General features: G+C 45.8%; 91 protein-coding genes and 2 tRNA genes (2 of these 93 running past the window's edge). 64 read left to right on the top strand and 29 right to left on the bottom strand.

The annotated features are described in order from the left end of the window. The 8 genes from ACT6NU_RS06415 to ACT6NU_RS06380 form a co-directional block, all read left to right on the top strand. Nucleotides 1–142 carry the final stretch of a DUF6090 family protein gene (locus ACT6NU_RS06415; RefSeq protein ID WP_445383635.1) on the top strand. It extends 632 nt beyond the left edge of the window, so only the last 142 of its 774 coding nucleotides appear in the window; its start codon lies beyond the left edge, outside the window; the stop codon is at nucleotides 140–142. Between the two features lie 128 nt (nucleotides 143–270). Continuing rightward, complete coding sequence (locus ACT6NU_RS06410; RefSeq protein WP_445383634.1) at nucleotides 271–456, top strand: hypothetical protein; 186 nt, start codon at nucleotides 271–273, stop codon at nucleotides 454–456. Nucleotides 457–523: 67 nt separating this feature from the next. Beyond that, complete coding sequence (locus ACT6NU_RS06405; protein ID WP_445383633.1) at nucleotides 524–1,264, top strand: DUF6090 family protein; 741 nt, start codon at nucleotides 524–526, stop codon at nucleotides 1,262–1,264. 85 nt (nucleotides 1,265–1,349) lie between these two features. Then, nucleotides 1,350–2,066 (top strand): DUF6090 family protein, encoded by a 717-nt coding sequence (locus tag ACT6NU_RS06400; protein WP_445383632.1) that lies wholly within the window; start codon nucleotides 1,350–1,352, stop codon nucleotides 2,064–2,066. A gap of 7 nt (nucleotides 2,067–2,073) precedes the next feature. Further along, entirely contained in the window at nucleotides 2,074–2,871 is a 798-nt protein-coding gene (locus ACT6NU_RS06395; RefSeq protein ID WP_445383631.1) for a DUF6090 family protein, read from the top strand. Between the two features lie 113 nt (nucleotides 2,872–2,984). After that, nucleotides 2,985–3,719, top strand: a complete 735-nt coding sequence (locus ACT6NU_RS06390) for a DUF6090 family protein (protein ID WP_445383630.1) — start codon at nucleotides 2,985–2,987, stop codon at nucleotides 3,717–3,719. Nucleotides 3,720–3,960: 241 nt separating this feature from the next. Then, complete coding sequence (locus ACT6NU_RS06385) at nucleotides 3,961–5,052, top strand: hypothetical protein (RefSeq protein WP_445383629.1); 1,092 nt, start codon at nucleotides 3,961–3,963, stop codon at nucleotides 5,050–5,052. 382 nt (nucleotides 5,053–5,434) lie between these two features. Then, nucleotides 5,435–7,297 (top strand): hypothetical protein, encoded by a 1,863-nt coding sequence (locus ACT6NU_RS06380; RefSeq protein WP_445383628.1) that lies wholly within the window; start codon nucleotides 5,435–5,437, stop codon nucleotides 7,295–7,297. 118 nt (nucleotides 7,298–7,415) lie between these two features. On the opposite strand, the gene ACT6NU_RS06375 is transcribed toward ACT6NU_RS06380, so the two are convergent. After that, nucleotides 7,416–7,712 carry a DUF2188 domain-containing protein gene (locus ACT6NU_RS06375; RefSeq protein WP_445383627.1) on the bottom strand — a complete coding sequence of 99 codons (297 nt, stop codon included), beginning with the start codon at nucleotides 7,710–7,712 and terminating at the stop codon, nucleotides 7,416–7,418. Between the two features lie 116 nt (nucleotides 7,713–7,828). Between ACT6NU_RS06375 and ACT6NU_RS06370 the strand changes: the two genes are divergently transcribed. The 4 genes from ACT6NU_RS06370 to ACT6NU_RS06355 all read left to right on the top strand — a co-directional run bounded on the left by ACT6NU_RS06370 (nucleotide 7,829) and on the right by ACT6NU_RS06355 (nucleotide 13,256). Continuing rightward, a complete protein-coding gene (locus tag ACT6NU_RS06370; protein WP_445383626.1) occupies nucleotides 7,829–8,290 on the top strand; it encodes a CBS domain-containing protein in 462 nt (153 codons plus the stop codon). Nucleotides 8,291–8,409: 119 nt separating this feature from the next. Beyond that, nucleotides 8,410–9,258 (top strand): LytTR family DNA-binding domain-containing protein, encoded by an 849-nt coding sequence (locus ACT6NU_RS06365; RefSeq protein ID WP_445383625.1) that lies wholly within the window; start codon nucleotides 8,410–8,412, stop codon nucleotides 9,256–9,258. A gap of 112 nt (nucleotides 9,259–9,370) precedes the next feature. After that, complete coding sequence (locus ACT6NU_RS06360) at nucleotides 9,371–9,997, top strand: CPBP family intramembrane glutamic endopeptidase (RefSeq protein WP_445383624.1); 627 nt, start codon at nucleotides 9,371–9,373, stop codon at nucleotides 9,995–9,997. An 817-nt stretch (nucleotides 9,998–10,814) separates the two neighbouring features. Then, nucleotides 10,815–13,256 (top strand): hypothetical protein, encoded by a 2,442-nt coding sequence (locus ACT6NU_RS06355; RefSeq protein ID WP_445383623.1) that lies wholly within the window; start codon nucleotides 10,815–10,817, stop codon nucleotides 13,254–13,256. On the opposite strand, the gene ACT6NU_RS06350 is transcribed toward ACT6NU_RS06355, so the two are convergent. The 4 genes from ACT6NU_RS06350 to mce form a co-directional block, all read right to left on the bottom strand. After that, nucleotides 13,245–14,399: a DNA methyltransferase gene (locus ACT6NU_RS06350; protein ID WP_445383622.1), complete on the bottom strand. Its 1,155-nt coding sequence runs from the start codon at nucleotides 14,397–14,399 to the stop codon at nucleotides 13,245–13,247. The two genes, ACT6NU_RS06355 and ACT6NU_RS06350, sit on opposite strands and share 12 nt — an antisense overlap. A 451-nt stretch (nucleotides 14,400–14,850) precedes the next feature. After that, nucleotides 14,851–14,924, bottom strand: a tRNA-Ile gene (locus tag ACT6NU_RS06345). A gap of 190 nt (nucleotides 14,925–15,114) precedes the next feature. After that, nucleotides 15,115–15,984, bottom strand: a complete 870-nt coding sequence (locus ACT6NU_RS06340) for a DUF808 domain-containing protein (protein ID WP_445383621.1) — start codon at nucleotides 15,982–15,984, stop codon at nucleotides 15,115–15,117. A 350-nt stretch (nucleotides 15,985–16,334) separates the two neighbouring features. After that, a complete protein-coding gene (mce, locus tag ACT6NU_RS06335) occupies nucleotides 16,335–16,736 on the bottom strand; it encodes a methylmalonyl-CoA epimerase (protein ID WP_445383620.1) in 402 nt (133 codons plus the stop codon). Between the two features lie 203 nt (nucleotides 16,737–16,939). Here mce and ACT6NU_RS06330 point away from each other — a divergent pair, with 203 nt between their 5' ends. The 5 genes from ACT6NU_RS06330 (at nucleotide 16,940) to ACT6NU_RS06310 (ending at nucleotide 21,271) form a co-directional block, all read left to right on the top strand. Further along, nucleotides 16,940–18,757 (top strand): PAS domain-containing protein, encoded by a 1,818-nt coding sequence (locus ACT6NU_RS06330; RefSeq protein ID WP_445383619.1) that lies wholly within the window; start codon nucleotides 16,940–16,942, stop codon nucleotides 18,755–18,757. Between the two features lie 5 nt (nucleotides 18,758–18,762). Further along, complete coding sequence (locus tag ACT6NU_RS06325; RefSeq protein ID WP_445383618.1) at nucleotides 18,763–19,158, top strand: response regulator; 396 nt, start codon at nucleotides 18,763–18,765, stop codon at nucleotides 19,156–19,158. A 48-nt stretch (nucleotides 19,159–19,206) separates the two neighbouring features. Further along, on the top strand, nucleotides 19,207–19,590 hold the full coding sequence (locus ACT6NU_RS06320; protein ID WP_445383617.1) for a response regulator: 384 nt from the start codon (nucleotides 19,207–19,209) through the stop codon (nucleotides 19,588–19,590). A 71-nt stretch (nucleotides 19,591–19,661) separates the two neighbouring features. After that, nucleotides 19,662–20,054, top strand: coding sequence for a 30S ribosome-binding factor RbfA (gene rbfA / locus ACT6NU_RS06315; RefSeq protein ID WP_445383616.1), 393 nt, complete (start codon nucleotides 19,662–19,664; stop codon nucleotides 20,052–20,054). A 2-nt stretch (nucleotides 20,055–20,056) separates the two neighbouring features. After that, nucleotides 20,057–21,271: an ABC transporter permease gene (locus ACT6NU_RS06310; protein WP_445383615.1), complete on the top strand. Its 1,215-nt coding sequence runs from the start codon at nucleotides 20,057–20,059 to the stop codon at nucleotides 21,269–21,271. Here the strand turns inward: ACT6NU_RS06310 and dusB are convergent, their stop codons facing one another. The 3 genes from dusB to ACT6NU_RS06295 all read right to left on the bottom strand — a co-directional run bounded on the left by dusB (nucleotide 21,272) and on the right by ACT6NU_RS06295 (nucleotide 26,056). Beyond that, the gene (dusB, locus tag ACT6NU_RS06305) at nucleotides 21,272–22,264 is read right to left on the bottom strand and encodes a tRNA dihydrouridine synthase DusB (RefSeq protein ID WP_445383614.1); all 993 of its coding nucleotides are present in this window, start codon (nucleotides 22,262–22,264) and stop codon (nucleotides 21,272–21,274) included. Nucleotides 22,265–22,317: 53 nt separating this feature from the next. Further along, the gene (locus ACT6NU_RS06300; RefSeq protein WP_445383613.1) at nucleotides 22,318–24,729 is read right to left on the bottom strand and encodes an outer membrane beta-barrel protein; all 2,412 of its coding nucleotides are present in this window, start codon (nucleotides 24,727–24,729) and stop codon (nucleotides 22,318–22,320) included. 100 nt (nucleotides 24,730–24,829) lie between these two features. Continuing rightward, nucleotides 24,830–26,056, bottom strand: a complete 1,227-nt coding sequence (locus ACT6NU_RS06295) for a M28 family peptidase (RefSeq protein WP_445383612.1) — start codon at nucleotides 26,054–26,056, stop codon at nucleotides 24,830–24,832. A gap of 131 nt (nucleotides 26,057–26,187) precedes the next feature. Here ACT6NU_RS06295 and ACT6NU_RS06290 point away from each other — a divergent pair, with 131 nt between their 5' ends. The 3 genes from ACT6NU_RS06290 (at nucleotide 26,188) to ACT6NU_RS06280 (ending at nucleotide 29,350) form a co-directional block, all read left to right on the top strand. Next, complete coding sequence (locus tag ACT6NU_RS06290; protein ID WP_445383836.1) at nucleotides 26,188–27,198, top strand: TolB family protein; 1,011 nt, start codon at nucleotides 26,188–26,190, stop codon at nucleotides 27,196–27,198. 40 nt (nucleotides 27,199–27,238) lie between these two features. Beyond that, on the top strand, nucleotides 27,239–29,035 hold the full coding sequence (gene lepA, locus ACT6NU_RS06285; RefSeq protein WP_445383611.1) for a translation elongation factor 4: 1,797 nt from the start codon (nucleotides 27,239–27,241) through the stop codon (nucleotides 29,033–29,035). A gap of 81 nt (nucleotides 29,036–29,116) precedes the next feature. Next, complete coding sequence (locus ACT6NU_RS06280) at nucleotides 29,117–29,350, top strand: GTP-binding protein LepA (protein ID WP_445383610.1); 234 nt, start codon at nucleotides 29,117–29,119, stop codon at nucleotides 29,348–29,350. A 14-nt stretch (nucleotides 29,351–29,364) separates the two neighbouring features. Here the strand turns inward: ACT6NU_RS06280 and ACT6NU_RS06275 are convergent, their stop codons facing one another. After that, entirely contained in the window at nucleotides 29,365–31,233 is a 1,869-nt protein-coding gene (locus ACT6NU_RS06275) for a cation:proton antiporter (protein WP_445383609.1), read from the bottom strand. Nucleotides 31,234–31,406: 173 nt separating this feature from the next. Here ACT6NU_RS06275 and ACT6NU_RS06270 point away from each other — a divergent pair, with 173 nt between their 5' ends. From ACT6NU_RS06270 to ACT6NU_RS06255, 4 genes are read left to right on the top strand one after another with little or no spacing between them, the layout of a single operon-like run. Further along, the gene (locus ACT6NU_RS06270) at nucleotides 31,407–32,261 is read left to right on the top strand and encodes an MBL fold metallo-hydrolase (protein WP_445383608.1); all 855 of its coding nucleotides are present in this window, start codon (nucleotides 31,407–31,409) and stop codon (nucleotides 32,259–32,261) included. Beyond that, the gene (locus tag ACT6NU_RS06265; RefSeq protein ID WP_445383607.1) at nucleotides 32,251–33,126 is read left to right on the top strand and encodes an SMP-30/gluconolactonase/LRE family protein; all 876 of its coding nucleotides are present in this window, start codon (nucleotides 32,251–32,253) and stop codon (nucleotides 33,124–33,126) included. Before ACT6NU_RS06270 ends, ACT6NU_RS06265 begins: the two co-directional genes overlap by 11 nt. A 20-nt stretch (nucleotides 33,127–33,146) precedes the next feature. Beyond that, nucleotides 33,147–34,790: a S8 family serine peptidase gene (locus ACT6NU_RS06260; protein WP_445383606.1), complete on the top strand. Its 1,644-nt coding sequence runs from the start codon at nucleotides 33,147–33,149 to the stop codon at nucleotides 34,788–34,790. A 6-nt stretch (nucleotides 34,791–34,796) separates the two neighbouring features. Then, complete coding sequence (locus ACT6NU_RS06255) at nucleotides 34,797–36,644, top strand: M1 family metallopeptidase (protein WP_445383605.1); 1,848 nt, start codon at nucleotides 34,797–34,799, stop codon at nucleotides 36,642–36,644. Nucleotides 36,645–36,647: 3 nt separating this feature from the next. On the opposite strand, the gene ACT6NU_RS06250 is transcribed toward ACT6NU_RS06255, so the two are convergent. Beyond that, a complete protein-coding gene (locus tag ACT6NU_RS06250; protein WP_445383604.1) occupies nucleotides 36,648–37,850 on the bottom strand; it encodes a succinylglutamate desuccinylase/aspartoacylase family protein in 1,203 nt (400 codons plus the stop codon). A gap of 10 nt (nucleotides 37,851–37,860) precedes the next feature. Then, entirely contained in the window at nucleotides 37,861–39,720 is a 1,860-nt protein-coding gene (locus tag ACT6NU_RS06245; RefSeq protein ID WP_445383603.1) for a CBS domain-containing protein, read from the bottom strand. Between the two features lie 125 nt (nucleotides 39,721–39,845). Here ACT6NU_RS06245 and rnpA point away from each other — a divergent pair, with 125 nt between their 5' ends. The 7 genes from rnpA (at nucleotide 39,846) to ACT6NU_RS06210 (ending at nucleotide 47,401) form a co-directional block, all read left to right on the top strand. After that, nucleotides 39,846–40,232 (top strand): ribonuclease P protein component, encoded by a 387-nt coding sequence (gene rnpA, locus ACT6NU_RS06240; protein ID WP_445383602.1) that lies wholly within the window; start codon nucleotides 39,846–39,848, stop codon nucleotides 40,230–40,232. Further along, on the top strand, nucleotides 40,210–41,838 hold the full coding sequence (locus ACT6NU_RS06235) for a S41 family peptidase (protein WP_445383601.1): 1,629 nt from the start codon (nucleotides 40,210–40,212) through the stop codon (nucleotides 41,836–41,838). Before rnpA ends, ACT6NU_RS06235 begins: the two co-directional genes overlap by 23 nt. Before the next feature lie 6 nt (nucleotides 41,839–41,844). Then, a complete protein-coding gene (locus ACT6NU_RS06230) occupies nucleotides 41,845–42,822 on the top strand; it encodes an MBL fold metallo-hydrolase (RefSeq protein ID WP_445383600.1) in 978 nt (325 codons plus the stop codon). Then, nucleotides 42,823–43,689, top strand: coding sequence for a fructosamine kinase family protein (locus ACT6NU_RS06225; protein WP_445383599.1), 867 nt, complete (start codon nucleotides 42,823–42,825; stop codon nucleotides 43,687–43,689). A 55-nt stretch (nucleotides 43,690–43,744) separates the two neighbouring features. After that, nucleotides 43,745–45,883, top strand: a complete 2,139-nt coding sequence (locus tag ACT6NU_RS06220) for a pyrroloquinoline quinone-dependent dehydrogenase (protein ID WP_445383598.1) — start codon at nucleotides 43,745–43,747, stop codon at nucleotides 45,881–45,883. Next, on the top strand, nucleotides 45,873–46,940 hold the full coding sequence (locus tag ACT6NU_RS06215) for a Gfo/Idh/MocA family protein (protein ID WP_445383597.1): 1,068 nt from the start codon (nucleotides 45,873–45,875) through the stop codon (nucleotides 46,938–46,940). Before ACT6NU_RS06220 ends, ACT6NU_RS06215 begins: the two co-directional genes overlap by 11 nt. A gap of 83 nt (nucleotides 46,941–47,023) precedes the next feature. Next, complete coding sequence (locus ACT6NU_RS06210) at nucleotides 47,024–47,401, top strand: hypothetical protein (RefSeq protein WP_445383596.1); 378 nt, start codon at nucleotides 47,024–47,026, stop codon at nucleotides 47,399–47,401. Here the strand turns inward: ACT6NU_RS06210 and ACT6NU_RS06205 are convergent. From ACT6NU_RS06205 to ACT6NU_RS06195, 3 genes are read right to left on the bottom strand one after another with little or no spacing between them, the layout of a single operon-like run. Beyond that, complete coding sequence (locus ACT6NU_RS06205) at nucleotides 47,398–47,844, bottom strand: GNAT family N-acetyltransferase (RefSeq protein WP_445383595.1); 447 nt, start codon at nucleotides 47,842–47,844, stop codon at nucleotides 47,398–47,400. The genes ACT6NU_RS06210 and ACT6NU_RS06205 overlap by 4 nt on opposite strands. Then, the gene (locus ACT6NU_RS06200; RefSeq protein WP_445383594.1) at nucleotides 47,845–48,747 is read right to left on the bottom strand and encodes a cation diffusion facilitator family transporter; all 903 of its coding nucleotides are present in this window, start codon (nucleotides 48,745–48,747) and stop codon (nucleotides 47,845–47,847) included. 44 nt (nucleotides 48,748–48,791) lie between these two features. Next, on the bottom strand, nucleotides 48,792–49,223 hold the full coding sequence (locus ACT6NU_RS06195) for an RpiB/LacA/LacB family sugar-phosphate isomerase (RefSeq protein ID WP_445383593.1): 432 nt from the start codon (nucleotides 49,221–49,223) through the stop codon (nucleotides 48,792–48,794). A gap of 592 nt (nucleotides 49,224–49,815) precedes the next feature. Between ACT6NU_RS06195 and rnr the strand changes: the two genes are divergently transcribed. Genes rnr through ACT6NU_RS06180 form a run of 3 tightly spaced genes read left to right on the top strand, consistent with a single transcriptional unit; the run spans nucleotide 49,816 to nucleotide 53,394 of the window. Then, nucleotides 49,816–51,999: a ribonuclease R gene (gene rnr / locus ACT6NU_RS06190; protein WP_445383592.1), complete on the top strand. Its 2,184-nt coding sequence runs from the start codon at nucleotides 49,816–49,818 to the stop codon at nucleotides 51,997–51,999. A 39-nt stretch (nucleotides 52,000–52,038) separates the two neighbouring features. Further along, nucleotides 52,039–52,722 carry a head GIN domain-containing protein gene (locus ACT6NU_RS06185; RefSeq protein WP_445383591.1) on the top strand — a complete coding sequence of 228 codons (684 nt, stop codon included), beginning with the start codon at nucleotides 52,039–52,041 and terminating at the stop codon, nucleotides 52,720–52,722. 6 nt (nucleotides 52,723–52,728) lie between these two features. After that, the gene (locus ACT6NU_RS06180) at nucleotides 52,729–53,394 is read left to right on the top strand and encodes a LysE family translocator (protein WP_445383590.1); all 666 of its coding nucleotides are present in this window, start codon (nucleotides 52,729–52,731) and stop codon (nucleotides 53,392–53,394) included. Between the two features lie 30 nt (nucleotides 53,395–53,424). Here the strand turns inward: ACT6NU_RS06180 and ACT6NU_RS06175 are convergent. From ACT6NU_RS06175 to ACT6NU_RS06150, 6 genes are all read right to left on the bottom strand, one after another. Continuing rightward, nucleotides 53,425–53,495 (bottom strand) — tRNA-Cys (locus tag ACT6NU_RS06175). Nucleotides 53,496–53,543: 48 nt separating this feature from the next. Then, nucleotides 53,544–53,903, bottom strand: a complete 360-nt coding sequence (folB, locus tag ACT6NU_RS06170; protein WP_445383589.1) for a dihydroneopterin aldolase — start codon at nucleotides 53,901–53,903, stop codon at nucleotides 53,544–53,546. A gap of 47 nt (nucleotides 53,904–53,950) precedes the next feature. Beyond that, on the bottom strand, nucleotides 53,951–54,901 hold the full coding sequence (locus ACT6NU_RS06165) for a PorP/SprF family type IX secretion system membrane protein (RefSeq protein WP_445383588.1): 951 nt from the start codon (nucleotides 54,899–54,901) through the stop codon (nucleotides 53,951–53,953). Nucleotides 54,902–54,919: 18 nt separating this feature from the next. Further along, nucleotides 54,920–68,395, bottom strand: coding sequence for a T9SS type B sorting domain-containing protein (locus ACT6NU_RS06160; RefSeq protein ID WP_445383587.1), 13,476 nt, complete (start codon nucleotides 68,393–68,395; stop codon nucleotides 54,920–54,922). Further along, nucleotides 68,396–70,630 carry a PorP/SprF family type IX secretion system membrane protein gene (locus tag ACT6NU_RS06155; protein WP_445383586.1) on the bottom strand — a complete coding sequence of 745 codons (2,235 nt, stop codon included), beginning with the start codon at nucleotides 70,628–70,630 and terminating at the stop codon, nucleotides 68,396–68,398. Between the two features lie 8 nt (nucleotides 70,631–70,638). Then, the gene (locus tag ACT6NU_RS06150; RefSeq protein ID WP_445383585.1) at nucleotides 70,639–72,891 is read right to left on the bottom strand and encodes a T9SS type B sorting domain-containing protein; all 2,253 of its coding nucleotides are present in this window, start codon (nucleotides 72,889–72,891) and stop codon (nucleotides 70,639–70,641) included. Nucleotides 72,892–73,169: 278 nt separating this feature from the next. On the opposite strand from ACT6NU_RS06150, the gene ACT6NU_RS06145 reads away from it, so the two are divergent. From ACT6NU_RS06145 to ACT6NU_RS06130, 4 genes are all read left to right on the top strand, one after another. Next, nucleotides 73,170–74,858 (top strand): glutamine--tRNA ligase/YqeY domain fusion protein, encoded by a 1,689-nt coding sequence (locus ACT6NU_RS06145; RefSeq protein ID WP_445383584.1) that lies wholly within the window; start codon nucleotides 73,170–73,172, stop codon nucleotides 74,856–74,858. Nucleotides 74,859–75,191: 333 nt separating this feature from the next. After that, nucleotides 75,192–75,521 (top strand): YtxH domain-containing protein, encoded by a 330-nt coding sequence (locus ACT6NU_RS06140; RefSeq protein ID WP_445383583.1) that lies wholly within the window; start codon nucleotides 75,192–75,194, stop codon nucleotides 75,519–75,521. 3 nt (nucleotides 75,522–75,524) lie between these two features. Beyond that, on the top strand, nucleotides 75,525–75,872 hold the full coding sequence (locus ACT6NU_RS06135; RefSeq protein WP_445383582.1) for a hypothetical protein: 348 nt from the start codon (nucleotides 75,525–75,527) through the stop codon (nucleotides 75,870–75,872). Further along, complete coding sequence (locus ACT6NU_RS06130; RefSeq protein WP_445383581.1) at nucleotides 75,872–76,093, top strand: hypothetical protein; 222 nt, start codon at nucleotides 75,872–75,874, stop codon at nucleotides 76,091–76,093. Before ACT6NU_RS06135 ends, ACT6NU_RS06130 begins: the two co-directional genes overlap by 1 nt. A 46-nt stretch (nucleotides 76,094–76,139) precedes the next feature. Here the strand turns inward: ACT6NU_RS06130 and ACT6NU_RS06125 are convergent, their stop codons facing one another. From ACT6NU_RS06125 to ACT6NU_RS06115, 3 genes are all read right to left on the bottom strand, one after another. Beyond that, nucleotides 76,140–77,072 carry an SPFH domain-containing protein gene (locus tag ACT6NU_RS06125; RefSeq protein ID WP_445383580.1) on the bottom strand — a complete coding sequence of 311 codons (933 nt, stop codon included), beginning with the start codon at nucleotides 77,070–77,072 and terminating at the stop codon, nucleotides 76,140–76,142. A gap of 89 nt (nucleotides 77,073–77,161) precedes the next feature. Then, nucleotides 77,162–78,673 (bottom strand): glutamate--tRNA ligase, encoded by a 1,512-nt coding sequence (gltX, locus tag ACT6NU_RS06120; protein WP_445383579.1) that lies wholly within the window; start codon nucleotides 78,671–78,673, stop codon nucleotides 77,162–77,164. A 55-nt stretch (nucleotides 78,674–78,728) separates the two neighbouring features. Next, entirely contained in the window at nucleotides 78,729–79,772 is a 1,044-nt protein-coding gene (locus ACT6NU_RS06115; protein ID WP_445383578.1) for an alkane 1-monooxygenase, read from the bottom strand. Between the two features lie 72 nt (nucleotides 79,773–79,844). Between ACT6NU_RS06115 and ACT6NU_RS06110 the strand changes: the two genes are divergently transcribed. The 5 genes from ACT6NU_RS06110 to ACT6NU_RS06090 all read left to right on the top strand — a co-directional run bounded on the left by ACT6NU_RS06110 (nucleotide 79,845) and on the right by ACT6NU_RS06090 (nucleotide 87,178). Continuing rightward, nucleotides 79,845–83,258 carry a hypothetical protein gene (locus ACT6NU_RS06110; RefSeq protein ID WP_445383577.1) on the top strand — a complete coding sequence of 1,138 codons (3,414 nt, stop codon included), beginning with the start codon at nucleotides 79,845–79,847 and terminating at the stop codon, nucleotides 83,256–83,258. Next, nucleotides 83,251–83,667 (top strand): rRNA maturation RNase YbeY, encoded by a 417-nt coding sequence (gene ybeY / locus ACT6NU_RS06105; protein ID WP_445383576.1) that lies wholly within the window; start codon nucleotides 83,251–83,253, stop codon nucleotides 83,665–83,667. The genes ACT6NU_RS06110 and ybeY overlap by 8 nt, the downstream gene beginning before the upstream one ends. A 2-nt stretch (nucleotides 83,668–83,669) precedes the next feature. Next, on the top strand, nucleotides 83,670–85,538 hold the full coding sequence (gene mnmG / locus ACT6NU_RS06100; protein ID WP_445383575.1) for a tRNA uridine-5-carboxymethylaminomethyl(34) synthesis enzyme MnmG: 1,869 nt from the start codon (nucleotides 83,670–83,672) through the stop codon (nucleotides 85,536–85,538). A 56-nt stretch (nucleotides 85,539–85,594) separates the two neighbouring features. Beyond that, nucleotides 85,595–86,437, top strand: coding sequence for a class I SAM-dependent methyltransferase (locus ACT6NU_RS06095; RefSeq protein WP_445383574.1), 843 nt, complete (start codon nucleotides 85,595–85,597; stop codon nucleotides 86,435–86,437). A gap of 234 nt (nucleotides 86,438–86,671) precedes the next feature. Next, the gene (locus tag ACT6NU_RS06090) at nucleotides 86,672–87,178 is read left to right on the top strand and encodes an OmpH family outer membrane protein (protein WP_445383573.1); all 507 of its coding nucleotides are present in this window, start codon (nucleotides 86,672–86,674) and stop codon (nucleotides 87,176–87,178) included. Between the two features lie 53 nt (nucleotides 87,179–87,231). Here ACT6NU_RS06090 and ACT6NU_RS06085 read toward each other — a convergent pair whose 3' ends face one another. Together ACT6NU_RS06085 and holB are read right to left on the bottom strand one after the other, a co-directional pair. Beyond that, on the bottom strand, nucleotides 87,232–87,630 hold the full coding sequence (locus ACT6NU_RS06085) for a DoxX family protein (protein ID WP_445383572.1): 399 nt from the start codon (nucleotides 87,628–87,630) through the stop codon (nucleotides 87,232–87,234). 13 nt (nucleotides 87,631–87,643) lie between these two features. Further along, nucleotides 87,644–88,795 carry a DNA polymerase III subunit delta' gene (holB, locus tag ACT6NU_RS06080; protein ID WP_445383571.1) on the bottom strand — a complete coding sequence of 384 codons (1,152 nt, stop codon included), beginning with the start codon at nucleotides 88,793–88,795 and terminating at the stop codon, nucleotides 87,644–87,646. A 111-nt stretch (nucleotides 88,796–88,906) separates the two neighbouring features. Between holB and ACT6NU_RS06075 the strand changes: the two genes are divergently transcribed. The 3 genes from ACT6NU_RS06075 (at nucleotide 88,907) to ACT6NU_RS06065 (ending at nucleotide 92,773) form a co-directional block, all read left to right on the top strand. Further along, the gene (locus tag ACT6NU_RS06075) at nucleotides 88,907–90,100 is read left to right on the top strand and encodes a phosphoglycerate kinase (protein WP_445383570.1); all 1,194 of its coding nucleotides are present in this window, start codon (nucleotides 88,907–88,909) and stop codon (nucleotides 90,098–90,100) included. 110 nt (nucleotides 90,101–90,210) lie between these two features. Further along, a complete protein-coding gene (locus tag ACT6NU_RS06070; RefSeq protein ID WP_445383569.1) occupies nucleotides 90,211–91,779 on the top strand; it encodes a LysM peptidoglycan-binding domain-containing protein in 1,569 nt (522 codons plus the stop codon). 13 nt (nucleotides 91,780–91,792) lie between these two features. Beyond that, nucleotides 91,793–92,773 (top strand): DUF4837 family protein, encoded by a 981-nt coding sequence (locus ACT6NU_RS06065; RefSeq protein ID WP_445383568.1) that lies wholly within the window; start codon nucleotides 91,793–91,795, stop codon nucleotides 92,771–92,773. A gap of 73 nt (nucleotides 92,774–92,846) precedes the next feature. Here ACT6NU_RS06065 and ACT6NU_RS06060 read toward each other — a convergent pair whose 3' ends face one another. From ACT6NU_RS06060 to ACT6NU_RS06045, 4 genes are all read right to left on the bottom strand, one after another. Continuing rightward, complete coding sequence (locus ACT6NU_RS06060) at nucleotides 92,847–93,017, bottom strand: DUF6747 family protein (protein ID WP_445383567.1); 171 nt, start codon at nucleotides 93,015–93,017, stop codon at nucleotides 92,847–92,849. Between the two features lie 186 nt (nucleotides 93,018–93,203). After that, entirely contained in the window at nucleotides 93,204–93,374 is a 171-nt protein-coding gene (locus tag ACT6NU_RS06055; protein WP_445383566.1) for a DUF6747 family protein, read from the bottom strand. Nucleotides 93,375–93,530: 156 nt separating this feature from the next. Beyond that, nucleotides 93,531–96,038 (bottom strand): OmpA family protein, encoded by a 2,508-nt coding sequence (locus tag ACT6NU_RS06050; protein ID WP_445383565.1) that lies wholly within the window; start codon nucleotides 96,036–96,038, stop codon nucleotides 93,531–93,533. A 265-nt stretch (nucleotides 96,039–96,303) separates the two neighbouring features. After that, on the bottom strand, nucleotides 96,304–96,486 hold the full coding sequence (locus tag ACT6NU_RS06045) for a twin-arginine translocase TatA/TatE family subunit (RefSeq protein WP_445383564.1): 183 nt from the start codon (nucleotides 96,484–96,486) through the stop codon (nucleotides 96,304–96,306). A 196-nt stretch (nucleotides 96,487–96,682) separates the two neighbouring features. Here ACT6NU_RS06045 and ACT6NU_RS06040 point away from each other — a divergent pair, with 196 nt between their 5' ends. The 18 genes from ACT6NU_RS06040 to ACT6NU_RS05955 form a co-directional block, all read left to right on the top strand. Further along, nucleotides 96,683–97,552 carry a M23 family metallopeptidase gene (locus ACT6NU_RS06040; protein WP_445383563.1) on the top strand — a complete coding sequence of 290 codons (870 nt, stop codon included), beginning with the start codon at nucleotides 96,683–96,685 and terminating at the stop codon, nucleotides 97,550–97,552. A gap of 5 nt (nucleotides 97,553–97,557) precedes the next feature. Further along, nucleotides 97,558–99,054, top strand: a complete 1,497-nt coding sequence (locus ACT6NU_RS06035) for a GH3 auxin-responsive promoter family protein (RefSeq protein WP_445383562.1) — start codon at nucleotides 97,558–97,560, stop codon at nucleotides 99,052–99,054. A gap of 96 nt (nucleotides 99,055–99,150) precedes the next feature. Next, nucleotides 99,151–100,818, top strand: coding sequence for a DUF6909 family protein (locus ACT6NU_RS06030; protein ID WP_445383561.1), 1,668 nt, complete (start codon nucleotides 99,151–99,153; stop codon nucleotides 100,816–100,818). Between the two features lie 4 nt (nucleotides 100,819–100,822). Continuing rightward, the gene (locus ACT6NU_RS06025; protein WP_445383560.1) at nucleotides 100,823–101,824 is read left to right on the top strand and encodes a hypothetical protein; all 1,002 of its coding nucleotides are present in this window, start codon (nucleotides 100,823–100,825) and stop codon (nucleotides 101,822–101,824) included. Continuing rightward, the gene (rfbB, locus tag ACT6NU_RS06020) at nucleotides 101,821–102,828 is read left to right on the top strand and encodes a dTDP-glucose 4,6-dehydratase (protein ID WP_445383559.1); all 1,008 of its coding nucleotides are present in this window, start codon (nucleotides 101,821–101,823) and stop codon (nucleotides 102,826–102,828) included. Before ACT6NU_RS06025 ends, rfbB begins: the two co-directional genes overlap by 4 nt. Continuing rightward, entirely contained in the window at nucleotides 102,828–103,694 is an 867-nt protein-coding gene (gene rfbA, locus ACT6NU_RS06015; protein WP_445383558.1) for a glucose-1-phosphate thymidylyltransferase RfbA, read from the top strand. Before rfbB ends, rfbA begins: the two co-directional genes overlap by 1 nt. A 10-nt stretch (nucleotides 103,695–103,704) precedes the next feature. After that, nucleotides 103,705–104,250 carry a dTDP-4-dehydrorhamnose 3,5-epimerase gene (gene rfbC, locus ACT6NU_RS06010; protein ID WP_445383557.1) on the top strand — a complete coding sequence of 182 codons (546 nt, stop codon included), beginning with the start codon at nucleotides 103,705–103,707 and terminating at the stop codon, nucleotides 104,248–104,250. Next, complete coding sequence (rfbD, locus tag ACT6NU_RS06005; protein ID WP_445383556.1) at nucleotides 104,247–105,038, top strand: dTDP-4-dehydrorhamnose reductase; 792 nt, start codon at nucleotides 104,247–104,249, stop codon at nucleotides 105,036–105,038. The genes rfbC and rfbD overlap by 4 nt, the downstream gene beginning before the upstream one ends. A gap of 25 nt (nucleotides 105,039–105,063) precedes the next feature. Beyond that, a complete protein-coding gene (locus tag ACT6NU_RS06000) occupies nucleotides 105,064–106,251 on the top strand; it encodes a UDP-N-acetylglucosamine 4,6-dehydratase (protein WP_445383555.1) in 1,188 nt (395 codons plus the stop codon). Nucleotides 106,252–106,255: 4 nt separating this feature from the next. Then, nucleotides 106,256–107,398 (top strand): LegC family aminotransferase, encoded by a 1,143-nt coding sequence (locus tag ACT6NU_RS05995; RefSeq protein ID WP_445383554.1) that lies wholly within the window; start codon nucleotides 106,256–106,258, stop codon nucleotides 107,396–107,398. Next, complete coding sequence (locus ACT6NU_RS05990) at nucleotides 107,385–108,014, top strand: acetyltransferase (RefSeq protein WP_445383553.1); 630 nt, start codon at nucleotides 107,385–107,387, stop codon at nucleotides 108,012–108,014. Before ACT6NU_RS05995 ends, ACT6NU_RS05990 begins: the two co-directional genes overlap by 14 nt. A 248-nt stretch (nucleotides 108,015–108,262) precedes the next feature. Beyond that, nucleotides 108,263–108,934: a hypothetical protein gene (locus tag ACT6NU_RS05985; RefSeq protein ID WP_445383552.1), complete on the top strand. Its 672-nt coding sequence runs from the start codon at nucleotides 108,263–108,265 to the stop codon at nucleotides 108,932–108,934. After that, the gene (locus ACT6NU_RS05980) at nucleotides 108,921–109,979 is read left to right on the top strand and encodes an N-acetylneuraminate synthase family protein (protein WP_445383551.1); all 1,059 of its coding nucleotides are present in this window, start codon (nucleotides 108,921–108,923) and stop codon (nucleotides 109,977–109,979) included. Before ACT6NU_RS05985 ends, ACT6NU_RS05980 begins: the two co-directional genes overlap by 14 nt. A 5-nt stretch (nucleotides 109,980–109,984) precedes the next feature. Beyond that, nucleotides 109,985–111,028, top strand: coding sequence for a nucleotidyltransferase family protein (locus ACT6NU_RS05975; protein WP_445383550.1), 1,044 nt, complete (start codon nucleotides 109,985–109,987; stop codon nucleotides 111,026–111,028). 6 nt (nucleotides 111,029–111,034) lie between these two features. Continuing rightward, nucleotides 111,035–112,702 carry an N-acetylneuraminate synthase family protein gene (locus ACT6NU_RS05970; RefSeq protein WP_445383549.1) on the top strand — a complete coding sequence of 556 codons (1,668 nt, stop codon included), beginning with the start codon at nucleotides 111,035–111,037 and terminating at the stop codon, nucleotides 112,700–112,702. A 57-nt stretch (nucleotides 112,703–112,759) separates the two neighbouring features. Next, nucleotides 112,760–114,088 carry a lipopolysaccharide biosynthesis protein gene (locus tag ACT6NU_RS05965; RefSeq protein WP_445383548.1) on the top strand — a complete coding sequence of 443 codons (1,329 nt, stop codon included), beginning with the start codon at nucleotides 112,760–112,762 and terminating at the stop codon, nucleotides 114,086–114,088. Continuing rightward, nucleotides 114,085–115,305: a glycosyltransferase family 4 protein gene (locus ACT6NU_RS05960; protein WP_445383547.1), complete on the top strand. Its 1,221-nt coding sequence runs from the start codon at nucleotides 114,085–114,087 to the stop codon at nucleotides 115,303–115,305. The genes ACT6NU_RS05965 and ACT6NU_RS05960 overlap by 4 nt, the downstream gene beginning before the upstream one ends. A gap of 6 nt (nucleotides 115,306–115,311) precedes the next feature. Then, a protein-coding gene (locus ACT6NU_RS05955) for an NPCBM/NEW2 domain-containing protein (RefSeq protein WP_445383546.1) crosses the window boundary here: on the top strand, nucleotides 115,312–115,343 show its beginning. The gene runs 1,987 nt beyond the window's last position; the window shows 32 of its 2,019 coding nt (coding positions 1–32); it begins with the start codon at nucleotides 115,312–115,314; the stop codon falls past the right edge of the window.

The raw sequence follows: 115,343 nt of genomic DNA, 5'->3' as shown, positions 1-115,343 counted from the left end.
TCTGGAACTCGACAATTATATCACAGGCTTTATTGCAACCGGGGTATTTCTGAATAATGGATACTATGCGCGGCTGGAAAAAGAGATTGACCGTACGCTTGATTTAATTGAGCAGGAATTAGAAGGTGTTAATGGTAGTTGAGGAGGTTTTTGTGTGTAATTCCAGTGCACCGTCTAAAAAGGCGTGCGAGCCTTTCTGTTATTAGGCCTTCTTTGCATTTCCTTATATCCCGAAAAATGAGTACTATTAAGAAACAAAACCAATCAATTATGAACTACAAAAAATCGCTTCTTTACCTGGCCATTAGCCTGCTTTTATCTCCTGTAGTAGTGTACATTGTTTTAATAGCTGCCGGGGCAGCAGGTGCCTCGTATGAGATGACACACGGCGAAACCTTTATTATCTGGCTTCTTATGGCCATCGTTATCAACCTGTCCATAACCCGGAAGGAATAGTTCTGTGGGGGAATCCCTGTAAGCCATCATTTTGTAAAAAGACAGGGGCAATATAAGTCCATAACACATGCTCCACTTCTTCCGCCAGATCCGACAACGCCTGCTAACTGAAAACAAGGTTAGCAGGTACATGCTATATGCCATTGGGGAAATCCTGTTAGTGGTGATCGGGATTTTGATTGCGCTGCAGATTGACAATTGGAGCCAGGATAAAAAAGAGAGGCAGCTTGAGCTTGACTTGCTGACAGAAATCAGAAACAACTTAACAGAAGACCTGGCTAAAGTTGAGGCAAACATAGATTTGCAAAACGAAATCCTGCGATGCCAAAAAGCATTTATTGGTTGGCTGGGTGGCACAGAAAATTACAATGACAGTGTCCCCTATTTTTCCAATAGTCTTTCCTATTTTATTAGCCGGTCCTTATTGAGGAGCAGATTTCTGGCCAATCAGGGAACCTATGAAACTTTAAAACAGGTTGGCGTGAAGATCATCCAAAATGATTCACTCAGAATTCAATTAACCCATTTGTACGAGGTTGCATACCCAAGATATTACATTGAGCTGGAAGAGTACAAAAAGACGGCAGATGAATGTCTCCTGATATTTGAAGATCACCTGGAAGAAATGAGTTGGTTTGAACCTTTAAAAATATTCGATATTGAGAAACTCAGATTGGATCGAAAAATAAACTTTAGGATAAAAACACTGCACAACCTTGCGTACCTGCTTCCTAACAGGCATGCTGTTGGAGCTCAAAAAAACATCGAGATAACGCTTAAGTTGATAGAAGATGAATTTAAAGAGTAAATAAAGACAACTAAGGACCCCGTTTTCTAATACCCAATGTCTACAGCAATATCAGGCTCGTAGGATTAATTAAATCAAATTTTCCATGCTTCGCTTCTTCCGACAAATCAGACAACGCCTGCTTACCGATAACAAAGTAAGCAAATACCTGTTGTACGCCGTGGGGGAGATCCTGTTGGTGGTGATCGGGATTTTGATTGCTCTGCAGATTGATAATTGGAATGAGTTGCGAAAGGAAACCCTGAAGGAGAGAGCCCTTTTAAGAGAACTCCAAGCCAACTTAGAAACCAATGTCGAGAACCTGGAATCCGATATAAAAATTCAGATCACAGGCGCTTCAGCCATCCATTTCCTACTGGATCATTTGGACAACAAAAGGGCCTATATTGACACCCTCGACTATTTATTTCAGGAGGCTGATTATGTTCCTGAAGCAGTTCTTTCTTCTTCTGCTTTTGAAACTTTGAAATCCTCCGGATTGGGGCTTGTTGGTAACGACAGTCTCCGGAAAGGAATCATTGATCTCTTTGAGGTGAAGTACCCTTATTTGATGCAGGAAACCAGAAGACTGGAAGACCAGTTATGGACCACAACTTCTGTGCCTTTATATCAGCGGTATTTCAGAAGGGAAGCAACCGGGAGGGCTCACCCAACCAATTATGAAGCCTTGTTAAATGATGATGAATTTACCAATATGCTCAGTTTCAGGGTGCTGATGCGGGAAGCCTCCACATACCATAAAAGAAAAGCTATGCAGGAAACACTGGAGGTTTTGCAAATGATATCTGATGAATTAAACTGAAAAGCCCATGCTTCGCTTCTTTCGACAAATCCGCCAACGCCTCCTCTCTGAAAACAAGTTTAGCAGGTACCTGCTGTATGCCGTTGGGGAAGTTTTGCTGGTTGTATTTGGGATTTTGATCGCCTTACAGATAGACAACTGGAACGAAGAACGAAAGCTAAGAATAGAAGAACAAACCCTTCTCTCGCAATTAAAAGAAGATTACCAGGCCAACCTGGAACAACTGGACAGTAAAATTGCCACGCGCATACTGATTATTAACTCCTCAAAGGATTTATTGGGCTATTTTGACCATCCTGAAGAAGCCAATGAAGACAGCGTATTTTCCAAATTGGGAAATCTTGGTTTAACCGTAAGCTACGATCCTATCGATAATGACCTTGTTGCCACGGGTAAGATAAATCTAATCCAGCACCCGCAATTGAAGAGCCTGCTCACCAAATGGTCTACCGACGTTATCCAGGTTCAGGAGGTGGAAGCCATCTATATCAATACGCAGCATTATTCTAGTTTGCCGATCTTAAATAAGATCGGGGTTGGCCGCGCTGTTACCAAAGCACTTTATGAGAAAATTGACGACCTGCCAACCTTTTTGCTCAATCGCAAGGATTTTTCGGTGTATGACTTCAGGAAATCACGGCTGGAACCCGATTTCACCGAGATACTCCAAAACAGTGAAGTGGAAGGTATTGTTTCCAACGCCCTTTTGATCAATGAAGTGGTTAATTCGGAATCCTATACCCTCAGGAAGCAAATACTGGAAATCCTCAGGTTACTGGAGGAACAGCTGGCCCCTTCAGATTAAATCACCCTCTGGCTTTTGGTCTGAAGTTTATCCCTATTCATTGCATTTGTAAGTTCTTATTGGGATGCACATAATCTTTAATTCCTTAACTTAACAGGAGCAACCCGCCTTTTATGCTCCGCTTCTTCCGAAAAATCCGCCAAAACCTGATTATAAATAACAAGATCAGCAAATACTTGCTGTATGCCATCGGTGAGATCCTATTGGTAGTGATTGGAATACTGATTGCCTTCCAGATCGATACCTGGAATGACAATCGCCAGGCACGTGAGGTAGAATTAAAGACTTTGAGAGAACTAAAATCTGACCTCGTTCAGACCTTACAGGACATCCGTTCCGACAGTGTTAATTTTCGCAATATTATCCGTTCCAACCAAGCTATCCTTCGGCATATGGACGAGGTTTTGCCCTACCATGACTCTTTGATTCCCCATTTCAGCCAGATGGACCCGTTTCAGACGTTTTCGGTTAACCACACCACTTTTGATAATATCAGGATGAACGGCACAAGTATTATCACTAATGATTCCATAAGGCTGGGTATTGCCAGGTTCTATACCCGGCCGATCAATTTATACAAAGAATTAGAGTCCAGGGTGCTTGATGAACACTGCAGGAATTACTTTACCCCCATGATCATGCAGGCTTTTGAAACCGTATCCCCGAGTGTATTAATCCCGAAGGATTATAACGCATTTGTAACAAATTCCGATTATCGACAGGTGTTAAAATTCAATGTCCGGATCGCTGCCCAGATGATCAATTTTCAGGGGTTTCTGATGGAATTGCTGGAGGAGCAGATTCAGGGAATCGATGATGAGATGCAAAGGTTTGATCCATCTGATTGATTCCATAAGGAACTGATTAAAGAATAAAATGCTATTCCTGATTCCATCTATCTGATTTTGAAACTCATCGCATTTTCATCCAAAATCCATATTGTTTTAAGGCGATTAAATAGATGAATCTGCATCCGGATGTAGGATAATATTTACAAATGCCCGGTTTGTAAATGAATAGCCAACAGGATGGCGGCAATCTGCCTTCTTTGAACTATATTTAACTGTAAACCAACCAACTCAGATTGCAATGCCACACCAATTTCTGAACTCCATCCGGGACAAATCCATACACCCTGTTCGTATGGCAGGGGCTGTTGTGATACTGCTTCTAACCATCTCCCTTTCTTCCTGCAAATCGATGGGGCCCAAAACCATCCCGCAGGACGGCTTTAATTATAACCAGCGCGTGGCCAACCATGAGAATGAGCAGATGTTGCTCAATATCGTACGCCTGCGATACCTGGAAATGCCGCGTTTCCTGAATGTGTCTTCCGTCATTAATTCATATACCCGTGGCGGGGCCGCCGGGGTTAACGGCAGCTCTAATTTTTTCGGTAAATCCCTGGGCGGAAACCTTTCCGCCAACTGGTCAGACCGGCCCACTATAACCTATACCCCCATGACCGGGCAGGCCTTTTCGCAGAGCCTGCTTACGCCCCTTCCCCCTTCAGTGATCTTTTTCCTGATCCAGTCTGGCTGGTCTGCCGAGCGCCTGATGCGTCTCACCAATTCGGCTATCAACGGGCTACACAATGAAATAGGGACGCCAGGGGAACAACGGCAGGCAGACCAGAAGTTCAGGGAACTGCTGGAAGTGCTGCACCAGTTGCAGCGTGCCGGGGCACTGGGTATGCATTTCAGGGGAGACTGGCCCAAGGTAAATGTGGAAGTGATCCTGCCGAAGGTGGCCAGAACGGACTCCGTAAAGCAGACCATTAACAAATTCAAAGAGCTTTTGCAGCTGGACCCGGAAATACACGTATTTGATATTGAGTATGGGGTAATCCTCGAAAGGAATAATCAGATTGTGGTGCAGACGCATTCCATCCTGGAAATGATGTCTAACCTCTCCTGGTATATTGAAGTACCTCAGCAACATGTGGCAGAAGGGCGGACCCTGCCTACTTTCAACCCGGAAAACACAGACCTGATCCGTGTTTTTTCGAGCCCTTCACGGCCCGATAACGCGTACCTGGGCATACAGTACCGGGACCACTGGTATTATATTGACGACCGGGATGTGCAATCCAAAAACACTTTTACCCTCATGCAAATCCTCTTCAGCATGGCCAAAGAGGGTTCGGGGGCGGTATCCCCTTTGATTTCGATAGGGAACTAGGTGCCTGTCTGCTGACGTGATTAGAATAAAGCTCCTAATTGACCCTGGGTTCATTCCAGGTTGCAATAGACTCCATGTTTTGATTATCTGGCCTTAATTTTATAAGGACGATCACTTGTTGACCTACAAGTGTAATAGCTTCTACGCACCCATCAGGGTCTACTTTTTGAATGCTTCCACCTGCTTCTCCTCAACAGGATAGATATTATAATTGATTTGCATAAAAAGCTCTGAATATCAAATATTTATCGTATCTTAATATACTTCCCCTTTTTTTATTGTCTGCCTGACATACGGGCTAAATTCTCATTCCTCCGGAGAGTTCTGTAGTCTGGTTATGGCGATTCCGTTTCAACCAAGTAACCCATTAAACTGCAATATTATGAAGACAATTAATAAATGCTTATCACAATGCGCGTGGCTGTGCTCTTTGTTGCTAGCGCTCTTCTTGGTTTTCTCCTGCAGCCCCGAACCGGATTTGGAGGCTGCTAATCTGGAGGCAGCCAATGCAAAATCCAAGAATAAAAATGATTTAAAATCAGGAAACGCTATTTTGAAAACCCTGGTAAAGGGTTCTGTAACCGGTATGGCTAATGGTATCGACATAGGATCTGATGGAAATCTGTACGTTGGAAGCGTTGTTGAGCAGAAAATTTTCGTTTTAAACAAAAACAACGGTAAAATTGTCAACCGGATTTCAGACCAGGTTACCGGGCCAGACGATTTGGTTTTCGGCCCGGACGGGTCCCCCTATGAAGGGTACCTCTACTGGACGGATCTTTTGACCGGGGAAGTAGGGCTTCTGAAACCTGACGGTAGTATAAAGAAACAGCTTTTGAAGGGCGGGGTAAATCCTATAGCCTTCAACGATGAAGGGCGTTTATTTGTAGCTCTTGATTTTCAGGGGGACGGCCTGTATGAGTTCGATCCTGAGCTCAATAATCCTCCAAGACCCATTATCGAATGTGATTTCCCTGTTCCTGGCAACCCTGATATACTGCCTTGTCTGGGCTTTTTTAACTCCTTTGATTTTGGGCCGGACGGACGCCTTTACGGCCCGTTATTTGCGTTTAATCTGATCATTGCTGTGGATGTGGGAGAACCCAATGATCCACCCCTTACGGGTGATTTGTTTGGCAATGGATTTAATGGTGCTGTAGAAATCCTGGCCGGAGGAGGAGGTGAATTTGCCAATCCTGCCGCTGCCAAGTTCGGCCCTGATGGCCTGCTTTATATTCTCGACCAGACGGGTTCCCTTTTCACCCTTGACGTAGATTCCAAGCAATTAACAACCCTCACTGAATCCCTTGAACCCGGCCTGGACAATATGGTATTTGACCAGGACGGCAGTCTGTACATGACCAACAATGACGAAGGTTGGGTAGCCGAGATACTACTACCCAGCGGACAGGCGCGCATTCTAAGCCCTGGCGGTATTATCGCACCACAGGGGCTTGGCGTCATGGCCGGCCCGAACAACCAGGATCTCGTATTTGAGGCAGACCTGTTCAGTGTCAGGGAATTCAATGGTACCAGTGGCCAGCAAACCGGACAATACAAAGGCTTTCTTGTTCCTGTTCCAGGACCACCCTCTCTTACCCTACCGCAAAATATGTCTGCATCCGGAACGGACCTGGTAATATCCTCCTTTTTTTCATCAACTGTTCAAGTTTGGAATCCGCAGGATGGGGTGATAGCAGATTTTGAAGAGCAGGTTGCCGCCCCCCTGGATGCAGTTCGTCTCAATTCAGGTGAAGTCATCGTTTCCGATGTCGGAATTCCTGAGGGAACTGGTGGTGGTGTTCACAGGATGAGTGATAATGCCACGCTCCTTCTGTTCCCTGGCGTTGCAAGTGGTCTGGCCACAGACGGTGAGAAGGTATGGGCCACCGATTGGTTTGCAGGGGTTATCTTTGAAATTAATTTTGATACCGAGCCGCCTGCGGTAGCACCCGTGTTTTCAGGCCTTTCCTTTCCCGAAGGTATAGCAGTGGACAACGACGGAAGGCTTCTCGTCTATGAAACCGAAGGCCCCGGCGGTGGAGGTAAGCTTACACGAATCGACCTGTCAACCGGAGAAGCTACAACCCTTGTTGATGGGTTGGAACCCAAAAAAGGGGGTATTCCAGGGTTTCCTCCTCAATGGCTTTTTGACAGCGTTGATGTTGGCCCCTCTGGTGACATCTATATAACTGGTGGAGCGTCCAATTCGGTTTTAAAAATCCCGGCAAATAAGGTGCGCTAATACTAGCTATACTTAGTTGATTTCTCTAAAACCCGGTCTTAAGGCCGGGTTTTTTTTTATGGCCGGCTGAGTTGTTTCAGGGTAGGGCCAGAACGAGCAGGTGGCCCTCAATATGCACTTAGTCCTTATCGTAATTAATACGATCCCGAATACTCCCATCCTGCCGGTGGATAACCACGTCTGCCTTGTATTTTCGGGCCAGGCTTTTAGCTTTCCGAATCGCAGTTTCCTGCAACCTGTGTTTGGAGGTAATGCGTTTATTCCCCTCACGCCTTACAGCCCAATCCCCTTCATAGGGAACCACGTGCTGGTGCCAGGACCTTCCGCGTTTGCTTTGGCGGCTGCTTTTAAAAAACAGCTCAACGATTTCGCTTAGAATATCGATCCAGTTTCGGGATGTATTGCTTTTGGGCATTGGGATATCTTGAAAAGACCGAAGATAGGGTTTTCCGAATCATGAACAATTTCTGTAATAGCACATATGGGCAAAATTTTGTATCTTATATAGAGAAGTATTAAAGATCTAATGTTATGGGTATCAAGAGTTTTACAGGACCGAGAAAGAAGCAGGATCCGGAGCAAACACTAATACGTGTCCGGGATTATATGACAAAGGAATTGATCACATTTAAGCCAGACCAGTCCGTGGAAGAAGTGATTGACCTGCTTATCAAACACCGTATTTCAGGCGGGCCAGTGGTTGATGAGGACGGAAAGCTGGTAGGGATCATATCGGAAGGAGACTGCATCAAACACATTAGTGAAAGCCGCTATTTCAACATGCCCTCTAAGGAGAACCAGGTTTCCAGCCGTATGATCCGTGATGTGGAAACCATAGATGGCAACATGAATATCTTTGATGCCGCCCAGAAATTTTTAAATGCACGCAGGAGGCGGTTTCCCATCCTCGAAAACGGCCGCCTGGTGGGGCAGATCTCACAGAAAGACGTCCTGAAAGCTACCATGGAGCTTAAGTCTCAGCATTGGAGGTAGGTTTACGGGTAAGGCACTCTGGTAATCCAGAAATAGCCAGGAGCCCCTCCTGACCGCAATCTGAATGTTGAATTTCCTTTATTTTGCCTTTATCGCCAAGATACTTTTATCTTTAGTATATGTCTGAATCTCCAACCAAAAGATCGCGTATCTGGCCAAAAGGCAGGGCCGTTTATATAGAAACGGTATTCATTATTTTTTTGGCTATAGTTTCCATGGCCCTGCAGTATGGCAGGCTGGACTCCCATATCCTGCTCAGTCTTGAGTTATGGATAAGGATCCTCGGTAGCTTATCCATATGGTTTGCGAACAAATTCACCCTGGATTACATGCTTCAATCCAGGATTGATTCCAATACGGTTTCCCAATTCCTTCCTTTTGAGATGACCATAGCCTCCGTAGCTGTTACGGCCATTGTCTATTTTGTTTTTTATCCGATTTTGCTCTACCTGCAAGATTGGGATTTTGTCTGGGCCAAATTTCTTCAGGGGCTGTTTATAACCGCTGGCCTTAGTTTACTGATTGTAATCTTTTATGCCGGCGTTCATATTTGGCATTCCTGGTGGAACGACGGGGAATTCTTGTTTCGCAAAAAGGATGGCAGACAAGCCGAAAGGGAGTGGAAAGACTATATCACCATTGGTAATTCCGCAGCAAGCATAAATATTGACTTAAAGGAGGTGTACTACTTCATCAGCGAATTTAAGGTCGTATTCGTTGTTGATGTCTCCGGGAATAAACGGGCTACTGAGTACACCCTGTCTGAACTTGAAAACGGCCTGGGCGACCAGTTTTTTCGACTGAACAGAAGGATCCTGGTTTCCAGGCAGAGTATCTCCCATATAAAAAAGCTGCCCAACCACAGGCTTCTCGTAACAATTGGCCCCCCGGATTCCATGCTTCAGGAGCCAGTGAGCCGCTACAAGTCCACCAGATTCAAACAGTGGTTGCAGGGCTCCCGGCCCTGATTGACCATTCGGTAAGATTTCCATGACCATTGGGGAAAGTATGCGCCCAGACATTAATATTTATTACAACAATGTCGGTTCTTTACTTCAGGAAACAAAAAATCTTACTCCTATGAAAAATCACATAAAAACAAGTGTTGGGTTGCTGGGGTTCCTGGCATTTCCCTTTCTGCTGCAATTTTTGAGCCTGGACTTAAAATTATTCGAAGCTGCTATGTGGCTGCTTCTGGTATTAATTGTCTTGTGGATCTATTTTGTAGAGAAACGCACAATCAGATCAATAGGATGGAAGAAGCTCACCGTAAAAACCCTCTTTTCAGGAATTGGGCTGGGCCTGGTGGTTTTCATCCTTTTTGGGGTATTAACTGTTGCCATTCAGGCTATAGGCCTTGAGCTCAATCGGGAAACGGCAGAACTGATCGCAAGCCAGTCTGTGCCTTTTCTCTTGCTTATCGCCCTTAGAGCTGCAGTAGTGGAAGAAGTGCTCTATCGTGGATTTGCTTTCGAGCGGATGTACGAACTCACGAATTCCAAATGGCTTGCCGGGCTCATACCGGTACTTATTTTTACGCTGGTGCACTATTCCTGGGGTATTGGGCACCTGGTGTTCGTGTTCTTTGCCGGCAGTATATTTATGCTTGTATATATTTCCAAAAGAAACCTGCCATTGGTCATAATTGCCCATTTTGTAACGGATGTGATTGCACTGCTGGTGTTGCCACTGCTATTACAGGCTTAACGGGTGGAATAACCCCATCTATCGCCGAGGGTGTGGTGGGGGTTCTGTAGTCCCGATAGCTATCGGGTAGCCAGGTGGTGGGCTGGCCTTGAAAAGATAATTTTCCTCTAAAAGTAATGAAACCTGGTTATAATGGCTGTACTCATATCTAGAAACAATATAGCAAACGGAATTATTAATGTATCTTATTATAATCGATAGCTCAGATTATTCTGCTTCACTATTTTACCAATTTAAGCTTCTATTTAATTAAACCACTAATTAGTCATTCCACCAAGCACATTAATTGTTCTTTTTACATAAATATATTGCGACATAATAACGCTGTATATTACACAAAAGGCTATCTGTGTAATATAATTTGATTAATGTGTAATATTATTATATATTTGCGGCATTGTGTAATATAAATACTTCAGTCATGTCAGCTAAAACAAGAAGAGAAAGGTTCGTACAAGTCGCAGAACCAAGGGTAAATAGGGTAATTAAAGCCATAGAAAGCTTGGAAAAATGCTCAAATACTTACAATTATGAATATAATGATGAAGATGTGAAAAAATTGTATAGTGCTATAAAGTCTAGAGTTGATTCTTTGAAGCAATCATTTGATAAGGGGTTGTCAAAAAGTCAAACCGAGTTTAAGTTTTGATAGCATGGAAAACGAAACCCGATATCAACATCGCCGTAAGCTCAGAGAACGAATTACTTCATTAGGAATGTCAAGAGAGTCTATTGTTAATAATTTGACATTAAAGGAATACTTTTTAATGCGAAAATTGGATTTAAATGACATACAAAATTTATAACTATAGCTACCATGACCAATAAAGAATTATGCATGGCTCTAATGAAGGCCGAATCTGAAAAAGAAGTCATTGATTTACTTGAATCGAAAGGCTATTGGAGCAACAAGGACTTCTGGCGGTTTTATGGCGATAAAGAAAATAATTATAGTGCCGCTGGGAATCAAGCCAATGAAGCCGAGTCCGCATTAGTTGAGAAAATCACAAATAGTCGAGATGCCATCTTAATGAATGCTTGCCTTGAGGCTGATATTGATCCAAAAAGTGATAAGGCCCCTAATAGTGTGAAAAATGCGGTTTCAATGTTTTTTGATGATCAAAGTCAGAGTGAACTTTCGGGACAGATAAAGGAATGGTCAGATAAAAAAAGACGAACGATTGCAAAAAACATATCCGTCTATATTACAGGAAATAAGCCAACTGAAGGTTATCCCTGTATTTCTATTGCCGATAGAGGAGAGGGTCAAACCCCATTAAACATTCCGAAAACAATTTTATCACTAGGTGAATCTATTAAGCGTAAAATTGGATTTGTTCATGGTAAATGGAACATGGGAGGTACAGCTGCCTTGGTTTATTGCGGAAAAACCAACTTACAGTTTATACTTTCTAGACGAAATCCCAAATTAATTGACAGTCGTGAATTCCCTAGTGATGATGATTGGGGATTCACCATAGTTAGAAGGGAAAACCCTTCTGGAAATGAAACATCCAGCACATATAAATATTTAGCTCCTGTAAACGCCCACCAAAACCCAGGAAAGGGTGAAATCCTTCATTTTCAGAGTGACACAATGCCCATATTCGCTGAGTATAATTCCCCTTACTCGGTTGAATCTATTTGGGGAACAATGGTTAAACTTTATGAATATGAGACCAAGTTCAAACAAAATGTTCAGGGTAGTGGTGGTCTTTTAAGACCCTTGGACTTATTAGCCCCAGACTTAGGTCTTCCTTTCCGCCTACACGAATGTAGATATGAAGGAACTCCTGGATCATTTGAGCATCAAGTAAATGGTTTAATTGTTCGCCTTTTTGATGATAGAGGTAATGCTTTAGAAAAAGGATTTCCCACTACGCATGAACTAAATATTGAAGGCGAAAAAATTTCAATTTCAGTTTATGCCTTTAAGGATAATAAAGCCAAAACCTATCGTGAGAATGACAAAGGGGTAATATTTGTCCTCAACGGTCAGGCCCAAGGATGGTTGCATGATCGCATATTTAACAGGAAGAAAGTTAATCTTGGATACCTGAAAAACTCCTTGATTGTAATGGTTGAGTGTAGCAAACTATCCTATAGAGCACAGGAAAAATTGTTTGTCAACGACAGGGTACACCTTCGTAAGGGTCCATTTCAAGATAAAATAATTGATGAAATGGTTGATTACCTCGCTCATCATACATTGCTTTCACAATTACAGGAAGAAAGAAGAAGAAAGAAGAAGTCTGAAAGGCTTGATGATTCAAAACCAATTGAAGCTGTTTTATCAAATCTATTCAAGCATTCATCAGCACTTTCAAGAATTTTCCTACAGGGCCAAAGACTATCGAATCCCTTTAAAACTAAAAGGGTAGATGCTGAAAAAAAAGAATACCAAGGACAGCAGTATCCCAATTATTTCAGATTTAAGAAATTGGACTACGGTGAAATTCTTAATAAGAATACTTATTTCAATGAAAAGTCAAGAATAACCTTTGAAACTGATGCCAACAATGATTATTTCGGTAGGAAAACAAATCCTGGAACTTATCAGCTCTATGAAATAATTGATGAAGAAAAAGTTCCATTCACTGAATCCACATTCAGTTTAAATCTTTTGAATGGGATAGCGACTTTAAATCTGGAAATTAACGATTACTTTAAAGTCGGGTCGTCCGTAACATTGGAATTGGAAGTTACTGACCCGATGAGAATAATTGATCCTCCATTTTGTAATCGGTTTGTAATGATTGTTCACCCTGAGAGAGAATCTACAGGCGGAAAAACACGAACACCAAGAATTTTACCGCCTTCAGGTAAAGAAGGCGATGGAAGGGAGTCTATGGCGGGCATAGATATACCAGAGCCTACACCTGTTTACAAAGAAGACTGGGAAGAGTACGAATTCGATAAATATTCGGCCCTCAAGGTAATTGTCGCTAAGAGCTCAGAGGGAAAACCTGTTTATGATTTCTATATAAACATGGACAATATATATCTCGAATATGAAATCAAAGACGATGTTAAAAACGCAGATAATCTAAAAAGCCAGTATTTATATGGAATGGTTCTTCTTGGTCTTGGTGTAATTTATGATTATCAACAGAACTCTAAGAATGATGACCAAGAAGGTCCAACGTTAGAGGATCAAGTAGCTACCTTTTCACGATCAATGAGTATGATGATTATCCCAATGATCCAGGAGTTTAGTGATATAGAAAAAGCAGAGCTTGAATCTCTATTAGAGGATTAGTTTATGAAAAAGCACAACCTCCTCAGAACTAGAGGTTTGATTATTAATAACAGCTTGCCATTTTCGATTAGGGACGGTTCTCCAGATTCTATCGTCACTGTCCACAATTTCTTGAAAACCTGCTTTTTGCATGGTTCGCAGATATTCTGGTAATTGCCAGCTTTTTTCCTTAAAGGCTACTATTTGAATAACGATGGAGTTTTCATCACAGACTTTTGAAACAGCCCTAAAGGACTTGTAAATATTCTTAAAGTAATCCTTTAGTCCCTCCTGGTACCTGTTTCCCATGGCATAGTGTGTAATGCCATGCCCATCCAGACTATTGGCAATCCAAAAAGGAGCAGGCGTTTCCTTTCTTCCAAATATTTGCCATCTATGATAAAGAACATGGATTCCTGGATAAGGGGGTGATGTTAATACTAGTTTTGGGGCAACGCCCAATCTTCCTTTATAATAGCCTACTCGTTTTGCTGGGGCATTTATTGTCTCAACGGTAGCATTCCCGACTGATTCCAAAAAATCTATCGCTCCCTGCTTCATGAGTTTGAAATTATCCATCAACTTTATCTTAAAGTTTTCAACTGATGGGATGGTTTTATTAGAATCCAGGGCCCATTGGGATGTTTTAAGAAGCAAGCATCTTGAAAACTCTTTTTCTTTCTTTTTCAATTTTGAATTCTCAAGACAATAAATGTATTGTTCAATGACTTTTCTTATTCGCCACGTGAAGCGATTTGAAAGGTTCCTCTGATATCCAGCCTCTATCCAATCTAATGGCCTAGGGTATGACTTGTGGCAATTTAGTTTTTGTAAAGTTTCATTTAACCATTGCTCAGTTCTATTCAGACTTTCGGTGCCAGGGGGGTCTGCCTTTACCGAAGAAAGAAAGTTGGCAAGAGTACTAATATCAAAACCAACAGAATTTCGTCCTAATAATTTAGCTTCAGTTAGGGTTGTGCCCCCGCCCATAAAAGGGTCTAAAACCAAGTCCCCTGGATTGGTGAAGTTTTTAATTATTTCTCTTGCAAATTTTGGGGAAAATCTTGCTGGATAATTATAAAAATCATGTGTATATCCTGATACTCTATCTGTATCATTTATAGCTTCTAAAAGATTACTGCTATATAAATCTTGTGTAGTCATATTTCAAATCAAAATTAAACTAAAAAACATTAATCAACTTAAATGCGGTACACGGGTTCATTCTGCCAAATAAAAAAGGGACAACATTTCTGCTGCCCTTATTTTTCCTTGATCCAAAAACAGAAAGACATTGATGCCTGGATTCATTCCCTGCGGGAATGCACCAGAGAGGGCTGAACGGCTACAAAAGATCCGGTGGACTTTATGTAGTCCCGATAGCTATCGGGAAGCCAGATGGTGCGCTGGCTATTTCCAATTTGGAACTAAATTAAATGCCTGGGTTCATTCCTTGCAGGAATGTACCAGAGAAGTCCCGCTCCTGCAAATAGAAAACCTCCGCTTCGCTTACGCGAATCGAGGTTTCGCTTTTCCTTCCGGAAGCTCAAACAAGTTTGGCTTCCTCCAGAAAAAACTAAACCCACGCCTTCCGGCGTGGGTTTTCTGCTTGATGTGGTCCCACCTGGGCTCGAACCAGGGACCCCCTGATTATGAGTCAGGTGCTCTAACCAGCTGAGCTATAGGACCAATTTTATTAAGTAAGTAAAGAACTTTTGTGTTTTGTCCGCTGTCCCGAAGCGTGCTTTGCTCTGCTTTGGGATAGGACCCTTTTTGAGGGACTGCAATATTACTATATATTTTAAGATGTTGCAACAAAATGTAAGCAACTTCGGCGCGTTTGATATTCCTATCCGCCAAGGGTTATGCCTTTAATGGCTTACTTTCGTCCAAAGAGCTTTTTTACGCCTTTATAAACCAAGAGCACCAGCAAGCCGGCTACCAGCCCTACCCCAAATTCCACTATGAGGCCCGGAACAGACGGAAAGAGGTGGTGTAAAAAGGAGATGTTGTGCACAAAGATCCCCCCGGAGACCAACAGCAAGGCCAATGTCCCGATAACGGTAAGGCCTTTGATCACCCATGGCAGGGCATTTACAAAGAAGCGTCCGATCATGTCCGAAATGCTGTTCTTTTCCCCGTTAAGGTTTATCAAATGGGTCCCAAACTCGTCCATCCGTACAATAAGTGCCACCAGGCCATATACCCCAACTGTAGCGAGGAGGGCTATAAAAGAAACTACCAGGATTTGGTTGAGCAGGGGCTCATCCATTACGGTACCCAGGGCAATGATTACAATTTCAACAGAAAGGATAAAATCCGTCACAATGGCAGAGCGGATCTTTTCTTTTTCAAGAGCCAGAATATCTTTTTTTGTTGGGGCTTCGGCATCTTTGGGAATAGAGGCGTGGACGTGTGGCACAAAGAATTCGTAGATCTTTTCGGCCCCTTCAAAGGCCAGGTAGAGCCCCCCAAGTATCAGTATGGCCGTAACCGCCCAGGGGGCAAAAGCACTCAGCAAAAAGGCGATGGGAAGGATGATTATCTTATTGAGCAGCGACCCTTTGGTGATGGCCCATAGCACGGGGAGCTCCCGTTTGGAGACAAATCCGGATGCTTTTTCTGCATTTACCGCCAAATCGTCCCCCAGTATCCCGGCTGTTTTTTTGGTCGCTACCTTACTCATGGCGGCCACATCATCCAGCAGCGTAGCCACATCATCCAAAATCGCAAAAAATCCTGATGCCATTAGCTGTTTATTAGGACACAAATATATTTAGGAACTAACAAATTAATCGAAAGCCAGCGAAAGATTTCCAGAAATAGCAACAAGGCTAGCGAAAGTGCGTTTTTGCTTTAGCAAAAAAAGAGCATGTAGCGAAAGCCTTGTGGCGATTTTAGCGATAGCTAAAAATTTCTTTTAATCTTTCTTGATTTTTTGATTCATTTTACTCGTGTTCCCTCTATTTATTCTTAACGGTACTCATGAATGCTTTGCATTTGGACCAAGCCAAAATGAATAATAAAAAGAGATTCGAGAATATATTTATCGCTATGATTATCCCATAAAGAAAGATCAAATCAAAATAAGCTTAAAAATTAATCGATCTCCTGACAGAGTTCAATCAAAACCTTATTGGTACTTTTCGGGTGCAGGAACACCACCCATTTGTTGTCTGCCCCCTTTTTCGGGGTCTCGTTCAGGATACTGAAGCCGGCGGCTTTCAGGCGGGCAACCTCGGCGTGAATGTCTGCCACATCAAAAGCAATGTGGTGAATTCCCTCCCCTTTCTTTTCAATGTATTTGGCGATAGGGCTATCCGGATTGGTGGCTTCCAGCAGTTCTATTTTATTGGGGCCGGCCTTGAAAAAGGAAGTTCGGACCCCTTCGGAGGCAACCTCTTCCATCTTATAGGGTGCTTGCCCGAAAAGCTCTGTAAACAAGGCATTGGAGGCCTCAAGGTCCTTTACGGCAATACCAATATGTTCTATTTTTCGCATGGGCTTGGTTTGAATTACTAAAATAAAGGTTTAAGGGACAGATTGGTCTGTTAAGAAATATCTCGTGTTAATTTTTTCATTAAATACACTATTTATAGTAGATAAAACTGTCTTAGGCATGCAATAAAGTGCTATTAATGCTGTTCTATCTTCTGGCATCAGTAAGAATTTTCTACTTTTATTGTAAGACTTAAAAATTGAATATGGTTCGGACCGCTTCCCTGCTCTTCGAAGCCCCATTTCCGGTGGCAACCCTCGATCACAACCTGAATTTTACAGGTTTTTCTAAAATATGGCTGCAAACCTTTGGCCTGGATGACAATATCAAAGGGATGTCATTTATAAAAATTTTAAACCAGCTTCCTGAAGAATTATATCTGGATTTACAACTGTGCCAGGAAGGCATTGGCACCAATTCCGAGCCGGCCAGGTTTGTTCACCCCAATGGTGCATTCGATTGGTACCGGTGGAAACTGAACCCCTGGCAGCATTCAGAAGACCAGCCAACCGGCAGCATCATTATCCTGGAAAACGTTACTGAACAAAAGGTAAATGAAGACCTTTCCCGTAAATCACAACGGATGGCGCGGGTTGGCGGCTGGGAGGTAAACCTGCTGGATAACACCGTAAACTGGTCTGCCATTACCAAAGAGATTCATGAAGTGCCAGAAGATTTCGTGCCCAACCTGGAAACAGGAATCAACTTTTACAAAGAAGGTTTTAGCCGGGATACTATTGGCAAGCTGGTTGGTGAAGCCATAGAAAAGGGAACGCCCTGGGATGTTGAGTTAATACTGGTTACCGCCAAGGGCAGGGACATCTGGGTTCGTGCCAAGGGGGAAGCCGAAATGATAAACGGCAAGTGCGTCCGCCTCTCAGGGACCTTTCAGGATATTGATTTGCGCAAGCGGGCAGAAATTGAGTCGCGCATCCTTAGCGACCGGCTGGAAATCGCCACCGGGGCAGCCTGTATTGGGATCTGGGACTACGATATTGTAAATAATATCTTGGAGTGGGATGACAATATGTACAAACTCTACGGGGTCCCTAATGATAAGTTTAAAGGGGTCTATGAAGCCTGGGAGGCCACGGTGCTACCTGAGGACAAGGAGCGATCTGCCCTTTCTGTTGCCGAGGCCATCGAAGGAAAAAATGCTTTCAACATAGACTTCCGAATCAATTATAAAGAGCGGGAAATCCGCTGGATACACGCTGAAGCGACAGTTTTGCGAGATGATAAAGGGAATCCGTTAAAAATGATTGGGGCCAACTGGGATGTAACAGAGCAAAAACAGACGGAGGCCCAAATGCAGGCCTTATTGAATACCACCACCTATCAGAATGAGAGCTTGCTGAATTTCGCGCACATCGTTTCCCACAACCTCCGCTCCCATGCCACTAACCTCTCCATGCTCACAGATTTCCTGCTAAACGATCGCATTGGCGAAGATGAGCGGCTCAACACTTTGGAGATGCTCAAAAAAGCAGCCAACGGCCTTAATGAGACCATTGCGCATTTAAATGAAGTAGTACAATTCAAGACGGAGGCGGAAAAGAAAATGGTCGCTCTGGATGTGAACTTGATGGTCCGCAAAGTTGAAAGCGACCTGGAAGCCCTTTTGGCGGCAAATGACGTAAGCCTTACCCTAAACATCCCTTCAAACTGCCGGGTGATGGGAGTGGCGGCCTATGTGGAAAGCACCATCCTGAACCTATTAACCAATGGTGTCAAATACCGGGATCCGGCTAAGGAATGTTCCATTGAGGTAACCGCCGAGGAACAAAAAGACCAGCTTTGCCTTCATTTTAAAGACAACGGCCTGGGTATTGACCTGGACAAACACGGGGCAAAGCTCTTCGGGATGTATAAAACCTTCCACCAGCATCCGGAAAGCCGCGGGATTGGCTTATTTATTACCCGTAACCAAATCGAATCCATGGGCGGTCGAATTTCAGTGCAAAGTACTCCCGGGGAGGGAAGTTGTTTCAGCATCTTTTTAAAAACACCTGTGGCTGATTGATACCCATGAAAACACTAGAGAAAGCTTGTATTATTGATGATGATCCCATTATGATCTTTGGGATGAAGCTGATGATGAAGCAGTTGGGGGTTTCCCTGCAAACCGAAATCTGGAACAACGGACAGGAGGCCATTGAAGGCCTTGAACGTTTAGCCAATAAAGGAGAAGCCTTGCCGCGGGTGGTTTTTCTGGACCTGACCATGCCCATTATGGATGGCTGGGATTTTCTGGAGGCCCTGAAGCAGTCTTCTTTACCCGGCAAAGAAACCATGGAGATCTATGTGCTGAGTTCCTCCATCAACCCCAGCGACAAAACCCGGGCCCTGAATTATGCCCTGGTGAAAGATTATATTGCCAAACCCATTGCAGAAGAACGCCTGCAACAGATCCTGACCCTCTGAACCAACCCAGATCATTTCTTCCAAATAACCAACCAAATCCCCCAACTTATGCCCCATATTATTTATTTAATCGATGACGACCAAGTAACCCTGTACATGCACGGGCTGCAACTTGGCAAAGCCTTTCCCGAATCAGAAATAATATCCTTTGACTCCGCCAGTGATGCTCTTACAGCTTTGCAAAACCCGGATGCGGAACCCCCAGCACTGGTTTTGATGGACATCAACCTGCCTGTTATGGATGCCTGGGAATTCCTGGATGCCGTGCACAGCCGGAATATTGCCCTCAACGAAGACGCACTCTTTCTGCTGAGCTCCGAATTCAGCCCTGCGGATCGGGAAGAATTAAGCCAGCGGGACCTTGAGAAGCGGGCCTACCGCAAACCCCTGGACGGAGAAATACTTAAAGAAATGATGCAGATGGCCGGCTAAGGCCCCCTTATTTTTAAGGTTAGCTGCCCTGGGGCTACCTAAATCCGCCTAAATGTGCGTATTTTTGACCCATGGAAACGCAGCGACAGAAAAAAATTGCCGGGATACTGCAAAAAGACCTGGCCGAAATCCTGCAACGGGCAGCTGTGGATGCCGGGCTGAAAGGGCTTATTATCTCCGTCTCCAAGGTAAATGTAACCTCAGACCTCTCTATAGCCAAGGTATACGTAAGTATTTTTCCGGTAAAGGAAGCCCGTGCGGTAATGAAGGGTATTCAGGCAGACAATCCCCGCTTTCGCCACGAACTGGCCCGAAGGACCCGCAACCAGCTGCGGCGCGTTCCCGAATTGCAGTTCCTGCTGGATGACTCCCTTGAATACATTGATCAAATCGAAAAATCGCTACAGGGTGGGAATAACCCTATTGAAAACCCGGACCTGTTGCCGAGACGCAAAAAATCCTGAGGGTGAACTTTCCGCTGTATATCGCCAAGCGCTATATCCGCTCCAAAAGCAGCCAGAACGCGGTCAACATCATTAACGCGGTAACTTTTTTGGTAATCGTTATTGGCTCTGCGGCCCTTTTTATTGTGCTGTCCGGATTTTCAGGTTTAAAATCTTTCAGCCTTTCCTTCAGTAATACTTCAGATCCGGACCTGAAAGCTGTTCCACTAAGCGGTAAAACTTTTTCCCTGAATCCGGCCCAAAGAGAGGCCTTGCATAAGGTTGAAGGGGTAGCGTCTTTTTCCCGGGAACTGGAAGAAAGGGTCTATCTCACCCACCAGCAGAAAAGCCGGATTGCCTACCTGAAAGGAGTAGATGAAAATTACACCCGCACTACCGGGATAGACAGCAGCTTGTTTGTGGGTTCCTGGGACCTCAGTGCCCAGCAGGCCGTCTCCGGGATCACCATTGCCAACCTGCTGAACCTCAGTGTACAGGATTACCGCAGCCCGCTGATTATCCTGGCGCCCAAACCGGGAAAAGGCAGCCTGAGCCCGCAGGGGTTCGGAGACAAACCCTATAACCAGCTCTCCCTGGTCTTAAGTGGGGTATACCAGCTGGAAGAAAACCTGGACAAGAAATACGTCTTTGCGGAGCTCCCCTTGGTGCAGGCCTTGCTGGAAAGAGACAGCAGCCAGATTTCCGGGGTCAATTTCAAGTTGATGCCGGAGGCAGATGAATCTGCGCTCAGGGCCCGGTTATCGGAAATCCTGGGGCCTGCGGTACAACTCAAAAACAGGCGGGAGCTGAACCAGACCCTATATCGCATGCTCAATACGGAAAATGTGGCCACCTACCTGATCTTTACCCTGGTACTGATTATTGCCCTGTTTAACGTGGTAGGGGCCATCATCATGATGATCCTGGATAAGCAGCAACATTCGCGTACGCTATATTCCCTGGGGCTGACTGTAAAAGACCTGCGGCGGATTTATTTTGTACAGGGGGTTTTGGTTACCAGTGCCGGCGGGGTGATCGGGTTGCTTATCGGTTCCCTGCTTATCGGTTCCCAGCTGCTTTTTGGCTGGTTGAAAATCACGCCATCCCTGGCCTATCCGGTAGAATATCGCCTGACCAATGTACTGCTGGTTTTGCTCACCATTGTAGTGCTGGGGCTGATTGCCTCGCGTATCGCGAGCAACCGAATCGATAAAAAACTCCTGAGCTGGAATGCCTGATCAGGCAAAGATGTGGTCTGAGAAAGCCTCTTTTGCCTCCTGCAGGGCTTCAAACACATCTGCGGCATCATCGCTGGTCACCATTTTGGTGCGATACGGCTTAAAATTCGGGATTCCTTTAAAGTAATTGGTGTAATGGCGGCGGGTTTCCAATACCCCCAGTTTTTCCCCTTTCCAGTCTATCGCCATTTGCAGGTGGCGACGCGCTGCTTCTACCCGCTGTTCCATGGTGGGGGGCGCTAAATGCTCCCCGGTTTCCATATAGTGCTTTACCTCCCTGAAAAACCAGGGATAGCCAATAGAGGCCCGGCCAATCATGGCCCCGTCCAGACCGTATTGGTCCCGCATGCGAACAGCAGCCTCCGGGCTGTTTACGTCCCCGTTTCCAAATACGGGGATATGCATGCGCGGGTTGTTTTTTACCTCTGCTATGGGCTTCCAGTCTGCGGATCCTTTGTACATCTGTACACGGGTACGCCCATGGATGGAAATTGCCTGGCAGCCTACATCCTGAAGCCGCTCTGCCACCTCCACAATTTTGATGGAATCCTGGTCCCAGCCCAGACGGGTCTTAACCGTAACGGGCAAATGAGTGCGCTTAACCATGGCCTCGGTCAGTTTTACCATGAGCGGGATATCCCTGAGGATTCCGGCCCCTGCCATCTTGCAAACCACTTTTTTAACCGGGCAGCCAAAATTAATGTCGATGATATCCGGGCCGGTGGCGGTTACAATATCCACCGCCTGCAACATGGAATCCAGCTCGGCCCCGAAAATCTGTATCCCGATGGGGCGCTCCTTCTCGTAAATGTCCAGTTTGATAACACTCTTGGCGGCATCCCTTATAAGTCCTTCAGAAGAGATGAACTCGGTGTACATCACATCGGCCCCCTGCTCCTTGCAAAGGGTGCGGAAGGGCGGGTCGCTTACATCCTCCATGGGAGCGAGCAACAAAGGAAAGTCCGGTAAATTGATGTCCCCGATTTTGGGCATGCTGTTCTGCTTTGAGCGGCAAAATTATAAATAAAGTCTGAATTGGCGCGAATTTACTCTTTATCAAGGCGTTCCAGCTCGCTCTGCTGCGCTGTGCGCACCTGATTGCTCAGGCGGTAATTCCCCAGATTGTAGGTAAAGGCAAAGCGCACAAACTGGGTTTCCGGCCGGGCAAAAAAAGCATTGTCCTGGTTGGCATAGCGGGAAGTGTATGTAGCGTTTGCGCGCCGCAGCAAGTCTTCGGCCGTAATGGAAACCACCGCCCGGTTGTCCCATAAGGATTTCCGCAGGCCCAGGTCTACCTGAATGGTTTCCGACATCCTGTAAGACCCGTTTAAAAACCCGCTGAGGTACAACAGGGAAGCTTCCCCTTTAAAGGTGCCATCCCCGCTCAGGGTAAAAGAATTACTGAGGTAACCGTAAAACCCCGTCACTTTATTGGTAAAGGTATCTATACTGCTTTCCACCGCCAGGAAGGTCTCGTCCTCGTAAAAGAGAGAGTTATAAGAGTAGAGGTACCAAAAGGAGGTGAGGGAGGTGGACACTGTAAAATCCAGGCCATAGGAGGTGCTTTCCTGCACGTTCTGTTTAATCTGCCGCAGCGTTTGGTTCTGGTTGTCCTGAAAGCTGAGTGTACTGATATACTGCCCGTTGTCCCGGTAATAGAGGTCGATAAAAAAGGTGTTCTTCAGGCTGAGGTTCAGGTTAAAATTATGGCTGAACGCCGGTACCAGATTCGGGTTTCCCTCGTCAAAATCATTTTCATTCAGGAAATATCGGAAAGGATTGAGGTCCGCGTAATTCGGACGGCTCAGTTTGCGGCTGTAATCCAGCGAAAGGCTGTTGTCATTGCCCAGGTCTTTGCTTATAAAAGCCGAAGGGAAAAGTTCCAGATAGCTTTGAGTATTGGTCTGGGTTAAGGTTAGCGAGCGGGCCTTTACGTCTGTCTGCTCGGCCCGCAGCCCTGTTTTCAGGAGCCAGCTTCCCCATTGCCGGCTCAGGCTGGCATAGGCTGCCAGTACTCCTTCCCTATAGCGGAAATCATCCGATAGCGCTATGTCAAAAGGCGGCTGTGTATCGTTAACGTCAAAATAATCAATGCGGCTTCCCGACTCGATCAGCGAGCCTTTTAGCCCGGCCTCGAAATTTCCAGAGCCCAGGGGCAGGAAATAGTCCAATTGCCCTGTATAAATGTCAATATCCTGCCCAGCATCTGTGGAAAAGCTAAAATTCCTGAGGAAGTCTCCGCTTGCGTCAAAATAATCGCTGGATCCGTCCTGAATCCGGCTCAGGTCGTAATAGGTATAATGTGCGTTGGCCTTTAAGACCTCCCCTTCCTTTTTGAGTTTTCGCTCATAATTCAGATCAAAAGAAAGGTTCAGCAAGTCGTCTTCCAGCGGGCTCAGCGTTTGCAGGCTGGAATCCAGCACCCCGGCTCCGTTGCGCATTAGAGTCTGTACCCGGTTGGTGTACCGCTTATTGGGGGAAATACTACCGCTGGCCGTAAGATTGAGCAGCTCTTTTTCACTGAGTTTATAATCCAGCATCAGATTGGCCTGCTGGGCCTGTGAGCGGGTGGTTTTCTCCAGATCCGTATCCCATCTGGCAAATACCTGGTCCGAGTTATTGATAAAGTTGATGTTGCTTTCAGACCGTTTAAAATCTTTGCGGGGGCTTAGGCTGTAATTGGCAAAAAAGCTGATCCGGTCATTCTTGAAATAATGGCTGGTGCCAAAACTGTACTTGGGAAAAACGGACTGGGTGAACTCACCTCTGAGGCTGCCCTTATACCCGGGGGTAATGTTTTCCCGCGTGCGGATGTTGAGCACCGGGCCGTCTTCGGCCTCAAAATTGGCTGGTGGATTGGGGATGACTTCAATAGAGGCAATAGCTGACCCCCCGAGGCCCTGCAACAGGTCCTGTATCTCTGTCTGGGTTAGTTGTATTTTTCGGTCATTCAGGTAGATGGTTGCAGACTGCCCCCGGATTTCCAGGTTGTCCTGTACCATGATCACCCCCGGGGTGTTGCGAAGAATATCCCAGGTGCTTCCTTCTGCCACTATTGAATTTTCAACCTGGAAGACAATGCGGTCTGCCAGGCGTTCCACTGTTGGGACCTGCCCGGTGACAATAACTTCATCCAGCCAGTCACTGCCGGGTTCCAGCACTATGGCCCCTATAGTTATGGAGGATTTGATCTCCAGGGGGATCAACCCGGACTGATAACCAAAATAGCGCGCCTGTAAAAAATAAAGGTCTGCAGGCACCTTATTCAGCAGGAAGGTTCCGGTTTCGTCTGCTGAAACCCCTTTGATCTGGGTGCTGTCGGCCACCCTTAAGAGCATTACATTGGCAAAGGGAAGGAGTTTCCCGTCCGCATCCTTTACAGTACCGGAAATTTCAAATCCCTGGGCAAAAAACAGGGCAGGCAACAATGTGAGGAGTATGAAGAGGGGACGCTTCAATGGGCTGTAGGTTAGGGTCAAGAGTATAAATATAGATTATTTTTCCTACACTGGCTTTGCAGTTAATTCTCCTTCTGCTTAACTAAAAAAATTTGTAGTCCTAAAACTTGATGGAGGCTTCCACCTGCTCTCCATTACGGCTTACCACTACCCGGGTACTGTCGCCTTCCTCAAAGACGGAAAGGGCCCTCATATAGCTCATCATATCCGTTACCGTGCTGTCTCCCAACTGTATCACGATATCACCTTTCTGCAAGCCCGCACGCTGGGCAGGTTTGTCTTCGCTTACCCCATCAATACGCATTCCTTCCCCATCAAAAAGGTAGTCCGGAATCACCCCCAGGGCTACCTTAAAACGGGGGACCTCCTCGCTTTCGTTTTTTGTTTTGCGAAAGGCAACTTCCCGCTGCTGCTCCATAGACTGCAAGAGCTTCAGGATATAGTCGGATACTGCTTCCATTTCGGAATAATTTAATTTGGGGGCATCGTCTGAGGGTTTGTGGTAATCTTCGTGCTGCCCGGTAAAAAAGTGCAATACCGGGATGTCCTGCAGGTAAAAGGAGGTGTGGTCGGATGGCCCCACGCCTGACTCGCTCAGTACCAGTTTAAAGCCCGGGTTGAGGGCGTTCAATTCCTGTTTCCAGATAGGGCTGGTTCCCGTTCCGCTGATGGATAGCGTGCGGTCTTCCCTCATACGGCCCACCATATCCAGATTGATCATATAAGGGACCTCATCCAGGGAAAGCGTAGGATTCTTGGCGAAATAATTGGAGCCTAAAAGACCCATTTCTTCCCCGGAAAATGCGATAAACAAATAATTATCCCTAGCCGTTTCAGACTGCTTTAAAGCCCTTGCCAGGTGAAGCATGACCGCTACGCCGCTGGCATTGTCGTCTGCCCCATTATGGATGGCAGCCTCCCCCCGGTGCAGGGAGCCGTTACCGCCCATTCCCAAATGGTCGTAATGCGCCCCGATAATTACAGTGCGGGAGCCGCTATTGTCCAGCAAACCTATGAGGTTTATCCCGGTAATGCTGCTGTCTGAAGCTTTTTCAAAGGAAACTTCTGCATGCGGATCGGTCTTGGCTCGAAAACTGAATTCCTGACGGTATCCGGATTCCGTCCCAGCCGGGGCAAGGTCCAGATCTGCCATTCGTTTTTCCAGATACTCGGCAGCCATCCGGGCCCCTTCGGTACCGGTCTCCCGTCCTCTCAGGGAGTCGCTGGCCAGGATGCGCACATCGTCCTGCATACTGATTTCGGGAGCCTGCTGCTTACAGGAAAGACCTAAAAGCAGAATTCCGGCAAAAAATGTATAATACCTCATAACTAGCGGTTATTTTTGTCCAAAAATACACAACCATGAGAATCTTTCTTTTAATGCTTTCAGGTATTTTTATTATTTCCTGTAAGCAGGGAAAAACGGAAGCGGAACAAACAGGCGAATCGGCAAGCCCGATGGCTATCACCTCAGATTCCCTTATCTATCCCGGAGAAAAGCACTTTAAGTCCATACGGCAGGTAACCTTCGGCGGCGACAATGCCGAAGCCTACTGGAGTTTTGACGATTCACACATTATCTTCCAATCCAATTACGAGAAATGGGGGGTGGCCTGTGACCAGATGTTTATAATGGGGGCAGGAGAAAAGTTTGACAATAAACAGCCTCCTATGGTCAGTACAGGCATGGGGCGAACCACCTGCGGCTATTTCCTGCCCGACAATAAACATATAGTATACGCCTCCACGCATTTAAGGGACGCCGCCTGCCCGGAAGTACCCCTTCGCAAAAACGGCAAATACGTATGGCCTGTCTACGATTCCTTCGACATTTTCGTGGCAGACCTCGAAGGCAATATTACAGCTCAACTTACCGATGAGCCGGGATACGACGCCGAGGCCACGGTGTCGCCAAAGGGAGATAAAATCGTTTTTACTTCAGACCGCAGCGGAGACCTGGAACTCTACACCATGAACCTGGATGGTTCCGGTGTAAAGCAAATCACAGATGGGCTCGGATACGACGGGGGGGCTTTTTTCTCGCCTGATGGCAGTAAAATTATCTTCAGGGCTTCCCGGCCGCAAACCGAAGCCGAAATTTCAGAATACAAGGAGCTGCTGGCACAGGGCCTGGTACAACCTACGGAAATGGAACTCTTTATCTGCGATGCAGACGGAAGCAACCTGAAACAGCTAACCTTTCTGGGCAATGCCAACTGGAGCCCCTTTTTCCACCCCAGTGGGGAGAAGATACTGTTTTCCAGTAATTTTGAAGCAGAAGGGGGCTTCCCTTTCAACCTGTATATGATCAATACAGACGGTACGGGCCTGGAGCGGGTTACCCATGGAAAAACCTTTGATGCCTTCCCGGTTTTTTCAAATGACGGCCAAAAGCTTATCTTTTCCTCTAACCGCAATAACGGAGGAACGCGAGACACCAATCTATTTATAGCCGAATGGCAGGATTGATCTGTCAATTGAGTATCTTTGAGCCCTATTTTTTGCTGCTATGAAAAACATTCGCAACTTCTGCATCATCGCCCATATCGACCACGGGAAAAGTACCCTGGCCGACCGGCTTCTTGATTCTACCGGCTCGGTCACCGATCGGGAGCGGCAGGATCAGTTGCTGGACAATATGGACCTGGAGCGGGAACGCGGTATTACTATCAAGAGCCACGCCATTCAGATGGAGTATGAATACCAGGGGGAAAAATACGTTTTAAACCTGATTGACACTCCCGGGCACGTAGACTTCTCCTATGAAGTTTCACGATCTATCGCCGCCTGTGAGGGGGCCTTGCTGGTAGTGGATGCCGCCCAGAGTATTCAGGCGCAAACCATCTCAAACCTCTACCTGGCCCTGGAAAACGACCTGGAAATTATCCCGGTACTCAATAAGGTAGACCTGCCCAGTGCCAATCCTGAGGAGGTAACAGATGATATTGTGGACCTGCTGGGCTGTAAGGCAGAAGAAGTAATCCCGGCCAGCGCCAAAACGGGTATCGGGATTGAAGAAATCCTGCAGGCCATTATTGAACGAATCCCGGCCCCTGCCGGAGATCCGGATCAGCCTTTACAAGCCCTTGTTTTTGATTCGGTTTACAACCCCTTCAGGGGGGTGGAAACCTACTTCAGGGTAATAAACGGCGCTATAAAGAAAGGGCAGCAAATCAAATTCGTGGCTACAGGCAAAAAGTACTACGCCGATGAGGTGGGGACCCTAAAGCTTAAGCAACAACCCAAAAACAGTATTTCCGCAGGGGATGTGGGATATCTTATCACCGGGATCAAGGATGCCCGGGAAGTAAAAGTGGGAGATACCATCACCGATGCGGTAAACCCAACTAAAAACGCCATTGCAGGCTTTGAGGATGTGAAGCCTATGGTTTTTGCGGGGATTTATCCGGTAGACACAGAAGACTTTGAAGAGCTGCGCTCCTCTATGGAGAAATTACAGCTCAATGATGCCTCCCTGGTGTTTACCCCTGAGAGTAGTGCCGCCCTGGGCTTTGGGTTCCGTTGCGGGTTCCTGGGCATGCTGCACATGGAGATCATTCAGGAACGCCTGGAGCGGGAATTTGACATGACGGTGATTACTACCGTGCCTAACGTAAGCTATCACGCCTACACCACCAAGAACCCGGATGTCCCCCTTATTGTTAACAACCCCTCAGACTTGCCGGACCCTTCTACTGTAGACCGGGTTGAGGAGCCGTTTATCAAGGCAACTATAATAACCAAGGCTGATTTTGTCGGTAATGTGATGTCTCTGTGTATCGAAAAGCGCGGGCAGATCACCAATCAGACCTACCTGACCACCGAACGGGTGGAACTCAATTTCGATATGCCCCTGGCGGAAATTGTATTTGATTTTTACGACCGGCTAAAAACCGTTTCCAAGGGCTATGCTTCTTTCGATTACAGCCCCATCGGGATGCGCGTATCCAAACTGGTGCGGGTAGATATACTGTTAAATGCGCAGCCGGTAGATGCCCTCTCGGCCCTGGTGCATTTTGACAACGCCTACCATATCGGTAAAAAAATGTGTGAAAAGCTCAAGGAGCTTATCCCGAGGCAACAATTCGATATCCCCATACAGGCAGCCATTGGCTCCAAAATTATTTCCAGGGAAACCATCAAAGCCCTGCGTAAAGACGTAACCGCCAAATGTTACGGAGGAGATATTTCCCGTAAGCGAAAATTACTGGAGAAACAGAAAAAAGGGAAAAAACGCATGCGCCAGGTTGGTAACGTGGAAATACCGCAGCAAGCCTTTATGGCTGTTTTAAAGCTCAACGACTAGTTGCCAGTTTTTTTGGAATACTTGTATTTGCTGAGCAATTTTCTTACAGCGGGTTCGTTTCAATATTTTTAAGCCCCCTGCATGACTACCTACATAGCCCATTTTACAGCCTCCCATAAAATTATTCTTGTAAAGCAGAACTCCGTATTTACCTGGCAGCAGGAAGGGGGCGAAGTAGATCTGGAACTCCTGGAAGGAAAGATAAAGCGCGAATCTTCCGTACATTTCTACAAGCTACTGGCCCTGGATACTTTTAAAGTAGCTCCGGAAGATATTCAGGTAGATATTCGTAAGACCCAGCCTTTTTACGGATAATCCTTGTTATGGAGTTAGTCGCTCTCGGTTATCATTACTGATTCTTCCTCATCTTCCACATCCAGGTCAAACATTTTTCCCAGGTAAACCAGCTTAAAGCCTTCCCTTATTTCCTGAACCTTATTGGAAAAAGAGCCAATAATTTCGAGTGACCCGCTGGGAGTTTTAATAAAGAGCGGAATTATATCATCATCTTTTTTGGTGAGTTCTATCAGCCCGTGGTAATGCTCTTCACTGGTGAGTTCTATTTCGTGGATGGCCGGATATTTCCGGGTAGCCTCCATTAGTTTGATAAAATCATCCGTGTGTGAGAAGAGCCCTTCCTCGGGGTTGTTCTCCGGATCAGCCATTTCATCGCTGCTCACAATACGGAAGGAGCCATTTTCACCAAACTCAGACCTGAATTTTTCAATGGCGTAGGTGTTGATGTCCGAATTAGCAGTAAGGGCCATCAGGTATCCCACATCGTTCAATTCGATATTATCCGTGAGGTTGTCTGAGTAGATATTTGCCGTGAGTGCCTCCAGCCCGAGGTTTTTAGCCTTTTCTACATTGGAGCGGTTGTTGTCTATGAGTACCACGTGGCGGTTATTGCGCTGCAGGTATCTTCCGATTAGCCTGGAGACTTTGGAAGCCCCCACGATCAGGATACCTTCAGATTTGTTGAGGAATACCCCAACCAATTTGGCGAAGAGCCGTGCGGTAGTGGCGTTCAGCAGGACCGTTCCAAGCACGATAGTAAAGACCAGGGGAGTGATGATTTCCGCCCCGGGTTCCCCTTTGGCAATAAGTTTGGAGCCGAAAAGTGACGCGATCCCAGCCGCTACAATCCCCCTGGGCCCAACCCAGCCAATAAAGAGTTTTTCATTGAGTTTCAGGTTGGATTTATACGCGCTCAGAAACACCGCCGCCGGGCGGATCGCAAAAACGACAATCGCAAAAAGGATGGCGGTATCCCAGTTATAGATCAGTTTTACATCCTCCAGATTGATATTCGCTGCCAGCAGTATAAAAAGGATGGAAATCAGCAGTACACTCAGGGATTCTTTAAAATATAGCAGTTCCTTGATATTGGGCAGGTTCATGTTTCCCAGTACCATCCCCATCACCACTACTGCCAGCAGGCCCGATTCATGGGCAAAGATGTCGGATTCTATAAAGACCAGCAGCACCACCGAAAGTGAAACGACATTGAGCAGGTAGTGCGGGATAAAGTTTCTTTTGATGGCAAAGGCCAGGGCGTGGGCAAAAGTAAAACCGAAGGTGGTCCCGAACAGCAGTATCTTCCCGAATTCGATAAGGGCCGTTTTGGTGTAGGCCTGCCCCTCCCCCACGCTGATAAATTCAAATACCAGTACGGCTACCAATGCCCCGATGGGGTCAATAAGGATGCCTTCCCATTTCAGGACGGCGGAAACGTCTTTTTTTAAGGGGATATTCCGAAGAATTGGTGTAATTACCGTGGGTCCGGTTACAATGATCAGGCCACTGAAGAGGAAAGAAATCTGCCAGCTGAGGTCCATGACGTAATGAGCGGCAATGCCCCCTCCGATAAAGGTGGTAAGCGTCCCCAGGGTTATCAGTTTGGTAATGATGGGGCCAACATTGGCAATTTCGGAACGCTTCAGCGTAAGCCCGCCTTCAAAAAGGATGATACTGATCGCCAGGGAAACAAAGTAATAAAGGCCATCCCCCGGGAAAAGCCCCTTCTTGCCATTCCAGATTGGTTCAATAAGCTTGGCCCCGTCTGCCGTGTATAAAGTGGAAACAGGCCCTACCAGCAAGCCGATGAGAATGAGCGGCAGGATTGCCGGGAGCTTGAGCCGCCAGGCCACCCATTGGGCTACGATTCCCAGTATTACAATCATGGCTAATTCTATCATAGGGCTCAGCTTGGTGATTCCACCAAAAATAACGAATATCCTCAGTTCTCCTAATCCGCGGCCAAATATTGTTGTTACGCCCTTTCTGCTCAAGGACATATTGCTGTTCAGAATTTGTTAAAATCCCTGTTAATCCTTCCGGCGCTTTCAGAAACCATTGTATTTTTACCCTGATGAGGCTTTACCCAATAGAATGCGGAAACTTCAAGCTCGATGGCGGGGCCATGTTCGGGGTGGTTCCCAAATCGCTCTGGAACCGGACCAATCCGGCCGATTCGAATAACATGATAGATATAGCCGCCAGGTGCCTCCTCATTGAAAATGGCAACAGGCTAGTGCTGATCGATACAGGCCTGGGTGACAAGCAATCCGAAAAATTCTTCAGCTACTATTACCGCTGGGGGGAACACAGCCTGGATAAATCCCTGAAAGCTGCAGGTTTCCATAGGGACGACATTACCGATGTTTTTATGACCCACCTGCATTTTGACCATTGCGGGGGCAGTATACAGTGGAACAAAGACCAGACGGGATACGAGCCGGCCTTTAAAAATGCGCAGTTCTGGACCAATGAAGCCCACTGGCAGTGGGCCATACAGCCCAACGCACGCGAAAAAGCATCCTTCCTCAAAGAAAACCTCCTGCCCATGGAAGAATCGGGGCAACTGCGGTTCCTGGATCGTAATGCAGGATCCTGGCAGGAACAGACGGAACTGGGTTTTGGCGTATTGTATGTAGACGGGCACACAGACAAGCAGATGATTCCCCATGTTTCATACAAAGGACATACCCTGGTATTTATGGCGGACCTGCTGCCCACGGTGGGCCATATCCCCCTGCCCTATGTTATGGGGTATGATACCCGCCCCTTGCTCACTTTAAAAGAAAAGGATGCGTTCTTAAAGCGGGCTGCCGATGAAAAATTTATCCTCTTTTTTGAACATGACGCCCACAACCAGTGTGCGCTGCTAAAGCATACCGAAAAAGGGGTTCGCCTTGATAAAACCTTCTCTTTTAATGAACTGTAACGGGTTTTTTGTCGCTTGTGCCCTGGCCGGAACGCTGCTGGCTTCCTGTGGGCCGGATAGTTCAGACCTGCTCCCGGAGCATACCTTCACCGCAGGAATCGAAGGACCGGCAACCGACGCTTCCGGAAATATATATGCTGTTAATTTTCAGGAGGAAGGTACCGTAGGGAAGGTCAGCCCGGATGGAAGGGCCGAGTTATTTCTGCGCCTGCCTGAAGAAAGCACGGGCAATGGCATACAGTTTGACAGGGAGGGAAATATGTTTATTGCCGATTACACGGCCCATCGGGTGTATCGGGTGCCCAAAGGGAGCAGGCTGCCCGAAATATGGGTAGCGCACCCGGAGATGAACCAGCCTAACGACCTCTGCATACATCCCAACGGAAGCATTTACCTGAGCGACCCGAATTGGAAAGAAGGCAGCGGAAAGCTCTGGAGGGTTATGCCAGACCGCAGCATTGCGGTTTTGGAAACCGGAATGGGTACCACCAACGGAATCACCCTGAGCCCGGACAGCCATTACCTCTATGTGAATGAGTCTGCACAACGCAAAATATGGCGGTATACCCTTTCGGACAGCGGAGACCTGCTCAAAAAAGAGCTTTTTGCCTCCTTTGAAGATTACGGCCTTGACGGTATGCGATGTGACAGCCGGGGAAATCTGTACGTTGCGCGTTATGACAAGGGCAGCCTCTTGGTGCTCAATCCGGAGGGAAAATTGTTAAAGGAATACTTTTTGAAGGGTAAAAAGCCCAGCAATCTTACCTTTGCGGGCCGGGACGGAACCCTTTGCTTTATAACAATGGCGGACCGGGGTTGTTTTGAAGTGATAAGTGCCCCTTTTCCCGGAGCAAATTTTAATTGAATTAAATGGATAACTTTTATATGAAAAATCTTCTTAGAAAACCTACTGTCCTGCTGTGGGCGGTAGCCATCACCCTTAGCGGCTGTGGATCCACACAATTGGTAAGCACCCCCATGGAAAAAATAGACACTGTTCCCCTGAAGGTGTCGGAATTAAGTGAAGCGCAGTCGCAGCGCTGGGGGCATGCAGATCTGATTCTGGACACCATTCCGGGAATGAGCGTAGACCGCACCTATTCCGAACTCATAGGGAATAAAAAGGGAAAAGAGGTAATTGTAGCAGTCCTTGATTCCGGGATTGACCTTGACCATGAAGACCTGGATGGAGTACTTTGGACCAATGAGGATGAAAAGGCAGGAAATGGAATAGATGATGACAATAATGGCTATATAGACGATGTACACGGTTACAATTTCCTGGGCGAATCCGTTTATGAGCAACTTGAACACGCCCGAATCCTCAGATTAAAATTAGGGGATGCCGCCTTACAGGCCCGTGCCAAGAGCAAACTGGAGGAACAGCTTAACGAAGCCAGCTCGAATCTGCAGCGCTATCAACAAATTCTGCAGGCTGTGCAGAATGCAGATGCCGCTGTTAAGGCCCATTTAGATTCAGAGAATTACACCAAAGAGGACGTAAACAGCATTAAGACCACAGATGCCGAACTGCTACAGCACCAGGCGGTATTAAAACAGATGTATAGCTTCGATGACAGCATTGATGAAATTATCAAACAGCTCAAAGAAGGCGTTACCTATTTTAACGAAAGGGTTAAGTACCACCTGAACGTAGATTTTAATGGCCGCAACCCGGTAGGGGATAATCCTTACGAACTCAACGACAGGGGTTATGGGAATGGTAACCCGAAAAACCGGGTGAAGGATGAATCGCATGGTACCCACGTGGCCGGGATCATAGCCGCCGAAAGGGGCAATAAATTAGGGGTAGACGGCATAGCAAATAATGTGGCCATTATGAGCATCCGTGCGGTACCTAACGGAGATGAATACGATAAGGATATTGCATTGGGTATCCGCTATGCAGTTGATAATGGGGCACGGATAATCAATGCCAGTTTTGGTAAATCTTTTTCCCCCAATGCAGAATGGGTTTATGAAGCCATAAAATACGCAGCCCAGAACGATGTGCTGATCGTTCACGCGGCAGGTAACGATGCCCTGGACCTGGATGATCCTAAAAATGAGAATTATCCGAATGACCAGTTGGGGATTGAACCCGAGTTTGCCAATAATGTTCTGACGGTAGGGTCCCTGGATCCGGAATACGGGTCAGAGATAATCTCCTCTTTTTCAAATTACGGGACCAGCAATGTAGACATCTTTGCTCCGGGAGGAGAAATCTATTCAACCATGCCGGGCAATGAATACACCTTTCAGGGGGGCACCTCCATGGCAGCACCTGCAGTGAGCGGCCTGGCTGCCCTTATCTGGGGCAGGCACCCCAAGTTATCTGCTTCCCAGGTCAAACAAATCATTATGCAGTCCGGGCTTCCGCTGAAAACACCTGTGATCCTGGGTGGATCCCAGGAAAATTCAAGGGATTTTGCCACAGCCTCCAAATCGGGAAAAATTGCAAATGCTTATAACGCGCTTATCCTGTCCGACAGAGTTGCGGCCGGGACAGTTGAATTATCTAAAAAATAAGAAGACATGAAATACCTGTTTTATCTTTTAATGGGAACCGGTCTCTTGCAGGCACAGGGGAACCAGGCATATTGGCAGCAACATGTGGATTATCAGATGGAAGTTGCTATGGACGTGGAGACCTACCGCTACACCGGGACCCAGAAACTGACCTATACCAACAATTCTCCGGATTCCCTGAACAGGGTTTTCTACCATATGTATTTCAACGCTTTTCAACCAGGTAGTGAAATGGATCTGCGCTTGCAGTCTATTGAGGACCCTGACGGCAGGATGATAGCTAATGGGCAAAGCCGTATAGCCAGTCTGCAGCCAAACGAAATCGGGTACCTGAGAGCATCAAAACTGATGCAGGACGGAACGCCTGTTTCCTATGAGCTGGAGGGGACTGTCCTGGTTGTTTCCCTGGCGAAACCCATCCCCCCGGCATCCAGCAGTGTTTTTGAAATGGAATTTGAAGGGCAGGTCCCGTTGCAAATCAGAAGATCTGGCCGCGATAACAGGGAGGGTGTTGCCTTATCCATGAGCCAGTGGTACCCAAAAATGGCTGAATACGACTTCGAAGGCTGGCATGCCCATCCGTATATTGCCCGGGAATTCCACGGGGTCTGGGGAGATTTTGACCTGAAACTCACTATTGATAAAAACTATGTGGTCGGCGGTACGGGTTACCTGCAAAACGCGGCTGAGATAGGGCATGGATACCAGGCGCCCGGAACAAAAGTTAAGCGCTCAAAAGGTAAAACCCTTACCTGGCATTTTAAGGCTCCCATGGTACATGACTTTATGTGGGCGGCAGATCCTGAATATCGCCACGACACCCTCAGGGTAGCCAATGGCCCGCTTTTACACTTTTTTTATAAGGATAAGCCGGAGCTGGAAGAAAACTGGAAAAAGCTACAGCCTAAAACGGCTGAAGCCATGGAGTTCTTCAGCCGCAATGTAGGTGCTTACCCTTATGAACAATACTCAGTAATACAGGGTGGTGACGGGGGAATGGAATATCCCATGAGTACTCTCATTACCGGAGAACGCAGTTTTGGAAGCCTGGTAGGGGTGATGGTCCATGAACTGGCCCATTCCTGGTTCCAGCACTTGTTGGCTACCAACGAATCCAAACACGAGTGGATGGATGAGGGCTTTACTTCCTTTGTCTCTGCCCTGTGTATGAATAAGATTATGGACCAGCAAAAATCCAACCCATTTGAAGGCTCCTACAGGGGATATTACCGCCTGGTCGAATCGGGAAGGGAGCAGCCGCTAACCACCCATGCAGACCGTTATGATTTTAATTCCGGTTACGGGACTTCTGCATATAGTAAGGGTGCTGTATTTCTGGCACAGCTGGGTTATGTAATCGGACAGGACAAGCTGATGGAGAGCCTGCGGAAATACTTCCAGGACTTTAAATTTAAGCACCCCACCCCCAATGACATCAAACGAAGTGCCGAGAAGGTATCCGGATTGGAACTGGACTGGTACCTGACTGATTTTGCCCAGACAACCAACACTATAGATTACGGGATTCGGTCGGTATCAGCCGGCGGAAATAACAAAACTGCTATTGAGCTGGAACGCATCGGACTAATGCCCATGCCAATAGACCTCCTGGTGGTATATAAGGACGGAAGCCGGAAATTGCTGTATATGCCGCTGCGGATGATGCGGGGCGAAAAAGGCAACCCATACCCCGGAATTGAGCGGAAGGTCCTCGAAGACTGGCCCTGGGCACAGCCCAGCTATACCATTGAGGTGGACGCGCCTGTAGACCAGATACAGGCCATTGTGATTGATCCCTCCCAGCTTATGGCCGATGTGGATCTTTCAAACAACCTCTGGCAGGCATCCGAATAGGCCTCAGGCCTTATTGCGGTACCACCGGGTGGTGGAGTAGTCTGAATTTCTCGCATTGCGTTCCCGGTTGCTCAGTATCAGGTGGGTCTCATCTGCCTGCTTGCTCCGGTATCCCAGTAAATGGAATATTTGCTTGCTGAAGAAGCGGGCGATTCGCAGGTTAACCCTGATTTTGTCACCACCCGGGTCCTGCCAGCGAATCCCGGGTAACCAGTGGAGAAAATCCTGGAACCTCCTTTTTCGAAGCCAGGCTGAAAATTTCAGTGCCCAGGCCGGAATGGGACGGATCAGGAAAAAGCCTTCTTCCCCCTGCTCCTGGTAAAGCGGCATAAATATCATTCCGTCTTTTGGCATGTGAATGTCTCCCGCTTTACTTTTAGCCAGGACCTCACCTTTCTTTACCTTTTGAAAACTGGCAAAGCCATTTTCCATGCAAAAGTCATGTGTCCGGTCCAACAAATGCCGGTGGTATACCTCGTAAAAAGTGCGGTTGCCACCACTTGCTTTTTTCAGGTGTTCAATTTCCTCCTTTAGGAAGGGCACCTCAGAATCCTCCAGCAAACCGCTGTATACAAGTGTTTGCCAGATAAACGCCCGGGCATTCACCACGGCCCCGGGGTCCTGGTGCTGTCCGGATTCAAACCCCAGTGAAACATACCCCAGCTCATTGATATAACTTAACAAGGGCCCCTCAAGGAATTCTTCGATCCCGAGTATTACAGGAACCGGAAACAGCCTTGAAAACTTCCTGTTGATCATCGCATCATTGATGGTGATAAAAGGAAGGGTGGGGCTGGAAGTAGTATGTAAGTCTATAAAATAAAAGGGTGGGCTGTTTCGCTTTAAAATGGAAAAAAGGAGCTCTCTGAGTTCCAGGGCTTCTGCCTCCTCATGCTCAAGATCCTCAGGAAGTTTCAGGAGGATGTGAGATAAATTTGGTTTGGTCCACAATCGATTCAGGTCTGATTTTAAAAACCTCTTGTTAGCTCGTAGGGCAGCAGGATTACCGCGTATACCTATAAAAGAACCCCGGATTGGAGGTGTGTCGGCAGCATTAAGCTGTTTAAAAACCTCATCGAGTGCTTTAACCCCCGCAGGCTCATTTCCGTGAATTCCACCAAATACAATAAGGGTCGGGCCTTCTTTTGAAGTCCCCGTCTTTCCGATAAGCCGGCTTGTTGTCGTTACCGGCAGGCTTTCTTGCACTGTAATATTGCTATTTGTCAAAGTCATTCAATGTTAGGATCCCAACCAGGGTATTACCTTGCAAAACCGGCAGGCAACTGATTTTTAATTCTTTCATTTGTTTTTTTGCCTCAGCAGCCCGGGTCTCGCCTTTGGTGGTAAGCACCAGTTTTTTCATCATTGCCCGGATGCTTGTATCGTATATGCTTTCTGTATCGGCAATCCCGGATACGTCTTTCCAGCTAAGCAAGCCTGAAAATTCATTGTCCGAATTGAGGATAGGCAGATGGTGGATACGGTTCCATTTCATTAAATGAACCACCAGGGCTGCGCTGTCTTCTTCCTGTGCCGTAATAATACGAGTGCTCATCAGGTCCCTCACTTGAGGATCGTTCTGGCTTAGCTTTTGCTGATTCCCGCTTACGGGCTTCCAGGCATCTACAGGATACCCTTTATAAGAACGTTCAAAAAGATTGGCGGTCAACTCCTTAAGTGCATCCGGAATATTATGTTGTTTTCTCAGGTTCCTGTAAGATTGTACCATCCAGTCCGAACCATTCTGATTGAAGATACGATTTTCAATGATGCCGAGATAGCGCTCAATATCTGCGGTATCAACACGCAAATTGCGCAATCCCTTATAGGCTATGGGCAGGAAGAACTCCAGTAGCAATTCCCGGGCCGGGACAACCTTCCCGTCCCAATGGAACTGGGCCCCCATTCCATATCGGGCAGCGCTGAAAAAATTGTGTTTGGCATCCCTGAAATCCATTTTTGTATGGATCTGATCCCATTTCCTGGGTTTCCCCTGCATCACCCCTACCCAAAACATCAGATTGGCGATCTCATCCGAAGTGGTAGGCCCTGATGGCAGATAACGGTTTTCGATTCGCAGGTGCGGTTTCCCCTTGCCACTGCCGTAACAGAGACGATTCCAGGGATAGACGGTACCATTGTGAAGATTAAGGGCAGATAACTTGGGCGTGCTACCCTTCTGCAACTGTTGCCAGCTGTCCTCCTTATCGAAATCTGCAGTGATGAGGCTTCTGAAGCGAACAATTGATTGCTTAAAAAAATCGGCCGCGCTGCCACTTGCCCAGGCACTGCCAAAACCTACCCGGGGTTCCCGTTCATTGAGCAGAAAAGTGCTCTTACGCGTATCCACGCTCTGGGTAAATAGCGCAATCCGGCTTTCCGCCCATAATTCCCGCCCCATCAGCATGGGAGAATTAGTGCAAATACTCAGGATTGGACCAGCTATGGCCTGGGCCCAGTTGTATGTGTCGGCAAACGTCTCCGGATTGATCTGCAAATGGGCCTGGAAGCTGGTATTGCAGCCTTCGTACATAATAGAGTCATGGTGCAGGTTAACCTCGTCTACCCCGCGGATATGCAATTCTACCTCTGCCCCCCTGATAGCCTTAATTGCCTGATTAAGAACCTTGTACCGTTTGGCCGGGGTCATATAGTCTTCGCCCATGTGTTCCGTGCGAATCGTTGGCAGTATTCCGGTAATGATGATTTTGTTCCGATATGCATCGGCAGCTTCCTGCGCCCGGTCCAGCAAAGCGTTCAGTTGCCTGTGCATTTGCGAAAAACAGCTGCCTTCCAGCCTGAGAGGGTCCAGGTTTATTTCCAGGTTGTAGCAAGTCAGTTCATTTGTAAAATGCCTTTCGTTTATTTCCTTCAGGATTTCGGGAGCCTGATTGGAGGGTTCCCAATCTTCGTTTACGAGGCAAAACTCCTGTTCTGCCCCAATATGGATGGCCTCTTTCTCGAAAACCTGCTCCTTTAGCATGGTCTCCAGCGTTTTAATATCCGTCAGTAATTGTTTGATGTATTCTGCCCTTTCGGCACTGGTGTTAAGGGGCTTGACGCTTAAAATTCCCATAAGAATCCAAGATTTAACCCGTCTGTCTGGGTATGGTTGATTCAGGCAAGTTACAGCTTGAAGACAGGGTTTTATATGATAATTATCAGCCTGCCCTAACCGGAATATTTTGGTACTTTTGAAGCATGGTTACTTTCCGCTTTCCCAAATCAGAAAGGTTGTCCGGCAAAAAACGCTGGGAATCGCTTTTTAGGGAGGGCAAGCAGTTAAAGGCGTTTCCGCTGAGCCTCTATTACCAGCCCTTAGAAAAATCTGCCACCCCGGGTATGCGCGCCGGTTTTGCAGTACCGAAAAGGTCCGTAAAAAAAGCAACAGACCGAAATCGCATCAAAAGACACCTCCGGGAAGCCTATAGGACCCAAAAGCCTCAATTTTTTAACAATACTGAAGGAAGCTATGCGTTGGTATTTTTATACCTTGGAAAAAAGCTTCCGGAATACCATCAATTAGAAAAGGCTGTTTACCAGCTGTTGCAAAAGTTCTGTTCAAATGAAAAAATACATCAAAACTAAAGTCTTTATCCCTCTGATCGCCGTTGCGGTCTTGCTTACGGCCTCTGGCTTTAAGAGCGATTTTTTCGAAATCGCCAAACAAATAGAAATCTTTACGACCCTGTTCAAAGAACTCAACATGAACTACGTGGATGAGACCAACCCCGCTGAATTAATGGATACGGCCATCAAGAACATGTTAGAAGACCTGGACCCTTATACGCAGTTTCTAAACGAACAGGATGTTGAGGCATATAAGATCAACAATGCCGGGGAATATTCCGGCATTGGTGCGCTGGTTCGCTCCTATGAAAATAAATTGCTGATTGTGGAGCCCTATAAGGGTTATCCGGCCGATAAGGCCGGCTTAAAGGCAGGGGATGAAATCATCATGATAGGGGATATTTCCGTAGCCGATTTCAAGGATGACGCGGCAGACCTGCTTAAGGGTGCGAACAATTCTGATGTTCAGGTAACCTTCCGAAGACAGGGGAAAATCAATACGGCAACCATTCAGCGGGATGCCATTGAAATCGATGCGGTGCCTTTCTACAAAATGGCTGATGACAAAACTGGCTATATAGTGCTTTCCCGGTTTAATGCAAAGGCTTCAGACCAAACCAAAAACGCCATTCTGGAGCTAAAAGACCAGGGGGCCGAACGCCTGATTCTGGATTTGAGGAACAATCCGGGAGGGCTGCTTTCCGAAGCCATAAACGTAACCAACCTATTTGTCCCTAAAGGAGAATTGATAGTAACTACCAAGTCCAAGGTGAAAAAATTCAACCAGGAATACCGAACCCGCGGAAATGCGGTTGACGAAAACATTCCACTGGTTGTACTGGTAAACGGCCAGAGCGCCTCGGCCAGTGAGATAGTATCCGGCGGACTTCAGGACCTGGACCGGGCAGTAGTTATAGGAGCCCGTAGTTTTGGGAAGGGTCTGGTTCAAAGGCCTTTGAAACTAACCTACGGCACCCAGCTAAAGGTAACCATCAGCCGGTACTACACGCCTTCCGGACGCTGTATCCAGGCCCTTGATTACTGGAACAGGGATGCTTCCGGAAAGGCCGTTCGCAATACCAGCTTCCAGGAGTTTACAACCCGCAATGGCCGCAAAGTTACAGATGGTGGCGGGGTTATGCCTGATATAGAGATAACGGCCCTGCGCTCCAATGAACTCATAAACGCCCTGGACCGCAACAACCTTATTTTCGATTTTGCCACAAATTATTATTACGGCCATCCGGAAACAACGCCTGCAGGTTTTGGTATGTCGGAGGGCTTGTATAAGGAGTTTATCTCCTTTGTAAGTGAAAGTGATTTTTCCTTCGAAACCAAAACTGAGAAAACGCTGCGGGATGCCCTTACAAATAAGGAAGCCCTGATCTTTACGCCGGAAATAAAAGCTGATTTTGAAAAATTGCTGACCGATATCGACAAGAGCAAACTGAGTGGGCTTAATCGTTATTCCCGTGAGATCGGGAAAAAACTTGAGGATGAAATAGTCAAGCGCTATGCCTATCGGGAGGGGCTCTACGATTACTACCTGAATAATGACGAGGCCATTACTACTTCCCGGGAAGTACTTGCCAACCCCGCAAGCTACCAAAAGATCCTGCAATAGGCGAGTATGAAAACTGCAGGAAGTGCAATTTCGGCTTTTTTTTCTCTGATCCTGTTACTGGGATGTATGGGAACAGAGCGGGAAAAGCCCTCCCCTGCTGCTGTTGCAGAACCATCCCCGTCAGTTGAATTGGTAATCCTCGGGAACCTGCAGGATGGAGGCTCCCCTCATATTGGTTGCAGCAGGGATTGTTGTAAGGTGCTGTGGCAGAATCCTGATGCTTCAAGAAAGGTCGTTTCCCTGGGGCTTATCGACCGAACTACCCGAAAGTCCTATTTGTTTGAGGCCACTCCGGACCTGGGATCACAACTTCAGAAATTGATCCATTATGCGGGTTTCGGGTCTGGCAGACATACAGATGGCATATTCCTGACACATGCCCATATAGGGCATTATTCCGGCCTGATGTTCCTCGGAAGAGAAGCGCTGAATGCTTCCGGGATAGCTGTTTTTGCCATGCCGGGAATGCAAAGGTTCCTAAGGGAAAACGGCCCCTGGAATCAGCTGGTGGAATTAGAAAATATCGTGTTGCAGCCTCTGTACAACCAGCAACCCCAGCTGCTCTCTGATGAATTAATGGTAATCCCCTTCCGGGTACCGCATCGGGATGAATACTCCGAAACGGTTGGTTTTGAAATCAGGGGCCCGCAAAAAAGCCTGCTATTTATCCCGGATATCGATAAGTGGGATCGCTGGGAGGTCTCCATTGCGGAAAAACTGAAAAGTGTTGACCTGGCTTTCGTAGATGCCACCTTTTACGATGCTGCAGAATTGGGATATCGGGACATGGCTGAAATCCCCCATCCTTTTGTGGTGGAATCCCGCAAACTTCTGGATGGATTGCCTGCTGCAGAGCGAGATAAAATCCATTTCATCCACTTTAACCACACCAATCCGTTACTGGACCCCCAAAGCAGCGCCTCCAGAACCATTGAGGCTGCAGGTTACCACATCGCCCGCGAGGGACAAAAGTTTGCTTTGTAAATGGGCGGCACTTCCCTCTTGGAGCATATCGGCACTTGCTTTGGTATAAAAATCAAAAGTGCCATCCGGCTCGGTGGCGGAGATATTGCAGAAGCCCTGCAGTTAAAAACAGAGAAGGGAGACCTTTTTGCCAAGGTGCTTAAAGGGGGAAATGCCTTTAAAGTGCTGGATGCGGAACAGGAAGGCCTGCAAGCCATTGGCGGGCTCAATTGCCTTCCGGTTCCCGAAGTACTGGGCTGTTCCCGTATTCCAAATGGAGCGGTGCTGCTGCTGGAATATCTGAAGCCCGATCCCCCTCCCGGAGACTTCCGTTCCTTTGGCAGGGACCTGGCCCGTATGCACAATCAACGTCAGCCTGGTTTTGGATGGGCCAGGCCCAATTTTATCGGATCCCTGCCCCAGCAAAATAATTCGCACCCCAATTGGGCCTCCTTTTACGTCTTTGAAAGACTGCTGCCACAATATCAGCTGGCACTTAAAAAAGGATTGTTTCAAAATGCATGGGTTGCTGAGGCAGATATTTTACTGGATGCCATTGCGGATATGACGCCTCTGTTGGAACCCTCTTTATTGCACGGAGACCTTTGGGGTGGGAACTATCAGTATTCCGGAGGTCGATTTTTTCTTATAGACCCTGCTGTTTATTGCGGGCATGCCGAGGTAGACCTGGCCATGAGCCGACTTTTCGGTGGTTTTCCGGAGAGTTTCTACCAGGGGTATTACAGCCTGAGACCCCAACAGCAGGGATGGGAAAAAAGGCAGCAGCTCTACCAGTTGTACTACCTGCTGGTACACCTCAACCTTTTCGGATCCGGATATCTTTCGGCGGTACGCCAAAGCAGCAGGGATTTGTTCTCAACGGGTTAATTCCTTCCATAAATTTGCTTTGAATTCGCTACTTTTAAGTGGTAAACCCACCGCCATGCGCATTTTTAGTCCTGGGTATGTTTTTTGCCTCGTCCTTGTTTATTTGGTTTTTGGATGCGAGCCCGAAAAGGGGCCTATTAATCCGGATTCTTATATAGGGTGGGCCCATTACCTGGGGGATCCCGGAAGAACTCACTACAGCTCCCTGGCGGCCTTTAGCCCCGATAATATTACTCAGCTCGAAGTTGCCTGGGAATATGAAGCCCCGGATACCGGACAAATGCAGATGAATCCCATAATTGTAGATTCTATCTTATATGGCATTAGCGCTGCAATGCGGCCATTTGCCATAAATGCCAGAACCGGAAAGGAACTGTGGGTCTTTGGCGACAGCCTGAATGCCTGGTATGCCACCAGCAGGGGGGTCAGTTATTGGGAAAAGGGTGAAGACCGGCGTATTTACTATACCATTGGGTCGGACTTATGGGCCCTGGATGCCCTTAGCGGAAAGCCGGTAGATTCTTTTGGGGATTCCGGAAAAATCAGCCTGAAATCCGGGTTGCCGGCTGATGCCCTGGATAAATTTGTAACCTCAAGCAGTCCGGGCACCATTTACGGGGACCTTATTATTATGCCCACCCGGGTGGCAGAGGGGGCCGGGGCTGCCCCCGGTGATATTATGGCCTTTGACGTTTTAAGTGGCCGTTTGGCGTGGGTATTCCATACGCTGCCCTCTCCCGGTGAAGCCGGGGCCGATACATGGGAGCTGGAAAATATACGCAACAGTTCTGTCGGAGGAGCTAACAATTGGGCTGGGATGGCCCTGGATGTAGAAAATGAAATTATATATGTCCCAACGGGCTCCGCTGCCCCGGACTTCTATGGCGGCAATCGAAAAGGAGCAAATCTTTATTCAAATTGCCTGCTTGCCCTTGATGCCAATACAGGAGAACGGATCTGGCATTACCAGTTTACACATCATGATCTCTGGGACCGGGATCCTCCTGCGCCGCCGAACCTGTTATCTGTTAAAAACAGCCGCGGTGAAGTTGTCCCGGCAGTTGCACAGATAACCAAACAGGGGTATGTCTTCGTGTTTGACCGTTTTACGGGGGAGTCGCTTTTTGAAATTGAAGAGCGTCCGGTCCCGGAATCAGACCTGCAGGGGGAAGCTACCTGGCCTACCCAACCCGTACCGAAAAAACCCCTTCCTTTTGCGCGCCAGGCCGAATCCCTCACCGAACATGATATCAGTCCTTATGCTCCCAATCCCGATGCGCTCAAAGCACTGCTGCGCTCTTCTGATAAAAGGCTATATGCCCCGCCCGGATTGGATCCTGTATTATTATTGCCGGGTTACGATGGGGGTGCAGAATGGGGAGGGGCTGCTGCAGATCCGCAAAACGGCATCCTCTACATTAACTCCAATGAAATGGCCTGGTTCCTCCAGATGTCAGTAGCCGGAAGTGAAGGCGATGGATCTTTAGGAGCCCGCCTTTACAACACCTATTGCCTGGTTTGTCACCAGGCAGACCGCTCAGGGATGCCACAAAGCGGCTTCCCTTCCCTTCAGGGGCTGGAGTTGCGCAAAAGTGCTGAAGAGGTTAGCCTGCTGATCCAACAGGGAAAAGGAATGATGCCTGGTTTTCCACAGATTAAGCCCGAGCAGGAAAAAGCTTTATTGGCTTTCCTCTTTAACACAGAAGAGAGTAAAATGGAAATACAGCTTGCCGATACCAATCTGGCTGAGCCAGAACTACCTTATAAGCACCTGGGGTACCATAAATTCCTGGATGAAAACGGCCGGCCGGCTATTAACCCACCCTGGGGAACGCTACATGCCGTTGATCTTAATTCGGGGGAATATTTATGGTCAGTAACTTTGGGTGACACCCCTGAGCTGAAGGAAAAAGGAGAGGCCCCAACCGGTTCAGAAAACTATGGCGGACCGGTAGTTACAGAAAATGGGCTGCTCTTTATAGCAGCTACAAAAGATGGTTACTTCAGAGCTTTTAACCGTCATAATGGCAAACTACTATGGGAATATAAATTACCGGTTCCGGCTTTTGCAACCCCTGCTATTTATGAGACTGGTGGAAGGCAATTCATCGCCCTAGCCTGTGGGGGTGAAAAGCTGGGGACACCTAAAGGGAATAAAATAATCGCTTTTAGCCTTAAGACAAGTGAAAAATAAGATCCCTGTTATTGTTGTGGGCTGCGGCAATATGGGCAGCAGCCATGCTCTGGCCTACCAGCAACTCCCGGGCTTTGAAATTGCGGCCCTGGTCAGCCGGAGCCCGGAAAGCCGAAACAAACTCTCAAAAAAACTTGGCGGATACCCTACATTTTCCAGCCTGCAGCAGGCCCTTAAACATACCAATGCACAAGCCGTTTCCATCAATACGTATCCGGACAGCCACGGCTCCCTGGTTAAAGAATCCCTGAACGCGGGCTGCCATGTGTTTGTTGAAAAACCCATTGCACTAACTACTGAAGAGGCCTCTGAGCTACTCAGACTGGCAAAAGACAGCGGTTTAAAACTGGTAGTAGGCTATATTCTCCGGGTGCACCCCTCCTGGAGCCGCTTTATTGAACTGGCAAAGACCCTTGGAAAACCTTTGGTCATGCGTATGAACCTGAATCAACAGAGTTCCGGGCCTCAGTGGTACACGCACCGGCAATTGATGCAATCTATGTCACCAATAGTAGATTGCGGGGTTCATTATGTAGACGTAATGTGCCAGATAACCGCTTCCCGACCGGTAAGTGTAAGCGCTATTGGAGCGCGCCTGAGTGACGAAATCGGAGCGGAGATGTACAACTACGGACAATTACAGGTTCGCTTTGAGGACGGCTCCATAGGCTGGTATGAGGCTGGCTGGGGGCCTATGATCAGCGCTAATGCGCATTTCATTAAAGATGTTATGGGGCCCCTGGGGTCTGTTTCAATGGAAGATTTGCAAGAAAAGGCAACAGATGATCTGCAGGGACACACACAGACCGGCGTACTGCGACTGCATAATGCTGCTACAAACGCTCAGGGAGACTTCCTTCATGCAGATAGTCTATTTCCAATGGAGGATGAACCTACTCACCAACAACTTTGTGAGCTGGAACAACAGTTCTTTTACAAGGCCATCAAAAGTGATCTGGATTTATCATCACATCTGACAGATGCTGTCAATAGTTTAAAAATTGTGTTGGCGGCAGACCGTTCCATCCGGGAGGGAAGGACCATTAATCTGGATTAAATAATTGGTTTTTAATTCATTAAATCTATGTTAAACCCCTTTTTGTATTTGCATTTCTCATTTTTTTTCCTATCTTATCAGTTATGATAAAACTAGAAAAACAAGATAATCTGGATGTTCTGGAACGGTCCGTAGAACATCTTCAGTCCCGGGGGTTTGACAATATCAAAGTAGATATGGAGGGTTATGAAACCCCAAAGTCTTACATTAAGAAAAGCACTGGCAATCCTGTTACGCCAGACATAACAGCTACCAAGAATGGTCAGAAGTATTTTTTCGACATCAGCCTGAAATCAGAAAAGCCTGTGATGCTTAAGTCTAAATGGCTTTTTCTCGATACACTGAGTCGTATGAAATCCAACCGCTTCAGGATCATTACATTCAGGGGTCACTACAAATTTACAGATACGCTTTTGGAGGAGCTCAACCTCGGAAACAAAGAACCGATTAAAATTTCCTAATCAGGGGTACGAATCATTTTAATGTGAGGGATATCGTCTTCAAGATAGATATCCCCCTTTTTTTTAAAACCAAGCCCTTCGTAGAATTCAATCAGGTAAGTCTGGGCGGAAATAGCCACATCCTTTTCGCCGAATTCTGATGCCACCGCCTCAAGGGAGGCTTTCATTATTTCCACTCCTTTGCCCTGGCCCCTGTAACCTTGTTGTACGGCTACCCGCCCGATACTGGCCAGCTCCATGTTATCACCTGCCCTGAATATACGGGTGTAGGCTGCCAGTTCTGACCCCTCATACCCCAGAACGTGAACCGCCTTTGTATCTATCCCATCCAGGTCCAGGTAAATACACTGTTGTTCCACCACAAAAATATCGGAACGCAACTGCAAGAGAGCGTATAATTCTTCCACGCTGAGTTCACTAAATGATTTAACCAGTATTTTCATTCAGTCCTGAACAATTAGTTGTTTGCTGTCGCATTTCCCGAATTCCGGTTGGATATTGACATGGTTTATTCCAAATTCATGATATACCTTTTCTTCAATAGCCAGCAAAATAGCATCGAATTGAGATAAGGTTATGTCATCTGCGAAATCAATATGGGCCTCCAGGTGAACTTCATCTTCATTTAACTGCCAAATATGTACATGGTGTACATTCTTAATGGGTTTTATGGTTGCGATACTTTCCACAATTTTCTGAACCTCTATGGTTTCGGGTGTGAAAAGCATCAATACCCGGGTGGAAGATCTGAGCAGGTCATAACCCATATAAACCAAATAAAATGCAATCAGCACTGTTAATAAGGGATCTATCCAGTACAAACCATAGAAATACATAAGTATCCCCCCTGCAAGTACCGCTACTGAAGCCATCATATCTGTAAAAAGATGCAGATAGGCAGATTTCATATTCATATTGCGGTTAGCATCTTTTTTCAAGAGCAGCACACTAAAACCGTTTGCAAGAATCCCTAATAAGGAAAGGCCGATAACGATCTCGGAACCTACTTGTTCCGGACTAATAAGCCGTTCAATGGCTTCTTTGATCAGGAGGATGGCTACTACAATTAGTGTGGCTGAATTAACAAAGGCCGCAATAATCTCAGCCCTTTTATATCCAAAGGTTTTATTGGTAGAAGCTTTTTTTCTTGATAAAATATTAGCTATATAGCTTATAATTAAGGAAATGACATCGCTAAAATTGTGGAGCGCGTCAGATAGTAGCGCCAGACTCCCCGAAAGGATACCTCCAATCACCTGTGCCACAGTAATGACAATATTCAGGATAATGGAGATCAGCAGGTTTTTACCTTTTACCTCACTGGAATGATGGTGGTGATGCCCCATAATATTGTAAAGGCTTTAGTATTGGTAGCTATTAAGCGCCCCTTTCAATAACAAGGAATCTTATCTATTCTTCTTTGATGCCTACCTCCCTCAAAAGGAGTGTTTAAAAAGGTCTTTACCATGTCCAGTGCCTGGGGAATCGCAATAAAACGCGCTGGCAAACTTAAAATATTGGCATTATTGTGTTCTCGTGCCAGGGATACGATCTCCTTATTCCAGCATAAGGCAGCCCTCACTTTCTGGTGTTTATTAGCAGTCATGGTGGCGCCATTGCCACTGCCACAAATTATAATTCCAAAATCTGCCTTCCCTGAAGACACATCTTCGGATACCGGATGAATAAAGTCTGGGTAATCTACACTGTCTGTACCGTCTGTGCCATAATTTTCAACTTCAATATCCATTGATTTTAACAATCCGATAATGGCCAGCTTGTATTCTGTGCCTGCGTGGTCATTCCCAATTGAAATTTTCATTTGCTTCTATTTATCACTCCTATAAAGGTACAAAACCGATTTTGAATCATCCGAAACAGGACTGTTAACAATAAAAAAGATGTTTAATCTAAAGTATTAGTTATGAATAACTTAAAAAAGTGGAATGCTGTTCAGAAATTTGAATAACTATTTAATAATTACATTTTGATTTCAGCCGGAATTTCTCCATTGTAAAATTAAATACCTAATTGCAACAGTTATTCTAAAAATTTATCAGGAATTGAACAACACTTTTTTAGAAGAAATAAACAAAAAGATTCTGTAATTTTTTAAAGAAAACATTGTTTAATGACGTTATTAAGATTCGTTAATAAGTGATTTAAATAGCTGATCCTGATCCTTTTCATATTTTAAAGACTGTCGATATGTTTTTAACAGTGGATAAATCAAATTTTCAACTGGAATTTTTTACCGCAATTAACAAGCAATCATAATAGAACATTTTATTTATTTTAATAAAAGAATATATAATGATTAATATAAGAATGTTTATTTCTTAACAGCGCATTATGAGGGCTATAACGGACTGCTGCCAATATTATTCGTAATTTGCGCCGAAATAAAAAGATTAATGTCGAAGAAAAAGAAAAGGGCAACAAATCATCTGAATAACGAAGTTACTAAAGGAATATTTACGGTTTTAGAAGCAGATCCAAAAAGCAGCTATAACTACAAACAAATTGCTTCCAAACTTGAAATCACAGATACAGAAAGACGCAATATCCTCATCAAGAAATTAGAGCAATTAACTGCTAAAGACAGGATTGAAAAAGTATCAAGAGGTAAATTCAAAGCGAAACATACCCCTGAGACTTATATAGGTGTTGTGGATGTAAATTCACAGGGAAATGCCTATATCACTACAGAGGAGTTGGATCAGGATATATTTATTAACTATCCGAATATAAATAGAGCCTTTCATAAAGATACCGTTGAGGTACAACTGTTCCAGAAACGAAAAGGAAGCCGGCCGGAAGGAAAGATCACACGTATCATCAGCCGGAAGAAAACCAGTTTTGTAGGGATAGTGGATCTGTATAAATCATTTGCGTTTATCCGCCCAACGGACAACCGAATGTATACCGATATTTTTGTTTCACTGTCAGATCTTAATGGTGCCCAGAACCATGAAAAGGTAGTTGTTGAAATCACAAGTTGGCCGGATGATGCCGATTCTCCCTACGGAAAGATTACCGAAATACTTGGAAAGCCTGGTGAGCACGATACTGAAATACATTCTATCCTGGCAGAATACGGTTTACCATACACTTTTCCTGCAGAAGTGGAAAGGGATGCAGATAAGCTGGATACACGAATACAAGCGTCAGAAATTGCTAAAAGAAAAGACCTGAGGGATGTGCTTACCTTTACCATAGATCCAAAGGATGCTAAAGATTTTGACGATGCACTTTCTTTCAGAAAGCTTGAAAATGGGAATTTTGAAGTTGGAATTCATATTGCAGATGTATCCCATTACGTGCAACCTGATACGCTCCTTGAGGAGGAGGCCTATAACCGGGCTACTTCAGTATACCTGGTAGACAGGGTGGTACCTATGCTTCCTGAAATTCTATCGAATAATGCCTGTTCCCTGAGACCCAAAGAAGATAAACTTACTTTCTCAGCTATTTTCGAGCTGAGCCCTCAGGCAGAGATCCGCAATCAGTGGTTCGGTAGAACGGTTACACATTCTGATGAGCGGTTTGCTTATGAGGAAGCGCAGCATGTAATTGAAAGCAAAAAAGCAGATATTCCAGCAGATATTTCAATTCGCGGGGAGAGTTACCGTATTGCTGATGAGGTGGTAGAGGCTATACAGACCATGGACCGTCTTGCAAAAACAATGCGAAAAAAACGGATGGATCAGGGTGCTATTTCCTTTGATAAGTTAGAGGTCAAATTTAAACTTGACAAAGATAATGAACCAGTAGGGGTATACTTTAAAGAAAGCAAGGATGCTAATAAGCTCATTGAAGAATTTATGCTGCTGGCCAATAGAAAAGTAGCTGAGTTTATAGGAAAACAGCAACCTCAGAAGACTTTTATATATCGGATTCACGACCAGCCGGACGAAGATAAGCTTATAGCCCTTAATGGGATAGTCAAACGTTTTGGGCACCAGCTGAATTTTAAAAATAAAAAGGCGCTCAACAGTTCTCTGAATCAGTTATTGGAGGATGTAAAAGGGCAAAAAGAACAGAACCTGGTAGATACACTGGCCATTCGCAGCATGAGTAAGGCTGTGTACAGTACGGACAACATAGGGCATTACGGCCTGGCTTTTGACTATTATACCCATTTTACCTCTCCTATCAGGCGCTATCCGGATGTAATGGTACATCGGCTGTTGCAGCATTATCTGGAAGGTGGAAAACCCCCTAAATCTGAAGAGTATGATGAAAAATCAAAGCACTCTTCAGAAATGGAGAGTCTTGCAGCCAGTGCAGAGCGGGATTCTATAAAATACATGCAGATTAAATTTATGGAAGACCACCGTGACAGTCCCTTTAAGGGCGTTATTTCCGGGGTTACCGAATGGGGGATTTATGTGGAGATCATCGAAAACAAGTGTGAAGGTATGGTGCGGATACGGGATATAAAAGACGATTATTATACCTTTGATGAGAAACAGTATGCCCTGGTGGGGGAACGAAAAGGCAAAATGTATCAACTCGGAGACGAGGTAACCGTGATGGTTAAAAATACCGACCTAGTAAAACGCCACCTGGACTTTAGCCTGGTACTGGAGAAATAATCCAAACCAACCCGGGAATAAACAACAAACAGAATGTATTTGTACCGTAAAACATTCTTAATAGCAATACTCCTATTGGTTTTTTCGGGCCAGCGGGCACTCATAGCCCAGAGTACACAAGAGCTGGAATCGTTTCGGGAGATAAAGGTTTTTGACGGGATCTCTGTGTCTTTGATTCGCAGCGACAGAAATGAAGCGGTTATCAGGGGTGCGAACACCGAACAGGTCGCCATTGTGAATAATGACGGGGTACTGAAGATCCGGATGCAGATCACAAAGATATTCAGCGGCTACCGGACTTTTGTGGATGTTTACTATAAAGAACCCATATTGGTAATAGATGTAAATGAAGATGCCCGAATTGTTTCCGAAGGCCTTATCAAACAAGAGGTGCTGGAAGTAAAGGCCCAGGAAGGAGGAGAGATAAGGGTGAAGGCAGATGTTACCCAGTTTCTGGTGAAAGCGGTGTCCGGGGGTATTATTACTGCGGATGGAAAATCTCAAAACCAGGACGTACAAATCAATACCGGAGGGATATATAACGGAAAAGCTTTTAAAACCGATTTCTGTACGGTAAATGTAAATGCAGGCTCTACTGCAGAAATTAACGCTACCGACTATGTTCAGGCTACGGTAAAAGCCGGGGGAAAGGTTTTTGTATTTGGTAATCCGGCTAAAATGGACGAAAAAACAGTATTTGGGGGAACTATTAAAAGGATGTAAGCCACTATGATAGAGGATATACAGGCAGCGATACCACTGGGCTTTTTACTGGCCTTTATGGTAGGGCCTGTATTCTTTGTACTGCTGGAGACCGCGGCTACCAAAGGCTTTCGTGCCGGTTTGGCTTTGGACCTGGGGGTTGTTCTGGCCGACATATTTTTTTTGGTAATCGCTTACTTTTCCAGTTTTCAACTCCTTGAAAACCTCAGCAACCAGCCGGGATTGTACGTTTTTGGAGGTGTTATTTTGCTGGTATACGGGATTACAACTTTTTTCAGATCCGATTTTAAAGGAAAAGAACCCCGAATTGTCACCAAAGGCACGGACTACCTGGGCTTGTTTGTAAAAGGGTTCCTTCTGAATTTTATCAATATAGGAGTTCTGGTTTTCTGGTTGGGCGTAATTATCATTGTGGGCCCAAGCCTGGACAACCAGCCTGACCGTATCATCACTTTCTTTTCTGCTATGCTCGGGGCTTATCTGACTACGGATATCCTCAAAATATTACTTGCTAAACAGTTGCGTAAAAAACTTACCCGGGAACGAATTGGAATAGTTAAGAAAATCCTTGGGGTTGTACTCATCATTTGTGGCATTGTAATGATTATTAAGGGATTTTTACCCAAAGACAAACTCAGTATAGAGAAGGGAATCGAACTTATTAATGAATAAAAAAACCCCGAATTTCTTCAGGGTTTTCTGAGGCATCGAGCGGATTCGAACCGCTGTACAAGCTTTTGCAGAGCTGTGCCTAGCCACTCGGCCACGATGCCTTTAAAAAGTGCACAAAGTTACTATTTTTTCGCGCTTCCTAAAATATCTCAGCGCTTTTTCGAAAGACAAACGCTAACCTGCTGCACATCTCCGCCCAGTGGTGGGTTTATTTTGGAGACTGCGACCTCGGCATAGCCTACGGCCGGCTCCTCTTCAAAGATCCGATCCAGGATGCGCATGGCTACATTTTCCAGCAATTTAGAACGTTTGTGCATTTCATCAGTAACAATTTTGTTGAGCAGCACATAATCCACGGTATCCGACAAGGAATCGGTTTTGGCGGACCTGGAAAGGTCTGCGCCCACCGTTAGGTCTACCCGGTAATCCGAGCCAATCAGGGACTCTTCTTCCAGGCAGCCATGATAGGCGTATACCCGGATATTTTTAAGTTCAATTAAGCCTTCCATAGAACTGCAAAGCTAGTGCAAAAAAGCAAAAGGAAGCGGAAGAAAGATCAATAGGTGCAACGGCAGTTACTAAGGCCCTGAAAGAGGTCCATTCCCACTGTAATAACGTGGGTACCATAACTAAAAGCCAGAATTTCATTCAAAATAACCTGGAAGGAGTACCCAAAGTAAAAATTACTCTTTTTAAACCCGACGAAGGGTGCGATATAGAGCGGTTTTCCGATTTGGTCATTCAGGAAGCGATAGTTAACACCCCCGTAGTAATAATCTTCAAAATCATAAAGCCGGACCTTCATGTTAAGGTCGGTTTCAGAACGCCCGTCACTTTCAAAGAGCTTATACAGCACCGAGGGTTCAATCTCAACCCGGCTATTTTTGTTTTTTGAATAGCGAAAACCGGTATAGACGTAATAATTCCGAAGCTGGTTAGGCTCAAACACAGGGTTAAAGCTTCTCAGGTCCTTATCGAGTAAATTGGACGCATTCACACTCACGTAAAACTTGTTTTTACGGTACATAACCCCAACATCAAAGTTGTGGTTGCTGGTTGAGCGGTCGTCCGTTACGGAAGGATCTCCGTTAAGGTTCTGGAATTCTTCTATATCAATCCTGAACTGGTTGAAGTTATACGAAATTCCCAGGGAGAGGAACTCGTCTTCATAGCGGTCCAGGGTAAGGTGGTGGGCAAAGGACAGTCGCGCCCCCTGCTGCCGGGTATAACCATTCTTGTCATTGTACAGAAAGACACCCAGCCCCGATTTGTTGCCGATACGGGCATCGGCTGCCAAAGATTGGGTTTGGGGAGCATCCTTGATGCCGACCCACTGGCTGAGGCCATTGAGCCGGATCTTAACATGGTCCCCAATCCCTGCATAAGTAGGAGCCAATACGAAAGGGTTGTCTGCCAGGTACTGAGACAGCTGCGGGGAATTCAATTCCTGCGCCCCAAGGCGGAGGAAGCCCATCATCAGCACAAATATCAATAATCCCTTACGCATAGTTTATTGGCTTAAATATTATCTGTATAGGGTAAAATGCCCTACAAATTCTCTGTTGTCGCGTTCGCCATTCAATTTGATGACGTACCAGTAGTCTCCCGTTGGCAATTCTCTGCCGTCGTACATTCCATCCCAGCCCTGCATGCCATATGCGAGCTCAGCGACTACTCTACCATAACGATCATAAATTTTGATTAGTATCTCAGGGAAGCCTTCAAGATTCTCCGGAATCCAGAAATCGTTCATTCCGTCCCCATCCGGGGTAAAGAAATTCGGGATTTCAATATCGATAAATTCCATAAATATCTGAGCCTCAACGGTACAACCGTTCTGGTCCACAACCCGAACCGTAAAGGTGCCAGTTTCGGTGATATACCAGGTATTATCGGTACCATTGTCATCTTCATTGAAATAAAAGGTGTAATCAGGAACACCACCCGTGGCAATGGCCGTAATTTCATTGATATTTTGCTGCTCCAGCACCAGCGTAAGCGGGTCAAAAGCAGTGATTTCAAAGTCTATGGTCAGCACACAGCCATTGGCGTGGGAAATGGCCAGATAATGCGGTCCGGGAGCAAGGCTGCTAAAGTCTGCATCCAGTTGCATATCAGCAGGGTCGGTAGAGTCCAGGGCATACATAACATCTGCAGCTACCGAAGGATCTTCCAGCACTACTTCCAGGTAATTATCCGGCAGGTTATCAGTACACACATATATTGGGGTAACCGTAGCGTTCAAATTCACACCGGGTTCCACCTCCACAATCACATTGGTTTCACAATCCTGGGCATCCCGCACAAAGATTACATAAGTTCCTGCTGCCAGGTCCGTAAAGGTGGTCTGGGCCGGCACGAAATCTGCATCTGCATTGGAATTAAAGGCCGTTCTGTAAGGCGCTGTACCACCTGAAATGGTAATGTCTATGATGCCGTCGGCACTTCCGATACAAATCTCAGGGGTAGCAACAGCACTAACATCTAAGGGCTGTGGCTCCGTGATGGTGAATTGGAAGGGGATAAAACACCCGTTCACATCCTGAGCGATTACATCGTATACGCCAGGGGCCAGGTCGGTAAAGGTATTGATGTCATCAAACTGGTTCAGGTTCGGACTTATAGCGTAGAGGATATTGCCGGTTCCACCAGACACCTCTACTGTAATAGTTCCGTCTTCTTCTCCCGCACAGGTCACGTTGGTGAACTCTTCCCTGTCTATCTGCAGGGGAACGGGCTCCATGATGATAATCTCATTGGACACGGTCTCGCAATCCACACTGGTTACCCGAATCCAGTAACTTCCCATCGGGAGGTTGCTGAAATCTCCACTGGCCTGAGGACCTGCCAGCAGGTTGGTGAGTGCGGCATCTGTATACAATTCGTACTGGTAGTTGCCCAGGCCGCCTGTAGCTGTCGCAAACAGGGTGGCAGTAGCTTCTCCGGTACAATTAATCATTGCAGCGCTATCGTCTATATCGATCATCAATGGCACTACAGCTTCAATACTTACTTGGTTGGAAATGGTAGCCGAACAGCCGAAGGAATCCCTTACATAGTATTGATACACACCATCAGTTACAGTGAACGTATGGGTGTTTCCACCTGACATTGGCAGGAATGCCACATTATCAGTACTGTACTCATAGGGCCCTGTTCCACCAGTGGCTGTCAGGACTATTTCGGCGTTATTAGTACAGGTCATCATTGCGGTTTGCACCAGGTTACTCATAACCTCAGTGGGTTCGCTGATAGTTACCTGAACGGTTTCCACTTCGCAGCCCCAGGAGTCAGAAACTGTGATACTATAGATCCCAGCACCCAAGCCTGTAAAAGTTGGATTGATTTGGAAGCCGGAAGTGTTTTCGACCACAACTCCGGAGGCATCGTAGTAGTTCAATTGGAACTGGTAAGTTCCCGATCCACCTGCTACATTTACAGCTGTCACTTCGCCATTGGTATCACCAAAACAGCTTAGCACAGCAGGCGCTGCCGTAATATCCGCAGTTACGGGGACAGGAGGGAGTAAATCAATGGTGTCATTGTAAATACAACCACCTGCGTCGGTAACTTCAACAGTATATGAGCCTGAAGACAGACCTCCAAAAATATAATCCTGCACCCCATTAGTGGTAAACACCTGTCCGGTACCGGTATGGGTTAGCACAATATCAAAAGGAGCATAGCCACCTTCCGGATCGACCAGGATTTCACCCAGATCATCCGAACAGGTAACCGGAGCAACTTCCTGTACAATTGCTGTAAGGGCGCTAGGGGGAGACTGTATGGTAATGATATTGGAATCTGCGTTACAGAACGGGGTACCCGTCTGTGTGATTCGAACAAAATAATTCCCGCCACTCAAGCCGCCAATGACCAGTGGGTTGGTTGCTGTGGAAGCACTACCGGTAATCCCGGTGCTGGCTCCTGCGGCTTCGAAAACCTCATAATCATAGCTTCCGGTATAATCGGCAATATCCAGGGAAATGGATCCATTAGCATCCCCAAAACAGGTAACCGGCGTATTGGCCACGGCTACAGGGTCCATCAGGTCATAAGGAGGCACCACATAAGGGGCCGTATCTACATAACAGCCTGTTGTTGTATCTGTTATCCTGAACACATAGGTGTCTGGCACACTGAGTTCGAAGGTAGCCTGGTTGTAGGCTGGAGCACCCGTTTGGATTCCATTAGGGTTACCGAGGGGCAATAGCTCAAAGGTGTATACATTGCTTACATCACCGTTATCCGTTATCTCAATAAGAACAGACTCCGGATTGATACAGGTAATAGCGGTTAGCTGCGAAACGGCAGCCGTAAAGCTATTAAGGGGTTCTATAGTAACAGATGTTGTGCTGACACAACCATTGGCATCCCTGGCATATACATCAATGGTCTGAGATACTCCTGTATCTGCAACATTGAAGGTATTGCCTGTCACAAAATTCACACCGTCCATACTGTATAAGTAAGGCGCTGTTCCGCCTGAGGCGGTAACGGTTATGACAGATTCCGATACGGTGTTGTTGGCCGCACAACTAAAATCTGTTGCCGTAGCGGTAACATTCACCGGCGCAGGCTCGTCAACTACCTGTACTTGGGTTGCTTCACAGTTTCTGTCAGAAATGACGCGCACGGTATAAGAATCGGCCTGTAGCCCTGTAAACAGTGGGCTAGCCTGAGGACCACCTACAAGTGCCATGCTACTATCGTATAACTCATAGATATATGGTGGATTGTCCTGACCCGGATCCAGAGTTACCTCTATGGAACCGTCAGAGGCGCCATTACAACTTACATCCAGTGCTGATGTAGTGAATGCTACCGGCGTAGGGTCTTCTAAACTAACCGGGGCCTGGGCATCACATCCACTTCCGCTGGTGTCGAATACATATGCGGTATAAGTGCCTGGTGCGAGCCCTGTAAATACATTGGAAGCTTGTCGGGCTCCACCGGTTAGACTGGCTCCTCCTGAATCAAGCAGATCGTATTCATAGGTGCCGGAACCACCACTGGCAGTTATCGTTATCTCTCCGTCGTTTAATGCACAGGATGGCTGAACACTGGCAATAGGAGTAATCCCTAGCGGAGGCAGGATATCAATTGTGTCTGTAGCCAAACATCCATTGGCATCCCGTACGGTTACAGTATAAGTGCCCGGGGCAGTTACTGTAAAGGTGGGGCTGCTCTGGAAGCCTGTGCTAATACTGTAGGTCAATGGGGCCAGACCCGTTCCAACCACTGTAAAGTTATAGGAAGTACCGTCAGAGGTACACTGATCTGTTGCATAAGGAGGGGCTGTTACTGTTGGCAGCGGATCCTCATCAACTGTTATCGTAATAAAGGTTGTACACCCATTGGCATCCTGTACGTATACGTCGTAATCTGCAGGATAGGTAGCCGGGCTGAGGACAGCACTGGCTGAAGGTCCGAAATCTGCAGGTACCGGAACAGTGGCCGTTGGAACAAAAGCATAAGTATATGCAGGGGTTCCCCCGGCTGCCAGTACACTTACCTGGGCTCCGCCAAAACAGTTCGCATTGGTGTTTGCAATCTCGGTGAGGCTCAGAGGAGCGTCGGGTGAGGCTATAGTGATGGTATTGGAGGTTGCATCACAGAAAGGAGCATCCGTCGCAATTACCTCAACTACCAGGTTGCCAGCCGGCAGGCCGGAAACCGTCCTTGGGTTTACCGAGGTATCTGCAGCAATCACCCCTGTAACAGGAGCACCTGCATCATCGAACACCTGGTAAGTATAATTCCCGAGGTAATCGTTCACCTGGAATTCCAGTTCCCCGTTCGTATTTCCAAAACAATCAACAGGGGTTATGGCTGTTGCCACCACATCTATCAGGTCGTATGGGGCAATGGTATATGGCAGGGTAGTAAAGTAACAGCCTGTTACATTATCGGTTACCCTGAAGGTGTAATCCCCGGGGGCCGTTAAGGTAAAATCTGCCGTGTATACCCCAGCACCGGGAGACTGTGTGGGGACAGTCCCCAGTGGGAGCAAATCAAAATCAAAATCTCCGGACCCTCCGGTTACCGTTATACGTACTACTTCATCATTGGTACAGCTAATAGCTGTTATTTGTGAAACAGTAGCGTCTGTAATTTCGGGCAATGGATTAATGCTGATGTTATCTGTTGCGATACACCCATTGGCATCGCGTACCGTCAGGGTAAAGTTTTGAACCGCGCCCGTATCGGTAATGTTAAAGGTGTTTGAACTAAAGAAATTCGTTCCGTCAATACTGTACAGATAAGGAGCGGTACCACCACCTGCAGTTACGGTTATTACCGCCTGGTTTACGGAATTGTCCGGGGCACAGGCAAAATCTGTGGCGGTTGCCGCAGCCGTCACCGCAGTAGGCTCGCCAACAGTCACTAATTGATCTGCTGTACATGCCCGCCCTGAGGTCACCCGAACGGTGTAATCACCTGCCGAAAGGCCTGTAAATACAGGATTGGTCTGTACGGCTGAAAGCGGCAAGACTCCCAGGGCATCAAACAATTGATACGTATACGGCGGGTTGTCCATTCCCGGATCCAGGACCGCAGTAATGGTACCATCTGAATCCCCAATACAACTTACATCTGTAGCCGTTGCGCTAAAAGAGACGTTTGTTGGAACGGTAAGGACGACACTGGAAGAGGCATCACATCCTGTAGCAACGGTGTCATAGACAAATGCCGTATAGGTGCCGGGACCTAATCCGGTAAACAAGGGTGATAGCTGTGGCCCGCCAGTTACACTGACAGCACCCAGGAATAATTCGTATTCATAGGCTCCGGATCCGCCATAGGCCGTAAGTAATATCTGTCCGTCATTCAGGGCACAGGTAGGCTGTACCAATGCCTCGGTGGTCAGCGATGAAGGCGGGAAAATTTCAACGTTGATGGCGTTTCCGCAATTATTGGAATCTCTTACCTCTACAGTATAGTTCCCTGAATTGAGATTTGTAAAGGTGTAGGTGTCACCTGCATTTGCAAGGGTTGATGACTGAAAAGCCCCTCCGTTAAGGCTCAGGAAATAGGGTCCAACCCCGGCAACATCTAGTGTCACTTCAATTTCAAAATTACCTTCTGTAGCCAGACAATTATTGGCAACACCGGAGATAACCGGTTCCGGATCCATGCTTATAGTAATATCCAGCGGAGGCGTCATACATCCGTTAACATCCATGGCATAGGCGTCCCAGTCAGTATTTACTGCCGGATCCAGTTCTACATAGCTGCTGGCCCCAAAATCTCCAGGGACAGGCGGCACCCCGTCCTGAACAAAGGCATAGGTAAAGCCTCCGGCGCCCCCGGTAGCTTGCACGGTTACCTGGGCATCTTCATTACAGTTTGCATTATTGAGATCTACCAAATTAAAGGTAATCGGGGAAGGTTCAATTATCCTGAACTCATAAGTGTTGGAACAGAATGGACTGGTAGCTTCTTCAAAGTACAGCACATAGTCTCCGGGAGACAGACCATTAACGGTTTCCAGAGGGGTTGGGCCTCCTGCGGGCCCACTAACGGTACCGCTATTTCCTGTCGGGTTATTTGTCAGGGCTTCCAGTATGCTGTAGTTAACGTCAGTAACCGAAGCATCGAAGTTCTGGAACTGGAAAGCGATGGAGCCATTATTGTCCCCAAAGCAGGTCACATCAGTTACCGCAGGGGTTGGCACCACTTCTATGCCGGATAGGGCAGGGATGGCAACCTCTATATAACTTGTACACAGGCTTGAATTATCAATTGCCTCAAAAATATAGGTTTGCCCGGAATTCAGCCCACCGAACACTGCTTGTTCTTCCAGTGGGCCCGGACCGGCTGTTTCACTGTCAGGAGCGGTGCCGGGTCCGTAGATACTGAAAGTATAATCTCCAGATCCACCATCGGCAGATACGGTTACCGTACCGCCAGTTGCACAGTCTGCAATCACGGAAGAATCCAGGCTTAAAAATGGATTGGCTCTTACACGAACAGGGTTCTGGTAAAACTCACATCCATTGGCATCGATGATCCTTACATAGTAATCCCCGAAAAGCAGCCCATCAAAAGTTACATTGGTGCTGGGCGTATTTACGATAGGGTTGGAACCGGTTACGGGTACAATATTATTAGACTGGTCGTAAAGCGTATAGGTGAAATTAGGGGCTCCGCCACTAATGATTGAAATATCAATACTACCTGGAATATCCCCTCCACCGGGCACCCCACTACAGGATACATCGGTAACAGTAATAGTGGCGTCAAAAAGCGCCGGATCTGTAAGGGTTACACTGTCGTTAAACAAACAGTCTTTGGCATCCCGAACGGTATAGTTGTAGTTGCCGGCAGGCAATCCGGTATAAACGGTCTGATTGCTGAATCCGAGGCCATTAAAGTTTATCTCGTAAGGGGCCTGTCCGAAGTTCGGGTCTACTTCAATCTCCACAATTCCATTGGAATCGCCAAAACAGGTCGGATCTATGGTAGAGGCGGTTGCCTGAGGCAGTATCGCGGGGCTTACCGTGATAATATTGGTTAAGCCCACACAACCTTCGCTGTCGGTAATGCGGAACTGGTAGGTCCCATCCGCTGATGTGGTATAAGGGAAGCCACCAGCATAAGGGGCAAACCCACTTCCGTTGAAATCCAATTCATAGGTATAGGGGGCATAGCCACCACTGACGGTTACATCCAAAATGGCGTCGGGTGATACGGTACAGTCGATGTCTTTGGTTAGTACGGCATTACCATTTATCTGAGGTTCAATTACCTGAGCGATGGTATCTGTACAGCCGTTACTATCAGTTACGGTAAAGGTATAGTTGCCAGGAACCAGCCCCGCAAAGGTGTCGGAGGTCTGGGTGGCACCACCATTCATGCTGAAATAGTAGGGCGCCAGGCCACCAGTAACCCCAATTACTATCGTGGCTCCTGTGGCAGGGTCAAAACAGAGGTTTGAAGTGGCATCAATACTTGCAACCGGGTTGGACGGGGCCGCCAGGTTAAAAGTGTCGGACAGGACACATCCGTTTGCATCGGTTACGGTGATGGTGTAGTCGCCAACCTGGTTCAGGCCATTGAATACATTGCTGGTTTGAGGCCCCAGCACGCTGGTATCTGGCTGCTCCAACTCATAGGTATAACTTCCCCAACCTCCCGTTGCATTAATGGTAACCGATCCGTCTGCGACACAGGTCATTGGCGTTACCGTAAAGGTAAAGGAAAGGGGCAGTGCTGGTTCATTGATGGTAATCGTATCAGTATCCGTACAATTGGTGATTTCATCCGTTACCACAACAGTATGGTTTCCTGCCGGAAGCCCCGTCAGGTTAATGGTTGCGGCGGATTGGCCGGTTACTGCAGGACCTCCGTTTACAGTATAGGCATAGGTTCCGCTAAATCCGGATACATTGAAATCTGCAGCCCCGTCGGACGCTCCCACACAGGAAACATCACTAACCGGAATGCCTGTTAACTGGATAGGAGTAACCGGATTGATCGTGAAATTTTCGTCATATGAACAACCGTTGGCATCTGTTACTCTGAAGGTATAGGTGTCAGGAGCCAGTGCTGTAAATACATTGCTGGCCCCGTTGTTTACAGCTGCAGGGGCGATAATTTCATAGGTGATAGCTCCTGTTCCCCCGGTAACCGTTAGGGTTACATCTGAGGTCTGGGTTGGGCAGTTTGGCGGGGTTGCCGCAAAACTGATGTCGGTTGGAGGATCCAGTGGCGGGATCACAACCGGGGCAGTGATGAAAACACATCCATTAGCATCCCTTACAAAAACAGTGTAAGTACCATCTGTAAGGCCTGTAAACGTATCTGCAGCACCGAAGTTTACACCATCAATGCTGTAGCTGTAAGGAGCAGTACCACCGCTCACGTTCTGTGCCTGTATGCTACCGTCCTGCAGGCAGGTATAGGCCTGGATAAGGACAGCGTCGGCCGTAATCGGAGCAGGAGCCGTTAGTGTAACACTGTCTGTATAGGTACAACCCTTGGCGTCCCGTACTGTATAGGAATACGTTCCTGCCGCAAGGCCATTATAAGTCGTCTGGGCACTAAATCCGTTTCCGTCAAAATCTACCTCATAAGCTGGTGTGCCGAAGTTAGGGTCGATATTGATGGTTACGGAACCGTCTGCCGAACCGTCACAACTTGGGTTTGCGGGCGTGTGGGTTGCTACCGGGTTACTGATGGGAGCAACCTCAACACTGGTTTGGGCAACACAACCTTCCGCATCAGTAATGGTGAAGGCATAGGTGTTGGCCGCAGGGGTTGTGTAGGTAATTGTATTTCCAACTACCGGCGTGCTTGCCCCTCCATTTACTTCATAGGTGTAGGGGGCGTAGCCGCCATTGATTGTAACATCTATTACCGCATCGGGGGATGCAGAACAATCCAGTTCTTTGGTCAGAACAGCTGTTGCTGTTAGCTGGGGTTCAACTGTTACGGCAACTGAGGTTGCTGTACACCCGTTAGCATCCGTAAGCACTACTGTGTATGAACCAGGCGTCAGGTTTGTAAAGACATTATTACTTTGTGCCGGACTGCCATTGAGACTGTAGGTGTACGGTGCCGTTCCCCCGCTCGGATTAGCTGTTAAACTCACTCCATTGGCAGGATCATAGCACAGATCCGCTGAGGGGTCAAGACTTACGCTGGGTAAAGGCGGAGTATTCAGGACAAAGGTGTCCGTAAGCTCACACCCACCACCGTCACGAACGGTAATAGTATAGGTGCCGTCCTGAGTAAGCCCTGAAAACAGGGAATTTGTCTGTGGCCCCAGGATGCTGCTGTCTGGCTGCTCAAGCTCGTACTGGTATCCATCCCAACCTCCGCTGGCACTAATGCTCACATATCCATCTGTAACACAGCTGGGCTGCGTGGCTTCAAAAGTAAATGCCAGAGGGGAGGCAGGGCCTGTAACGGTAACATTGGCTAAGTCACTACAGCCGGTAGTTTCATCAAAAACCTCAACCTCATAGTCATCGGCAGTAAGCCCGGTAAGGTTGATAATGCTCCCGGACTGGCCGGTAACAGGGGTATTTCCATTAACAGTATAACTGTAGGTGGAGACAAAATTGCTTACGCGAACGACCACCCTCCCGTCGGCATCCCCAAAACAGGTTACATTGCTGAACAAAGAACCATTAGCCTGAATAGGGCTTATTTCAGGGACGGTATAGGTCTCGGTATAGCTACAACCATCCACGTCTGATACCTGGAAGGTATAGGTGCCCGCAGCCAGGTTGTTAAAGGTTGCGGTATTCCCGCTGCTGCTGTCGGGGGAAACGGATGAAGGGGCAATAATTTCAAATGTAAGGGGCTGCGCACCATTTGTGGCGGTAACAACCAAATCCCCAGTCTGAAAATTACAGTCAATATTGCTCAATGCAAAATCCAGATCTTCCGGCGGGTTGGTAGGATCTATAGTGATCGGGTTTGTAAGGAAGACACAACCATTTGCATCTACAATGGTAATATTGTAGGAGCCGGGGCTGAGAGAGGTAAAGGTCTCGGATCCCGGACCAGAAACAAAATTCACCCCATCAATACTGTATTGATAGGGGGCGGTTCCGCCGCTGACGTTCTGAGCTTCAATGATACCGCCTTGCAGACAGGTATAATCCTGAATAAGTGAAGCATCTGCATCAAGAGGGGAGGATGGGCCTGAAATGGTATAGTTTTCGAAATACTCACAAGAAGCGCTTCCCTTTCGGTAATTAACGCGTACGGTATAATCTCCCTGAGCCAGGCCATTGAATAAACCGGATGAGTTGGTCGCAATTTCCACTCCATTTTCATCTATCAGGTAGTAGGTAATCTGGTATCCGTTATCGGTAACCAGGTTATACTGTATACGGCCGGTAGCATCCCCGTAACACTGTTCGTCTATAACAGTGGTTGGGTCGTACTCCACGGGTGGCACAAAATAGATCACCACGGAGTTTGAGATATCAAAACAATTGAAGCGGTCAACTACTACAAAGGTGTAGCGTCCAGGGTTAAAAATGTCAAAAATCTGGCTGGTCTGAAATTCATTTGCGGGGATTTCAGCAGGGGAATTATATGAAATCTGGGTTACCCCACTTTCATCTACATATTCCCAGATAGCATAGGTGTGAGGGGTTTTTCCGCCCTCTGAATCCATCAGGATGTTTCCTTCCCGACAAGTGATATGCTGGGAAACCCGCGCGGTAAGCTCAAGGGTGTTATTGTCCACAACCGTTACCTGTTCGGTATAACTACAACCATCATCGGTTGTTACAGTTACGTCATAAACACCACCATTAACGTTGAAGAAATTATATTGGTTGTCATTATTCGGGCCATAGGTATCCACCACACTCCCGTTTTGGGAAATCTCATAGTAGTATTGAGGATTGGCATCATTTACGGCAATTCCAATAGACCCCAGTCCGTCACAGTCTGCCTCCACAGTTGTAACATCCACTGTGAAATCGCGCTGCAGGATACCAATATTCTCAAGATAGAAGAGGCAGCCTCCGGTTACCCCAACCTGGCGCATTTCAACTGTATACGCACCATTAGTCGCAATATCAAAGCTTGGCCCGTTATTGGCGCTGTAAGGCACAAGAACGTTTCCGGTACTGGCATCCAGCAACTGATATTCGTAATCCGCCGGCATATTGGTAACCGTAATGTTTCCGGGGGTAGTACAAAGGATGTCCTCGGAGGTATATTGGGGGTCCAGCGGATTTTTAAATACGTTAAAATAGAAACGGCTGAAACACCCATTCTGGTAGTTTATTACTACGCGGTATTCCCCTGCATCGGATGCGAGGAAATCAAAGCCGGTATCTACCTGGTTCCAGGTACAGGCTGAATTCTTGTTTGCGCAGTCATCCCCGGAATCGGCACAGCTCGCCTCATCCAATTGTTCCCATATAATGCTGGTGGCATCTGGAATATTAATTTGAATGAGCTCGGTGTCATTTTGTCCACAGAGGAAAACCTTTGGCAACAGATCCCCGTCATTTGCACAGGTAACCACCTCTCCTTCCACAGAATTTGTAGTGTCGTTAATTAGGGTGACAATTGGGTTGATTTGAGTAGCCCCGGGAAGTACCACGGTGATTATTTCCTGGAAGCCCTTACAGGGATCAGCTACTATTTTATCCACAATATATTGCCCGGCGTCTGTTACTCGAATGGTACTTGGATCCCCGTCCGGATCCCCATCGGTGATCACAGTATCCCCGGCATCAATCTGTCCATCCGAATTAATGTCGCGATACCACACATAGGAGTCAAAATTATCTCCGGCATCCAGCACAACACTATTTCCGCATAATTCAACGGTACGCGTAAAGTCACAATTTTCGAGGTCATCCAGCAAAAAGTTAGTCGCCCCCGGTGTCGCAAAACCACAATTATCAAAGTCCGACACACTGGGGTCGTCTGTAATCTGCGCACTATTCAGGTCTCCATTATAGGTGGAATAGGCCTGGTTTTGTATTAAATCAGTACACGCATCTATAAAATCGAAGCAATTTTCGGCCACACGAACCCTCATACGGATGGTATAGGCCGGATCTCCGACTTCAACCAGGTTATTGGGAATAGAGAAGAGCACTTCCCGGTTCGCGGCGTCGTAGGTATAGGTAACCCCTGCAGGCAGGTTCATTGATGCTTCGTCCAGGGTAACATTTATGGGAAGAACATCCCTTATTGTATAGTTGGTGGCATTGTCGTTCCCTACGTTTTGGAAGGTAAGAACGTAGTCCAGGTACTGCCCCAGGGTTACCCCCTGGCCGGTAATATCGTTCCCCCCTATGTCTTCAACCGTTTTCTGCAGGTTAATATCGGGCTCAATGATTTCTACAATGAATGCTGTCAGAAACGCACCATACCCATCTCCAGAGGAAGTAAACTGCAGTGTAGCGCCGGTTTCATCATTGGGCAGCACACTGTTAAAGGGGTTGCTTAATTCAAAGATATCCAGGTCAAGCCCAAGCGTATTCGTGCCGTAAGGGTTTCGTGTTGGTACCTGAGCATCATTTGTAGTGATGGTGGAATTGAAAAAGTTTGAGGATGGGTTCAGGGTTGTGCTCAAATCCGTAAAGGCCGGAAGAGAATTGGCCCGAATTCGAAAACGATCCCCGCTGATACCGCGATCTCCTTCCAGCGCCCCTACCCCAACACGGGCATTTACCGGAAAACCTGTAGGAAGCGTCCTGAAACCGTTTACGGCAACATTTACAGCAGGAACACTTCCCTGTACACCGGCATAGCCATCGAAAGTTGAAATAAACTTACCAGTTTCATTGGGGTTTTCATATATAACCACCAAAACCCAGCCGGCAGAGCTGGATCCCTGGCGAACACCCTTGGTTGCCCGGACATTTGCAACGGTATAAGTACCGTTTGGATCGGCCAGTGACTGAACAAGGGAGGTTACATTTTTATAGCATACAATAGGAGAATCTTTAAAAGAATTATTGATGTTTGACGGGTCATAACCATCAAAAATGATGTCGTCTTCATCTCCGGCCGGATCAGCTGCTGTATCTGCCGAAAGGTCGATATAACTGCCACCTGGCAAGCGGAATTTTATTTGATTCCAGTCTTCAATCCGGGGTGTTCCATCAAAAGGGGCGCTCCCATTGGTGCTTCGTTCATTAGGGTAAGTGGACGCCCAGTATAATCCTGCATAGCGCACGATGGAGCATGAAGGATCTGGAACGTTCAGGTCTGCGCTACTGGAACTAAATGTGCTAGGATCCCCATCGATATCGATGTATTCCATCCACAGGCTATTGTTGTTCTGAGTTCCATTATAGGCAGAATTGGCTTGTGATGGGTTCGATTCAGAGGCCCTGTTGAGAATATTATTCCCAACAAAAATCACATCTCCGCGAATTTCAATGTTCCCTCCACTCAGTCTTGGGCTAAATGGAACTGCTTCCTGGGAAAAGAGCATTTGCATGCCCCCAAACAGGAAGAACAATAAAAAGAACAGGTTTTTAATTAATTGGTAGAGTAATTTCATCTATGCAATAAGGTTTGGGGTGACACGCATGATCCACATTTTCTCATCATAGGTGTCATTGATTTTTGAGTAGTAGGAAATCAATGCGCTGTTCCATGTGGAATGGCGCTTGAGGTATACATAGCGATAGTTGTTTTCTGGATTGATAAAGTAACTGGCGCTCAGCCCCTGCGAATTCAAAAGCTTTACAAAGCGATTGGCATTTCTGGGGTTAGCAAACACATTTACAATTATGTAATAAGCAGAACCGGCTCCTTCAAATATGTCTCCGCGCTGGTCAAAACCCTGGGCGGCCACTTTATCCTGGACCACAACATTCTTACGAAGCACGTCAGTTTCATACTGAGCGGTTTTATCTTTGATTTTCTCACTGTTGGCAGCATAGGCCTCGTTGGAATAACGATTGTCTACATTCATTACCCACAATTGGCCATCGTAAGCTCCCCCCAGGCCACTGCGGGCTGCCTGAGCGGCTTCTTCCCAACTGTCAAAGCGGTTAATGTAAACGTATTTAAGGCCGTTATTAGGATTGTCAATATAGCTGGCATCCAGACCCTCTCCCTTGAGCTGGTCTATGAACTTGTCCATATAGTGGGTGCCTTTGTAGACATTGGCTACCAGATAATACCCGTCAGTTACATCCTGCAGGTCTTTGAATCTGCGCATCTTCACTTCCCGGGTGTTATCGGCAACAGCCGTAGCTTTACGGGGCTCGTATTTTTGGATCTTTACGGGCGGCGTTGGGACCTCAGAAGGCTTTTCTACCCTGGCAATTGCATCTTTCTGCGGTTTTACAGCCGTTGAAAGAGCGTCCTTTTCTTTTACTGGTGTTGTTTCAGCCACACGGTCCTCGTTTTGAACAACCGGCTGGCGTTCCTGGCCAACTGTTTTAACCACATCGGTTTGGGCCAGCCTTTCCGTTGGTTCAGGGGTGCGGTCTTCACGACCAACCTCTTTTTTTATACCAGGTGTTTTATTTTGTTTATTCCTTTGAGCCAGGGCGCTGGAATCATTATTGATAAAGTACATGGTCTTGGCCTTATCTTCCAGGTCCGGGCGCTTGCCCCCGGTTTCCTGACGCACCATCCGCATCACCATTTCAAAACGCTTTTCGAGGTTTCGTTGGCGGTTCTTTTCGATGGAGTCCTGACGGAACATCAACTCAGCAAGGATGGCATCATTCTCAGCCAGCTTGCTTTTCAGTTCCATGATTTCCTGATCTTTTTCAGTAAGGTCTCCGATTGGTTCCGGCTCCTCTTCATTGGACACCAGACTTTCTTCATAATCGTCTTCCAGCATTACCCGGTCTTCAGTAAGGTTTGGGGTAAAGGAATAAGCAAAAGAAATTTCGTGGGTAAGTCCGAAATTGTCAAAGTTGTTGGTAAGGCCTTTTTCCATGGTATATCCAATGGACAGCCTTTGGTTCAGGTTAAAACCGATACCGGCAGATGCCCCGTAGAAACTATCGTAGCCACCCTGCAACCATCCAATTTTTGGAAGGTCCAGTATCAGATTCCCACCTAATACCAACTCTTCATTACCTATTTTCCGAACCCTGGCGAGCGGCATCAGACGCCCCCCTTCAAAAACCCCTTCCCCATTTTCAAACTGATGGGTATATTGCAGGTGTCCGGAAAAGGTTTTGTCTGCGAAACTCGTAATGGACTCGCTGGTTTTCAGGTTGTAATCAATCAGGTTTTCGGCGTACATCCCAAAATCAATAGCTCCGAAAGAGATATTGAAACCGGGCTGGAATGTTAACAGGGAAATATCCTGAAAGCCATTTAAAAAGGGATCTACCTCCAGGGGGTTGGCGCGGCTTTCATCGTAGCCGCTACTGTAATAGGAGAGGTTTGCCCCAAAAGTGAAATTGCTTTTGTCGCTGAGTTTGATCCCATAGGCATAATTGGCAAGTACCCCATAGTTGCTGAGGGTACCTTCCCGCTGTGTATAGAGGCTCAGACCTAAACCTGAGCGGTCCCCAATCCTACCGCTATAGCTCAGGAAATAGGTTTGGTTGTTGTCATCAAAGGAAACGGCCTGGTTGCGATGTAACAGATTAATATAGGATTTATCTTCCCGTACGGTTGAAAAGGTAGGGTTGATCAAAAACCGGTTGAATTTCAACAAGTTCTGAGCGGGCACGTCATAGGCAATAAAAGGATTGTCTTCCTGGGCCCGTGCCAGAGGCAGGGCCAGGAGAAATACCATCAAGAACAGTAATCTGTGTTTCATCGTTTAGGTTATCGTATAACAGTAATGGTCCCCTGTTTCAGGACTTTTTCGGCGTTTCTGATTTTATAGTAGAATACCATGTTCTGGGCTGGGAAACTCGCAGCCGAACTGGGCCAGTTGTTCTGGTAATTATTTTCGTTAAAGACTTCCTCACCGCGTTCGTTATAAATGATCACATTCACATCCTGGCGGCCGGAATAGCTGTTTGGGAGAATCCACTGATCGTTTATACCGTCTCCGTTTACAGAAATTACATTGGGCACCCTGAAGGTGTCCAGATAGGTAACGGTAATGGCTCGTGTAATCTGGCAACCACCCAGGGTAGCAACCAGGGTGTAATCCCCATCGCGCGTAAAGGTGAAGGAAGAAGCGGTCCCCAATTGGTTGTTGTTACTGTCCAGCCAGCGATAAGTATCACCTCCGGAAGCGTTAACTGTACGGGAGCTGCCTTCCGGAAACCTGAGGTCTGTTCCCAGGTCTAGACTGATCAGATTCTCATCAAGTGGGGAAATAGTAACTTCATTGGAAGGCAGGGGGCACCCATTCCGTTGTAATACCAATTGGTATACCCCAGGCGTTCCCACATCTATAGTAGGTGTAGTGAGATTCAAATTTGTGCCGTCTCTGAACCAGTCAAAGCTTTCGCTGCTCAGGTCTGTAGGGGTGCTCAGGGTTACCGGTTGTGATGGTCCGCAAACAGTGAGGGAAGTGCTGTTAAGCACTAAAGTTTCATTTACGCGCAACTGCACGCTAAGGTTATTGGAAGCCGGGGAATAACTTGAAATGCTACCTTCTATATGGTAGACCCCATTTTCTGTAATGTCTGTAAGGCTTATGCTGGCACCTGTAGCCCCTCCAACGGGCGAGCCGTCTTTAAACCACTGGTAGCTCATAGCACCTAAAAGGTCTGCGGTCACATCTGTACTGCCGCCGCTGCCATCCAGGGCTCTTATCTGGGAAACCTCCAGCATTGCGGAGGTATTGGTACATGCAGCATAAGAACCGTTGTACGCGATATCCATCTCAAGGCTGCTTGGGCTTACTACGGAAGTAGCGGGGGAGTCTTTTGAGGTACCGCTACAAGCGCCTCCACTGAGGAACACCCTTGCAAAATAAGTACCTGTATCGGCGTCTGTAACATTCAGGCTGGTGGAGGTAGCTCCTGCAACCGGATTGCCATCTTTATACCACTGATATGTGGCAGACGAGGCATCTGTGGTAATGGATAAGGTTGCGCTTTGTGAGGGCAATACCACCACTGAAGCAGCATTATCCCGGGTAACGGTAAAGTCACCCGCGTTTGTAATTGTTTGAGCAGCGGAGCGCTCAACGCATGCTCCAGGGCCAAATATTTCAACTTCATAATCTCCTTCAAAGCCTGCGATGTTCGCATCTACAGTATAGGTATGATCATCTATGGTTGGGGAGGTAATAGGTGACCCGTCCTTAAACCAGGTATAGGTAAGGCCCATGCCTGAAATATTTGCTGTCAGGACTTCGGTCTCTCCGGCACATAATGCAGTTTTGGAAGGCGGGTTAATAGCGATGCCCAGGCTGCTGCCTGTGGTTACATCAATCAGATTGGAAAGGGTGTTACCGGATCCGGAACAGGCCCCGTAATCTATTTCAACATTGTACATGCCTGCCTGGGTAACGGTAATGGAAGGACCTTTATCACTTAAAGGGCTACCACTCCTGTACCAATTATACTGGTAAGTACCTGCGTTGGCTAAACCGTAAACTTCAAGGGTTATGGAATTTCCGTCACAGACCTCAGCCGTTCCGTCTCCGAAGTCGGCCTGGCCCTGAGGGCGGATGGTCAAAGAAGAATTTACATCCAGATAATACATCGGATAGGCCACAGAAACCGCCGATGTTAGTGCGGGGCTCGTGCTCCTTACCCTCATACGGTAGCCTTCCCCTCTGATATTGGTGGGGAGGCTGAACTGGAAGTAAAAATCGAAAGTTACATTTTTGGAAGCATCTCTTGCCAGTTCAACGGGGCTTGAAAAATCACCCGTGGCGTCTGACAATTCCAGGATAAACTCATTATCACTGTTTACCAGGGGTGGTCCCCAGGTAAAATTCACCCAATAATCGTTAAAGCTGGATGAAGCACAGACGGCGCTCCAGGGGGTAGATCCCGCCGGTGGTGTTTGGTTGGGAGCCGCTTCCGGGGCATTCAATACCTGGGCAGATCCAAACTGGATCCACAGGACTCCGCACAGTAGGGCTGCGGCATTGCGTAATTTTCTGTTCATGACTCTCATGTTTCTGTGTGTTAGTGACTAATTAATTGCCCTACAATTAATATTTTGAATGCTGTCTGGCAGTGTAAATATCTCCCCGGGTATCTCCCGGACGGAATTCTGCAAACAAACATTGAATAACAAATATGGTTCTTAGCCCGTGTTTATTGAATTTAATGTTGTAGTAGGGGGTATTTATGTTGTGAAACGAAGGGATTTGTATGGAAGCCCTTTAAATATGAGGGCGGGATTTGCATTTTTGCTACCTTTACGGCTTTAAATCTTTAGCAATGAGTGAGTCAGGAAAGTCCCTGAATTTCATAGAACACATCATAGAAACGGACCTGGAAAACGGTTTCCCAAAAAGCGATCTGAGGTTTCGATTTCCACCAGAACCCAATGGCTATCTGCATATAGGCCACGCCAGTTCCATATGTTTGAATTTTGGCCTTGGTTTGCGTTACGGTGCCCCGGTTAATTTGCGCTTTGACGATACAAACCCTACCAAAGAGGAACAGGAATTTGTGGATGCCATCAAGGCCGATGTGAAATGGCTGGGATTTGAGTGGGCGGAAGAATGCTTTGCCTCGGACTATTTTCAACAACTTTACGACTGGGCGATAGCATTAATCAAAGCCGGAAAAGCCTATGTGGACAGCCAGAGCTCGGAGGCTATAGCAGAGCAGAAAGGCACCCCTACCCAGGCAGGAAGCAACAGCCCATACCGGGACAGGCCGGTAGCGGAAAACCTGGAATTATTTGAGAAAATGAAAGAGGGAGGCTTCCCCGAGGGATCCCATGTTTTAAGGGCTAAAATTGATATGGCCTCTCCCAATATGCTTATGCGGGATCCGGTGATGTACCGGATATTGCACAAGGCCCACCACCGAACAAATACCGATTGGTGTATTTATCCGATGTACGACTGGACACACGGTGAAAGTGACTACATTGAGCAGGTCTCACACTCCCTCTGTACCCTGGAGTTTGCACCGCATCGGGAATTATACGATTGGTTCCTGGATCAGGTAATCAGTTCAGAGAAAATAAGGCCCAAGCAGCGGGAATTTGCCCGTCGAAACTTAAGCCATACGGTAGTAAGCAAGCGAAAGTTACTCCAATTGGTACAGGGAGGATTTGTTTCCGGCTGGGACGACCCCAGGATGCCCACTATTTCAGGCCTGCGGCGCCGGGGCTGTACCCCTGAAGCCATTCGTAATTTTGCCGATACTATAGGAATTGCCAAACGGGAGAATGTGGTGGATGTGGCCTTGCTTGATTTTCACATGCGGGAACACCTGAATCGAATCGCTCCGCGTGTAATGGGAGTGCTGGACCCTGTTAAGCTTATCATCACAAACTACCCTGTTGATGAGGAAGAATGGCTGGAGACTGAAAACAACCCTGAGGATTCGGATGCAGGCAGCAGGACGGTACCCTTTAGCCGGGAATTGTTTATAGAACGGGAAGATTTCAGGGAGGAAGCGAACCGTAAATTTTTCCGTTTAAAATTGGGAGGAGAGGTCCGGCTCAAAAGCGCTTACATAATCAAGGCGGAGGAAGCTATAAAAGATACCGAAGGGAATATAACAGAAATTCACTGTACCTATGATCCTAAAAGTAAGAGCGGAAGCGGCACCCCGGAAAGTTTAAGAAAGGTGAAAGGGACCTTGCATTGGGTATCGGCAAATCACTGTATCCCTGCCGAAGTACGCCTCTATGATCGCTTATTTGCGGATCCAACTCCGGATCAACATAAGGACAGGGAATTCCTTGAATTTATCAATCCGGATTCTTTAAGCGTGATCACTGCACAACTGGAGCCCTCTTTAAAGGAAGCAAAAGCAGGGGATCGATTTCAGTTTCAACGTTTGGGATATTTCTGTGTAGACCCGGATACCTCTATAGACAATCTCGTTTTTAACAGGACCGTTACTTTACGCGACACCTGGGCAAAACTGGAACAAAAGGATTCTTAAAACGCTTATCCTCCAACTTGTAGCTCTATAAGAGATGTCTATGGCAAGACTTTCTTTGATAGAGAAATCAAAACAATTAACGCTTTCTCAAATCGCTTTCACGGGCTTTTCTGGATACAGCCTTAAGAAATATACCGAGGGGTAGCAAAAAACTGCCATACAGGCTTTATTTTAGTTTTTAGGCTCTCACACCGCCCGCCAGGATAGCTTTTGGTTTTAAAAACAGTGCTGAAGCCCACACCTGGGGGAATTAACGACCCTTTAACGCACTTTTTCATATATTCTTGTTATACTAACCCTAGTAAATCAATAACCTTTAAAAACATTAAATATATGTCAAACGATAGTGGATCCGTATTATTAGCACTCTTAACCGGCGCAGCCATTGGAGCCGGAGTAGGAATTCTTTATGCTCCTGATAAAGGGTCCAAGACAAGAAAGAAAATAAAGAAAAAAGCAAAGGCTGCTTCTGAAGATATCAGTGACCGCCTGAGCAAAGCCACAGAAGAACTGACCAAGACAGCCCAAACCCAGAAAGAGGATTTTGAGCGCAGGCTGGATGAGTCTATATCCAATATGAGCTATAAGGCGGATGATATAATTGCCAGCCTGGAGCGCAAATTGGCTGATCTGAAAAAGAAGAACGCTCAGTTACAGAAATAATAGATGGCTCTGGATGAATTGAAATCCGGCCTGACCGAATCTGAGACGGCCGTTAAGGAGTACATTGATTCCACGGCGGATTACCTGAAACTTAAAACGTTCAGGTTTGCCATGAAGGTGATCACCCATTCTATCAAAGGGATGGTTTTTGGCCTTATTGCATTCATAGCCCTTATATTCCTTTCCATCGCATTGGCATTTACTCTAAACACCATGTGGGAAAGTGATACCATGGGTTATATGGCGGTAGGCCTGATGTACATTCTGGCGGGAATTATTGTATACCTGATGCGTTCACGCATAGACTCAAGTATATTAAAAAGTTTTTCCAAATATTATTTTGACGACTGATGAGCAATAAAGTTTACAGTTCTTTTGAAGAGCTAGACCGGGATATCCGCATTGCAGGACTGAAGCAGTCCATAGCCGAGGAGCGATTCCGTGGAGGTTTACACCTCATCCGGGAACAGTTTCAGTTCCGGTCGCTTAAAAATGAAACAGAGGATATCCTCCGGAAATTTGTATTGCCCTGGGCGATACAATGGGGGATCAAAAAACTGCGAAAAAGATGAAAAAAAGCCCGGTTATTACCGGGCTTTTTTAATTTATATGAGGAACTTAGGAATCCTTCTTTCGGTTATTCTGTTTTTTCATGGCTTCCCCTATCTGGTTGCTGGCCGTAAATGAGGCTACCATATTGTTCAGCATATCGCTCCCCGCCTGTGGGGAGTTTGGCAACAGGATTAGATTTGTATTGGTTTCTTCTCCAATAGCCTGCAGCGTGTCGTAATGCTGTGTTACCACTATTAGGGCAGAAGCTTCCTGTGAGTTGATCCCAACCTTGTTCAGTACTTCAACCGACTCTTCCAGCCCGCGGGCAATTTCGCGCCGTTGATCCGCAATTCCCTGGCCCTGCAGCCTTTTACTTTCTGCCTCAGCTTTAGCCTTTTCCACAATCAATATCCTCGCGGCATCTCCTTCAAACTGGGCGGCGATTTTTTCGCGTTCGGAGGCATTAATGCGGTTCATGGCAGCTTTTACCTGTGCATCCGGATCAATATCCGTTACCAGGGTTTTGATAATGTCATAACCGTAATCCAGCATGGCATCCTGCAATTCCGTTTTTACCGCAATGGCAATGTCATCCTTCTTTACGAAAACATCATCCAGTTTCATCTTAGGAACTTCGGCGCGCACTACGTCAAAGACATAGGATGTAATTTGCTCGTGCGGATATTCCAGTTTGTAAAAGGCGTCATAAACCTTATCCCTGATCACAACATATTGAACGGAGACTTTAAGCTTAACAAATACGTCGTCCAGGGTTTTGGTTTCAACGATCACATCCAGCTGTTGAATTTTAAGGCTGAGCCTGCCGGAAATCCGGTCTACCAGCGGGATTTTCATCTGCAGACCTGAATTGCGGATACTTTGGAAGCGCCCAAAACGCTCAACAATAACAGCGGTCTGCTGTTTTACGATAAAAAAGGAACTGAGCAGGATTACCAACCCGATCAGGACAATGGGAAACCATATAATAAAAGAACTCATGAGCGTGCGTTAAGGGTTAAACAAATAGAAAATGCAGTACAATATAGGTCGAAAAATCAAAGAAATAGTTACACCTCAGCGCGTATATTTCAAGAATTCAGTTGCTCAATAGCGCTGTCTATTCGCTGCAGAGTTTGCTCTTTTCCTATCAGTTCTATGATGTCGAAGAGGTGAGGGCCCTGCAGGGCACCTACTACGGCCAGCCTGAGGGGCGCCATAACCTGCCCGAAAGACAAACCTGACGAACTGATATGTTCTTTAATTTCAGACTCTATGGATTCGCTGTTAAAGTCCTCTACTGAAGCCAGGACCTGTTTTACCCCTTGCATGCGATCGGCAGTCTCGGGCTTCCACTGTTTTCTGACGGCCTTTTCGTCATACCTTTTTGGAGCCGTAAAAAAGTAGTGGGACAGCTGCCAGAGGTCTTTTACAAATGAGGCTCTTTCGCGCACCATCGCAACTACTTTCGCAAGGAACGCGTCAGCGAATAAAGCCGTGTCTACCCTATGGGTTTCTAGCAGCTTTTTAAAGGCTGGCAAGAGTTCTGCCACAGATTTTTTCTGTAAGTACTGGTGATTGTACCAGTTGTTCTTTTCCGGGTCAAACCGGGCCCCCGACTTGTTAACCCTTTGAAGGTCAAAGGCATTTATCAGCTCTTCTTTGGTAAAGAGCTCCTGTTCCGTACCCGGGTTCCATCCCAACAAAGCCAAAAAGTTCAATACGGTCTCCGGAAAGTATCCTTCTTCCCGGTACCCCAGGCTATCCTTCCACCTAAGCGGAAATACCGGAAAGCCCAGCTTCTCCCCGTCCCTTTTACTGAGTTTGCCTTTGCCCACAGGTTTCATGATCAGGGGCAGATGCGCAAACTGGGGTGATTCCCAGCCGAAGGCCTGGTAGAGCAGTTTGTGCAATGCCAAGGAGGGCAGCCACTCCTCCCCCCTTATCACATGGCTGATCTGCATGAGGTGGTCGTCTACTATGTTGGCCAGGTGATAGGTAGGCATCCCATCGCTTTTAAACAGGACTTTGTCGTCCAGGGTATTGCTGTCTATGCGGATTTGTCCACGTATTAAATCGTGCAACTCAATGGTTTCATTCACCGGGCATTTAAATCGGATCACATAAGGTTCGCCGTCTGCAATTCGCTTTGCAACGGTTTCTGCACTAAATCGGATGGAGTTGTCGAGTTTTTCCCGGTTGTGCCAGTTGTAGATAAAGGTTTTGCCTTTGGCTTCATGCGCGGCCCGGTGCTTGTCAAGACTTTCCGGCCGGTCAAAAGCGTAATAGGCCCAACCTGAAGCAATCAGTTTTTCTGCGAAGTCAGCATAGAGGTCAAGTCTTTCACTTTGGCGGTAAGGGCCGTATTCGGATTGTGTGCCCGGGCCTTCATCAAAAGGGATTCCAAGCCATTCCAGGGACTCCACAATATATTCCTCGGCCCCCGGCACATAGCGATTCTGATCGGTATCTTCAATGCGGAGGATAAAGTCCCCTCCCCTTCCCTTTGCAAAAAGATAATTGAAAAGGGCTGTACGCAGCCCTCCAATATGTAGGGGCCCTGTTGGGCTGGGAGCAAATCGGACTCGGGTTCTTTTCTCCATTTTAATTTAATTTGGAAAGCAAAGATACGCTTGCAAACTGAAGAAACAAGGCTTCTCAGGCGGGTTTCATGGCCTCCGGAATCCTTGGGTTCATAATCCGGAACCAAAGTGGAGGAATCAGCGCCAAAACCATGGAGGTAGGGTATCCGAAAGGCATATCCGGGGATTTACTGTGATAGTCCAGCAGTTGATATTTTTTGGAGGATTTATAGTGATGATCGCTATGGCGCGTTAGTTCATACAGCACAATCCGGCCCACCAGGTGATTGCTGTTCCAGGAGTGAATCTCCTGTACCCTTTCGTATCTGCCGGAAGGAAGTTTCTTTCTCAAAAGCCCATAGTGTTCAATATAGTTAACGGTTTCGAGTAGCAGGAATCCGATTATGGCACAAAGGATGGCGAAACCGACCGTCTCAATTCCAAAAACAGCCCAGAGCAGTAAAAGGTATGCTGCCTGAAAAAGGCTGAACCAGAACATATTGTTATCTGTTGAAAGAAAGGGTTTATTCCCGGTTTGTAGCAGCTTTAATTGAATCTTCCAGGCATTAGTGTATTGCCTGATTACCGAGGTGAACCAAAAAGAATATACCGACTGGTTATATCGGGCTGTTGCCGGGTCTTCAGGGGTAGCCGCATGCAAGTGGTGGCCAAAATTGTGTTCCACGTAAAAATGCATGTACAGGCTTGGTAACAGCAATATTTTACCAAGAAAGCGTTCGACCCCTGATATACGATGCCCGAGCTCGTGTCCAACATTAATCCCATTCGTGCCTAGTACAATACCGACTGAAAAGGCAATGCCGATGTACTCGTAAATAGGATGGGCATTGTCGGCAACAATATTGAATGCAAACCACAGCAGCAGCATTATTATCGGGATATTCAGATATAACAACCAATCAAAAACAGGATTGATTCTATCTGTTGCTTTTACTGCCGGGGAAGTATTGGCCGGATCCTCGGGAAGCAGCATCTCCAGGAGCGGGATAAATACAAAGGCATAGAGGGGCGTCAGAAAAGTGTAATAGCCACCCAGGCTGATACCTACCCAGGCAGTAAGGGGGATACTGAATGCAGCAAGGTATTTAAACTCCTTCATCTCGCCTTTTAACATGTTTTTGGCCCCTGAATTGGCGGCATCATACTATCTTGGTATTAAATATACTTGATTTTGCAAAGTTATCAACTTATCGTCAGGAAACTGGAAGCCTTTCTGAATCAATACTATATCCGGGAATTGATAAAAGGAGGCTGCCTTTTTGTTTTTAGCCTGGGGATGGCGGTAGTGGTATCCAGCGTTCTCGAGTATTTACTTTGGATGAGCAGTGGCCTAAGGACTGTACTTTTCTGGGGGATGTTGCTACTCTTTGCTTTATTGGCGTATCGGTACCTGATCATCCCGATACTTCAATTATTCCGGATAAAGAAAGGCCTTAGCTACAACCAGAGCGCCAGGTTAATTGGCACACATTTTCCGGAAGTGGCAGATCGCCTCCAGAATTTGTTGGAACTGGCCGGCAACAAGGAAAAATCCGATTTGTTACTGGCAAGTATCGAACAGCGATCAGCCGGGCTTAAGGAAATCCCGTTTACAAAAGCAATCCCGCTTAAGGAGGGATATAAATATTTTCGGTTTGTAGCTATTCTGGCAGGAATATGCGCACTGATTTGGGTCAGTGGAAAAGGCCTGGAACTATTGCAGTCTTATAAGCGTGTTGTGCAATACGATATGGCTTTTGAGGCCCCCGCCCCCTTTGCGTTTGCGATCTTAAATGAAAACCTGAAGACACAGGAAGACAAAGCTTTTGTCCTCAGGGTACGGACAGAAGGTAAGGTGCAGCCAGAATCCGTATCTGTGATTATTGGGGATAAGCCCTATATAATGGAAGATAAGGCAAGTGAATTTGAATACACCTTTCGACCACCTTTAAGAACACAAAACTTTTACCTGCAGGCTAACGGAGTACGCAGTAGCCCATATATGCTGAAAGTATTTGAAGTCCCTGTGGTTGATCGGTTTGAAATGGAACTCAAATACCCCGCATATTTGGGGCTGGATAACAAAACAATAAAAGGTACCGGAAACGCATCAGTTCCCGAGGGTACCCAAATCGAATGGCAGATATCTACAGTACATACAGAGGCCTTAAATTATTCGGACAGGGATACTTCCTTTGTGCTGTTATCAGATAATAATCAGTTTTATGTCCGCAAAAAGCTCTTCAAGGACAATGAGTATTACATGACTACTTCTAACGGTAATGTCAGGGATTATGATCAAATGCGCTATGCTATTGAGGTGGTGCCGGATCTGCGGCCGGAAATACGCGTAAAAATGGTCAGGGATTCACTCAATCCGAATGCAGCTTATTTTATGGGGGAGGCACTGGATGATCATGGATTAAGGAAGCTGGAGCTGGTCTATTACGCTGAGGGTCAGTCCGAAGACGAGCATGTCAAAGTGGAGATTGCGAAGGCAGGAGGTATTTTCAGGCAATTTTATTATACGTTTCCGTCAGGATTGGAGCTGGACGCGGATCGTAATTATGTACTGTATTTTCAGGCCACCGACAATGACGGATTAAGAGGAGGAAAAAGAGGTCGGAGTGAGGAATTTTATATGCGTGTACTCGGGGCAGAAGCCTTGGAAAACGTTCGATTGGAATTGGACAGGGATTTGATAGAAAATCTTGATAAATCCAGGGAATTCTTACAGGAAAATGAAAAAGAGCTGGAGCAGCTAATGAATGACCAGAGAGAAAAGTCTGCCCTGAATTACGAAGATGAAAAGGAACTGGATCAATTTCTGCAAAAGAAAATCAGGCAGGAAAGGTTGATGGAGAAGTTTAGCAAATCGCTTTCTGAGAATATGAAAACGGAGGAGCAGGAGGAAAAGGACGAATTACTAAAGGAGCGTCTTGAGCGACAGGAGGCAGAGGCCAGGCGAAATGCTGAGATGATGGAAGAGATGCGAAAAGTACTGGACAAGCTTGATAAGGGGGCTTTACAGGAAAAGCTGGAAGAGATCGCAAAACAACAGATGGGAAATGAACGCAGCCTGGAACAGTTACTGGAGTTAACTAAGCGTTATTATGTTGAGCAAAAGGCTGCACAATTGAGTCGGGAATTAATCAAACAGGCTGAGCGGCAAGAGCGATTATCTGAAAATAAAAATTTAAAGGAACAACAGACCAAAGGGGAACAGGTCAAATTAAATGAGGAATTCCGGAAGTTAACAGAAGAACTAAAAGAACTGGAAAGGGATAATGAGGATTTGAGAAAGCCGCTTCCATGGTCAAGGGATGAAAAGAAGGAGCAGCAGATCAGTGCGGAACAAGAGGAAGCCGAAAAAATCATAAATGATGCCAGCCCGGATGATAATGAAAAAACGAAGCAGGCAGAAAAGGCAAATAAAAAGCAAAAAGCTGCAGCCCGAAAGTTAAAAGAACTTGGGGAATCACTACAAACAGCAGGGTCAGCAGGAGCGGAGAGTGGCGTGGCAGAAGACGCCGAGATGCTAAGGCAAATCCTGGATAATTTAGTGGTGTACTCCCTGGAACAGGAAACACTATTCGATAGGGTAACTGATTTTAATGGTGATCAGGTAAGGGGTAGTTCCTATACGCGAAAACAACAGGAATTACGGAAGCTATTTGAACATGTAGACGACAGTCTTTTTGCTTTGTCGTTACGAAAAGCCGAGATCGCTGAAAAAGTCAATAAGGAGATTACAGATGTGTATTATAATACCGATAAAGCCTTAAAAAGTTTTAGTGAGAACCAGTGGTATCGGGGGGCTTCCTATCAACAATATGTGCTCACGGCCTCCAATGAACTGGCGGCATTTTTAGCGGATGTGCTGGATAATATGCAGGAATCTATGAAGCCCGGGAAGGGTTCTGGAGGAGGAAAGCAATTACCGGATATAATTATGAGTCAGGAGGAGTTACAGCAGCAGATGCAGGGATCATCATCAGGAAAAAGCGGGAGTCAGGGCGAATCAGGAAAGGAAAAGGGAGATGGGGAAAGTGAGGACGGACAGTCTCAAGGCGGAAAGAAAAAAGGAGGCAGTGATGGTGTAGAAGGCGATAAAAAGGCTGAGGAGGCTTCGGGGAAAGGAAACGGTCAGGAAGGAAATGATGGGAACCAAGGAAATTCTGATGAGTTGGGATATGAAGAGGTGTATGAAATCTATAAGAAGCAACAGGAAATTAGGAGAGAGTTGGAAAAACAATTGGAAGACATGATTATGAAGGCAGATAAGGAATTGGCAAAGAAGATAGCAGCAGAAATGGAGCAATTCGAGAATGAATTACTGCGAAACGGAATAACAAACAACACGGTTAGAAGGCTAAATAGAATACAGCAACAATTAATGAAGCTGGAGAATGCCGCAATGGAACAGGGAGAGGAAAGCAGAAGGAAGAGTAATACCAATAAAAAGACGTTCACGGGGCCGCTTACGACACCGCCGGAAGTATTTAGAAAACAATTGATTGACGTTGAATTGTTAAACAGACAAGTATTACCTTTGCGGCGCATTTATAAAAGAAAGGTGAAGGAGTATTTCAAGGAAAATGATTGAGTTTTTTTATGAGACAGCCGCAGAGGTAGATGAGAAAAAATATACCGATTGGATTATTAGGTGTGCATCGGGGTATGGGTACAGCATAGATTTTTTGAATTATATCTTTTGTGATGACGAGTACTTATTGGAAAAGAATAAGCATTATTTAGACCATGATGATTATACCGATATCCTGACCTTTTCATACGAGAGCCAAAAAGGTGTTGCCGGGGATATTTTTATTTCAGTTGAAAGGGTAAAAGAAAATGCAAAAACATATAAAACATCAGGAGAAGAAGAATTAAGAAGGGTGATGATACATGGCGTGCTTCATTTGATGGGTTTTGGAGATAAAACTAAAAGCGAACAGAGGGAAATGAGGAAGGAAGAGAATACCTGCCTGAAATTGTTCCACGTGAAACATTAAGTATGTTTTCAGAAGAGTATGATATTATAGTTGTTGGAGGAGGACACGCGGGCTGTGAGGCTGCCGCTGCTGCTGCTAATATGGGATCAAAGACATTATTGGTTACTATGAACCTGCAGACCATAGGCCAAATGTCTTGTAACCCGGCTATGGGCGGGATAGCAAAAGGTCAGATTGTTCGCGAAATAGATGCCCTTGGGGGGTATAGCGGAATTATAACAGATAAGTCTGCCATTCAATTTAAAATGCTCAATAAGTCTAAGGGCCCGGCAATGTGGAGCCCGAGGGCCCAGAGTGACCGAATGCGATTTGCCGAAGAGTGGCGCCTTGCTTTAGAGCGAACAAAGAACTTAGATTTTTATCAGGAGATGGTTCGGGGTTTATTGGTAAAAAAAGACCGGGTGGTTGGAGTCAGGACCTCTTTAGGCCTGGACATTTTTGCAAGGGCAGTAGTATTAACTAACGGCACCTTCTTAAACGGTTTAATTCATATTGGCGATAAACAATTTGGAGGAGGCAGGGCTGGTGAAAAAGCGGCTACAGGAATCACCGAACAACTAGAGGAAATCGGCTTCGAATCTGGGAGAATGAAGACGGGAACGCCACCCAGAGTAGATGGCAGGAGTCTGGATTATTCTAAAATGATAGTACAGCCAGGAGACGCGGACCCTGGATGCTTTTCTTTTCTCAGCACAGATGTGCTGAAACAACAGCGGGATTGTCATATGACTTATACCAGCGAGGAAGTACATGAATTGTTGCGTGAGGGATTTGATCGATCCCCTATGTTTAATGGGCGAATAAAAAGTATAGGTCCGAGATACTGTCCTTCCATTGAGGATAAAATCCACCGATTTAAAGATAAGGATAGGCATCAGATCTTTGTGGAGCCCGAAGGATGGGATACAGTGGAGGTTTACGTAAATGGATTTTCTACTTCCTTGCCGGAAGACGTACAGTTTAGAGCCTTAAAATCCGTAGCTGGTTTTGAAAAAGTGAAATTCTTCAGGCCAGGATACGCTATTGAGTATGATTATTTTCCGCCTACCCAATTAAAACACACTTTGGAGACAAAGCTAATCAGTAACCTGTACTTTGCCGGGCAGATTAACGGAACGACCGGGTATGAGGAAGCAGCTTGTCAGGGATTGATGGCAGGAATAAACGCTCATTTAAAATTGAAGGAGAAGGAAGCATTTATTTTAAGAAGGGATGAGGCCTATATAGGAGTCTTAATTGATGACCTCATAACCAAAGGAACAGAAGAACCTTACCGTATGTTTACCTCCAGGGCCGAATACAGAACGCTGTTAAGACAGGATAATGCGGACCTCCGATTAACAGAAATAGGATACAAGTTAGGATTAGCAGGCGAAGAGAGACTAAAGAAAGTGGAGAAAAAACAGAAGGAAAGCGAAGACCTGGTAGGATTTTTTAAAAAAACAAGCTTTAATCCAAACGAGATAAATCCAATTCTGGAATCTGTGGGTTCCCAGAAAGTAAGTCAGGGGGATAAACTTTATAAGGTATTCGCCAGGCCGAGAATTGGTATGGATCAGATGCTTAAAGTACAGGATGTGGCAGACTATGTGAGTGGACATAAGCTGGGGGCTGAGGTACTGGAACAGGCAGAAATTGAAGTAAAGTATTCTGGTTATATTGCTAAAGAAAAGACTAATGCCGATAAATTACAGCGCTTAGAAAATATCAAGATACCTGAGAATTTTAATTACAGAAAGCTAGCCTCCCTGTCTTATGAAGCCAGGGAAAAACTGGAAGCCATCCGGCCGGCAACCCTTTCCCAGGCCTCCCGGATAAGTGGGGTATCTCCAAGCGATATCAGCGTATTACTGGTCTATTTGGGACGGTAGGTTCCACGTGGAACATTGCATTATTTATAAATTACAAATAAACCGATACTCTCCATTTGACTAAAGAATCCCTGCAAATAAAGGACCATTTGGTGAGCGGTGAATCATTCCGCTTAAAGTCTGATCCGGAAACGGGGATCTTTCAAACCCAGCCTGTACCCGAAAATTTAGAATCCTATTACCAGTCTCCCGACTATGTTTCGCATACCGACAATCCATCCGGGCTGATGGGATTTTTATATAAGGTAGTAAAAAGACAAAGCCTGAAAAGGAAAATAAAGCTGATCAACCGGTTTGCTAGCTCCAGGGGAAGACTTCTGGATATTGGTTCGGGAACGGGGTCATTTCTGTTAAGGGCTCAAAGGGAAGGTTGGACCGTTCTCGGAGTAGAACCCAATAAGGTTGCCAGGAATTTATCCCGGGAAAAGAATTTGCAGATAGCATCAGAAATCGAGGATCTTCCGGAGGTAAAATTTGAAGTTATAACGCTTTGGCATGTTTTAGAACACGTTCCGGATCTTGAAAAATATATTCGGTTTATTAAGGAGCGTCTGCAGGCTGAGGGGGTTTTGATTCTGGCCCTTCCAAATCACAATTCCTTTGATGCCAAATTCTATAAAGAGAACTGGGCTGCTTATGATGTGCCGAGACACCTCTGGCACTTTTCAAAAGCCTCTGTCAAAAAAGTCTTCGAACCGAGGGGGTTTGTACTGAAGCAGATTAAGCCGATGTGGTTTGATGCTTTTTATGTGAGCTGGCTGTCTGAGAAATACAAAGGAAATCGGTTTGCACCATTGTATGCATTCTTCATCGGATGGTTCTCAAACCTGAGTGGGTTACTCAGCAAGGAGTATTCTTCTCACATATACATCCTTCATAAGGCTATAGAGGTCAAATAAGCCTATATAAGCCTACTTCTCATTCCGGACATCGAATCCTATCCCGAAAAACATTTGGTTAAAACAGGGGGCTTGAATAATAGTCTTTATAAATAGATTATAACAATAGAAAGAGGCTTGAACAATAGACATAACTAATAGTTGGTTTTATAGGCTATTTGAAATTAACAACTTTTTCGGGGCCCATCTGAAAAGCTTTTCTATTTTTGCGTGCTAATTGACAAAACAGGAATCATGAGAAACGTATTAATATTGATAGCTGTATTTATCCTGGCGGGTTGCCAACAAGATAAAATTGCCTTTGTTGACAATGTAAAGTTGATGGACGGCTATCAGCGAAAAATAGATGTTGAAGCTGCCTATCAGCAAAAATCGCAGGTCTTTGCTCAAAAGAGGGATAGTATTTCCCAGGCTTTCCAGGCAGAGGCACAGATGATGCAAAGCAAATCCAAGGGAATGTCTGACCAAAAGGCACAGGAGGAATATGGAAACCTGCAACAACGGGCTCAAATGATTGGGCAGCAGCTGCAGCAGGAAGAACAGCGAATGCAGCAGCAGGGGCAGGTTCAGATGGACAGCGTTGTATCGCTCGTAAAAGAAGCCATTAAGTCTTACGGGGAGCAAAACGGTTATACCTTCATTTTAGGAGGCGGCGATGGAGGAGGAGTCCTCTACGGTGCTGAAGCGAAAGATGTAACGGAAGAAGTGCTGCAGGTACTGAACGAAGCGTACAAGAAATAAGAAATTCTTTAGCAGATTTAAGGAAAGACCCCTCGCGAAAGTGAGGGGTCTTTTTATACTGAAAGAAGGAAGACAAGAAATACGGTTGGAATAAAATATACAACTATTGTCCGGGCACCTTCGTAGTCTTTTGCAATCCGTTGCCCGAATAACAACATCAACAAGGTTATTGCCGAAAAGATGGCACCGTAAAGCGCCAGGCTGCCATCATCATTAAAGGCTAATTGATAAATACCCAGCAGACACAGTAGGCCCGAAACCAGTTCAAATACCAATAGGGTTCCGAGCAAGGCCGGAACCATATTCTTAAATGGGGACTCGGCAAAATGCCCTTTTAACCAGGATAGGTTTCCACTCCAGTCCGATACTTTATCCCAGCCGCTTTGTAAAAGGGTTATCAGGAGCATCAACAGAATTAAAATCTCGGTAATGTTGGACAGAATTGTTTTCATTATTGGTGTTTACTCAGGCGGCTTTCATGTGTAAAAGCCTGGTTAGTTTTATAGAAAGATCGGTAAAAACGATTTTCGCGTTGCCATTCCGGCTTATATGGTAAATGGCTGATTCCAGTTCGCGCACCATAGGTTGTATATTATTCTCGTGCACAAAAGGGGCAAATTTCTGGAGGTTAAAATCTTCCTGGTGGATATTGATGTATACCAATTCGTTTACGCGATAATTCAGCAAAAGCGCCTGACGAATCAATGTAAGGCAATACAACAGGAACTTTTTCTGAGTTTCCCTGCCCGTTTTTGCGATTTCCTCACTCCACAGGATCAGTTCATGTACCGCAGCCTTATTGCCTTTTGCCTTAAAAGCGGTACGGGTCCATTGAATGAACCATTTCTCAAACACAAGGTCCTCAGAATCGTTAAGCAGCAAATCAAGCGCCTTGTTGAAATTGCCATTCGCCTCATGGGCAACCTGTGTGGCCTCCTCCCGCGAAGACCCGTTTTTGATAAGCCCTTCTGCAATGACCTGCTCCGGCAGGGGAGGGAAATGCAGTACCTGGCAACGGCTGCGAATGGTTTGCAATAATTGCTCCTCGTCTTCTGCAATCATAAGGAGCACCGTGTTTTCTGGAGGCTCCTCAATTAGTTTTAGCAGCTTGTTGGCGGCGGCATTGTTCATCATTTCCGCCATCCAGATTATCATGATTTTATATCCGCCTTCGTAAGCTTTCAGGCTGAGTTTTTTTACAATGTCATGCGCTTCGTCCACTCCAATCTGACCCTGCTTTTTCTCTACCCCGATGCTCTGGTACCAGTCAAAAAGGTTGCCGTATGGCTGGCGATCTATAAACTCCCTCCATTGCCTGATGTAGTGGTCGCTTACCGCATGGCTTTTAACGGTGCCGGAGTTGGCAACAGGGTAGGCAAAATGCAGGTCTGGATGCATTAGCTTTTCACATTTGGAATTACAGTCTGGTTGCCCTCCCGTATTTTCTCCATTTTGATTAGCACAAAGCAAATATTGCGCATAGGCAATTGCCATTGGGAGCGTGCCACAGCCTTCAGGACCTACAAATAATTGAGCATGCGGAACCCTGCCGTTATCAGCTGAAGTGGTGAGGTGCTGCTTCAGATGCTGAAGCCCTAAAATATCCGAAAAACGCATTGGCCCAAAGATACTATTTTTGATATAGCAGGATTAAAAATTTATCATGCAAGGCAGGGATTCACGGGCATTATTGGTTATTTTCGTACTCCTCAATAAAACAGACAATTCATGAAGACCATAGACGACTTTAATTTTGAAGGGAAGAAGGCCCTGATCCGGGTAGATTTCAATGTACCCCTGAATGAAGCCTTTGAGGTAACCGACACCAACCGAATAGAGGCTGCAAAGCCTACAATTATCAAAGTACTCGAAGATGGGGGTAGTGCTATTCTGATGAGTCATCTCGGTCGCCCGAAAGGACAACCCAGCCCGGAGCTTTCGCTTTCCCATATTTGTGATGCCGTATCGGATATCATTGGGGTTGAGGTTAAGTTTGTCTCGGATTGTATTGGCAAAGAAGCAGAAGAAGCTGTCTCGCAATTGGAAGACGGGGAAATATTACTGCTCGAAAACCTGCGTTTCTATGAGGAAGAAGAAGCTGGAGATGCAGATTTTGCAAAACAACTGGCCCAATGGGGAGATATCTATGTGAACGATGCCTTCGGCACGGCACACAGGGCACATGCATCCACTACGGTGGTCGCTTCCTCCTTTGGGGATCAAAAATGTTTTGGATACCTGCTTGCAAAAGAAATCAAGGCTATTGAGACGGTCATGGAGACGGGTAAAAAACCGGTAACCGCTATTCTGGGAGGGGCAAAGGTCTCCAGTAAAATTACCATAATTGAAAATATCCTTGATAAAATTGACCATCTGATCATAGGCGGCGGCATGACCTATACGTTTGTGAAAGCCCGTGGAGGGAAGGTAGGGGACTCTATTTGTGAGCCCGATAAAGCAGATCTTGCCCTCTCCATTCTCGAAAAAGCTAAAGCGAAAAATGTAGAGGTACATCTGCCGGTAGATGTTATTGCCGCAGACGCCTTCAGCAATGACGCCCAAACCAAAGTGATGCCTGTAGACCAGATAGAAGCGGGCTGGCAAGGCCTGGATGCGGGTCCGGAAACCCTTGAAATTTTTAAGAAAGTAATTCTGGACTCGAAGACCATTCTATGGAATGGCCCGGTTGGAGTATTTGAAATGGAACAATTTTCCAAAGGGACTATTGCAGTGGGGAATTACATTGCAGAAGCCACAGATAAAGGGGCATTTTCGCTCGTTGGAGGGGGCGATTCGGTAGCTGCTGTAAAGCAGTTTGGTTTTGAATCTCAGGTAAGCTATGTTTCCACAGGGGGCGGCGCCATGCTGGAAAGTCTGGAGGGGAAAGTCCTTCCCGGGATTGCGGCCATATTGGAAGACTAATTCAAAGTGAGCTTTCCCTAAGGCTTAAGAGCACTTTAAGAGTCTAAATTTTATTCTTTACCAAAAATGACCGATTTTAGTTTGCGGTACTCTTAACATTCCAAGACCCTATGAGAATTCTGTCTTTTCTGAGTTTACTATGCCTGGCAGGGACGCTTTCAGGGCAGGATGTCCCAGCCGGCAAATCTGCCGGTTCTGAAAAGGACTCCCTTTTGTCAAAAGGCAATCAGAAACTGATTATTGATGCCCCTGTAATTGAACTGGAAAGACGGGATTCCTTGGCGCTAATAGATTTGGAGGCTGCTTCGCGATACGACAGCCTTTGGCTGGTGGAATTATTTGCTTCCGGACAAAGCTTTCCGGAGATGTTTGCCGGGGTTCAGCAGGCTGGAACAGACACAATAACGCCCTTAAAACAGCTGGTAGATACCGAAACCCTCAAGGCCCGCCTGGTGCTTTTGAATAAAAAAACCCCATTTAATATTGAATACAACCCATCCATTGAGGGGGTGATCAACTCTTTTCTGATCCAGAAAAAGGACCTGATGCAGCGCATGCTAACCGCCAGCCAGTTCTATTTCCCGCTTTTTGAGGAAGCTCTTGACAAATACGACCTGCCGCTGGAATTAAAATACCTCGCCATAGTGGAGTCTGCCCTTAACCCCCGTGCCAAATCGCGGGTGGGAGCCACCGGACTCTGGCAATTCATGTACGGAACTGGAAAAATGTACGGCCTGGATGTGAGCAGCTATGTGGATGAAAGGAGTGATCCGGTGAAAGCAACGGAGGCAGCCTGTAAGTATCTCTCCAAATTATATGAAATATTCGGAGATTGGGACCTGGCCCTTGCCGCATACAACTCGGGTCCGGGAAACGTCAACAAAGCCATCAGAAGGTCTGGGGGGTATCAGAATTACTGGAATATCCGCCGAAACCTGCCCAGAGAAACCGCAGGCTACGTACCGGCATTTTTTGCCACCATGTACATCTTTGAATTTGCGCGGGAGCACGGGCTGGAATACACAAAAGCAAATCGGCCTTATTTCGTAACAGACACCGTTAAGATAAAGTCTACCATTACGTTCGAACAGATTTCCAAGTATAGCGGGGTTAGCATGGAAGAGCTGAAAGTTCTGAATCCTGCCTACAAACTAAACATCATTCCGGAAATTTCAGGAAAAGATTATTACCTCCGTTTACCCAAGAGAAATATTGGAATATTTGTAAATAATGAAGCGGCCATCTATGCCCAGGTTAAGGAGGAGCTGGGGAAGAGGGAAGCCCCCCTGCCACAGTTGGTCCAGGCCGATGATCGCATACGGTATCGGGTCCGGAGTGGGGATTACCTCGGAAAAATAGCGGAACGCTACGGAGTGGGGGTAAGCCAGATTAAAAGGTGGAATGGATTGAGAAGCAATGACCTCAGAATTGGACAGCGCCTGACCATTTACCCCAGGAAGCCGGTTACCAGCGTGCAAGCTGAGTCGCAAAAAGCCGCCACCATATCAACCGGTACTGCTGACGGCCCTAAGGTTCATGTTGTGGAGAAAGGGGATTCCCTCTGGACTATTTCACAGAAATATCCCGGCGTGTCTGTAGAGAACTTAAGAGAATGGAACGGGATACGCGGCAACAACCTGCAACCGGGCACCCGTTTGAAGTTATGTAATTGTTCATAGTAAAAATATTAGCATGAAAGTAGTGAGAATTGTGGTGTTGGCTTTGCTGATTTGCGTATCCTGTAAGGAAGGACCCAAAAAAAAGTATAAACCGGCATCCCTTGGGGCGATCAATACCCTGGCGGTTGTAATGGATAACGACCTGTGGGAAGGGGCTGTTGGAGATAAGGTCCGGGAACACTTTGCAGCCCCTGTACTGGGGCTCACCTGGGATGAGCCCTTGTTTAATCTGGAGCAGATGCCCCCCAGCGTGTTTACAGGGACAACCCGGCATCGGCGGGCGGTTTTATATATAAACCGTGACAGCATATCCGGGGCACAGGTACAGACGGATTTATATGCGACCCCACAAAAAGTAGGCGTTATAAAGGCTCCGTCAGATTCGGTCCTGATCAGCACCATTGACACCTATGCCCACCAGGTCATAGCTGCCATTCGCGAGATGGAGCTGGAGGAGGCCCAGCAACGATTTTTCCGTTCGCTAAGTAAGGAAACCGTATTGGAAGAAAAATTCGGGATTTCCCTCAGACTCCCCTCCCTTTATATGGTTGGCAAGCAGGAAGAAAATTTTGTGTGGATCGATCGTGAAATACAGAAAGGCAGTATGAATATTATCGCCTATGAAATGCCTGCAGACAGTTTTCAATCAGATTCAACTTTTATCCGGGATATTGTAAGTATGCGCGATTCAATCGGCAAGAAGTATATCCCCGGGCCTGATATTCCGGACCGAATTACCTATATGGGAACAGAAAAGGCATTTGCCCCTTATGTGTTTCCGGCCGAAATCGGAGGAAAAAAGGGTGTGGAGGTACGAGGGATCTGGGAGGTGGTAAACTACCCTATGGCCGGGCCCTTTCTTACCTATATCATCAATGACAGTATAAACAATCGCAGATTGGTTCTCGAGGGATTTACCTTCGCCCCTTCCACCAATAAGCGTGATTATATGTTTGAGCTGGAAGCCATCCTGAAAACCGTTAAGTTCAAGTAGTCGGAAATTCCGGCCATAAAAAAACCCCCGATCAACGGAGGTCTCTTGTATTGGTTGTTTGGTATAATATTGCTTAATCAAATGCAAAGCCTGTAGAAACCCTGAAAATAAAGGCGTACATCGTCAACAGCCACAGGGCAAAACAAAACCAGGAAAAGGCTTTGAAATACTTCTGCAGAAATAGATTTGTCCAGTTTTTAAAGGCTTCCACGTAGATTTCTTTTACGAGTAATAGTTTTTCCATAAGCTTTCAAGTTCTTTATAATGTCCATGGCAAAGATGCTTGAGAACATATGGAATGTTGCATTAATCGGTTAAAACACTGAAAAATTAGTCATAAGCCCTGAGGGGGTATGAGAATCTCCATGAAAGGACCAAAAACAGGATGAATGACCAGGGCCAAATGTGACCCTGTTAGTTTTTCACAGGCCTAATCGAAGGCAAATCCGGTTGCGATGCGATAGATGAATGCATAGAGCACGATCGCATAGCAAAAGAAGCAGAACCAGAAAAAGGCCTTATACGCATTGCGCAGCATAAAAGAGCCAATCGCTTTGAAGGCCTCATCGTATAATTGTCGGAAGAGTAGAAGTGATTTCATATATAAGTATTAGAGTATACCGTATAAACAGCAGTTAATAGTGCTTCCGTATACAGCCACCCTGTATATGTTGTGAACTGCGGTAGAATTGTTGTCTGAAATGGAAAAGGTCCTTAAAGCGCCCTGTAAAAAGCCGTTAAGAGGCCATAGGGGGGTTTACATTTTAACAATAATAAACTCCGACCTACGGTTTTGCTGATGTTGTGCCGCCGTACAGCGAATGCTGCCGTCACAACCATTGAGGAGGCGTTCTTCCCCATAGCCAATGGCACTGGCTATACGGTTGGGGTCGATTCCGTTTTTGATCAGGTAGTCCCGGGTAGACTTGGCACGCTTATCAGAAAGATATTTGTTGTAGGCGCGTGGCCCCCGTGAATCTGTATGTGATTCAATTTTAATCACCATCTCAGGGTATTCCTTCATGGTAGATACCAGTTTATCCAGTTCGGTGGCCGCATCCTGGCGGATATTGAATTTGTCAAAATCGAAAAAGATCATTTCCGTTTTCAGCTTGCGCACCCCATCCTCTATTGTAATTAGCTCCTGTAGTTTGCGCATGCGCACGTCTGTATACACGAGTTCGTTATCCCTGGTTTCAACCGGGGTAATCGCATCGAAATAATCCGGAGATCCTACTTTCAGGTTATATTTGGTGTTGCCTTCCAGGTCTTCGAAAACAAAGCTTCCCCCTTCATCTGCAATAACCTCTTTCAGTTTGATATTATTTTCATCTAGCAGTTCCACCAGGGCATCCGGCATTACTTCTCCGCTTATCAGGTCCGTAACAATACCGGCAATAGCATTTTCATTCGCCTCTTCAGGCAGTAACCGCTGGAAAGAGTAAATATCATCGTCTCCCTTGCCCCCGCGTCGGTTGGAAGCAAAGTAACCCTTTTGCGTTTCTTCATTTACGATATAGGAGAAATCGTCTTTGTTGCTGTTGATGGGTTTTCCCAGGTTTCTGACTTCCAGAAAACCTTCTTCTGCCTCAAAAGCGACTTCATAGATGTCCAGGCCACCCAGGCCAACATGCCCATTAGAGGAAAAATATAGTTTTTTGTTGTTGATAAACGGGAACATTTCCTTGCGTTCCGTATTGATTTCAGGCCCGAGGTTTCTGGGCTCCGAAAAACTCCCATCTTCCAGTACGTCTACTACAAAAATATCGGTCTCCCCCAGGCTTCCGGGCATATCCGAGACAAAATAGAGTTGTTTGCCATCAGGGCTGAGGGCCGGATGTCCGGTGGAATAATCTTCGCCGTTAAAGGATACTTCGGTGGCTTCTGTCCATTCCCCGTCAATTTTAACCGAACGGTATATTTTTAAGTGATTTACGCCTTTTTTGTCCCTTCGTAATTTCTTCCCATAGTTGTTCCGGGTGAAATACATGGTTTGGTTATCCGGGGAAAAAGTGACCCCCGCTTCGTGATATTTGGTATTGATTTTTTTTGAAAACTTTACGGCGTCTCTGAGTTCATCCGATTCGGAATTCATACGGGCAACGTAAAGGTCCAGGTATGGCTGGTTATTCCATTTATACCTTCTGGTATGAAAAAATGCCGAATCCATGGAAGAGGCAAAAACCAGTTCGTTATCCTGGTGGAACATGGGCGCAAATTCCGAATAACGGGTATTGATAGCCATATTTTTGATAGTGAAACCTTCTTCAGCACTCAGTATATTGTCCAGTGCGGCTTCTTTCTGGGCCATTTCAAGGCGGTTGGATAACGCACTCTTCGTGTTTTGTTGTTTTTTGGAATAAAGACGCAGTAGCCTTTTGGCACGGGAGTATTTTCCCATTCCTTTTAGCGAATGCGCATATTTGAAAAGATCGTCGGGCGCCATATTGTCTTTTTGCCGGTCGTAAAGCTGGTTGTACCAGTAGTAGGCCCTGCTCATATTGGTATTGAAATAGTGCGCATCGGCAACTCTTCTAATGGCTTCAGGCGATTTTTGTCCCGGGTTTCGGCTGAGAGCCGTCTCATAGAGGTCTGCAGCCTCGGCATACCACATTTTATCGAAGTAATCATTGGCCCTTCGCAGTAATTTATCGGCACTGGCAGTGGCCTTTTGAAACGGAGGATCTGAATGTATTGACTCCTTTGGTGCTTCAACGGTTTCCGGGGCAATCAGCTGGGAGGGTTCTTTTGTGGCCTCAACTATATTTTCTGTAACCGGAACGGAGCCAAAAGGGTCATTTTCAACAATGAGAATCCACAGGGCATCCTGATAGCGGCCTTCCAATCCGGATTTACTTTGAGATAGGGCTGTGGAGGCGTTGTCAAAACGGGCTGCATATACGTAATTCAGATTATTTTCGGGGTTTACAAAACTACCGGCCTCAAGCCCTTTTCTATTGAGTTTTCGGATAAGTCTATCGATATTGTTAGTCTCTTTGAAGACTCCCACAACAACATAATACCCTTTGTCAAGCGATTTCAGCCGTTTGAAGCTTCTGACGGCAATCTCGTTTTGTTTGGCCTCGTTCACAAAGGCAGCAGCTTCCCTGGCATTCTGGGCCTCCTGATTCGCGATATTCGCTGAAACGGCTGTTTTTTGTCCATTAGGCTGCTCTTCCGCCTGCTGCAGGACAGCTTGCGGAAAAACCAGTTGGATGAGCAGCAGGTAAACTGCAGGCAGAATGATTTTGATTTTATTAGGCATCTAGGTCGGTAATTGCGACATCTTCAATAGGAATCACCCCACTGAATTTCTATATAACGTCGAAAATAGTCGTTTGAACCTGTTTGGCTAAGTTTTTGTTGTGAAAGAGGGGAAAACTGTCGTGAAAGACTTTGGACTGTGGTTATGAGCACATTACCACTTAAGATAAATTAATCAGAAAGGGTTCTTCCAGAAGAAATAATACTAAAAGGTATAAAAAAAGCACCTTATCCAGGTGCCTTATTTCATTAATCCAAAAAAGGGGTTACTCCTTTTTTTCGTCAAGTTTTTCATCTTCTTTAGAGGCATCTTTGAATTCTTTAATGCCACTACCCAGCCCACGCATCAGTTCAGGAATCTTTTTCCCTCCGAAGAGCAGTAAAACCACCATTACGATGATGGCTATTTGCCAGGGCCCAATTGCTAGGAAAATCATTTGTGCATTCATACCAACATAACTTAAATGGTTTGTAAAGGTAGTAAAAAACAGAATAGAATCATTTTTATTGTCTCATAAGATGTAAATTAGACCAAAGAAGTTCATTCCGTTGAATAATTGGATATTCAGCAGGTAATCAGGAGCGCTTTTTCCTGAGCTTAGAGACTGCTGAACCGGGACGGACTTAAGCTAAAAGGTAGGGACTATGGCCAAGAAGACGAAGCGCAGAAAGGAAATTAAGAGAAAATTACTGCATAAGTACCGTTTGGTAATTCTGAATGAAAGCACTTTTGAGGAGAAAATCTCCTTTAAACTCAGCAGGTTGAATGTATTTGTTACCGGAACACTCGCAGCTATTGGCCTTATAGCATTTACTACCCTGCTGATTGCTTTTACGCCTTTACGGGAGTATATACCGGGCTATTCCTCAACAGCCCTCAAACGCCAGGCGACCGAATTGACTTATAAAACAGATTCACTGGTTACTGTATTAAATTATACTAATCGGTATATTGATAATATCCGTAAAGTGTTAAGCGGGGACATTGAAAACAACAAGATGAACCGGGATTCTATTTTCGAGCCATTTAAACTGGACCCCTCCCAAATAGACCTGAACCCGATACGGGAAGACAGCGTCCTTCGTGCCCAGGTGGCGCTGGAAGATAAATACAACCTCTTCGAGCGCTCATCATTCGATGGCAGTATTCTGTTATATGCACCGCTGATTGGCAACCTTTCCCAGGGTTTTAATCCTGACGAAAAGCACTATGCCGTGGACATTGTTGCCGCAACCGATTCCCCTGTTAAAGCAGTAGCCAACGGAAGGGTTATTTTTTCCGAATGGAGTGCTGCCACAGGCTATGTCATTATAATCGAACACAAAGACGGCCTTTTATCAGTTTACAAGCACAACGGATCCCTGACAAAAGAACAGGGTGACATTGTGCACACAGGGGAGGTAATTGCAACGGTTGGCAATACAGGGGAACTAACCACCGGTCCGCACCTGCATTTTGAGCTGTGGAAGAATGGCAGCCCTGTAAACCCATTGAATTACGTAGATTTTAATTAAATCCTATGTCTGTAAAAGCGATTGCTGCACGCATATTTGCAGCCATTGTAGATTGGAAAACAAACAAATGGCTCAACCACCCGGTTGTATCCCAGGAAAATGTCTTTAAGAGCCTTCTGAGAAAGGGAAGGAATACCCAATTCGGGAAAGACCATCATTTTAGTGAAATCCATACCCATTCAGATTTTGCCCGCAGAATTCCAGTTCGGGATTACGAAGACCTGAAACCTTATGTGGAGAAAATACTCCAGGGCCAGGAGAATGTGTTGTGGCCGGGCAAACCCCTCTATTTTGCCAAAACCTCCGGCACAACTTCCGGTGCCAAGTATATCCCCATTACAGAGGAGATGATCAAAGAGCAGGTAAAGGCGTCCCGCAATGCCATCCTGAATTATATCCATAAAAGCGGAAAAGCTTCATTTGTAGACGGCAAAATGATCTTTTTGCAGGGAAGCCCGGTCCTCTCTGAGAAAAATGGAATTAAAGTTGGCAGGTTATCCGGGATTTCGGCCCATTACGTTCCGGGTTATCTGCAGCGAAACAGGTTGCCCAGCTGGGAAACCAACTGTATTGAAGACTGGGAAACCAAAGTAGATAAGATTGTTGAGGAGACCCTTGATGAAAATATGACAGTTATTGCAGGGATACCCTCCTGGGTGCAAATGTATTTTGAAAGGTTGAAAGAGCGATCGGGGAAGGCCATTGGCGCCCTTTTCCCCAATTTTCAGCTATTCATCTATGGCGGGGTCAATTTTGAACCCTACCGCAATCGTTTTGAAAACCTTATGGGCCGGAAAATTGACAGTATAGAACTCTTTCCGGCCAGTGAAGGGTTTTTTGCCTATCAGGACCAATTGAATAAAAGAGGCCTGTTGCTACTTCTGAACGCTGGTATTTTCTATGAATTTATTAAAGCGGATGAATTTTTTGAACAAAACCCCAGGCGCCATACTATTGGGGAAGTGGAGCTCGGGGTCAATTATGCGATGATACTGTCTACAAATGCCGGCTTATGGGGATATAATCTAGGAGATACCGTTCAGTTTATTTCATTAAAGCCGTATAGGGTAGTTGTCTCTGGCAGGATCAAACACTTTATTTCTGCTTTTGGGGAACACGTAATAGCCAAAGAGGTGGAGTATGCTATGGAAGCTGCACTTTCTGCATCAAAGGCGGAGGTTACTGAATTTACCGTTGCCCCTCAAATTTGTCCGGAAGAAGGAGAACTCCCCTATCACGAATGGCTGGTCGAGTTTCAGAAAGAACCCGAAGACCTCACGGGCTTTTTAGAAATACTGGATGCTGAAATGCAACAGCAGAACAGTTACTATTTTGACCTGATTGAGGGGAAGGTGTTACAACCACTGAAAATTACCAAGATCCAAACAGGCGGGTTTCAGAATTATATGAAATCAATCGGAAAACTCGGGGGTCAAAACAAAATTCAACGCCTGTCCAATGACAGAAAACTGGCAGAAGGGCTAAGTGAATTCCGAAAGTAAATGCTGAGTAGCCCGGGCTTCAGGATATCTTGATTTACGGGGTACTCCGCTTTTCGCAACCGAAATAAAACGTATTTTTGCCTGAGATTATCTTCTATGGAAACAACCCGTGCCCAGGAATCCACTAACGCCATTGAACGCATGTACATTACCATGCGCCACCTTTTCAACAGGGGTTTTTACAAGCCTATGGGGGTGTCCGGGGAAACCCTCAGAAATGCACTGCTTCAGCTGAGACCTGAAATTTATGGATCTATAGCCGAGAATAAGGCAGAACTGGATGGTTTAATCTATGTGCTGGAGCGACTGCCTGAAGGGATTGAACAATGCCGGTACATAAACCTTACTTCGGATGAGGGCTATGGAAAATCACATTTTAAGGCGATTGTCCCCCCCAAAAGGCGACGGAATTGCTACAGGATTGACGAGGAGCAAATGAATATTGAGATCACCCGAGGGAGATCGGATATCTATGACATCCTTACCCATCTCACTTTTTTGTTTATAGAATCCAATAAGATTGGGAAAAGGGTGCTTATTGAAGACACCGATAAAACCATCCGTGACTGGAAGAAGCTGGAAGCGGCGGTTTCCAGGAATAAACTAAGTATGGCTGACAGGGAAGTTGCCCTAATCCATACTGCCAATATTTTGGGCAGGTCTTTTACTGAAGTCAGTGCGGTTTACAAACAGATTGGAACCAAAAAAGATCCGGAGCGATTTTTAAAGATCATTTACTGGTTGGGAAAACTGGCTATCGAAGAAGAAACAACCGGGGAGAAGCGTACCTTAACCTTTAGCGCACTTTTAAGAGAACGCCTGGGACACCATATTCATGGAGAGCGCTGGGCGAATACGATTAAAGAAGAGCTTCACCGCAACAAGCTGCTGGGCCGTCCTATTCATATTATCAGCTCAAACATGCATTCGGTGGTCAATTCACTTTTCGCGCGGAAAGCCCTTAAAAAGGAATTTCCCAAAAACGGTTCCCTGGAGATATTTGAAGCACTGAGTTCTTCCTCCAACGAGGCATTGCGGGAAAAGGTTCTTGCTACTGCTCGTAAAAATGGGATGATCAGTATACCGGATGTCTCGGGCACCAATATTGACGTACAAATCTTCGATATGGCTCGTTTGACAGACGATGTTTGTGGATATGACCTTCCTGAGATGGAAGATAACAGAAAGCCGGTAATTTTGGTGATGGACTATGCTTTTGGGGAGCAGGCATTTGAAAGTATAGATGAATTATTAAAGCCGTATAAGGGGAATGGAGCGCTGGAATTTCTGGATGTGGAATCTATTTCCATTATGGGGAAGGCCGGAATACTGCAAGGAGACAAAGGAGACCTGATGATTCCTTCTGCCCATATTTTTGAAGGAACGGCCGACAATTATCCTTTCAGGAATGAATTGTGCAAAGCAGATTTTGAAGGCCATGGGCTGCAGGTGTGCGAAGGCACTATGGTTACCGTTTTAGGCACCTCCCTTCAAAACAAAGACATATTGAGCTTTTTCCACCAATCCACCTGGAATGTTATCGGTTTGGAAATGGAAGGCGTACATTACCAGAAAGCCATTCAGTCTGCCTCCAAGATCCGAAAGAGCATAAAGGAAGACGTAAAGGTGCGATATGCCTACTACGCTTCTGACAACCCTCTTAAAACAGGGCATACCCTGGCATCCGGGGGCTTAGGGACTACCGGCGTTAAGCCAACCTATTTGATTACCGATAAAATCTTAAAACAAATTTTTAACTCCTGAAACCATGAGTGAAAACCTATCCAATAAACAGGGCAACAATGATGAGATCGATCTGGGGCAACTCTTTAAAATGATCGGTAATGGGTTAAACCGTTTGTTTCACGGCTTTTTGAAAATTTTTCTCTTTGTAAAGAAGAATGTGTTCTGGCTGGGCGGCCTGGCCATTGCGGGAGCAGTCCTGGGCTTTGGTTTAAATAAACTGGTTGGAGTGGAACAGCAAATTGATGTTATTGCTACCCCAAACCTGGACAGCAAGGAGTACCTGTATGATGTTATTGAAGAAATTCAGGCCAATGCCAAAGCAAAGGATACAGCTTTTTTCAGCCAGCTCTCCGTTGATATTGAAAAACTCAAGGGGTTTAAATTAGAAATCACACCAGTGGTTTCTGAGCAATCTTCCAATTTTGAAGATGAACTGGAGTTCCTGGAACTGCTGCAGAAATTTGAAAACAGTGCCGCCATTGAGGATATTGTAAGGGCGCAGTTAATGGATAAGGGCTCTCTGGACCAGCGGATAAGCTTTACCTTCAAAGAAACCGGGACCGTATTGGAAGAAGCCCGGAAAATTATGGCCTATATCAATTCCAATGAATACTACAGAGATCTTATAAAAATCCATACGGAGAACGCCCGGCAACGCATTGAGCGGAACGATTCGCTAATTAAGCAAATAGACCTGCTTATAAATAATTATACCCGAAAAATGATGACAGAGGAAAAGGGCGTGGAGGGGCGACTGGTACTTGAAAACGAGGAACCTTTAAATATCCCGGCATTATTCAATTTGAAAAACCTGCTGATAAAGGATACCGAGAGCAAAAAACTGGAGCTGAAACAAAAGCAGGAAGCCATAACCATTGTCAATTTTGGAAAACCCTACAGGGTAATGAAGCCTTTAATGCAAAAAAACATAGTGCGCTTTCCACTAATTTTTATAGGGTTCTTTTTGCTGATCACACTTTTCAAATACCTCAACCGGAAGTCTAAAGAGATGCAACTAGAATGAGCAGACAGCTGCATAAAACTATTTTGATTACCGGAGGCGCGGGCTTTATCGGCAGCAACTTTATTTTGCAACTTTTAAAAAACACCAAACAGTATAATATTGTCAACCTGGATAAGCTCACCTATGCCGGAGACTTGAAAAACCTGCAGGAAGTACGCGAATTACCCAATTACACCTTTGTAAAGGGAGACATCTGTGAGCGGCAATTACTTTTGGAGTTGTTTAAGAACTACCCAATAGAGGGCATTATCCATTTTGCGGCCGAATCCCATGTAGATAACAGTATAGCAGCTCCGGACAACTTTATACGGACCAATATTGAAGGCACATTCAATTTACTGGAAGTCGCCCGAACACATTGGGCAACTTCAGGAACGGGACGCTTTTTGCACATATCAACTGACGAGGTGTACGGGTCTGTATCGGATGGTTTCTTTACTGAAGAAACGGCTTACGCGCCTAATAGTCCGTATAGCGCTTCCAAGGCTGCAGCAGACCATTTGGTGCGCAGTTACCACAAAACCTATGGGCTGGATACCGTAATTACCAACTGTTCCAATAATTACGGGCCCCGACAGCACCCTGAAAAACTGATTCCCACAATCATTCGAACAGCACTTGCCAATCAACCTATCCCCATATATGGGGACGGTTCCAATGTTCGGGACTGGTTATTTGTAATGGATCATTGTGTGGCCTTACAAGGCATTTTCGAAAAGGCCGGGGCCGGCAGCCAGTACGTAATTGGTGGCGGAAATGAGTGTTCAAACCTTGAAATGGCCCTGAAAATTTGCGGTATTCTTGATAAAGTACACCCCAGGCGAGGCGGAACATATGGGGAACTGATAAAGTTTGTTTCAGACCGGCCGGGTCATGACCAGCGATATGCCGTAAATGCGGCAAAGTTGAAAAAGGAGTTGGGCTGGACCCCTGAAACTTCCTTCGAGGAAGGCTTGAGTATAACAGTAGAATGGTATCTCAATAAATATAAGCTTGTAAAATAATGAAGGGAATTATTCTGGCCGGAGGTACCGGAACGCGATTATACCCACTGACCCTTGCGATCAGCAAGCAACTGATGCCTATTTACGACAAGCCCATGATCTATTATCCCCTGGCAACACTGATGAGTGCCGGGATACGGGAAATTTTAATTATTACCACGCCTTCAGACCTGCAACTCTTTCAAAAATTACTGGGTGATGGATCCCAATTGGGGTGTGCGTTTCATTATGCCACACAGGATCATCCAGGGGGAATTGCGGAAGCCTTTCTTATTGGAAAAGGCTTTATTGGCTCAGAGAAGGTTGCTTTGATCCTGGGGGATAATATATTTTACGGGACAGGTTTATCCGAGCAACTTCAGCAGAATAGCGACCCGGATGGAGGAATTATTTACGGGTATCATGTTCAAAACCCAAGGCGGTATGGGGTAGTCACCTTCGATAAGCAGGGAAATGTGGAGACTATCGAAGAAAAACCGGATAAGCCTAAATCCAATTACGCCATTCCCGGCATCTATTTTTACGATAATGAGGTGATAGAAATTGCCACCCAAATCAAGCCCAGCCACAGGGGGGAATTGGAAATTACGGATGTCAACAAGGCCTATTTATCCATGGGAAAACTTAAGGTGAGTATTCTGGATCGGGGAACGGCCTGGCTGGACACCGGGACCTTCCAGTCACTGATGCAGGCGTCACAATTTGTGGAGGTCATTGAAAACCGGCAGGGCTTAAAAATAGGGGCCATTGAGGAAGTGGCCTATCGAATGGAATTCATAGACGCCACCCAATTGGAATCCCTGGCGCTTCCATTGCGCAATAGCGGATATGGAGATTATTTATTGAGTTTAATTTCGAGATCTTAAACAAATCAATTTGAAAATAGAAGCCACTCCAATTCCGGGTTGTTTTTTACTGTATCCCAGGATTATCAAAGACTCCAGGGGGTATTTTATGGAAAAATTCAATGCGGCTGAATTGGAGAATTGTCTGGGTCAAAGAGTTGATTTTGTACAGGACAATCTCTCGTCATCTGCCAAAAATGTATTGAGAGGGCTGCATTTTCAGCAAGGGGAACACTCACAGGCAAAACTGGTACAGGTGCTGCGTGGGGCCGTACTGGACGTGGTGGTTGATCTGCGCCCTGAAAGCCCCACCTTTGGCCAGCATTACAGCACCGAATTAAGCGAGACAGACCATAAAGTAGTATTTATCCCCAAAGGGATGGCCCATGGCTTTTTGAGTCTGGAGGAGGGCACCTTGTTTTCCTATAAGTGCGATGCCTATTATCATCCCGGTTCGGAAGGGGGGATTATTTATAACGATCCGGAGCTTTCAATAGACTGGGGTGTATCGGAAGACAAACTCATTTTATCAGACAAAGACCGGGGTTTACCTCTTTTTAAAGACGTAAGAGGATGATTCAAGTGCTGGTAACTGGGGCTGGAGGGCAGTTAGGACTCAGTTTAAAGGATGCCCTGGCCGGATTTCCACAGATTAAGGCACGGTTCTGTACGAGTGAGGATCTCGATATTACAAAACCTGAGACCATGCAGCAACACTTTGGGGATGAAACTCCTGATTACTGCATCAACTGTGCTGCCTTTACCGATGTGGAAGCAGCAGAAAAGGCCCCTGAACAGGCATTCAAAATAAACGCCGAAGGGGTAAAGAACCTGACCGAAACCTGTAAGGAATATGGAACAATTCTAATTCATATTTCCACAGATTATGTTTTTGATGGCGAAAAAAAAGAAGGTTATCTCCCTTCTGACCCGCCCAACCCCATAAATGAATATGGAAGATCTAAACTGGCAGGGGAACAGGTAATCCAGGAGGTTTTAGACAGATATTTCATTATCAGGACCTCCTGGCTATACTCTAAAAAATATGGCCGAAATTTTTACAAAACGGTCCTGGAAAAAGCACGGAGAGGGGAACAGTTGCGAATTACCGATCAACAAACAGGGTGTCCGACGGACACGCTGAATCTCTCCGCGTATATTATTGAGCTGATCCTTTCAAAGAATAACGATTACGGGATTCATCATTTCACGGATGGCAAAGCCATGAGCTGGTATGATTTTGCAGGTGATATATTAAGGGAAAATGGATTGTTGAAAAGCACCAAATTGACTCCGGGGAACAATTATATTACTTTTGCCCGCAGACCCCGCAATAGTACACTCCTGCAGAATTTAAACAATTAAGGCATTTTTAGAAGGAAACAAGGTTATGAATATATTATCACTGATTGGCCGAAACGAGGAATTGTTTAGCGAGGATATAAAGGAACGGGCCGAAGCGCTTGAAAAAATGGTTTCCACTTCTTCATTTTTGGTAATTGGAGGAGCCGGCTCTATTGGACAGGCGGTTTGCAAAGAAATTTTCAGACGGCAACCCAGGAAACTTCATGTGGTTGATATAAGTGAAAATAACCTGGTAGAACTGGTGCGAAATATCAGAAGCTCTTTCGGTTACATTTCAGGAGATTTCAGAACTTTTGCGCTGGACGTGGCTTCAAAAGAATACGATGCGTTCATAAAGTCAGATGGCAGTTATGATTATGTATTGAATTTGTCTGCCTTAAAGCACGTACGCAGTGAAAAAGATCCGTTTACACTGATGCGCATGATTGAGGTCAATATTCTCAACACAGTAAAAACGCTACATCAAGCGGCAGAAAACGGGGCGCGAAAATACTTCTGTGTTTCAACCGATAAGGCAGCAAATCCCGTAAACATGATGGGGGCTTCCAAGCGCATTATGGAAATGTTTTTAATCCGTGACAGCGCTAATTGCGATGTGTCAACAGCTCGTTTTGCAAACGTGGCATTCTCTGACGGATCGCTGCTTTGGGGATTCGAAAATCGATTTCGAAATATGCAGCCGCTAGTAGCACCAACGGATATTCGACGATATTTTGTTACCCCGAAGGAATCTGGGGAATTGTGCCTGATGTCTTGCATTTTTGGGGAGAACAAAGACATTTTCTTTCCTAAACCCTCTGAGCAACTTCATTTGATTACTTTCGAGGAAATTGCCAGGAAATATGTTCAGGAAAAAGGATTTAAAGTATTTGAATGCCAGAGCGAGGAAGAAGCGCGAAAACGCATGGACGACCTACCTGCAAAAGGCTACTGGCCTTGTTTGTTTACACCCAGTGATACTACAGGAGAGAAGGGGTTCGAAGAGTTTTATACTGCATCTGAAGAACTAGACCTGGAAAGTTTTCAGAAAATCGGGATCGTAAAAAACAAACATGAAGCGGACCAGAGAATGCTGAAATACTTTGAAAGTGAAATCCAAAGGTTAAGAACGGCAGGAAAATGGTCTAAAGAACAAATTGTTTCTCTTTTCAAGGAGTTGATCCCCAATTTTGATCACTTAGAGAAAGGTAAATATTTAGATAGCAAAATGTAAGCGAGTGAATTTTAAGCGAACCATAGAATTTATCAGGGATATTTATCAGACCAAGGACTTCATTCCACTGCATGAACCCCGCTTTACAGGTAATGAGAAGAAATATGTGGAGCAATGTATAGACTCCACTTTCGTTTCCAGCGTTGGTGAATTTGTTGGGCAATTTGAAGATGCCGTTGCCGATTTTACCGGGGCCGCTTTCGGTATTGCCACTGTTAATGGAACTGCAGCACTGCATACAGCACTCCATTTAGTTTCAGCAGGACCTGGAGATGAGATAATTACGCAGGCTTTAACTTTTGTAGCTACCTGTAATGCAATCTCCTACACAGGAGCCAGGCCAGTATTCGTGGATGTGGAACGCGAAAGCATGAGCCTCTGCCCCAAAAAATTAAAAGACTTTCTGGCTACCCATGCAGAGGTTACGCAGAAAGGGTGTATTAATAAGAATACAAGGTCCCAAATCAAAGCAGTGGTTATTATGCATACCTTCGGGATGCCAGGGAAGGTCAAGGAAATCCTCGATATTTGTAATCAATACAAATTAAAATTGATTGAAGATGCGGCTGAATCACTGGGAAGCTACAATGGAGCGGAGCATACAGGAACTGAAGGGTATTTGGGAGTCTTAAGCTTTAACGGCAATAAAGTTATTACCACGGGTGGGGGAGGAATGATACTGACTCAGTCTGAAGAAATTGCCCGGAAGGCAAAACATCTTACGACTACAGCTAAAGTGCCCCATAAATGGGAATACAATCACGACAGTCTCGGGTTTAATTATCGCCTTCCAAATTTAAATGCAGCCATGGGCCTGGCCCAAATGGAGAATTTACCTTTGTTTTTGGAAAAGAAAAGACAACTTGCCCACACGTACAGAGATTTTTTTTCCGGAGAAGCCGCTACGTTTATGGAGGAACCAAAAGGTAGCCGCGCAAACTATTGGTTGAATACCTTACTAATGGAAGACAGAAGACAAAGGGATCAGTTTTTGGAATTAACCAACCAGCAGGGAATAATGACCCGACCGGCCTGGACTTTGATGAGTGAACTCCCGATGTACAGGGATATGCAGCACGGGGAATTAGGTGTTTCGCGCTGGTTGGAAGATCGAATCGTAAATATACCGAGTAGTGTTATCCTCTGAGCAATTATATTTATTTGGGTATTCGGGCCATGCCTACGTGGTGATAGACCTGTCTGTAGCATTGGGATATACCATAATGGGATATTTCAATCCCCAACCGGTTACAAATAACCCGTATAGTTTGGAATATTTAGGGGATGAACAGAATGAGGCAATAACCGACGCCTTAAAAAAAGCCCAGGTATTTGCTGCCATTGGGGATAACCGTATACGTGAAAGGCTGATGAACGATCCTAAATTTGCGGAGCTGAACTTTGCTATTTTAAAGGACTCATCGGCCAGTTCTTCAGCCACTGCAAAGATCGGTCCCGGGAGTCTGGTTTGTGCACGGGCTGCCATTCAGAGTCAGTCGGTTATAGGCAAGGGTTGCATTGTGAATACAGGAGCCATAATAGAACATGAATGTAAAGTAGGCGATTTTGCTCATATTGCACCAGGAGCAGTTTTGGCAGGTAATGTCCAGGTCGGAAAAGCTGCCTTTGTCGGGGCCAATGCAACTGTGAAAGAAGGCAGAATCATTGGGGATCGTGCCGTAATAGGCGCGGGTGCAGTCATCCTCTCAGATATAGGTCCGGGAGAAACCTGGGTAGGCAATCCCGGACGTAGGATTCAATAAACAACAACAAGCCTGTTACTGAAAAGCAGTAGATTATGAGAACTGCATTTGCAGCTGTTATTTTCCCCTCGAATTTAAAATTCTTCGAAGAATTTTGTCTCTCCCTGGAAAAACAATCCTATTCGGATTTTGAATTGCGTTTATATAACGATGGTTGCGCTGAAAAAGATCTCACCAGGCAACTAAGCCAATACAAACTAAATTACAGCATCCAAAAAGTGCAAGCCGGGACCCCTGCAAAAATTCGGATGGAAATGATACAGGATCTTTCGTCCGGGGATTGGGACATTATCATATTTGGAGATACCGATGACTGTTTTTCTGTTAACAGAGTTGAGAAGTGTGTGGAAGTATTGGGAAGCGAAAGTTATCAGATAGCGTATAATGACCTGAGTTTAACCGATGAGCGAGGAGCAGTGTATGCTAAAAATGTATGGGGCTCAAGAGCTCCCAAGGCTGAAATCAATTTATCTTTCTTGTTAAATCAAAATGTGCTGGGCCTGGGTAATACAGCTATCAAAAAAAATCTTCTATCCACCAAATTGCGGACAGATGATAAGGTAACTGCCTTTGATTGGATGTTTTATCTTCAATTATTTTACTATAACCAAAGCATTCGCTGTAAATTTATACCGGAAGCGGTAACTTACTATAGACAGCACGGTTCTAATTCACTGGGGTTACAAGAGCAGTTTGACCTTGAACGGATCAGTAAATTAGTGGAAATAAAAAGCGGAGTTCTCCGGTTTGCTGTCAAAGCGGGAATTCCTGGAGCTGGAAAACGAGAAGAGGAATTGCAAACGCTTTCAAAAAAAATACAGGCCGAGCCTGAAAATTTCAAAGAAAAATTAAACCGGTACAGAGGGTCAGACCATTTATTTTGGTTTGAAGAATTAACGATAGAAAATGAGAAAAATTAAACTTGATTCAAGGCAAAGCGTACAAAATTACCAGAGGCCTTATGTGATTGCAGAAATTGGAGCGAACCATAACGGAGACATGAAACTGGCTAAAAAAATGATTCTTTCCGCAAAAGAATGTGGAGCGGATTGTGTGAAGTTTCAATCATGGACTTCCAAGTCTCTTATCGCCAGAGAAGAGTACGAACGCAACCAGGTGTACAACGACTCTAAGAAAAAACACTTCGGTTCGCTTAAAGAGATGGTTAGCAAGTATGCATTAACTGATCAGCAACATAAGGATTTAAAAGATTTTTGTGAATCGCATCAAATCACATTCGCCTCATCTCCCTTTTCTCCTGCGGAGGCAGACTTATTGGCCCGCCTGGAGGTGCCGTTCTTTAAAATTGCCTCCATGGATATTAACTATCTGGATTTTATAGGCCATGTGGCAGCTTATCAAAAGCCCATAATTCTCTCTACGGGCATGGCAACCTTAAGTGAAATAGATAAAGCAGTAAACACCTGTTTTCAAAAAGGGAACGATCAAGTAATATTATTGCACTGTATTTCAATTTATCCACCGGAATACAAGGATATTCACCTGAACAATATCCCCATGCTGCAGCAGGCCTTCGGCTTGCCGGTTGGCTTTTCAGACCACACAATAGGAACCTCCATTCCCCTGGCATCGGTAGCCCTTGGAGCGTGCCTGATAGAAAAGCATTTTACGCTTGACAAGGATTTGCCAGGCTGGGATCACGAGATTTCAGCAGATCCACGTGAAATGAAAGAAATCTGTACAGAGTCTAAGAATATTACAGCCTCCCTGGGAAGTTCGATCCGAACGGTTTCAGAAGCAGAGGAAAATAAAAAAGCGAAATTTCGAAGGAGCCTGGTATTCACCAAATCATTAAAAAAAGGAAGCGTATTAAATAGAAGTGACCTAACAGCAAAAAGACCGGGCACCCAAATCCCTCCTGATGCGCTAAAGTTTGTTTTAGGAAGGACGCTTTCACAAGATGTTAATGAGGATGATCTGGTCAGCTGGGATTCTTTAACCTAACATAAATGGATTTACAAGGGATAAGCATAAACCAACAGGCCACTATTGTAGAAGCCCTTAGGAAGTTGAACGAAATACGCGATGTCAGCAGGTTAATCCTGTTTGTAACAGACACAGAAAACCGGGTAATCGGATCGCTCACCGATGGAGACATACGCAGGTCCCTTGCCAGGGATATGGATATTCACAAAAAAATAGACGGTGTATGCAACCGGAATTTTGTTTTTGAAAGAGCCGAGAAACAGTATGTTGACCTTAGTTTTTACAGGAAAAAAAACATCAAGATACTTCCCTTATTAGATAAAAAAGACCGACTGGAGGGTATCATTGATCTGGGCCGAATACGATCTGTATTACCATTGGAATGTGTTCTCATGGCCGGGGGAAGGGGAAAACGCCTGAGCCCCCTGACAGACAATACCCCCAAACCAATGTTACCCCTGGGGGAGAAACCCATTATTGAGCACAATATTGATCGTCTCATTTCATTCGGCATTCAGAAAATCTACATAGCTATAAATTACCTGGGGGACCAAATTGAGTCCTATTTTGGAGATGGTAGTTCCAAGGGTATCAAAATCGAGTATATACGTGAGAAGAAAGCCCTGGGAACCGCAGGTGCCTTATCACTGGTTACGGATTTTCAATCGGACCATATACTATTGATGAACAGCGACCTCTTTACGGATGTGGATTTTGAAGACATGTACAGAAACCTGCTGGAAAAGGATGCCGATATAATGGTAGCCTCTACCGAGTATAAAGTAGATATTCCTTATGCAATTTTTGAAACCCGGGATGAATCCGTAGTGGGCTTTCGGGAAAAACCAACTTATGTGTATTATTCGAATGCCGGGATCTACATGATCAAAAAAGAGCTGATTCAACAAATCCCGGAGAACACATTTTACGATATCACGGACCTTATGGATGAGGTTAACAGGAAAGGAGGCACCCTGGCACACAATCCCATTATCGGATATTGGGTTGATATCGGTAAGCCTACAGATTACGAACAGGCCCAGGAATTTATCAAACACCTTAAATAAAATTGAATGAAAATTATTGCCGAAAGCGCTTCTAACCACAATGGGGAGTTAAAAGATTTAAAGGCACTGGCACTGGCAGCTAAAAACGCTGGCGCAGATTATTTTACATTTCAGATTTTAAACCCTGAATTTTTCTGTGCTGCCGAATATGAGCGCTACGATCTGGTTTCGGAGATAGCACTTGACAATAAAGAATGGGCATCGTTTATTGAATACTGCAGGGGGATTAAGATGGATATGATACCCTGCCCACTAGACCTGGATTCTTTTGAATTTTGCAGGAAAAATGGATTTGAGTTAATTAAAATTCACGCTACTGATATTGTAAACCTTCCTTTTTTAAAGGCCGTCCGTCAGGCTGGGGTTCAGGTAATTCTGGAGACCCAATGTGCAACTTATCAGGATATACAATTTGCGCTGGGGGTTATTGGGGAGCAGGTAGATGCAATTATTCACGGTTATAGCAACTATCCAACAGAGATAGAAGACCAGCGCCTGAATTCTTTGGATGCTATACAGCAGGAGTTCAATTGTGAGACGGGTTTTGCCGACCACAGTCTGGATCTAAGAGAAATTCCACTGATGGTTTTGGCAAAAGGCGCCAAGTATCTTGAAAAACACATTACTCTCAGCAGGAATGACCGGAAATACGATTGGCAGGTTTCCCTGTATCCTGAAGAATTTTCCATAATGGTTCAAACGATCAGGCATTACAAAAAAGCGCTCGGATTAAAATTGAAGCATCCGGATAAGACCGAATCGGCCTTCAGAGGGGTACTCTATAAAAAAGTTCTCAATGGCGATTTGGAAGGAGAATTAAAACGGGCAGACAATGGGCAGGACTACCTAACTTCTTTATTTGATTCTTTTGACAAAAAGAAAATTGGAGTTGGGATTATCGCCAGGCTTAAATCAAAACGTCTCAAGGAGAAGGTCCTCAAACCCTTTCACAACAGCACCATAATTGAAGATTTATACCATCGAATAGGCACCACCCCCGGGCTGGAAAGCGTTTCTGTCATCACTTCATTTCTTCCGGAAGATGGGCCTTTGGTGTCCTATTGTGAATCTAATGGGCTTAATGTTTTTAAAGGACATCCGGAGTCTGTGATTGATCGCATGCTTTCATTTATTTTGCAGAATAAATTGGGGATAATATGCCGGGTTACGGGAGACAACCCCTTTTCGGACCCATCAGTTTTACAGGCAATGATCGGCCTGATGCAGAATAACGAGCTGGACTATGTAAAGGTTAACAACCTTCCTATTGGGATGGGAGTAGAGCTATATGCAACCTCTTACTTATGGAGGATGTATTTACAAATGGAAAATCCGCTCACATCAGAATATTTGGCCTGGTATGCCTTAAATGACCAAACGTCCCGCAAGGGTTGTGTTGATATAAAATATTCAGATCCGGATCTGAGCTTTTACAATCTTTCGGTGGATTATCAGGAAGACTACGACAGGTGCCAGATGATATTATCAGCTATCGGCAAAGAGGAATTTAAAGAAATCAGGCTGCAAGACGTCTTACCGGCACTTTCGAATATAGAACCGTCAGACCGAAAAATGAATATCAAATTGCCCGGAGGGGAGAGTTGTACCTTTGAGGAATTCAATGCCCTGATCGACTCTTCAAATTACGAGACGCGTCTGAGTTTGTCAGTGTAATTCAGGGGATTTTCCTACGGGATATTTTGAGAATACATAGGGTAGGGCTACAATCGAATGAATCGCAGAGCACTAAAAAATATAAGGAACAACAGCATTTTTAAAAATCTGCTGGTTTACTTTGTTTCAAGTGTTTCCGCTATTTTTATCACGGTTCTGCTTCAGTTCATCCTTCCCAAGCTGATTACTATTGAGGAATACGGCCTCTATAAAACATTTACTCTTTACCTCTCCTTTACCAGCTTGTTGCATTTTGGTTTAAAAGACGGAATTTATCTTCGGATTAGTGAACAGCTGAAGTTAAACCTCAGGGAAAATGGCATCTATTTTTCAACCGTAATTTTACAGCAATTAGGGGTTTTTGCTGTGATGTTTATAATTGGCTTTTTTTTCCAGGGGGTCTTCAGGTACTTTTTCTTTGCACTGGCAGCCTCCTCCTTTTTCTTTATACTGAACACCTATTACGATTCTCTCTACCAGTCTCGAAAAGAATTTAAGGTAGTCAGTTTTCTTAAAATATTCAAGGAAGCAATTTTACTTACCATGGTAGGGGCGTTTTTTCTATTGCAGGGAGAACTAAGCCTGGAGCAACTACTGCTCTTTTTTACTATTTCAATCTGCGTCACCTTTATAATTTACACTCTTAAAGCCCGCCCGTTTCTCAAATTTGCAATTCCCTCAAAAGAAGAAATCAGGGGAGTTGTTTTTCCAGTATACCGAAGAGGAGTTGGATTACTTGCCGGAAATTTCGGGAATCAGATTAATTCAAACATCGATAAGCTTTTTGTGAGTAGTTTTTTGTCCGTAAGTGCGTTTGCTTATTATTCTTTCGGCGGCTTGTTTTTTGTACTCACAAATACTCTTGTGGGCTCTGTATCTACCGTTCTTTTACCATATCTGCTTACTGATTATAAGGACAAACTAAATAGCACGTACCGCAGATTACTCGATATCACTACCATTTTCGGACTACTGCTTTTCATTTACGTCTTAACAGTTCAATGGATCGTATTTGAATTTTACCCCGAATACAATAGAAGTATTCCTATCATTTCGCTCTTTTTCGGGGCAATGGTCTACAATATGAAGATCAATATTATCCAGAACAATTATTTGAAAACGCTTCGCCTGGATGGGTCTTATGTTCGAAACAACTATCTAATTCTGGCCTTGTTTCTTGCCGTTTTATTCGCGATATTTTTCTGGGATGGAGATTTACAATGGTACGCTATGGGGACTTCCTTTTTTGTGTTTTCCAGATATAAACTCAATCAGTATTCCCTGAATAAAAAAATGGCCATACCACTGAGTCCACCCTGGCAGGATACTTTTCTCTGGTCGTTGGCCATAGTGCTTTATTTCCTAACCAATTGGATTTACACATGAAAAAAATTCTGATTCTTGGCCAGGTTCCAAAAGAATACGGAGGGAATTACACTACTGGTGTTGCCAATGTTATCATGTCATTAGCGCTGCCACTATCACGAAACTATCAGGTATATATCTATGGAACAAATTTAAACGAGGGAGCTGGCCAAAGGATCCCCAATATTCATTTTCTGGGCTACTCTAAAAAGGAAATAGGCCTGGGCTTGTTAAAAAAAATAGTTTTATCCCCCCTGGGGTTTATAAGGGAATGGATTCAGTATAGAAAGACTTATGGCGTACCCCCACTGCGCTTTATGGCCTACCGTATACAAATTCAGAAGGACTTAAAAAAGATCAGGCCGGATATTGTAAATGCCCACGGGATGATATTCGCTCCTGTAACAGCACAACTAGGTATAAACGCTGATACTATATTTTCGTTCCATGGATTTATGCATGATGATCCTGCAAGTATTTCTGCGAATAAAAGCAGGGGCATTGAAATGGCCAAACTGTATCTAAGGGGAGCGGGGCTGGTTCAGAATTCCATTTATCTTACCCCGGCCATGCAACGGAAAGGGCAGGAGGTACTTGGAATTCAGGATCAGATTTCCACCATTATTTCAAATGGCGTGGACGTGGAAAAATTTCGATTCTCTGCTTCTCAAAGAAAGCTTATCAGGGGACAGTTCGGGCTGGAGGCGAATGACTTGGTTTTTATCTCTGTTGGAGCCCTGACGGCACGAAAGAACCATGGTGGGTTTATTGATTTTCTTGAAAGGAACCAGATTCCTTGTCATTATTGGATTGTGGGAAAGGATACCGGAACAGAAAATGAGACTATTCAAAAATTGGATAGCCTAATTGAACAAACCTCCTTCGTTAAGACAAGGCGAATAGCCTATGTGCCTCATCAGGAGTTGTATGCCTATTATTCAGCAGCGGATATTTACGCTCATCCCAGCACCTCGGAAGGACAGGCACTTGTGGCCATGGAGGCCCTTTGTTCCGGACTGCCGCTGATTGTCAATGAACAAATTAAAGATACCATAGGGCTTGATTCAGAATTTGAACAATTTATAGATTACGTCAACTTAAGCAATTCAGAACTACCTCCTCTGCGAGCACCTGACAGAGAACATCTATCTGAAGTTTGCCGTGAAAAATTATCCTGGGAAGCCAGTGCAGAAAAATACAGTGATTTTTTTCTGAAATTTCAGGATGAAAAACGATAATCCTCAATGAAGCATTTCCTATTTTATGGGTTACTCTT

The sequence above is a fragment of the Robiginitalea rubriflava genome, assembly GCF_052540725.1.
Note: the sequence above shows the minus strand (reverse complement) of the source record. Positions and strands in the feature narration are given on the sequence as shown.

Excerpts from the sequence above, each read along its gene's own strand:
- ACT6NU_RS06410 (WP_445383634.1), top strand. The coding sequence starts at position 271 with ATGAACTACAAAAAATCGCTTCTTTACCTGGCCATTAGCCTGCTTTTA.
- ACT6NU_RS06405 (WP_445383633.1), top strand. The coding sequence starts at position 524 with ATGCTCCACTTCTTCCGCCAGATCCGACAACGCCTGCTAACTGAAAAC.
- ACT6NU_RS06400 (WP_445383632.1), top strand. The coding sequence starts at position 1,350 with ATGCTTCGCTTCTTCCGACAAATCAGACAACGCCTGCTTACCGATAAC.
- ACT6NU_RS06395 (WP_445383631.1), top strand. The coding sequence starts at position 2,074 with ATGCTTCGCTTCTTTCGACAAATCCGCCAACGCCTCCTCTCTGAAAAC.
- ACT6NU_RS06390 (WP_445383630.1), top strand. The coding sequence starts at position 2,985 with ATGCTCCGCTTCTTCCGAAAAATCCGCCAAAACCTGATTATAAATAAC.
- ACT6NU_RS06385 (WP_445383629.1), top strand. The coding sequence starts at position 3,961 with ATGCCACACCAATTTCTGAACTCCATCCGGGACAAATCCATACACCCT.
- ACT6NU_RS06380 (WP_445383628.1), top strand. The coding sequence starts at position 5,435 with ATGAAGACAATTAATAAATGCTTATCACAATGCGCGTGGCTGTGCTCT.
- ACT6NU_RS06375 (WP_445383627.1), bottom strand. The coding sequence starts at position 7,712 with ATGCCCAAAAGCAATACATCCCGAAACTGGATCGATATTCTAAGCGAA.
- ACT6NU_RS06370 (WP_445383626.1), top strand. The coding sequence starts at position 7,829 with ATGGGTATCAAGAGTTTTACAGGACCGAGAAAGAAGCAGGATCCGGAG.
- ACT6NU_RS06365 (WP_445383625.1), top strand. The coding sequence starts at position 8,410 with ATGTCTGAATCTCCAACCAAAAGATCGCGTATCTGGCCAAAAGGCAGG.
- ACT6NU_RS06360 (WP_445383624.1), top strand. The coding sequence starts at position 9,371 with ATGAAAAATCACATAAAAACAAGTGTTGGGTTGCTGGGGTTCCTGGCA.
- ACT6NU_RS06355 (WP_445383623.1), top strand. The coding sequence starts at position 10,815 with ATGACCAATAAAGAATTATGCATGGCTCTAATGAAGGCCGAATCTGAA.
- ACT6NU_RS06350 (WP_445383622.1), bottom strand. The coding sequence starts at position 14,399 with ATGACTACACAAGATTTATATAGCAGTAATCTTTTAGAAGCTATAAAT.
- ACT6NU_RS06340 (WP_445383621.1), bottom strand. The coding sequence starts at position 15,984 with ATGGCATCAGGATTTTTTGCGATTTTGGATGATGTGGCTACGCTGCTG.
- mce (WP_445383620.1), bottom strand. The coding sequence starts at position 16,736 with ATGCGAAAAATAGAACATATTGGTATTGCCGTAAAGGACCTTGAGGCC.
- ACT6NU_RS06330 (WP_445383619.1), top strand. The coding sequence starts at position 16,940 with ATGGTTCGGACCGCTTCCCTGCTCTTCGAAGCCCCATTTCCGGTGGCA.
- ACT6NU_RS06325 (WP_445383618.1), top strand. The coding sequence starts at position 18,763 with ATGAAAACACTAGAGAAAGCTTGTATTATTGATGATGATCCCATTATG.
- ACT6NU_RS06320 (WP_445383617.1), top strand. The coding sequence starts at position 19,207 with ATGCCCCATATTATTTATTTAATCGATGACGACCAAGTAACCCTGTAC.
- rbfA (WP_445383616.1), top strand. The coding sequence starts at position 19,662 with ATGGAAACGCAGCGACAGAAAAAAATTGCCGGGATACTGCAAAAAGAC.
- dusB (WP_445383614.1), bottom strand. The coding sequence starts at position 22,264 with ATGCCCAAAATCGGGGACATCAATTTACCGGACTTTCCTTTGTTGCTC.
- ACT6NU_RS06295 (WP_445383612.1), bottom strand. The coding sequence starts at position 26,056 with ATGAGGTATTATACATTTTTTGCCGGAATTCTGCTTTTAGGTCTTTCC.
- ACT6NU_RS06290 (WP_445383836.1), top strand. The coding sequence starts at position 26,188 with ATGGCTATCACCTCAGATTCCCTTATCTATCCCGGAGAAAAGCACTTT.
- lepA (WP_445383611.1), top strand. The coding sequence starts at position 27,239 with ATGAAAAACATTCGCAACTTCTGCATCATCGCCCATATCGACCACGGG.
- ACT6NU_RS06280 (WP_445383610.1), top strand. The coding sequence starts at position 29,117 with ATGACTACCTACATAGCCCATTTTACAGCCTCCCATAAAATTATTCTT.
- ACT6NU_RS06275 (WP_445383609.1), bottom strand. The coding sequence starts at position 31,233 with ATGATAGAATTAGCCATGATTGTAATACTGGGAATCGTAGCCCAATGG.
- ACT6NU_RS06270 (WP_445383608.1), top strand. The coding sequence starts at position 31,407 with ATGAGGCTTTACCCAATAGAATGCGGAAACTTCAAGCTCGATGGCGGG.
- ACT6NU_RS06265 (WP_445383607.1), top strand. The coding sequence starts at position 32,251 with ATGAACTGTAACGGGTTTTTTGTCGCTTGTGCCCTGGCCGGAACGCTG.
- ACT6NU_RS06260 (WP_445383606.1), top strand. The coding sequence starts at position 33,147 with ATGAAAAATCTTCTTAGAAAACCTACTGTCCTGCTGTGGGCGGTAGCC.
- ACT6NU_RS06255 (WP_445383605.1), top strand. The coding sequence starts at position 34,797 with ATGAAATACCTGTTTTATCTTTTAATGGGAACCGGTCTCTTGCAGGCA.
- ACT6NU_RS06245 (WP_445383603.1), bottom strand. The coding sequence starts at position 39,720 with ATGGGAATTTTAAGCGTCAAGCCCCTTAACACCAGTGCCGAAAGGGCA.
- rnpA (WP_445383602.1), top strand. The coding sequence starts at position 39,846 with ATGGTTACTTTCCGCTTTCCCAAATCAGAAAGGTTGTCCGGCAAAAAA.
- ACT6NU_RS06235 (WP_445383601.1), top strand. The coding sequence starts at position 40,210 with ATGAAAAAATACATCAAAACTAAAGTCTTTATCCCTCTGATCGCCGTT.
- ACT6NU_RS06230 (WP_445383600.1), top strand. The coding sequence starts at position 41,845 with ATGAAAACTGCAGGAAGTGCAATTTCGGCTTTTTTTTCTCTGATCCTG.
- ACT6NU_RS06225 (WP_445383599.1), top strand. The coding sequence starts at position 42,823 with ATGGGCGGCACTTCCCTCTTGGAGCATATCGGCACTTGCTTTGGTATA.
- ACT6NU_RS06220 (WP_445383598.1), top strand. The coding sequence starts at position 43,745 with ATGCGCATTTTTAGTCCTGGGTATGTTTTTTGCCTCGTCCTTGTTTAT.
- ACT6NU_RS06210 (WP_445383596.1), top strand. The coding sequence starts at position 47,024 with ATGATAAAACTAGAAAAACAAGATAATCTGGATGTTCTGGAACGGTCC.
- ACT6NU_RS06205 (WP_445383595.1), bottom strand. The coding sequence starts at position 47,844 with ATGAAAATACTGGTTAAATCATTTAGTGAACTCAGCGTGGAAGAATTA.
- ACT6NU_RS06200 (WP_445383594.1), bottom strand. The coding sequence starts at position 48,747 with ATGGGGCATCACCACCATCATTCCAGTGAGGTAAAAGGTAAAAACCTG.
- ACT6NU_RS06195 (WP_445383593.1), bottom strand. The coding sequence starts at position 49,223 with ATGAAAATTTCAATTGGGAATGACCACGCAGGCACAGAATACAAGCTG.
- rnr (WP_445383592.1), top strand. The coding sequence starts at position 49,816 with ATGTCGAAGAAAAAGAAAAGGGCAACAAATCATCTGAATAACGAAGTT.
- ACT6NU_RS06180 (WP_445383590.1), top strand. The coding sequence starts at position 52,729 with ATGATAGAGGATATACAGGCAGCGATACCACTGGGCTTTTTACTGGCC.
- folB (WP_445383589.1), bottom strand. The coding sequence starts at position 53,903 with ATGGAAGGCTTAATTGAACTTAAAAATATCCGGGTATACGCCTATCAT.
- ACT6NU_RS06165 (WP_445383588.1), bottom strand. The coding sequence starts at position 54,901 with ATGCGTAAGGGATTATTGATATTTGTGCTGATGATGGGCTTCCTCCGC.
- ACT6NU_RS06160 (WP_445383587.1), bottom strand. The coding sequence starts at position 68,395 with ATGAAATTACTCTACCAATTAATTAAAAACCTGTTCTTTTTATTGTTC.
- ACT6NU_RS06155 (WP_445383586.1), bottom strand. The coding sequence starts at position 70,630 with ATGAAACACAGATTACTGTTCTTGATGGTATTTCTCCTGGCCCTGCCT.
- ACT6NU_RS06150 (WP_445383585.1), bottom strand. The coding sequence starts at position 72,891 with ATGAACAGAAAATTACGCAATGCCGCAGCCCTACTGTGCGGAGTCCTG.
- ACT6NU_RS06145 (WP_445383584.1), top strand. The coding sequence starts at position 73,170 with ATGAGTGAGTCAGGAAAGTCCCTGAATTTCATAGAACACATCATAGAA.
- ACT6NU_RS06140 (WP_445383583.1), top strand. The coding sequence starts at position 75,192 with ATGTCAAACGATAGTGGATCCGTATTATTAGCACTCTTAACCGGCGCA.
- ACT6NU_RS06135 (WP_445383582.1), top strand. The coding sequence starts at position 75,525 with ATGGCTCTGGATGAATTGAAATCCGGCCTGACCGAATCTGAGACGGCC.
- ACT6NU_RS06130 (WP_445383581.1), top strand. The coding sequence starts at position 75,872 with ATGAGCAATAAAGTTTACAGTTCTTTTGAAGAGCTAGACCGGGATATC.
- ACT6NU_RS06125 (WP_445383580.1), bottom strand. The coding sequence starts at position 77,072 with ATGAGTTCTTTTATTATATGGTTTCCCATTGTCCTGATCGGGTTGGTA.
- gltX (WP_445383579.1), bottom strand. The coding sequence starts at position 78,673 with ATGGAGAAAAGAACCCGAGTCCGATTTGCTCCCAGCCCAACAGGGCCC.
- ACT6NU_RS06115 (WP_445383578.1), bottom strand. The coding sequence starts at position 79,772 with ATGAAGGAGTTTAAATACCTTGCTGCATTCAGTATCCCCCTTACTGCC.
- ybeY (WP_445383576.1), top strand. The coding sequence starts at position 83,251 with ATGATTGAGTTTTTTTATGAGACAGCCGCAGAGGTAGATGAGAAAAAA.
- mnmG (WP_445383575.1), top strand. The coding sequence starts at position 83,670 with ATGTTTTCAGAAGAGTATGATATTATAGTTGTTGGAGGAGGACACGCG.
- ACT6NU_RS06090 (WP_445383573.1), top strand. The coding sequence starts at position 86,672 with ATGAGAAACGTATTAATATTGATAGCTGTATTTATCCTGGCGGGTTGC.
- ACT6NU_RS06085 (WP_445383572.1), bottom strand. The coding sequence starts at position 87,630 with ATGAAAACAATTCTGTCCAACATTACCGAGATTTTAATTCTGTTGATG.
- holB (WP_445383571.1), bottom strand. The coding sequence starts at position 88,795 with ATGCGTTTTTCGGATATTTTAGGGCTTCAGCATCTGAAGCAGCACCTC.
- ACT6NU_RS06075 (WP_445383570.1), top strand. The coding sequence starts at position 88,907 with ATGAAGACCATAGACGACTTTAATTTTGAAGGGAAGAAGGCCCTGATC.
- ACT6NU_RS06070 (WP_445383569.1), top strand. The coding sequence starts at position 90,211 with ATGAGAATTCTGTCTTTTCTGAGTTTACTATGCCTGGCAGGGACGCTT.
- ACT6NU_RS06065 (WP_445383568.1), top strand. The coding sequence starts at position 91,793 with ATGAAAGTAGTGAGAATTGTGGTGTTGGCTTTGCTGATTTGCGTATCC.
- ACT6NU_RS06060 (WP_445383567.1), bottom strand. The coding sequence starts at position 93,017 with ATGGAAAAACTATTACTCGTAAAAGAAATCTACGTGGAAGCCTTTAAA.
- ACT6NU_RS06055 (WP_445383566.1), bottom strand. The coding sequence starts at position 93,374 with ATGAAATCACTTCTACTCTTCCGACAATTATACGATGAGGCCTTCAAA.
- ACT6NU_RS06050 (WP_445383565.1), bottom strand. The coding sequence starts at position 96,038 with ATGCCTAATAAAATCAAAATCATTCTGCCTGCAGTTTACCTGCTGCTC.
- ACT6NU_RS06045 (WP_445383564.1), bottom strand. The coding sequence starts at position 96,486 with ATGAATGCACAAATGATTTTCCTAGCAATTGGGCCCTGGCAAATAGCC.
- ACT6NU_RS06040 (WP_445383563.1), top strand. The coding sequence starts at position 96,683 with ATGGCCAAGAAGACGAAGCGCAGAAAGGAAATTAAGAGAAAATTACTG.
- ACT6NU_RS06035 (WP_445383562.1), top strand. The coding sequence starts at position 97,558 with ATGTCTGTAAAAGCGATTGCTGCACGCATATTTGCAGCCATTGTAGAT.
- ACT6NU_RS06030 (WP_445383561.1), top strand. The coding sequence starts at position 99,151 with ATGGAAACAACCCGTGCCCAGGAATCCACTAACGCCATTGAACGCATG.
- ACT6NU_RS06025 (WP_445383560.1), top strand. The coding sequence starts at position 100,823 with ATGAGTGAAAACCTATCCAATAAACAGGGCAACAATGATGAGATCGAT.
- rfbB (WP_445383559.1), top strand. The coding sequence starts at position 101,821 with ATGAGCAGACAGCTGCATAAAACTATTTTGATTACCGGAGGCGCGGGC.
- rfbA (WP_445383558.1), top strand. The coding sequence starts at position 102,828 with ATGAAGGGAATTATTCTGGCCGGAGGTACCGGAACGCGATTATACCCA.
- rfbD (WP_445383556.1), top strand. The coding sequence starts at position 104,247 with ATGATTCAAGTGCTGGTAACTGGGGCTGGAGGGCAGTTAGGACTCAGT.
- ACT6NU_RS06000 (WP_445383555.1), top strand. The coding sequence starts at position 105,064 with ATGAATATATTATCACTGATTGGCCGAAACGAGGAATTGTTTAGCGAG.
- ACT6NU_RS05985 (WP_445383552.1), top strand. The coding sequence starts at position 108,263 with ATGGAAATGATACAGGATCTTTCGTCCGGGGATTGGGACATTATCATA.
- ACT6NU_RS05980 (WP_445383551.1), top strand. The coding sequence starts at position 108,921 with ATGAGAAAAATTAAACTTGATTCAAGGCAAAGCGTACAAAATTACCAG.
- ACT6NU_RS05975 (WP_445383550.1), top strand. The coding sequence starts at position 109,985 with ATGGATTTACAAGGGATAAGCATAAACCAACAGGCCACTATTGTAGAA.
- ACT6NU_RS05970 (WP_445383549.1), top strand. The coding sequence starts at position 111,035 with ATGAAAATTATTGCCGAAAGCGCTTCTAACCACAATGGGGAGTTAAAA.
- ACT6NU_RS05965 (WP_445383548.1), top strand. The coding sequence starts at position 112,760 with ATGAATCGCAGAGCACTAAAAAATATAAGGAACAACAGCATTTTTAAA.
- ACT6NU_RS05960 (WP_445383547.1), top strand. The coding sequence starts at position 114,085 with ATGAAAAAAATTCTGATTCTTGGCCAGGTTCCAAAAGAATACGGAGGG.